Below are 111,569 nucleotides of genomic sequence, written 5' to 3'. Positions count from 1 at the left end.
GTTTTGGGTGATTTCCGGTCGTAGTGGGGGTTCAGTGAGGATGTGCAGACGGAGAACATTCGTCGTCCTACCTGCTGAGAACGCCTCGAAAGCCCCTGCCGTCTCGACTCCCGGGACTCGCTGCGGTCCTCCGCCTTCGGCCTGCGGTCCTTGCGTCGTCCGGGTTCGCCGAGACGGCAGCCCCTTTCTGTCCACCCGCAACAGCCACCTCCTCCCCAGCCGATTCGCTCACTTCGCTAGCGCTCGTTCGCTCATCCCTCGCGTGCGTGTCTCGCGACACAGAGGTCGCGAAGCCACGCGCCATACCGGTGGACGACACTCCGAGTGGGGTCCTCAAGGTGTCCTCTTGGGTGATGCTGGTCCAGCCTGGGCAAGTTGCCACACCGACTCGTTGCATTACTCCCCGAGCTTTATCACTGAAACCGACTCACCCCAGGGTATGGCCGGTATCGTCCCCGACCCACAGACGCTCGCGCTCTACCTCGGCGCGGCCGTCGCGCTCATCCTCGCGCCCGGTCCCGACACGGTCTACGTGTTGACCCGAGGAATCCAGAGCCGCGCCGCGGGTGTCCGCTCGGCACTCGGCGTCTCCACGGGTGTCCTGCTCCACACCCTCGCCGCCGCACTCGGTCTCGCCGCGCTCCTCCGGGCCGCGCCGACGGCCTACAGCCTCGTCAAGTACGTCGGCGCGGCCTACCTCGTCTACCTCGGGGTGCAGGCCGTCCGAAACGACGAATTCGCCCTCGACGACGCGACGGAGACGACGAACAGCTACCTCCGAGGCGTCGCCGTCAACGCGCTCAACCCGAAGGTCGCGCTGTTCTTCCTCGCTTTCCTGCCGCAGTTCGCCGGAGACGGCCCGGACGCGACCGCCCGGATGGCCCTGCTCGGCTTCCTGTACGCTGTCGTCACCGCGGGCTATCTCTCTGCGGTCGCGCTCGCCTCGAACCGTGCGCGACGACTCGTCGCCACCGACCGCCTCCGCGAGAAACTGCAGTGGGGAGCTGGCAGCGTGTTCGTCCTCCTCGGTCTCTCCGTCGCGCTGGACGCCTAACCGTCAGCGTGGGAGCAGAAGGCCGAGCGAAGGGACGACGTTTTCACTGCCACTGGCCAATTCGAACCGATGACACGCTTCCAGAACACCCGCCAGCCCGACTGGGACTGGTGGGGCGAGCTGTGGGACGACCCCGAGACGACGCTCCGCACGCTCGGTGCCGACGACGCCGACTCGGTGCTCGATCTCGCCTGCGGCGACGGCTTCTTCACCGTTCCACTGGCCGAACTCGTCGACGGGCCGGTCTACGGCGTCGACCTCGACCCCGACTACCTCGCGCGGCTCCGCGACTACGCCGCCGAGAGCGACGCCGACGTGACACCCATCGCGGGCGACGCGCGTGACCTCCCGTCGCTGCTCACCGAGCCTGTCGACTACGTCCTCCTAGCGAACACGTTCCACGGCGTCGACGACCAGGAGGGTCTCGCGAACGCCGTCTACGACGTGCTCGAACCCGGCGGCCGCTTCGCTATCGTCAACTGGCACGACCGACCCCGGGAGGAGACGACCGTCACGGGTACGGTGCGCGGCCCGCCGACGGACCTGCGGATGACGCCCGACGAGACCCGAGAGGTCGTCGAAGCCGGTGGCTTCGCTACTGTCGAGACGGTCGAGCTGCCGCCGTACCACTACGGCGTCATTTTCGAGCGGTAGAAAGGTACGCGACGGAGCTACTCCTCGGCACCGAGGAGGTCCGAGACCAGCGCTTCTGGCTCGAACCGTTCGAGGTCGCCGTAGCCCTGTCCCGTGCCGAGGAAGAGGATGGGCTTACCCGTGACGTAGGCGATGGAGATGGCCGCACCGCCCTGCGAGTCGGCGTCGGCCTTCGTCAGGATGGCCCCGTCGATCTCGGCCGCCTCGTTGAACTTCTTGGCGCGCTGGACCGCGTCCTGGCCCGCGACCGCCTCGTCGACGAACAGCGTCATGTCGGGACCGACGACGCGGTTGATCTTCTCCAGCTGTGCCATCAGGTCGTTGCTCGTGTGCAGGCGACCGGCCGTGTCGCCGAGGACGACGTCGACGTCGTGGGCCTCGGCGTATTCGACGGCGTCGTAGATGACCGCTGCCGGGTCACCGCCCTGTTCGTGGGCGATGAGCTTGCGGTCGAGGTTCTCGGCGTGCTTGCTGATCTGCTCGTTGGCACCCGCACGGTAGGTGTCGCCGTTGGCGAGCACCGTCGAGACGCCCTGCGATTCGAGATACTCCGACATCTTGGCGATGGAGGTCGTCTTCCCCACGCCGTTGACGCCGGTGAAGATGATGACGACGGGCTTGTCGGCGTCCTGAATCCGCTGGTCGAAGTCGAACTGGCCGACGCTGATGACGTCGAGCAGCGCGTCGTGCAGCGCCTCCTCGACGAGTTCCGCGGTCGTATCGACCTGCTTGCGGGACTCGCCGATCATCTTCTCGCGGATGGTATCGAGCATCCGCTCGGCGACGTTCATCTCGACGTCGCTCTCGAGCAGTGCCATCTGGAGTTGCCACAGCGGCTCTTCGAGGTCTTCCTCCTCGATGATGATGCGGCCCGTGGCGAACGCCTTCGCCTGTCGCCAGCGGCTGGTGGAACCTTCCTTCTCTTCGGCCTCGTCGCTCGAGGACGACGACCGCCGGGCGAACTCGGGAATCTCGCTCTCGTCTTCCTCCGCGTCGACCGGTTCGTCGGCCGGTGTCGACGGCTCGGACTCGACGGACTCGGTGGACTCCTCCACCTCGGTGTCCGCTGGCGACGTCGCGGCCTCCGCCTGCTCGGCTGCCGTCTCCGCGTCCGTCGTCTCGTCGACGAGCGTCTCGGTCGAGGCGGCGGCGTCGCTCTCGGTGCTTGCGCCATCGTCGACCGCGGCGGTTTCCGCGTCGGCCGTCGAGGCGGACTGCTGGTCGGCGTCGGCCGCCTGGTCCGGCTGGTCGGCCTCCTCAGCCGCCTCGGCCTTCTCCTCGGCGGTCTCCTCGACGTCTTTGCGGAAACTGTTGAGCTTGTCTTTCAGTCCGTCGAACATCGGAGCTTACTCGTCGTCGCCTTCGCCTTCTCCCTGCATCTGCTGCATCTGCTGCATCTGCTGCTGCTGCATCTGCTGCTGCATCTGCTGGGCCTGCTGTTCGATCTCGGAGCTCTCGTCTTCGAGGTCGTCGACCTCACCGCGGAGCTCTGCGATCTCCTCGTCGAGGTGGTCCTGCCGACGACGGAGTGCGTCGATGGCGTCGCCCTGCTCCTGCTCGGCCGCGTAGCCGCCGCCGAGCGAGACGATGACCTCGTCGATGTCCTGCACGTCCGCGCGGAGATACGCGCCGCCACCGAGCGGGACCTGCACCGTCGAACCCGATTCGAGCGTCTCGATGGCCTCGACGGCGTCGTCGATCTCGTTCTTCTCTTCTTCGAGCTCTGCGATGTCGGCTTCGACCTCTTCGATCTCCTCGTCGATGGCCTGAAGCTCCTGGGAGAGCTGCTGGAGCTGCTGCTGACCGCCGCCCATCATGCTGCGGTCACCTCCTCGATCTCCACGTGGGGGCGCTTGAGACCGTGCTCGCTACCGAAGCGCGAGAGCACGTACTCGCTTGCGACGTTCTCGTTGATTGCCTCGACACTCTTCGTAAACGGCTTCCAGGTCTTGCGGCTCCGGAAGCGACCGCTCACAGTAAACTGACTCATAAAAGACGATGTGGTGGCGAGCGGGAAGTATCTTCCTACTCGGAACTCCGAGACTGCGGGTCAGTCGATGAAGTCCAGCGCGTCCTCGATACGGCCGAGTTCGGGACCCGTGGTCTCCTCGCCGACGAGATAGCCCTCGTCGTTGGCGACGAGCCCGGAGCCGACGAGCGGCGCGCCGTAGTTGACCGTCCCGATGTCCGCGCGGACGCCGAGATGCTCTTCGAGCGCGTCGAGTTCCTCGTCGCGGGACTTCGGATGACAGAGGACGCCGCTGTTGTTGGCGACGGCGGCCGTGCCGACCGTTCGGACGTCGCCGAGGTCGCCGCGTTCGATGGGGACCTGCAACGCCTCCTTCACCGCGTCGACCGCCTCGTCACCGAGGTCCGGATGAATCCACGCGCCGTAGTCGTTCGTGAGGACGACGTTACCGGCGGCGTTGATGCGGCCGGGGAGACCGACGACCGGAAGCCCGGTGGCGTCGGCGATACGGTCCTTCTCGCGGTCGGTCGCGCGGCCGGAGACGAGAACCCCGTTCTCGTTGCCGGTCGCCAGCGCGCCGACGGTGCCGGAGCCGGCGACGTTCGTCTTGAGGACGGGCGTGTCGAACTCGGCTTCGAGGTCGGCGACGAGCTCGTCGCTCAAGTCGGGGCGGACGAGCACGACGTTGTCCGTTGCACGCGCGAAGACACCGACGTACGACGACCCAGCGAAAGAGGCGCGGAGCACCGTTAGTTGGCCGTTTCAGCTTCGACGACTGCACCGCCGTCTTCCTCGAAGCGAGCGGCGCGGACGCGGAGCTTCCGGGGCGGGTTCTGCCGACCCTCGGCCCAGATTGCCTCGTTGACGCTCGGGTCGAGGCGGACGGCGTCCTCGTCGACCTTGAAATGCTTCGACAGATGCTTTCGGACCGTCTTCATCGCACGGTCTGCACGCTTCTGTACGGGAGCCTGCTGCGCGTCGCGGAGCGGGACGGTGACGACGCGCTCCTCGAAATCACTTGCACTCATTGCTTACTCGTCCGTGTTACTTCGCCGCCAGTTGCGACGCTTGGGGTTTCGCGTGACTTCCATGTCGGTCTTCATCATGACCCACGCGGGGACGCGGCTGTTCTGACGCTCCAGCTTTGCCAGACGCTTCTTCTTGGCCTTCGATTTCTTACCCATAGTAGGACAGAGTTCCGCTGCACGCCATAAAGACTTGTTCCTTTCATCCCGACTGCGCGACAGTCTGCCCCACGGTTTCGGGGACGGCGACGGTCTCGAACCGCTCGCTGCCGACCCGCGGGCGGAGGGGACGACAGCCTCAGAGGTCGAACCGTGTCACCGTCTCGTACTCCGGACCCTCCCGCGTCAGCGTGCTCTCGGTCAGCCGAATCTCGTCGACGCGAAACGTCCCGAACGTCGGCTGGTCGCCCGTGACGGCCTCCACGACCGTCTCCTTCCCACGGGCGTCTTTCAGCCGCCCGATAGTGACGTGCGGGGTGAAGTCGTGGTCCTCGGGGTCGAAGCCGATGGCGGTCAGTTCCCGCTCCAGTGCCTCGTGGAGCCGTGTCATCTCGTCGGCTCCCTCCTCGACCCCGGCCCAGACGACGCTGATGTAGTCGAGGTTCGGGAAGACGCCGAGTCCGGCGACCGTCGTCTCGAAGGGGCCGAGTCCGCCGGCGTCGACGGCGGTCTCGATTGCTTCCTCGATTTCGGGGACGCGTTCGGCGTCGACGTCGCCGAGGAACTTTAGCGTCACGTGCGCCCGCTCGGGCGAGACGAGGGTCAGCCCCGCCAGGTCGCGGAGGGGGGCTTGCACGTCGGCGATGGCGTCGGCGACGGCGTCGGGGAAGTCGATGCTGACGAACAGTCGCATAGCCTGACGGTACGCGGTGGAACGGCTAAGCCGCTGGGGCAAGAGAGCGGACACGAGCGGTGGCGACGGCCGAGCCGTGTGACGCAGGGCTTAACCGCCGTGACGGCCAAAGCCGCACCATGAGCGACGACCGCCGACCGCACAAGTTCTCCGAGGGGCAGGGCCTCAACGAGGACTACGACGAGTTCACGCTCGACCCGCCGGAGCTCAAGATCGACCCGACGAAGGTCGACCCGGTCGACTCCCACGTCCTGACGGACCTGCTCGACGAACGGAACATCACGCAGGACGACGTCGACGTCCAGAGTCTCATCGACGTCGGGCTCTCGTATATGCAGATCAACCGCTTCGAGGAGGCGACGGAGGCCTTCGCCCGCGCCGCCCAGTTCGCCGAGGACGACTCCCTCGACGAGCAGGAGGCGTGGGTCAACAAGGGCGCGGCACACGCCCAACTCGAAGAGTTCGACGAGGCCATCGGCGCGTACCAGGAAGCTCTCAGAATCGACGAGGACTCCGAACACGCCGCCTCCGCCCACACCAACCTCGCGTACGCGCTCTGGGAGTGGGGCCACACCGAGGACGCCCTGGAGCACGCCGAGCGCGCCGTCGAGGTCGACCCGCGCTTCCCGCAGGCGTGGTACAACCGCGGCTTCTTCCTCTCGGAGCGCGGGCTGTACGAGGAGGCCGTCAACGCCTACGACAACGCCATTCGACTCGGCGAGCGGAACGTGAACATCCTCGAGGAGAAGGCGCTGGCACTCGAAGAACTGGGTCGCGAAGAAGAGGCCGAAGAGATCATGGAGCGGGCCGAGGAGATGCGCGAGGAGGCCGAGCGCGAGATGGTCGAGGAGTACTAGATGCTGCTCAAGGAGCGCGACACCCCCGAGGGACTGCTCGTGTCGGTCTGTGACCCCGACTGTCTCGGCGAGACGTACGAGAACGGCAAGGTCTCTCTGACCGTCACGGAGGACTTCTACGGCGGCGAGGACGCCGAGGAGGCCGACGAGGAGACCGTCCTCGACAGCCTTCACCGTGCTGCTGTCGCCAACCTCGTCGGCGAGGAGACCGTCCGCGTCGCCGTCGAAGCGGGCGTCGTCGACGAGGAGACCGTCCTCGAACTCGAAGGGACGCTCCACGCGCAGTTGCTCTGGCTGCGGTAGGGTCGTCGCGTCACTCGTTCTGCCGGCAGCCGTCCGTCTCCCGAACGTAACCGAATCCGGTTAGCGACGCTTCTCCCGACCGAAGGGGTGTTATCCCCGTAGTCCCTATCCGCTCCCAATGGAACTCCAGTCGTACCCTATCGACGTCGCGGCCATCCGCGAGGACTTTCCGGTCCTCGGCCGGAAGGTCGGCGGGGACGTGAGTACGCCCGGTGAGGGGCCGGAGGACACGGAACCGCTGGTCTATCTGGACAACGCAGCCACGAGCCAGACGCCAAAACAGGTCGTCGACAGCATCGTCGACTACTACTACGGCTACAACGCCAACGTCCACCGCGGCATCCACCAGCTGAGTCAGGAGGCCTCCGTCGCCTACGAGGAGGCCCACGACCGCGTCGCCGACTTCATCGGTGCGGAGGGCCGCGAGGAGATCGTCTTCACGAAGAACACGACCGAGGCGATGAACCTCGTTGCCTACGCGTGGGGGCTGAACGAACTCGGCCCGGGCGACCGGGTCGTCCTGACCGAGATGGAGCACCACGCCTCGCTCGTCACCTGGCAGCAGCTCGCCAAGAAGACCGGTGCCGAGGTGAAGTACATCCGCGTCGACGACGAGGGACGGCTCGACATGGAGCACGCGAAGGCGCTCATCGACGAGTCGACGAAGATGGTCTCCGTCGTCCACGTCTCGAACACGCTCGGGACGGTCAACCCGGTCGACGAACTGGCCGACATGGCCCACGAGGTCGGCGCGTACATCTTCGTTGACGGCGCGCAGTCGGTGCCGACGCGGCCGGTCGACGTCGGCGACATCGACGCCGACTTCCTCGCCTTCTCGGGGCACAAGATGCTCGGCCCGACGGGCATCGGGGCGCTGTACGGGAAAGAACACATCCTCGAAGCCATGGAGCCGTATCTCTACGGTGGCGACATGATTCGGAAGGTCACCTACGAGGACGCGACGTGGGAGGATCTGCCGTGGAAGTTCGAGGCCGGCACGCCCAACATCGCCCAGGGTATCGGTCTCCACGCCGCCATCGACTATCTCGACGACATCGGGATGGACAAGGTGCAGGCCCACGAGGAACTGCTCGCCGAGTACGCCTACGACCAGCTGAGCGAGTTCGACGACATCGAAATCTACGGCCCGCCGGGTGACGACCGCGGCGGCCTCGTCGCGTTCAACCTCGGCAGCGTCCACGCCCACGACCTCTCCAGTATCCTCAACGACTACGCCGTCGCCGTCCGCGCCGGCGACCACTGTACCCAGCCGCTGCACGACAAGCTCGGTGCACCCGCCTCGACGCGTGCCTCCTTCTACATCTACAACACGCGCGAGGAGATCGACGCGCTGGTCGAAGCTATCGACGGCGCGCGAGAGTTGTTTGCCTGAAGCGGCGTCGTCCACGCGCCTCCTCGTGAGGCGCGGACACGCTGCCGCGGAAGTGTTGTTTGCCTGATACGGCACGGTACGTGCGCCCCTCTGTGGGCGCAGACACCCAGCCGTCTCAGTGTTATTCGCCTGAAGCGGCGTCGTCCGCGCGCCTCTTCGGGGGCTGAACCGACCTCTCGACCCACGTACCCCGGAATCCTTTTACAGCGCACTCACTTACGAACGGCCAACTATGGGCATGGGCTCCGACATGTATCGGCAGCAGATTCTCGACCACTACAAGAACCCCCGCAACTACGGCGAGATGGAGGACCCCACCTTCTCGCACGTCGGGGAGAACCCCTCCTGTGGCGACACCATCCGGGTGGACGTCCGCCTCGAAGACGACGGCGAGACCATCGAGTACGTCGCCTTCTCCGGCGACGGCTGTGCCATCTCGCAGGCCAGTGCCAGCATGCTCTCGCAGAAACTCCCGGGCATGACCGTCGCCGAACTGAAGGAGATGGACCGCGACGACATCGTCGACATGCTCGGCGTCGACATCAGCCCGATGCGCATCAAGTGCGCCGTGCTCGCCGAGAAGGTGGCCCAGGACGGTGCCAAGATCTACGAGGGCGAAATCGACCTCGACAAGACGAGCACCGAGGAATAACGGCGTTTCTTCGACTCTTTCTCTCCTCTCGACGACCGACTGAGACTCATCTCCGGCGCGTGGCTTCGCGGCGACGGCCGCGAGACACGCACGCGAGGGATGAGTGAACGAGCGCATGCGAGTGAGCGAATCGGTTGGGGAGGACGTGGCCGTGCGGTGTTGTTGGGTGGGACTGAAAGGGGACGTGTTCTCGACGAACCCCGGCGACGTAAGCACCACAGGGGGGAGCGAAGCGACCGACGAGGAGCACAGCGAGCCGCGGGAGTCGAGAACACGTGGGCTTTCGAGACGTTTGCAGATTCGCAGATGACCCATCGAATTAAGTCGTACGCTACGCCCAGCCACGCCGCCGCGCCACGACTGCCGACCACGCCGCGACGCCGGTGAGCGCGATCGCACTCACGGCAACCACCTGAGACAGCGACTCGTCGCCAACCGACAGCGCGTACAACGCGGCGACGAGGACGACGGCGTAGAGCGCAGCGAGAACCCACATCACGGTGTCCATCCGAGCAGTCATGTCCGATAGATGGTGCTGAGGAGACATAACTCAGTGTCCGCTCGCCGGGTCGGAGCCACGCAAAGAGAGAAGCCGCGAGAAAGAACCGAACCGAAAACCAGTCGCGCCTATTCCGGCTTCAGGCCGCCGTCCTGCACGCGCATGACGGCCTCGCCGTCGGCCAGGTTCGGCGCGTCGACGAGGCGGACGATCCGCTTGTCGCCCTTCGACTTGCGGAGGTAGATACGGAACGTCGACTTGTGGCCCAGGATGTTGCCACCGATAGGCTGGGTCGGGTCGCCGAAGTAGGAGTCGGGGTTCGAGGCGACCTGGTTCGTCACGATGACCGCGGCGTTGTAGAGGTTGCCGATGCGGTCGAGGTCGTGGAGGTGGCGGTTGAGTTTCTGCTGGCGGTCGGCGAGCTGACCACGGCCGACGTACTCCGCACGGAAGTGCGCCGTGAGCGAGTCGACACAGAGCAGGCGGACGGGCCATTCGGTGTCCTCGTGCTCGTTGGCGAGTTCCTCGGCCTTCTCGGCGAGGAGCATCTGGTGGTTGGAGTTGAACGCCTTCGCGACGTGGATCTTGTCGAGGACGTCCGCGATGAGTTCGTCCATCGCCTCCTCGTCGTCGGGCGAGCCCTCGATTCCACGGTCGTCCATCGTGGCCTGCAGTACGTCGTCGTCGAGACCGCGGACCATGTCGTCGATCCGCTCGGGACGGAAGGTGTCCTCCGAGTCCACGAAGATGACACTGCCGCGGAGGCCGCCGACTTCCTTGGGAAGCTGGACGTTGACCGACATCTGGTGGGTGATCTGAGACTTCCCGGCACCGAACTCACCGTAGGCCTCGGTGATGGACTGCGTCTCCAGCCCGCCGCCGAGGAGCTCGTCGACTTCGGGGATCTGCCAGCTGAGCTTGCCGATCTGCTGGCGGTGTTCGAGGACGGCCGTCCCGGTCTCGAAGCCGCCGATGTCGGCGGCGTCCTGGGCGGCGCGGACGATGTCCGTCGCCGTGCTGTCGCCGACGTCCGCCTTGTTCGCGAGGTCCGCCGGACTCGCGACGGCGAGGCTCTCGTAGGTGTTGAAGCCTGCGTCTGTGAGCTTGTCTGCGGTTGCGGGACCGACTCCGGGGAGGTTTTCGAGGTCGTCTTCTGCCATCGTAACCAGTCCTTACGCCTATCCACACATAAACCCTCGTTAACAGCAAGGTGAAAGTGAAACCAGGTGACTGCATGGTGGTCGGTAGCACAGTCTCGTGAGGGTTTAGAAACGAAGAGCGCGAAGCGACCGAGTTACTGTCGGCCGGAAAGACAGCTCGGTCGGACTACTCCCACGGATGGTTGCCCGGCGTGTCGGGCCACAGCGGATACCAGAACTGCTCGTCGGATTCGATGCCGAGTTCGCCGTCCAGCACCGTCTCCAGTTTGAACTCCAGCTGTTGGTCGCGTTCGTGTCGGCGCGTGGGCGCGAAGGGGTAGTACTTCCCGCGGCGGAACGAGTAGATCCAGTACGCCTGCGAGCCGTCCTTTCGGAAGCCGAAGACAGCAGCGAGCAGCCGCGAGCCGTACCCCTGCTCGATGAACTCGTCGGCGGCGAAGTGGACGCTCGTCACGAGGTCCTCGGGGTCGTCGTCTTCGAGCACGACCCAGTGGTAGCCGTGGTCGTCCTCGTACCGCCGGAAGACGGTGCCCGTCTCCTCCTCACCGGCCCGGAGGATGGCCTCGACGTTGTCCAGCGTCTCGGCGAAGTCCGTACTGTCCACGGACGAAAAGCAGAGTGCCGCCTCGCCGGCGGGGTCGAAGCCGAGGTCGGCCTCCATCGTCAGATACGCCGTGCTCATCCCGAAGAGGTCCTCGGGGTCGGCCGCGCGGGTGGCGTCGGCCTCGGCGCGGAGGCCCAACGCCGACCGAAGCGAGTCGAAGAGTCCCATGGAGGTCCCTGAGAGCGCGGGGGACTTAGGTCGTTTCCACCGACCGTTCGAGGTCACGGAGGCGAGCGACCCGCCGCTCGGTCGAGGGGTGGAGCCACGGCAACGGCGCGGTGACGGGTTCGACCACGCAGAAGGCACTGACGAGGCCGAGTTCGCGGGCGTCAGTCGTCGGTGGGCCGTTCGCTTCGTCGTTCTTGGCGGCCTGTGCCAACGTCCGCAGTGCCGACGCGAGCGCGGCCGGGTCGCCCGTCAGTGCGACGGCTCCGCGGTCGGCGGCGTACTCCCGCGCTCGCGACAGGGCGACGACGACGGGGGCAGTGGCGACGACGAGGACCGCCGAGAGCACGCCAAAGAGGAGCGCGAGGAAGACCGCTTGGACGCCCTCGCTGGCGACGTCGCGGCTCGTCTCGACCGTGGAGAGACCCAACAGCGTCGGCAGCGACGCAACGGTCAACACGGCCGCGTCGTAGTTCGTCGCGTGTGCGAGTTCGTGCGCGAGGACGGCCTCCAACTCGTCACGGTCGAGCGTCGCCAACAGTCCGGTCGTGACGCAGAGCGTCGCCCCGCGTCCCCAGCCGACGGTAAAGGCGTTCGGCTCGGCGGTGTCGACGACGGCGACGTCGGGATCAGTGACGCCGCCCTGCTGGGCGAGTCGCTGGACGGCCGCGAGGAGCTGCGGGGCGTCCTCCGCCGAGAGCACGTTCGCGTCGACACCGCGGAGGGTCAATGGCGGCCCGGCGACGAGAAAGGCGAAGAGCAGACAGCCGAAGCCGAGACCGACGAAGACGCCGAACCACCGGAGCCAGCCGACGAGGAGGGCAGCGAAGGCGACGTAGCCGGCGAGAACGAGCACACCGCAGCCGACGGTGGTCGCGACTAACCGGACGTCACGGGACCAGTGCATGGCCGAAGCGCGAACGGCGGAAGAATAAGTCTGGTGGGCTGTGAAGGCGGTTACCGCGTCTCCATCTCCTTTTCGAGTTCACGGAGCTTGGCGACGCGCTTCTCGGTGCTCGGGTGCGTGCTGGCGATCTTGCCGATGAAGCCGCTCTTGATGGGGATGATGAAGAACGCGTTCATCTCCGCCTGCTCGCGCATGTCCTCCTTCGGGACGTTGTCCATCCGCCCCGAGATCTTCAGGAGCGCGGAGGCCAACGCCGAGGGCTTGCCCGTGATGACCGCGCCACCCCGGTCGGCGGCGTACTCGCGGTACCGCGAGAGCGCGCGGATGAGGATAAACGAGATGACCCAGACGACGAGCGAGACCGCGATTGCGGCGAGGACGCCACCACCGCCGCCGTTGCGGTCGCGGCCACCGCCGCCGAAGAAGAAGCTCCAGCGGACGATCATGAACGCGACCGTCGAGAGGAACGAGGCGATGGTCATGACCATCACGTCGCGGTTCTTGATGTGGGCGAGCTCGTGGGCGAGAACGCCTTCCAGCTCGTCTTTGTCGAGCGTCTGCATGATGCCCGTCGTGACGGCGACGGCGGAGCTCTTCTGGCTCCGGCCCGTTGCGAAGGCGTTCGGGACGCGCGAGTCGGCGACGGCGACCTTCGGCTTCGGGAGGTCGGCCTGCTGGGAGAGCCGACCGATCATCGCGTGCAGTTCGGGATACTCCTCTTCGGAGACCTCTTTCGCGCCCATGCTGTAGAGCGCGAGCTTGTCGCTGAAGAAGAACTGTACGAAGAGGAAGACAGCCATGAGCGGGAGTGCAATCGCGCCGTAGTCGGTGAACGTCACCATCGCACCGACGAACACGATGTAGAGGGCGAACAGGAGGAACATCGTCAGGACCATGCGGCCCCTGAGTCCCCAGTCCGGTTTCCAGTCCATGCGCGCACCTAGCCACTCTGACCTATAAACGCTGCCGGAGTTGGGTATGCCGTGACACAGCAGCAGCCGGGCGGTAGGGCCGCCGTCTCCACGTGCTAGCGGTCCTCTCGTCCTATGAGAACGTGTCCCGTGAGACTCGTCAACGTAACCCTGCCGAAAAAATATTATAATTCCGGTCGAAACGGCTTGGTATGGCGACACGCCAGACAAAACCCTCGGAAAACCACAAGTGTAGCTGTGGAGAGATGTTCGCGACGACCGAGGACCTCGTGGCACACGCCCGGACGGAACACGGGCTTTGGGCCCACTGACCCCCGCTGAGACAACATACCAACTGTTCGACACCAACTGAAGAGCGTCAGCCACGTCGCGAGACGCTGCCGCCACGCTAGCCTACTTGTCTCCGGCCGAGAGAGGTGACCATATGACCGAATCTGTACTCGTGACCGGTGGCCTCGGCCGCTCCGGCCGCTGGCTCGTCGACCGCCTCGCCGACGACTACGAGGTCGTCTGCGCCGACCTCGACCACCCCGGCTTCGAAGTCGACGCCCGCGACAACGTCGACTTCCGCGCGCTGGACCTCACAGAGAGAGGAAGTGTCTTCGACCTCGTGACCGACCTCGACCCTGACGCCGTCGTCCACTGGGGAGCGATCCCCTCGCCCGAACGCCACCCTGGCGGCGACGTCTTCGAGAACAACACGCTGTCGACCTACAACGTCCTCGTCGCCGCGGGCCGCGCCGACGCGCGGGTCGTCTGGGCCTCCAGCGAGAGTTCCTACGGCTTCCCCTTCTCCCAGGAGAAGGTTCTGCCCGACGAACTCCCCATCACCGAGGCCCACGCCCAGCGGCCGGAGGACCCCTACGGCGTCTCCAAGGTCGTCGGCGAGGAGATCGCGAAGATGGTCGTCCGCCGCTACGACGTCTCTGTTACTTCTATCCGCCCCTCGTGGATCCAGTATCCCGGCGAGTACAACTGCCGTACCCTCCCGAGCGTCGACTGGGACGACCCCTCGGACCTCGAAGCGGGCGCGGGCAACTTCTGGTGCTACGTCGACATCCGCGACGTGGCCGGACTCGTCGCCGCCGCGCTCGACACCGCCCATCCCGGCCACGAAGCGTTCCACGCCGCCGCGGCGGACAACTACCTCGACCGCCCCACCACCGAGGCCGTCGAGGCGTTCTTCGACAGGGTTCCGGAAGACTGCGACCTCGACGGCGACCAGTCGGCACTGTCGACGGCGAAGGCTACACGCCTGCTCGGCTGGGAACCCGAACACTCGTGGCGTGAGGCCGCCGAGGCGGACGTTGCGGACCCAGAACTGTACTCCTAAGAAATCCGTCGCCTATTTTCCGCCGACCCGCGTCGACTCGTTCATGCAAACTGTTCTCGTCACCGGCGGTCTCGGCAAGTCGGGTCGCTGGCTCGTCGACGGACTCGCCGACGACTACGAGGTCGTCTGCGCCGACTTCGACCATCCCGGCTTCGACGCACAGGGTCGGAAGGGCATCGAGTTTCGCGCACTCGACCTCACGAAGCGAGGGTCGGTCTTCGACCTCGTGACCGACGTGGCTCCCGACGCCGTCGTCCACTGGGGTGCGATTCCGGTGGCGGGCCGACATCCCGGCGGCGATGTCTTCGAGAACAACACGCTCGCCAGCTACAACGTCCTCGCCGCGGCGGGCCGTGTCGACGCCCGAGTCGTCCAAGCCTCCAGCGACGGAGCCTACGGCTTCTTCGGCGCGAGCGAGACGCCGGTCCCGGACGAACTCCCCATCTCCGAGGCACACGCGCTCCGCCCGGAGGACGACTACGGTCTCTCGAAGGTTGCCGCCGAGGAAATCGCCAAATCCGTCGCTCGGCGCGACGGCGTTCCCGTCGCCTCTATCCGCCCCTCGTGGATTCAGTATCCCGGCGCGTATCTCTGCCGCGACGAGGGCTACACCTCGAACCTCGATGCCGGCGCGGGCAACTACTGGTCCTACGTCGACATCCGCGACGTAGTGAACCTCGTGCAGGCCGCGCTGGAGGGAACGAGGGATGGAACAATCGAGGGCCACGAGGCGTTCAACTGCGTCGGCCCGGACAACGCGCTCGGTCGTAGCCTGGTCGAGTTGATGCAGGAGTTCTACGGCGAGGTTCCTGACGACTGCGACGTCGACGGCGACCAGTCCGCGTATTCGACGGCGAAGGCTGCGGAACTGCTCGGCTGGACGCCCGACCACTCGTGGCGCGAGGCAGCCGACGAGAAACTCGACGAGCCGGAGCTGACGGTCTGACGGACGGGCCGTGCTACTTCGTCCGTTGGGCTGCTCGGAAGGAAACGAGCATTACGAGCAGGATGAAGGCTACTGGACCCCAAAACCCCAGACTGGTGAACAGTGAGAACGAAAGCATCTCGGGTGCCAACAGGGTCATCCAGAGAGGGACGCCAATCAACAGGCCCGCGCCAGCAACGAGGAGGAACCGGAGCGACGAGTCCATCGATGTACGTCGATAGTTTCGGTGTGTCGATAATAGTTGTCCCCAGCGTACATCCGGTTGGTCGTTCCAGCAGCACGCTCTGTTGACCGACTCGAGTCCTCGGTTCAGCACACCACATCTATCAGATTCGAAACGGTCACCGAATCACGAGAGGCGACACCAAACGAACCCCCAGCCGACGCTTCGCGGGGCTTAAACAGCACACTGTCCTACGAAGCACCAACAATGAGTCAGTCAGGCGAATTCTGTCCGCGTTGTGGGGACCCCGTCGAGGAGCGGGAGGAGCCGCTCCCGGGAACCCCCCGCGAGCGCGACGCCGTCCTCTGTGACGCCTGCTACTTCGAGGACTTCGACCTCGTCGACGCCCCCGAGCGCATCGAGGTCATGGTCTGTGCCCACTGCGGGGCCGTCTACCGCGGCAAGCGGTGGGTCGACGTCGGCGCGAAAGACTACACCGACGTCGCCATCGACGAAGTGCAGGCAGCACTCGGCGTCCACGTCAAAGCCCAAGAGGTGTCGTGGGCCGTCGAACCCGAGCAGGTCGACCAGAACACCATCCGGATGCACTGTCGGTTCAACGGGATCGTCCGCGACACGTTCCTCGAAGAGGAGGCGGTCGTGCCGGTCCACATCTCCCGCCAGACGTGCAAGCAGTGCGGCCGCAAGGCCGGCGGCTACTGGGCCAGTCTCGTGCAAGTGAGAGGGACCGACCGGACGCCGACGCCCGAGGAGGACGCCCGTGCCGTCGAGATCGCCGAGGACATCATCGCCGACCGCGAGGAGGCGGGCGACCGCAACGCGTTCATCACCGAGACCCAGGAGACCGACGAGGGCGTCAACATCAAGCTCTCGACAAACCAGTTAGGACAGGCCGTCTCGAGCCGTATCACGCGCGAACTCGGCGGCAGCGTCGAGAACTACCCGACGCTCGTCACCGAAGACGGCGACGGCAACGAGGTCTACCGCGTCACCTACGCGATTCGGCTGCCGAAGTTCACCCAGGGCGACATCATCGAGTTGGACGACGACGACGGGGGACCGGTCCTCGTCACGAGCGCGCGCGGGAACCTGAAGGGGACGCGGCTGACGACGGGCGAGCACTACGAGTCGCGGTTCGAGGAGGGCGAGACGCCGCCAGCGACGAAGTTGGGGACGGTAGACGACGCCGAGGAGACGACCGTCGTCACCGTCGAGGACGAGCACGCGGTGCAGGTGCTCGACCCCGAGACGTTCGAGGCCAAGACCATCGCCCGGCCGGACTTTTTCGACCCCGACGAGCCGATGGTCAATGTACTGAAAAGTCGGGCAGGGCTACACGTCGTCCCGTCGGACGCGGAGAGCAGGTAAAACGAGGCAGTTAGTCGGCGCGGACGTGGTGGTCGGGGTCGACGCCGACCGAGGGCGTCTCGGGACGTTTGTCGACACCGTACTGTTCGAGAACCGCTGTGAACTCTTCTGTCGTGCGTCCTGCGCGAGACGCTGCCTGCGCGAGGGTGAGTGTGCCGCTGCGATAGAGCGTCAGCGCCTGAGTGAGGGCGTGGGTGTGCATCGGTGTACAACCAACTCTACTGCGGACGAGTATGTAAAGCTATCGTGAGAATCGCTCTCAGTATCTTTCGCCTACCAGCGTTAATCGAGACATATGAACAAATTTCCCAAATAGAAGTTGAAACCCAAGTAGCAGTGTGAACAATCATTTAGAACTCGTTTGGCAATATTCGCGGAATCGGAACGAACGGGCAGAAGAGCGACTGTGGGAGGCGTTCACAGCGTTCGCGGTGACACACGCCGAGCCGGACGTGTCATCCACAAGACGTTCAACGGAGCGGCGAAAGACCGAGGTATGCAACGCCGCCAGTTCCTTGCGACGACTGGTGCCCTCCTCGCGCCCGCCTTCGCCGGCTGTGGCCATCCGCCCGTCGTCCTCGACATGAACGCCGTCGACGACACCGAACTCGCCCACCGCCGGAGCACCGAGGGCGCGCCCGACGAGCAGGCCCTCATCGCCGCCGCGGTCGCCGGTGAGAGACCCACGACGACCGGGACGTCGCCGCCGCTCGACGCCGACCGTCCGGTCCGCGAGGACGACGCCTACTACGAGTTCAGCTACGAGGTCGTCGACGAACGGACCGAGACGGGCTACGACGTCCGGCTGGACTACGACCCCGTCAAGAACCCGACCCGCGCCGTCGACTACGCCGACCTCCCGACGCACGACCGTGAGGTCCTCTCGGGACTCTTCCCGCCGGACGAAGACGCCCCGGACAACGACGGGACCGACATCGGTGTCTTCGTCCGATACAGCAACGAACAACGCGACGCGTCGGTGCTCGTCCCCACCCCCAAGTACGACGCCGTCGTCTACGAGGGTGAGGCCTACCCCGTGGAAGTGGGCGAGAGCCGCGAGCTTACCGTCGAGACCTACCGCTACACGGCGACCGAAGTCGCCGCGAGCAGCGAGGCGTACGCCGCCCAGTTGCGCGAGCGGTATCTGTTCACCCTCTCGGGGCTGAGTGACGCCGAGCGCGAGGTCGTCGAGCAGGCCATCGACGGCGGCTACTTCGAGGACAGTGCGGCGTTCCAGTCGGTCGCCGACCGGTTCGACGCGCACGAACCGCTCTCGGGCGAGCGCGGCAGCTACGGTGACTGGCTCGCCCAATACGAGGGGGAGACGTATCTGACGTATCTGGAGTACTAGTCCTCGGACTCCCCGACGAGTTCCAGCACGTTCTCGCGACCGAGTCGGAGTTTGCGGACCAGCCCTTCGTCGGCCATGTCGGCGACGACCCGGGAGGTCTTCGACGCCGACCAGTCCAGTTCGTCGGCGACGTCGGCCTGCTTCATCCGGCCGCCCGCACCGTCGAGCAGCCGTCGCACCCGGTCGCTGTCGGTCAGGAGTTCGTCACCGGTCGGACCGGCTGCAGTACCAGACTCGTCGCCAGTGTCGCCAATGTCGTCGGTGTCGGCAGCGTCGTCGGCATCGCCTACATCGTCGGTGTCGTCAGCGTCGTCGGCATCGCCTACATCGTCGGCGTCGTCAGTGCCGTCAGTACCGTCGGCGTCACTGCTGTCACGACCGTCACCAGACGGTGGTGATGCTGCGGGAGTGGTGGTCCCGGCCGAGGACGCCGAGGGCGTCGCAGCCGACGGGCCGACACCGGACGCTCGCCGACGGTACCAGACGACGCCACCGACACCGACCGCGAGGAGCAGCAGGCCGACGGCGACTGCGGGGAGCCAAGTTAACCCGTTCGGTCTCTCTGTCGAACCGTTGTCGCCCCCGGCTGGCGAATCCGCGCCGTCCGTGGCGACGGCGGTCGCCTGCGGATGGTCGACCGCGAAATCCGTCCGGCCGACCCACGCGACGAGCCCCGGTTCTCGCTGGTCGGCCTCGGGGTCGACCGTCGTGAACTCGTAGCCCGCAGGTGCACGAAGCTCCAGTGTGTCGCCCGCTGCGAGGAAGAAACCGCTGCCGAAGACGTCGCCGATAGTCACATCCTCGCCGTCGGCGACGGCGAAGTTCGTCCACGTGAACTCGTAGGTGACGATCCCCCACCGGCGGGGAACCTCCTGAATCGTCGTCGAGGCCGCGAAGTCCGTCGCGCGCATCTCCCGACCCGTCTCGTTCGCGGCGGTTCTCACCGTCCCCGTGATGCGCGTGCGGAAGGGGTCGAGATACTGGCTGGTGTTCGCGCGGAACCGCGACTGGAAGGCGCGGTACTCCTCGACGCGTTCTTGGCTGTCGAGGGCGGTCCGGATCTGGACCGTCCACCGGGCCGTCCCGTTCTCGGACAGTTCGATGCGCGTGACGGTCGTGTCCGCGATCGGCTGCTCCTGTGCGAGCGCGGGCGAGTCGGCAGCGGGAGAGAGGGCAGTCGGCGTCCCCGATGAGAGGGCCACCGCAGGCCCAGCCACGGCTGCCACGAGGAGCGAGAGGCACACACCGAGGGCGACCACGGCGGCGGTCCGCGAGTGACGTAACTGCATTTTCTGACAGGAAGGTGGCTGCCGGGGTACAAGAGGCTGTAGCTTCCTCCCACAGAATCCCGTGAAATTCGGTGCAAACGACTGCAAACCGGACGGAGACGACGGGATTCGTCGCGAGAATTTGCCCGGTTGATATCCCCCGAGGGCGAACGGGAGAGTGATGAGACAACGAATCGGCGTCCTGCTCGTGACCGCACTGCTCCTCGTGGGGACGGTCGTCCCCGCGGCCGCGGGAGCAATGGCGGTGACGGGCGACACCAACGGCCCGAACGCCGTCGGCGGCGCGCTCGTGGCACAGCAGTCGAACGAGACGGCCGGTAACGAGACGACGAACGACAGCGTCGACGTCTCGACAGGCGCGCAGCTCGCGACCGTCCTCGCAGTGACGAACGACGACATCCAGACGGAGGTCGACGAGACCGCCTTCGACGTCGAATACGAGGACGGCGACGACGAGACTCGCGTCGAAGCCGTCGCGACGCGCGGGGCAGCCCTCCGCGAGCGTGCAGAAGCCATCCGCGCCGACTACGAGACGGCCACGGCTGCGTACGAGAACGGTAGCATCACCGCCTCGCAGTACGCCCAGCGGCTCGCGACGTTGAACGCCCGCGCGGAGAACGTCGTCCGAAGCTACGAGCGGCTCGAAGTCCGCAGTGAGGGCCTCTCGGCACTCGAACTCCGGGCTGCCGGCCTGAACGAGTCGGCCCTCCGGACGTCGGTCTCGGACCTCGACGACCTCCGCGGCGTCGGCGCGGCCGCTCTCTTCGAGCGGTTCACCGGCGAGCGTGAGGGCGAACTCGAACTCCGGACGGCCGACGGCCTCCGCATCGAGTTCGAGAGCGAGGACGGCGAGGAGTCACGCGAGTTCAGCCGCCCGCGTGACGCCGACAGGAACATCACCGTCAGCCAGTCGGCTGCGTTGGACACGGCCCAGGACATCCTCTCGACCCCGGCGAACGGCGAGTGGACGCTGGAGAGAGCCAGCGTCCACCCTGAGAGCGGCTACTACAAGTTCGAGTTCGTTCTCGACTCGGCCAGCTCCGAGGGCGAGGCCGAGGTCCGCGTCGACGGCTCGACGGGTGAGGTGTTCCGCCTCGAAGAGGAGATCGAAGCCCGCGATGGGGACGACGAGGACGATGACCGTGACGATGCAGACAACGACCGCGACGACGACGACGATGACCGCGACGACCGTCGCGAACGCCTCCGCCTGCTCGTCGTCGACGGCACCGTCGCCCCGGGCGAGTCAGTGACCGTACAGGTCCTCGCCGACGGGACGCCCGTCGAGGGCGCGACCGTCACGCTGAACGACCGGAGCATCGGGACGACCGATGCCGACGGCACGGTCGACGTGACCCTCCCCACCGACGGTGAGGCCGAGTTCCGTGCCGAGCACGGCGAGGCCGAGGGTGAACTGGAGTTCGAGTTCGGTGAGGACGACGACGACCGCATCGTCCGCGACCTCCGGGTCGACGCCGAGCAGACCGACGGCCGCGTCACCGTGACCGTGACCTACCAAGGGAACGGCGTTGCGGACGCGACGGTCTTCGCCGACGGCGAACGCGTCGGCACCACCGACGCCGACGGCGTGGTCAGCTTCGACGCGACGATCCGCGAGGACCTCGAACTGGAGATCGTCAAGGGCGAGTTCGAGGCCGAGTTGACCCTCGTCGCCGACGGAGACACGCTCCGCGTCGGCGAGGTCGAAGTGGATGGTGACGACGACTCCGACGACGACCGTGAGCGGGACGACGAGAGCGATGACGACCGCGACCGTGACGACGATGACAGTGACGACCGCGATGAGGAGGATCGTGAGCGCGACGACGACGACGACGAGAGCGATGACGACCGCGACCGCGACGACGATGATAGTGAAGACGACGACCGTGACGATGACGACAGCGACTCAGGGAGCGACGGGGGCCGGTAAATGCCCTACCTCCGCCGGTCGGCCGCGCTCGTCGCTGCCGTCCTCCTCGTGACGGGCGGACTGGCCGGACCGGTCGCCGCACAGTCGTCGGCGACGGACACCGGCGACGCCAGTCTCGTCGTCGACCTCCGCACCGACGGGTCGGCGACGGTGACGCTGGTTCGCGGCTTCGACCTCACGACCGACGCCGAGCGGACCGCCTTCGAGCGGGTCCGGGCCAACGAGTCCGCGCAGGCGACGATGCAGGCGCGGTTCGCCGACCGGATGGGGTCGGTCGCACGGACGCTCGCTGCCGAGACGGGTCGTGAGACGGGCGTCCGCGACGCCGGGACCACGGTCACCGTCGAGGGCGACACGGGCATCGTCGCGCTCTCGGTGGACTGGGACGGGCTGGCCGTCGTCGACGGCGACCGACTCGTCCTCGCGGAACCGTTCGCGGACGGGTTCGCCTTCGACGGCGCGGTCAGTGTCCGCGCGCCCGACGGCTACGGACTCGTCGAGTCGACACCCGTCCCGGCCGAGGAGTCGGACGAGGTCGCGACGTGGCCGGGCGACGGTCTCGACGGCTACCGTGCCGTCTTCGCCCCCGACGGAACCGATAGAGCCGGAACGGCGGACGCGACGACGAGCACGACCTCTCCCGGCTTCGGCGTCCTCGCTGGCGTGGTCGCCCTCCTCGGTCTCCTCGCACTCGCTTCGGCCCGCCGCCGCTGACGGCAGTCAGTGAAACCTAACTCGTTGCAGTCGAATCGGACAGTATGGATAGACAGCAACTCCTCGCACTCGTGCTGGCCGCGTTGCTCGTCGGCTCGTCAGTCTTCGTCTACGTGAGCACCGCGGTCTTCTTCTAACCGTCGCCCCAGACGTCCGAGAGCGGATGGTTCTTCCGCTGCTCGGCACTGGACTGCTTGACGCCCGAGGACCCAGTCGAGCGTCGCCCGCGACGCCCCCGACTCGACCCGCCCGTTCGGTGGCCGCCGGACACTTCACCGAGTGCTGCGTCGGGGTCGAAGTCGGGCAGGTCGGGCTTCGACATTCTCACTACTTGGTCGCGGAACCAGTCGGGCATATCGGGTTGTGCGCGGTCGAAGAGGTCGAGGAGACTCGAATCCGCGAGGTAGGTGTCGCCGTAGTCGTCGGGTGCGCGGACGACCCGGCCACAGGCCTGGATGACCGTCCGTAGGGCGGCGCGGTGGTACCACGCCCACTGGCCTTCCTCCAGTCGTCGGGCGACCCGCGAGTCGGAGGTGTTGAGATAGGGTGCCTTACACAGGACTTGCCACCGACAGAGGTCGCCCTTCAAATCGAGGGCCTCCTCCATCTTGACCGAGATGAACAGCTCCGGCTCGTCGGTCGCCTTCCAGGCGTCGAGTTCCGCGTCGCGGTCCTCGCGGCTGTGGATGCGGACGCGCTCGCCGACGCCGAACTCCGCGAGCCGCGTCGCGAGCTTCTCCTGAATCCCGTAGGAGTGGGCGTGGACCAGCCCCTTCTTGTCGGGATGTTTCGCCATCAAGCGAACCAGGAGACGGGCGATCTTGGGAATCGTCTCGTCGCGGTGCTCGAAGGTCATCTTCCCCTGCGTCACGTCGTAGAGCGGTCGGTTCTCCACGGGGAAGGTGTGGTCGACGTCGACGAGCGCGACGTTCGCGGGGTTCAAGCCGACCTGTCGGCAGAAGGCCTCCTTGTTCAGAATCGTGGCCGAGAGGAGCGCGAACTTGTTGCCGCGGTCCCAGACGGTGTGTTTGAGATACTTCTCGGGGTTCAGCGGCTTGATGACGAGCGGCGTGCCCTCGCCACCCTCCTGGTCGACGACCCACGTGGTCGCGCTCGTCGGGTCGCGGTAGTCCTCGACGAACCACTTGAGCTCACCGTGCAGTTCCTGTAACCGGTCGCGGCGGGCGGCCTCGTCCGGCGTCAACTCGGGCTTGGCGATCAGGTCGTCCTTGGCGCGCTTACAGACGCCCATCAGCGTCTCGGCGAAGCGTGCCGCACGGTCGACGGAGTCGTCCGCGGCGTCGATGTCCGGCACGCCGATGTCGTCCCAAACGGGGACAGTACGGGGTTTGACCTCGATGGTCGCGTACATCTCCGCCCACTCGGCGAGACCGTGGGCCTCGTCGATGACGACGACGTCCCGCTTGCGGAAGACGTCGGAGCCGGCGGTCTGCATGAAGTACGCGAGCGTCATCGCCGCGATAGAGCGCGAGGAGGCGATGGCGCGGTCCGAGAAGTAGGGACAGCGGTGGCGGACGGTGCAGTCGAAGCCCTTCTCGCGGACGCAGGGCGCGCGGTTGACGGGCGTGTCGTGTTCGCCCGGGAGGATACAGTCGTAGTTGCCCTTGCCACGGATGATTTTCAGATCGGTCAGGAGGTCGTCGGTGGCGACGTCGTCCAGCTGAGAGACCTGCGGCGTGGTGTAGTAGGCGTCGGTCGCCTCCTTGGGTTCGGCCTCGTCGACGCGACGGGCACAGCCCGCGATGGCGCGGGCGAGGAGGGATTTGCCGCTCCCGGTGGGGGCACGGACGAGGACCACGTCGTTGCCGGCGGCGAAGGCGTCCCGGATGTCACGGAGCGCTTGCTCCTGGTTTCCCCGGTAGCTCGGCGCGGGGAAGCCCTCGAAGATACGGTCCGGGTTCACGTTCGTTCCTGCATCTGCCTCTGCCTAAAACCTCCGTTCCTGTGGACTTACAACGCGGCGATATCTTCGGCCGTAATCTCCTGGTCGTCGGGCAGCCGCTCGATACAGTCGAAACAGAGGAAGTGTTGGCTGCCGTCGACGAGTTCGAGGTCGATGCCGCCGCTGGAGGCGTTCTCGAAGCTCCAGAGGTCGCCGATGCCGCCAGCGATACGGACCCGCTTGCCACAGCCGTCACACGATTGCTTCGCCATTTGTGAAGGTGAGTCGGCGAGACGGCAAGAACCTTGTCGGTCAGCAGCCCGCGGCCTCGGCACCGACGGACAGAGAGACGCTGTCGGTCTGCGCGACGTTCGGCGTGTCGGTCGGCAGCGACCACTGGACGGCGAGGCGGTACTGGCCCGCGGGGAGACAGCGCCAGCCGTCGACGGCGACACCGTCGTCAGGCGTCGCGAGTCCGGCAGCCAGGCCGCTGTAGACGAGCTGTTCGCCGAACCCGCGGCGGCCGTCTCCGTTCGCGTCGATCCACAGCGTCACGGCGAGATAGTTCTGTAACTCGCCCTCGGCCGTGTAGTCGCCGGCGTTCCGCTCCGGTTCGGTCAGACCTCCCTCCGCGAAGTCCGTCGCCGACGGGTAGAGCGTCAGCCGCGCCGGCGCGTTCAGTTCGAGCGTGAGCGACACCTGGCCGGCGTCGCCCGGGACGACGTTACCGAACGTGAGCGGCGGTGCGGTCGTCGTCACGACGGGCGGTTCGGTCGGTGTCGTCGGCGTCGTCGGCTCAGTTGGGGTGGTCGGCTCAGTTGGCGTCTCCGATGGTGTCGGCGTCCCCGACACGGGTGTCGGCCCGCCGGAGTCCGGGGTTCGGTTCGGTTCGTCCGTGTCCGGCGTCGGAGTCGTCGTCGGCTCGTCGTCCGTCTCGGTCGGCGTCGTAGATGGACGGGAACGGCGGTCGCGAGACCGGTCGACTGGCTCCGGCGTTATCGTGGGCGTCGGCGGCGACTGCTCGACCGACGCGTTCGTCGACGGGACGCCGACGTCGGGAGCCGGTCCGTCCGTCACCTCGTAGTCGAGTTCGAGCGACAACGGCGGCGTCGGCTGGTCGGCGACCGTCGGCTCGCTCACGCCGACGGTGAGTCCGCCGGTGGCGAGCACGAGGACGATGAAGACGGCCAGATGCCGCCGACTCGGGACCGGAAGGACTGGGGGCGGCGAATACGGTGGTGTCTCGGTGATGGGTTGCACTATCTCTCTCCTGTCTGCTGACTACGTCTGAGAGACCTCCTATGGGCATAGGTAAGCGGCCCCGGCCGTCGTCACGGCAGAGCGCATGGTGTCCGCGGGAACCGGCAACGGGGGCTTGCGGTCGGTATGGCCGCCGTACCGCGCCGACGACGGCTGTCGTCGCACGGAGGCTCTCGTCGAACGACCGGTTTGGCGGACCGGCTCTTGCCGCACCAACGCTCTTGTCGCGCGGTATCCTCTGTCAGGGCATGGACGTCAACTGCGACGGCTGTGCCGGCTGCTGTGTCGACTGGCGGCCGGTCGGTCCCGACTCGCTCGACCGTGAGCGTCGGGGTCAGCGGCCGCCACTCGACGACGCGTACAACCTCGTCCCCCTCACGCGCGACGAAGTCCGTGACTTCCTCCGGGCGGGCTACGGCGACGCCATGACGCCGCGGCTGTGGGAGGCGGGCGAGGACGACGAGTCCGTCACGGTCGACGGCCACGACCTCGTCGCCGTCGACGGCAGACCCGTGTTCTTCGTCGGCCTTCGCAAGCCGCCGAAGCCGGTCGGCCCGTTCGGTCTCGACCGGACGTGGCTCGACAGCTGTGTCTTTCTCGACCCCGAGACGCTCCGGTGTCGCATCCACGGCTCGGAGCTCTACCCGCGCACCTGTTCCGACTACCCCGGCCAGAACCTCACGCTGGACCGCGAGACGGAGTGCGAGCGGGTCGAAGCGGCCTACGGCGGCGAGCGACTGCTCGACGACACGCCGCCCGAGGACGTCGGACTCGCACTCGGTCCCCACGCGCTGGGGACGAAGCTGTTCGCCTACCCCGACGCCGAAGCACTGGCGGGTCCCGTCGACCGTCTCGCGGCGGGCGAGGCGACAGCGACCGACCGTGCCCGGTTCGTCGCCGTCGCCGTCGCCAGCGCGCCGGGGTCGCTGACGGTCGACGACGCGCGTGTCGAGCGTGCCCGCGAGGAGGCACTCGCCGCGGACTCCTGGGCGGGACAGGCCGCCGCTGCGTGGGAGGAACTCGCGGGCGACGTCGGCTCCGACGCGAGCACCGCAGAGGGCGCAGCGGCCCGTATCGAGGTCGCCCGCGGCGCGCCCGAACCGGACGGATAGCAGCGGTCGGAACCAGCGGGAACAGTTATCCGAGTCGCGTACGTGAAACACTATCATGAGAGTCCTCGTCACGGGCGCGACCGGCTTCGTCGGAAGCCGCCTCGTCCCCGCCTTGCTCGACGCCAACCACGAGGTGACGGTCCTCGTCCGCGACGCGGGCCGGTACACCGGCCCTGCCGCGGCCCGCGTCGTCGAAGGCGACCTCCTCGAACCGGGCAGCTTCGACGCCGCTCTCGACGTCGACGCCGCGTACTATCTCGTCCACTCGATGCAGTCCGGCGGCGACTTCGAGGACCGCGACCGACGGGCCGCACGGAACTTCTCGGCCGCTGCCAGCACGGCCGGAGTCGACCGCGTCGTCTACCTCGGCGGTCTCGGCTCCGAGCGCGACCGGCTGTCCGAACATCTCAAATCCCGGCGGGAGGTCGAACACATTCTCGCGGACGGTGACTACGCGCTGACGACGCTTCGGGCGGCCATCATCGTCGGCAAGGGGAGTGCGGGCTTCGAGATGGTCCGCCAGCTCGCAAAGCGGCTGCCGCTGATGGTGACGCCGAAGTGGGTCGACACCGAGTGCCAGCCCATCGCCATCGACGACGTGGTCGCCTATCTCGTCGGCGTCCTCGACGTCCCCGAGACGGCGGGCGAAACGTACGAGATCGGTGGCCCGGACGTGCTGACCTACGGCGAGATGCTCCAGAAGACGGGCGAACAGATGGGCTACCGACCGCTCATCGTCGCGGTTCCGGTGTTGACGCCGCGGCTCTCGGCGTACTGGGTCGACCTCGTCACCGACGTGCCGAAGGGCGTCGCGCGGCCGCTCATCGAGGGACTCAGAAACCCCGTCGTCGTCAACGACGACCGTATCTGCGACCTCGTACCGGTCGAACTGACGCCGTTCGACGTGGCCGTGAGCCGCGCGCTCGGAACCGACCGCTCGGTCGCACCGGTCGCGCCGTCGGCCGAACTCACGCGGACCGGTTAAGCCCTCGTGGCCCTACTCTCTCAGCAATGAGTCTCTTGCGAACGGACTACGGCGAGGCGTGGGCCTACGAGAGTATCGTGGGCGCGTTGCCCGGCGTCGACCTCTCGGAGCCGCAGGCCGTCGCGTTCCAGTTCGTCCTCTTCGAGACACTGATTCTCCTCTTCGCGTGGGTCTACGGGCTCTGGGACGCCGCAATCGCGGGAACCGCGGCCGTCGCCGTCGCCGTCGTCGGCAGCGTCGCGATGCTCCGGCTCGGGGCGGGGACGCGGTCGCTCGCACTCCCCGAGACCTACCGACGGGTCCTCTTCGGGTCGAGCATCGAGGTGGTGCTCGCCGTGCTGGCGTTCATCGCACTCGTGACACACCTGTTCGTCTTCGACCCCCAGCAGGCCGCCGCGGCGGGTGAGCCGACGCTGATTCAGGAGCTGTTCGGTCCCGACCCGCCGGTCGTGGCGGTCTATCTGATGCTGCTCGTGCTCTGGGACCTCTGTTACCGCATCGGCACCTCGTGGTGGACGGCGGTCGTCGCGCTGTGGCGGTCGTACCGCTACCGGTTCGACGGCGAGACAATCGGCGCGCTCCGGCGGCTGGACGCGACGAACGTCGGCTTCGCGTTCGCCCAGATGTTACTCCTCCCGTTCGTCCTCGACGAGCCGGTGCTGTTGCTTGCGGTCGGTGGACACGTGGTGGCGGTTACCGTCGTCTCGACGACGGCGCTCGTCACACTGCGAAGAGGATAGGTCGGTTATCGGCCCTTGATCTCTTTGAACTGATCGAGGAGGGCTTCCGCGGAGTCACCGGAGTCGTAGTCGAGGCTTCCACGATACTCTGTGCGCATCTCGGCGAAGTCGGTGTCGACTTGTCCGGTCTTCTGCGCACGACGCTCGTGTTCTTCCTCGTCATAGACACCCATTGACATGGTATACCTTGACTTGGAAATGGCATATTAAATACCTAACGGTTAGTTTCCAACAATCATGATAGAATGGCGGGCGAACCGAGAGACGAACGGCCGACCGGGCGGACGGAAGAGGTAAGCCCCCCGATGGATTAGTCGTCGTCGTGGCACGACCCCTTCGCTTCCGACACGCTCCCGGCCGCTGGACGGTCGGGCGGGTTCGGAACGACGTGTTTCAGCCCCTCGACGGCAACCTCGGCGCGGAGATGACCGCGCCGTGGTTCCGGTCCCCCGACGGCTACGACGCGCGACGCTTCGAGATGGACAACGGCGACATCGCGCTCTTCGCGTGGAACGACGACGAGGCCTACTGGCTCGGCAACACCGAGACGCCGAGCAGCCTCTGGCGCACCGAGAAGTACGGCTTCTCGGAGGTCCCGTATCCCATCGCCCGCTGGGCCGAGCGCGAACTGCTCGCCCAGCTCCACGAGGAGTCACCGTGGCTCGAACCCTACCCGCACGTCTCGTGGTTCTTCCTCCCGGTCTTCCTCTCGAAGGACGGCCGACACACCACCCGCGAGTTCTTCCACGACCACGCTGCGGGCTTCCCCGACGCGACCCGCGACGAGGCACTCGACTTCTACGAACGGTTCCTCCACACGGGCGCGCTCGACGAGTACCGCGAACTGATGGCGGGCAAGCTCGGCACCTCCGAACGCATCGACCTCGTCCGCATGGCGGCCTCGATGGGCGAGTTCAACGTCGCCAAGGTCCTGCACGACGCCGGCTACGACCTCACACCCGAAATCGAGGTGACGACCGGCCACTCGCTGGACTACCGGGCGGACCGCAACGGCGACGGCGGGACGCTCGTCGAGGTGACCCGGCCGCTGCCGCCGAACAAACGCTCGGCGAACACGCCGGTCGCCGCCGTCCGCGACACGGCCGAGACGAAGACCAACGGCCAGTTAGAACACCACGCCGGTGGCGTCACGCTCTTCGTCGACTGTTCGTCGTTCCCCGACGACGACTGGTTCGCCGTCCGGGGCGAGCAGCCCGAAGTCCGCCACCGTCCGGCGGTCGTCTTCCGTGCGCGGCCCGACGGCCACATCGAAGGCTACTCGAAAGGGTCGGTTCCGCTCGACCTGGACGGTGGGCTGGAGTGGGTCTGAGTCGATAAAAGGGACGGGAGCCGCGGGACTGTTATGACTGAAGGGCGCGTCTCAGAACGACACCGGGTCCGGACCGGTCTCGCCGAGCGCGTACGCGTCGCGGTCGCTGTAGAACCGTCGCCCGATGGCGCGGTGGCTCACTGCCGTCAGGAGCGAGTCGCGAACGTCTTGCGGGCGTTCGTAGGTCTCGGAGCCGAGACGTGCGAGTACCGTCCCGAGCGTCTCCGAACCGTTCTGGAGTTCGATCTCCTCGTCGCCGTGTGATTCGATGAGTTCCTCGCTCGTCGCAGGGTACTCGTAACCGTCTATCAGTTCTCCGGTGCCGTTGAGGCGCATCACCAGCTTCTATCCCGAGTATGATTATAATGGTTTTCCATGCACGACCTTCGAGACTTGCAACTCCTTAATGGTCCTTAATCACAGATGTGCCGAAGCCCTTTGCCGGTCCCGGACGGAGGGCGGGTATGGACGACGACGCGGATGTGACGGGCGACGAGACCGACGGAGCTGTCGACGGCGGCTCCACGCCGGTCGCCGACCTCCATCTCCACACGACGGCCTCCGACGGCGTGTTGACCGTGCCGGAACTCCCTGCCGCTGCGCGGGCTGGCGGCGTCGACACCGTGGCCGTGACCGACCACGACTGCATCCATCCGGCACTCGACGCGCCGGTGGCCGTCCGCGACGGCGTAAGGGTCGTGCGCGGCATCGAACTCCGGGTCGACGCCGGGAGTCAGAAGGTCGACCTGCTCGGCTACGCGGTCGAGCCGACGGCCGCGCTCGAAGCGGAACTCGCGCGGTTACAGGAGAACCGCAAGGAGCGTGCACGGACTATCGTCGAGCGCGTGGAGGCGCGACTGGGCGTCACACTCGACGTGGCGATTCACGAGGGCATCGGTCGGCCGCACATCGCCCGCGCTATCGACGCTAGCGACGCCGACTACAGCTACCAGGACGCCTTCGACGACCTCATCGGCGACGACGGTCCCTGCTACGTCGCGCGCGAGATCACGTCGTTCGAGCGCGGGGTCGAACTCCTGGCCGACTCCTGTCCGGTCGTGAGCCTCGCCCACCCGTTCCGCTACGACGACGTGGACGCGGCACTCGCACTGACGGACCGACTCGACGGGGTCGAACGGTACTACCCCTACGAGGAGTCGGTCACCGTCGACGAGGGACGGCTGGACGCGCTCGTCGCCGACGGCGACCTGGTCGCGACGGGCGGCAGCGACGCCCACGACAGAACCCTCGGACGCGCCGGGCCACCACCCGCGGCGTTCGAGCGGATCGCGGCACGACTGCCGAGAGCGGAGAGTTAAACCCCATCGGGCACAAACGGAGAGTATGCAGTGCCATTACTGCGACCGTGAGGCCGCATACGCCGCCGAGAAGGACGGCATCAAGGTCGGCCTCTGTGAGGAGCACTTCCGCGAGCGGCTGGAAGAACTCGCAGAGTCGGACGAACTCGCTGCCCTCCGAGAACAGATCGACGTCGACCGGACGAAGTAACGGACTTCTCTCAGTCGGTGTCCGCGACCCGTGCGCCGGTGTTCGCGCTCTGATTACTTCCGCCCGAGCTACAGCAGCCGACCCCAGAAGACGAACAGGCCGGCGAGGATGACCTGAAACGAGAGGGTGCCGACCGCCGAGAGCACGAGGAACTTCCGCCCGTCGAGTTCCGAGAAGCCCGCCGGGACGGTCAACATCCCGCGCGTGAACAGCATCGTGTTGCTCAAGGGGACGACGACCGGCCCCCACCGCTGGAACCAGCCGTCGAACTTGTCGAGTTTCTCTTCGCTGATGCGGAACCAACGCTTCCCGAGCAGATAGTCGCGACCGCCGCGTTCGGCCAGCTTGAACAACAGATACTGGCCGGTCGTCGCCCCCATGACGGCGATGCCGATGATGAGGAGGTTCGTCGGTGACACCAGCTGGGTGGTGTCGCCGATGAGGAGGATCGCGCCGGGCACGATGAGTTCGCTCGGCATGATGTACATGAGCATCGCGCCTTCGAGGACGAAGACCGCGAGGAGGACGAGGAGGGCGTACTCGGAGTCCAACAGCCCTTGGAGGTACGAGGGCATCTCCCCGAGCTGGAGTACGGTGGTCATCGTCAATGGGTTGCGCTGACCCGAATAAATCGTTTGTGTCCTGTCGGTGAGAGGACGGACACTGAATCGGTCGGGACTGTTCACCCGGTACGGCGCGTGGCTTCGCGGCCGTTCATGGCCGCGAGCCACTCGCGCGAGGGATGACTGAGCGACTGCAAGGAGCGAAGGAGTCGGCTGGGGAGGATGTGGCTGTTGTGGGCGTTCGAGACGAGTTTGACGCGACAACGGGAACGAAGGACAACGACCACAACAAAGCCGTTTTGCACGCTGCACACCAACCCGGTTCCATGAACCTCAGAGACCGTCCCCGTCGCCTGCGCACCGACGGCATCCGGCCGCTGGTCAGCGAGACGAGCCTCGACGCGTCGGACCTCATCGCTCCGGTCTTCGTCGACGCGACGGCCGACGAACGCGTCCCCATCGAGACGATGCCGGGCCACGAACGCGTCCCCGTCGACGAGGCCGTCGCCCGCGTTGAGGAGATCCGCGAGACGGGCGTCGAGGCGGTGATGCTCTTCGGCATCCCCGAGGCGAAAGACGAGGTCGGGTCGCGCGCGTGGGCGCGAGACGGTGTCGTGCAGGAAGCCACCCGCCGGGTCACGCGAGAGACCGACGCCTACGTCATCACCGACGTCTGTCTCTGCGAGTACACCAGCCACGGTCACTGTGGGGTGCTCGAAGACGACGCCGCCGAGGACCCTCGACTGACCGTGAAGAACGACGAGACGCTGGAGCTTCTGACGAAGACCGCCGTCTCGCAGGCGGAAGCCGGAGCCGACATGGTCGCGCCGTCCTCGATGACCGACGGGATGGTCGGTGCGATTCGCGAGGGACTCGACGAGGCGGGCTACTCGGACGTCCCCATCATGAGCTACGCCGCGAAGTACGAGTCCGCCTTCTACGGCCCGTTCCGCGACGCCGCCGACGGCGCGCCCGCGTTCGGCAACCGGCGACACTATCAGATGGACCCCGCGAACGCCCGTGAGGCGATGCGCGAGGTCCGACTCGACGTCGAGCAGGGCGCAGACGTGTTGATGGTCAAGCCCGCACTCCCGTATCTCGACATCGTCCGTGGGGTTCGCGAGGAGTTCGACCAGCCGGTCGCCGCCTACAACGTCTCCGGGGAGTACGCGATGCTCCACGCCGCCGCCGACAAGGGCTGGCTGAACCTCGAAGAGGTCGCCCTCGAATCGCTTCTCTCCATCAAGCGCGCCGGTGCGGACCTCATCCTGACGTACTTCGCCGAGGACGTCGCCGACGCGCTCTAAGGGTCGTTTCCTCCTCTCGACGCCACCGAGGCGGTCGCTGCCGACGACAGGTGGTCGGTGTCGACGACAGGAGGTCGCTGCCGACGACAGGAGACTCTGAGGCGCGTGCGACCCTCTGCGCGGCGTGGTATGCCACCGCCCCGCGCACCCGCGAGCGGCCTCGGTTGACACATTCTTTCGCCGACAACTGTTTCACAACGACTGCGAGCGGCTGCCCGCAACTGGACGAATTACAACCTTATATCGATAATATTGTTCCCGATTTTGTGCATATGCCCACTTACACCACCCCAGACAGGACATTTTCAACCCTATGCTTTATGTAGTACCTAGCCATGAGCCACGACCGTGATTGAACACACGAACGCGGAGCAGATTGGCGAATCGTTGGATGAACGTCCATCAAGTATCGTAAACGGTGGTGGACTCCTGTGATGGGGCTGCCCATGCAGGTCGACCCCTCGACCATCGCCAGCGGGGTCAACTACGTCTGGATTCTGGTGGTGACGTTCCTCATCTTCTTCATGCAGCCCGGCTTCGCGCTGCTGGAGGCAGGGCAGGTCCGTGCGAAGAACGTCGGCAACGTCCTGATGAAGAACATGACCGACTGGGCACTCGGCGTCCTGGTCTACTTCATCGTCGGTGCGGGTGTGGCCACGATTATCGGTGGCCTGACCTCGACGGGGTCGGTCGACCTCGCCGGTGCGTTCTCGTACATCGGTAACGACGGCGCGTGGATCGACTGGCTCTTCGGCGCGGTGTTCGCCATGACGGCGGCCACCATCGTTTCCGGAGCCGTCGCAGAACGGATGAACTTCAAGGCGTACGTCCTGTTCGCCGCGCTCATCACGGGTCTCATCTACCCGGTCGTGCAGGGACTGACGTGGTCCGGCGGCCTGCTGGCCGGCTCGGGCTTCCTCGGTCAGGCACTCGGTGTCGGCTACCTCGACTTCGCCGGTGCGACGGTCGTCCACATGGTCGGCGGTGTCGCCGGTCTCGTGGGCGCGAAGATGGTCGGCCCGCGGAAGGGTCGCTTCGACGAGAACGGTAACAGCCAGCCCATCCCCGGCCACTCGATGCTCCTCGCTGTCCTGGGGACGCTCATCCTGGCCTTCGGCTGGTACGGCTTCAACGTCGGCACGCAGGCGACGGTCCTGGCAGTCGCAGAAGACGGCAGCCTCCAGTTCATGGGTGCGGCACTCGGTCGTGTCGCCCTCGTGACGACGCTCGGCATGGGTGCCGGTGCGGTCGCGGCGATGCTCGTCTCCACCTCGTGGCAGGGCAAGCCCGACCCCCTCTGGATGGCGAACGGCCTGCTCGCAGGTCTCGTCGCAGTCACGGGCGCAGTCCCCCACGTCACGTGGTGGGGCGGCCTCATCCTCGGCGCGCTCGGCGGTGCGATCGTCCTGCCGGCGTACCGCTTCACGGTCGACACGCTGAAGATCGACGACGTCTGTGGCGTCTTCGCGGTTCACGGTGCGGCCGGTGCCCTCGGTACGGCACTCATCCCGGTCTTCGGTGTCGGCGGCTTCATGGGTATCAACCAGCTCGTCATGCAGGTCCTCGGCGTCGTCATCATCGCCGCCTGGACCATCCTCGCCTCCGGTGTCGTCTTCGCCATCGGCGACGCACTCTACGGTCTGCGCGTCTCCGACGAGGAAGAGGTCGAAGGCCTCGACCAGGGCGAGCACGGCGTCACGACCTACCCCGAGTTCGTCGGCGACGCCGGTCCGGACTCGACGTTCGGCCAGCCCGTCCGCGCGGACGGTGGCGACGTCGGAGGTGACGACGAATGAGCGACGAGGAAGAGACGCCGAACGACGGCGGCATCAAACTCGTCATGGCTATCGTCCGCCCCGACCGACTGAGCAAGATCAAGGGCGCGCTGGCGGAAGTCGGTGCCCCCTCGCTGACGGTGACACAGGTCTCGGGCCGCGGCAGCCAGCCCGCGAAGAAGGGCCAGTGGCGCGGCGAGAGCTACACGGTCGACCTCCACCAGAAGGTCAAGATCGAGTGCATCGTCGCCGACATCCCCGCCGACGACGTCGTCGAGGCCATCCGTGAGGCGGCCAACACTGGCGAACCCGGCGACGGCAAGATCTTCGTCATCGACGTCGAGAAGGCGGTCCAGGTGAGAACCGGCAAGGAGGGAACCCCGGCAGTCTGAACCGTCGGTCGACCGGTCTCCACGAGCTTTCGGCAGCTCACACTCACCGAACTGTCGCGGGATTCGCGACAGCTCACGGGGTGGCTCACACCCCACGTCGACGTGTGTCCACGTCGGCGCGAACGTAGAACACCGCAGTGCGAACGGCTCTTTCTCCGCAGTTCAGACGGCGTAGTCACCCGATAGTCATCCGACAGTCATCCGACAGTCACCACCCGCGAGTCGTGACTGAGCGTCCCGTGTGACGTGCTTGCGCACGCCGAGACGCGGCCGGAACGGCAAAATTTGACACGACAGTCGTCCAACAAACTGGCAACATTTGTCGAGAGACCCCGCAGACAACGACCTTATACACACTATATACGCTTGTAGTTCTGACAACCGCCCAGTTCTAACCGAGAAAATTTGTGTATCTGTGCATTATACTTATTACCCTCTACGTGCAGACGTTGCAGTACAAACGGTTGACAAACATGGTAGCGAAATCGGTAAACCTCGACAACTGTCCAAGCACCACCAGCCAAGCACCACTCGGAGGGAGCGCATGAGTTTCGCGAACCTCGCCCTGCAGACGGGGATGGACGCCATCGTCACCGGCGTCAACCTCGTCTGGGTACTCACTGTGACCTTCCTCATCTTCTTCATGCACGCCGGCTTCGCGATGCTCGAAGCCGGACAGGTGCGTTCGAAGAACGTCGCCAACCAGCTGACGAAGAACCTCCTGACCTGGAGCGTCGGGGTCATCGTGTTCTTCCTCGCCGGGGCGGCCGTCTCGACCATCGTCGGCGGCCTCACGGGCGGCGGTTCGTACTCAATCACCGGCGCGTTCATGGGCCTCTACTCACCTGAGGCCGGGAGCGTCACCGCGTGGACCGACTGGCTCTTCGGTGCCGTCTTCGCGATGACGGCGGCCACCATCGTTTCCGGAGCCGTTGCCGGTCGCGCGAAACTCCGCGCGTACGTGAGCTACACCATCGTGCTCGCGGCCGTCATCTACCCGGTCGTCGTCGGCTTCACCTGGGCCGGTGGCTTCCTGGCGACGCTCGGCTTCCACGACTTCGCGGGCGGCATGATCGTCCACGGCATGGGCGGTCTCGCCGGTCTCACCGCCGCGTGGATCATCGGTCCCCGGATGGACCGCTTCAACTCGGACGGCTCCGTCAACGTCATCCCCGGCCACTCGCTCTCGTTCGCAGTGCTGGGAACCCTGATTCTGGCCTTCGGCTGGTACGGCTTCAACGTCGGGACCGCCGCGGCCCCGCTCGCCATGGACGGCGGCGAGGTCACGCTCGGTTCCTTCTCCTACGTCGGCCGCGTCGCCCTCGTGACGACGCTCGGCATGGCCGCCGGTGCAATCGGTGCTGCCGCGGTCGCACTGCAGAAGACCGGCAAGGTCGACACGCTCTACGTCGCAAACGGCCTGCTCGCCGGACTGGTCGGCATCACGTCCATCGCGGACGCCATCGTCTGGCCCGGTGCCATCGTCGTCGGCCTGCTCGCCGGTGCGCAGCTGCCCATCGTCTTCGGCTTCGTCGAGAAGCGCCTGAAGATCGACGACGTCTGTGCTGTCTTCCCGGTCCACGGCTCGGCCGGTATCCTCGGCGCGCTGCTGTTCCCGCTGTTCGCGACGAGCTTCTGGAACGGCAGTGCATCGTTCGTTGGTCTCGCCATCCCGCAGATCGCAGGCGTCGCGGTCATCACGGCCTGGACGGTCGGTGCGACCTTCGTCGTCTTCCGCATCATCAAGGCCATGGGCGAACTTCGCGTCAGTGCCGAACACGAGCGTGAGGGTCTCGACACCTCCGAACACGGCGTCGACACCTACCCCGAGTTCGGCAAGCCCGATACGCTCACCGACGGCTCCGGCGTCCCGGTCGACGGGACGGTTCGGACGGACGGCGGTATCAACGGGAGTGATGACGAATGAGTGACGAAACCAACGACGGCGGCATCAAGCTCGTCATGGCGGTCATCCGCCCGGACAAGCTCGCCGACGTCAAGCGCGGTCTCGCCGAGGTCGGCGCGCCCTCGCTCACCGTGACGAACGTCTCCGGCCGCGGCAACCAACCCGCCAAGAAGGGTCAGTGGCGCGGCGAGGAGTACACGGTCGACCTCCACCAGAAGGTCAAAGTCGAGTGTGTCGTCTCCGATATCCCCGCCGACGACGTCGTCGGCGCGATTCAGGAGTCCGCCTCGACCGGCGAACCCGGCGACGGCAAGGTCTTCGTCATCGACGTCGAGGACGCCGTCCAGATCCGCACCGGCGAAGAAGGACGGGGAGCCGTCTAAACGGTCACTTCCACCCGGTCGAATCGCACGAACACACATTTTTTCAGGAGATTACGAACGTCCAGCGGCGCGATCGGCGACGGACCTAAGTAACTGGCCACTACCCGTGTGAGTATGTCAGACACGGACTTGGCGAACGACGGTGGTATCAAACTCGTCATGGCGGTCGTCCGCCCGGACAAGCTCGGCGACGTCAAACGGAGCCTCGCGGAGACGGGCGCGCCCTCGCTCACCGTGACGAACGTCTCCGGTCGCGGCAGCCAGCCCGCGAAGAAGGGCCAGTGGCGCGGCGAGGAGTATACGGTCGACCTCCACCAGAAGGTCAAAATCGAGTGTGTCGTCTCCGACATCCCCGCCGACGACGTCGTCGACGCGATTCAGGAGGGGGCGGCGACCGGCGAACCCGGTGACGGCAAGGTCTTCGTCATCGACGTCGAGGACGCCGTCCAGATCCGCACCGGCGAGCGCGGGAGAGACGCGGTCTGAGCAGTATCAGGCGAACTCAGGCGGACTCAAGCGGACTCAATCGAACTCAATCGAACTCAGGCGAATTCGGCACGGATCGCGTCGCGCTTCACCAGGAGGAAGCCGACGACGATGACCGCGAAGCCGACGGCGACGGAGGGCGCGAGCGACTCGTTCAGCGCGGCCCAGCCGACGACGGCGGCGAAGACCGGCGAGACGTAGCCGACGAGGTTGATCTCGACCGGGCCGAGGCGGTCCAGTAGGTCGAAGTACAACAGGTAGCCGACGGCTCCCGCAAAGGGGACGAGATAGACGAAGGCGGCGACCACCGAGGGACTGAGGTCGACCGCCTGCGGCTCCGCGCGTGCGAGACTCATTCCGTGGAGCAGCAGCCCACCGAGGAGCATCAGCCAGCCCTGGTAGGCCGCGACGGGCAGCGTCGTCCGCAGTTGGCGTGTCGCGACGCCGCCGAGGGCGAACGCCGACGCCGAGAGCAACAGGATACCCACGCCGACGGGGTTCGGCGAGCTGACGGCGTTCGGGTCGGGGTTGGCGACGACGACGACGCCGACCAGCCCGAGCAGGACGCCCGCGAGTGCGACGGGGCTGAGCCGTTCGCTGGGGAGGACGGGGCGAGCGAACCCGGCCGAGAGCACCGGAATAGAGCTGAGGACGACGGCACTGACCGCCGAGGTGACGTAGCCCTGGCCGATGAACAGCAGGCCGTTGTGGACGGCGATGAAGAGCGTCCCGCCGGCGAAGATACTGGGAGCGTCGGCACGAGTCGGCCGCCACCGCCCGCCGCGGGCGACGGCGTAGCCGAGGACGAGCAGGCCGACGAGATCGAAGCGCAGTGCCGCAAAGAGCAGAGGCGGGAAGCCTTCGAGACCGGCTTTGACCGCCGGATACGACGCCCCCCAGAGGGCCGCGAGGAGCAGGAAGGCCGCAGCGTTTCGGTACCGAGTCACACCGAAGGTCGTCGGTCGGGGTTCGAGAGGATACCGGTTCGTCCGGCCGAGCCAGTAACGACTATCCGGGGGGCGTCCGATGGTCTGAACATGAACCCGTCGAGACAGCGAACACCACTGGCTCGCCCGCTCACACTCGGAGGTGCCCTCGCGTGAACCACGACCGCTCACGCGAACTCTACGACCGCGCGCTCTCTGTCATGCCGGGCGGGGTCAACTCCTCGGTCCGAGCGACCCGACCGTATCCCTTCTTCATCGAGCGCGGCGACGGCGGCCACGTCGTCGACGCCGACGGCAACCGCTACGTCGACTACGTGATGGGCTACGGCCCGCTGCTCTACGGCCACGACGCCCCCGAACCGGTGCAGGCGGCCGTCCAGAAGTACGCCTCCGCCGGGCCGATGTACGGCGCGCCCACCGAGATAGAAGTCGAACACGCCGAGTTCGTCGCCCGGCACGTCCCGTCGGTCGAGATGATTCGGTTCGTCAACAGCGGGACCGAGGCGACTGTTTCTGCCGTCCGCCTCGCCCGCGGCTACACCGGCCGCGACAAGATCGTCATCATGCAGGGCGGCTACCACGGTGCCCAAGAGTCGACACTCGTCGAGGGCGACGCCCAGCATCCCCAGCCGAGCACGAGCGGCGTCCCCGAGGAGTTCGCCCAGCACACGCTGCCGGTGCCGTTCAACGACCCCGACGCCGTCACCGAGGTCTTCGAGGAACACGGCGACGACATCGCGGCCGTCCTCGTCGAACCGGTCCTCGCCAACATGGGCATCGTCTCGCCGGTCGACGGCTACCACGAGACGCTCCGAGACCTCTGTGACGACCACGGCTCGCTGCTGGTCTTCGACGAGGTCATCACCGGCTTCCGCGTCGGCGGCCTCCAGTGCGCGCAGGGCAAGTTCGGCGTCACGCCCGACGTGACCACCTTCGGCAAGATCATCGGCGGCGGCTTCCCGGTCGGCGCCATCGGTGGGAAGAGTGAGATTATCGAGCACTTCACGCCCGCCGGCGACGTCTTCCAGTCCGGCACCTTCTCCGGCCATCCGGTGACGATGGCCGCCGGCTACGAGTATCTCAACTACGCCGCCGAGAACGGCGTCTACGAGCACATCAACCGCCTCGGCGCGAAGCTCCGCGAGGGCATCAGCGACATCTGTGCCGACCAGGCACCGGAGTACACCGTCGTCGGCACGGACTCGATGTTCAAGACCGTCTTCACGCGTGACGCGCCGGACACGCTGGAAGGCCAGTGCGAGGGCGGCTGTCAGCAGCGCGTCGACTGCCCGCGCTACGACCACTGTCCGAAGACCGGTGCAGACGTCGCCAACGCCGAGACCGAACGCTGGGAGCGCATCTTCTGGCACGAGATGAAAGAGCAGGGGATCTTCCTCACGGCCAACCAGTTCGAGTCGCAGTTCGTCTCCTACGCGCACACGGAGGAGGACATCGAGCGGACGCTGGAAGCCTACAAGGAAGCGCTGTAACCCTCGCTCTCAGTCGCGCAGTTCCTGCAGTTCCGCGAACGACTCCGCCAGTCCCTCTCTCGCCGCCAGCCACGCCTCGACGAGGCGGTCCGTCGTCTCGTCAGTCCCGACCGGCTCTACTTCGTCGTGTTCGTCCAGCCACGCGACCGTCCGCTCGACGCCTTCTTCCCACGAAATCGTCTGTTCGTGCCCCAGTGCCTCACGCGCTTTGCTGTTGTCGAAGACCGTGCTGTACTGGAAGTGGTCCCGAAGCCCGCCGGTCTCCTCGGGAACGAGGTCGAAGAGCACGTCGGTCGGGATGTGGACGAGTTCGGGTTCGGGTGCGTCGAGCGCGCGGGCGACGCCCTGGTGGTACTCGTTCCACGTCAGATGTTCCTCGGCGGTGACGTGGTAGGCCTCGCCCTCGACCCCCTCCGTTTCCACTGCAGACACGAAGGCGCGGGCGACGTCGTCGCGGTGGCAGGGTGCCCAGACGGAGGTGCCGTCGCCGTGGACGACGACCGGCTCGCCCTCGCGGATGCGGCTGATGTAGCTCGTCGCGTCGCCGAGCGTGTGGATCAGTGTCCCGCCCTCGCCGTAGGTGTGCCACGGCCGCAGGACGGTGACGGGGAAGCCGTCCTCGTCGTGAGCCGCGAAGAAGCGGTCCTCGGCTTCGGCCTTGTTCTTCCCATAGTCGCTCGTCGCCGGCGAGCGCGGCGTGTCCTCGGTCAGTGGCATTTGCGAGACGGGCCGCGAGTAGACGTCGATAGTGCTGCAGAAGACGTAGCGGTCGACATCGCCGGAGAACGCGCGAATCGCGCTCTCTGCATCCTCGGGCGTGAAACAGACCATGTCGACGACAGCGTCGACGTCGAGGTCCGATACCTGTTCCTCGAAGCGGTCGTAGTCGGTGCGGTCACCGTGGACGAACTCGACCGTGTCGGGGACGCGGGCCTCGCTTTCGCCACGTGTGTAGCAGGTGACGTCGTGGCCAGCGTCGACGAGTTGGCGGGTGATGCCGGTGCTGATGAGCCCCGTACCGCCGACGAGCAAAACGTGCATACCTGTCCCGCTCGCCCCAGCCACAAGAACGCTGGGACGGTGACAGTCGGGAGTCGCGGCCGACGTCCGATGCCATCGAGCGCAGACGCCGCGGGACCTGTCGACGCCACGAAACGGAGATTTATGCCGGATGACGGCCCATCTCTCGGTATGGACAGCCCTCCATCCACGAGTACCGCGGCCGAGACGACAGGGTCGGACAGCACCGTCGGTGACCTGCTCCCCCACGCGAGCGTCGACTCCAAGTGGTGGTACTGGATCGCCGCCGTCCCGCTGTTCGCGCTGGTCGGGACGCTTCTCGGCGTCGTCTTCGCCGTCGTCGGCTTTCTCGCCTTCTTCCTCGGTCTCGGCTTCGACGCGGGCGTCCTCTCCGTCCTCCCGTTCTTCGCCGTCGTCGTCGCCATCGGGTTCGTCGCCGTCGTGGGCGGGCTACTGACGCTCGTCTTCCCGCTCGCGGTGTACGTCGACGCCCGAGCAGTGGCCGAGTCAGAGACCTCCGAGTGGCGGCCCGACCCGGCACTCTACGGGCTCGTCGCGCTCGCGGGTGCCATCACGACGACGTTCGTCGTGACCGTCCCGCTGGCGTTGTACTACCTCTACAGGCGTCACGAGGCGGTCGGGACGCCCTGAATAGTCTGGCTCGCTGAAGCGACGCGACCGTTTCCGCCGTCTGCGACAGCCCCCCACGCGGGAGACGGGAACTGGTGGCCTTTTCACGGTCGGCCGCAGAGACCTGTGTATGAACCGTGGGACCCTTCGGATCGCGACGCGAGGCTCGGACCTCGCGCTGCGGCAGGCGGCGAGTGTACAGGAGGCGCTCGAAAGCTATCGCTACGAGGTCGAGATACAGGAAGTCGAGACCCGTGGCGACCAGTTGCAGGACGAACTCATCCACCGACTCGGGAAGACCGGGGCGTTCGTCCGCGACGTCGACCAGCGCGTCCTCGACGGCGACGCCGACCTCGCCGTCCACTCGATGAAGGACATGCCGACCGACCAGCCGCCGGAGCTGACCGTCGGCGCCATCCCCGAACGTGAGTCGGCGTTCGACGTCCTCGTCTCCCCCAGCGGCTACGCCTTCGAGGACCTCCCGGTCGGCTCCACCGTGGGCACCTCCTCGCTCCGTCGGAAGGCACAGATTCTCAACGCCCGTCCCGACCTCGAGGTCGAGCCCCTCCGCGGCAACGTCGACACGCGCGTCGAGAAACTGCTCGCCGCCGGGATGCAGGAAGAACACGAGAAGCGACTCGAAGCGTCGAGCGATAAGAAGGGCCACGCCGGCGACGACGACTACGAGGCCGAGTACGAGCAGTCCGTCGAGGAGTGGTTCGACAGTCTCTCGGAACTCCAGCGAGGTGCCCTCGAACACGACCTCGACGTCGAATACGACGCCATCGTCCTCGCCGAAGCGGGTCTGAAGCGGAGCGGTCTCCACCACCACGTCGAGTACGAGCGGCTGCCGCGGGCCGACTTCGTCCCCGCGCCCGGTCAGGGCGCGCTCGCCGTCACGGCCGCCGACAGCGACGTCGTCGAAGTCCTCCAGAAGGCCCTCGACCATCCGCGGTCGCGGGTCGAGACGACCGCCGAGCGCACCGTCCTCGCCGAACTCGGCGGCGGCTGTGTCGCGCCCATCGGCGTCCACGCCATCCTCCAGGGTTCCTACGTCCACACCGAGGTCCAGGTCATGAGCCAGGACGGCGAAGAGACCATCGAGGCGAAGCGCGACCTGCCGGTCGACAACCACGCCAACGCCGCCGCCGAACTGGCGGCCGACCTCCGCGACCGCGGCGCGGCGGAACTCATCGAGGCAGCGAAACGAGACACGCCGAGCGAGGGGACCCGAGACGAATGACCGACGCGACCGACGTGGACGACGCGGACGCCACCAGCGAGGTTGGCAAGGTCTATCTCGTCGGGAGCGGTCCCGGCGACCCCGAACTGATGACCGTGAAGGCGCGGCGGCTCATCGACGAGGCCGACGTCGTCCTCCACGACAAGCTCCCCGGCCCGGAGATTCTCGGACTCGTCCCCGAGGACCGCCGCGAGGACGTCGGCAAACGCGCCGGTGGCGAGTGGACGCCCCAGGAGTACACCAACAACCGGCTGGTCGAACTCGCGAAGGCGGGCAAGACGGTCGTCCGGCTGAAGGGCGGCGACCCGTTCGTCTTCGGCCGCGGCGGCGAGGAGATGGAACATCTCGCGGCCAACGGAATCCCCTTCGAGGTCGTCCCCGGCATCACCTCGCCCATCGGCGGCCCCGGCGTCGCGGGCATCCCCGTCACGCACCGTGACCACACCTCCTCCGTCTCGTTCGTCACGGGCCACGAGGACCCGACGAAAGAGGAGTCGGCCATCGACTGGCACGCGCTGGCCGCCACGGGCGGCACGCTCGTCGTCCTGATGGGTGTCGGCAAGCTGCCGCAGTACACGCAGGTCCTCTTGGAGGCGGGCATGGACCCCGAGACGCCCGTCGCGCTCATCGAGCGGGCGACGTGGCCCGATATGCGCGTCGCGATGGGCACCCTCGACAGTATCGTCGACGTCCGCGACGAGGAGGGTATCGAGCCACCCGCGCTTACCGTCATCGGCGACGTGGCGGGAACCCGCGAGAAGGTGGTCGAGTTCCTCGACAACCGGACGGGCGCGTTCGACGGTGACGCCGTCGACGTCGCGAGCGACGAAGCAGGGTCGGAGGCGAGCGACGAATGAGCCAGGAGGTCCGTGTCGCCGTCTTCCGCCCGGACGACGAACGGCTGGCGAACGCCGTCGAACTGCTCGACTCGCTCGGTGCGACGCCCGTCGCCGACCCGATGCTGGCGGTCCAGCCCACGGGAGCGGCCCCACAGACCGACGACGCCGACTACGTGATTCTGACGAGCAAGACGGGCGTCGAACTCGCCGCCGAGGCGGGCTGGGAGCCCGGCGAGACGACCGTCGTCGCCATCGGCGACAGCACGGCCGACGCGCTGCGGGAGGCGGGCTACCGCGTCGACCGCGTGCCCGCGGAGTTCTCCTCCGACGGGCTGGTGGCGATGCTGCGCGACGAGGTCGACGGCAAGCGCGTCGAAGTCGCCCGCTCAGACCACGGCAGTCCGGTCCTCACCGACGGCCTTCGGGACGCTGGTGCCGACGTGAACGAGACCGTGCTCTACCGGCTCGTCCGCCCCGAGGGGTCGGGCGCGTCCGTCGAGATGGCCGCCGACGGCGAACTGGAGGCGGCACTGTTCACCTCGTCGCTGACGGTCGAGCACTTCCTCGACGCCGCCGAAGAGCGGGGCGTCCGCGACGAAGCGCTTGCGGGCCTGAACGAGGCCGTCGTCGGTACCATCGGCTACCCGACGAAGGAGACCGCCGAGTCTCACGGCATCACGGTCGACATCGTCCCCGACGTGGCCGACTTCGAGGAGTTGGCGTGTGCGGTCGTCGAGGCAGCCGCGCCGACGTACCACGAGTAGTCCAGTAAGGGGAGATCCCGACCGGACTCGTCACGGTTATGCGGCGCAGTCACCGAGTTCTCGCCAGTGGAATCCGAGGCACAGACCACCGGGCCGACGCGGAGCTGGCGGTCGGTCGCGACGGTCGCCGGCTGGCAGACGGCCGCGAGCCTCTGTTACTACACCATCTTCGCCGCGACGAGCTTCGTCCGCAGCGAGTTTTCGGTCTCCGAGTCGCTGGTCGGCGTCTTCCTCACCGCCGCCTTGCTCGGCTACACGGTCATGCTCTTTCCGAGCGGCGCGGCCGTCGACGGCTTCGGCGAGAAGCGGACGATGGTCGTCGGCCTCCTCGCGCTGGCCGTCGCGTCCGTCGGCGTGTCGCTCGCGCCCTCCTACGGCCTGCTGCTCGCCGCCGGGGCACTGCTCGGAATGGCCTACTCGACGGCGATGCCCTCCTCGAACCGCGCTATCGTCGCCAGTGCCCCGCCGGGGCGACAAGGGCTGGCGATGGGGCTGAAACAGGTCGGCGTGACCGCGGGGAGCGGCGCGGCGTCGCTCGTCATCACGGGCGTGGCCGCCGTCGCCGCCTGGTACGTCGGCTTCTGGGTCGTCGCCGTCGTCGCCGGGGGGTACGCCGTCGTATTCCTGGCTCTCTACGACGGCTCGACGGGCGACGGCGAGTTCTCGCTGCCGGATCTCTCGGGACTGTGGGGGAACCGCGCGTACGTCCTGCTCGTCGCGGGCGGCCTGTTCGTCGGTGCCTCCATCTTCTCGATGCTGGGGTATACGGTGCTCTACGTGCAGGACGACGTCGCGGGCGCAGGTGCTGCCGCCGGCGGAATCGTCCTCGCGCTGACGCAGGTGACGGGCAGCGTCGGCCGCATCGGCGCGGGCAGTCTCGCCGACCGTCTCGGCGGCGCGAAGGGAGCCGCGACCGTCGCGCTCGGACAGATGGCGGTCGCCGTCGTCCTCTTCGCCGTGTTGGCGACCGGCAGCTGGTCGCTCCCCGTCGCCGTCGCGCTCTTCGTCGGCCTCGGGCTGTCGATCCACGGCTCGACGGGCGTCTTCTACTCGTGTCTCTCGGAACTCGTCGACAGCGACGACATCGGCGGCGCGACCGCGGGCGGGCAGACCGCCATCAACGCCGGGGGGCTGGTCGCGCCGCCGCTCTTCGGTCTCTTGGTCGAGACCGGCGGCTACGACCTCGGGTGGGGGCTGCTCGCCGGTATGACGCTCGTTGGGACGCTGCTCTTGGCGGGAGTTCGCCTGCGGCTCTAGCTTCTGACCCACCACGGCAACGAGGCGTGCATCGGCCACGCGGGGGTGTAGCGGGCCACAGGGTCGGCCGTCGGCGACGGCAGGCCCGCGGCCTCGAGCAGCGTGTTCTCGGCGATGTCGACGTCGACGGGTCGGAGGTCGGGTAGGTCGCGCTCGATGTTCAGTGCCCAGAGCGTCTTGCCCGCCGCGCCGAACGCCCGGTGGTGGCCCGCGAGCCAGCGGTCACGGTCGCGGTCGGCGAGGCTCCTCGCGCCCCCGTCGTCGGCGACAGTGGCCTCGGCCGCGAACGTCGCCGGTGGCGTCCCACCCTGCTCGCGCCGACTGGTGACGCGAACCGCGTCGCCGACGCGTTCGACCGTCGCGTCGGCGGCGACGTAGGGAATCCGCGAGGTGAGCCGGAAGAGGCGTGCGACGAACCGGTCGCCAGCGTCGATACTGAAGAAATACCGCCCCGGCGTCCCGCGGTGACGGACGTAGGTCTGGAGACGGATCTCGGGGAACGAACGGCCGAGCCGGGCAGGGAGTCCGCGCAGCCGGAGGCCGGTCGCACGGAACGCGACGACCGAGAGCCACGCGCTGTCTTCGGCCGTCGAGAGCGTGAGTGCCGACGGGAGCCGCGGTCGGAGGGCGTCGGCGTCGACCGGCCAGTGCAGCAGGAGACAGTCCTCTGCGGTCATCGTCAACATCGGCGGGCGCGGGAGCGACATCTGTCCGAGCCTTGGACTCGGCGGCCGATGACCGTTGTGGCGTGGGCGAGAACGAGCCTTTAAATCCGAAACCGCCCCAACCGGGAGTCATGGCAGGTCCCGTTCCCGAACTTCACGACCGTGCGGTGGCGTGCGCCGACCGGCTCCGTGAGGCCGACTCCGTACTGCTCGCCTCACACATCGACGCCGACGGCCTGACGAGTGCCGCCGTTGCCGCCTCGGCACTCGAACGCGCGGGCATCCGCTTCGACACCGTCTTCTCGAAACAGCTCGACGCCGAGGAGGTCGCCGCCATCGCCGCGACGGGCCACGAGACCGTCCTCTTCACGGACTTCGGGAGCGGCCAACTCGACATCATCGCCGAACACGAGACCGCGGGCGACTTCACCCCAGTCATCGCCGACCACCACCAGCCTGCCGACGCAGACACCGAGTTCCACCTCAACCCCCTGCTCGTCGGCATCGACGGCGCGAGCGAGCTGTCGGGCGCGGGGGCGAGTTACGTCCTCGCTCGCGCGCTCGAATCGGGTGACACGGACAACCGTGACCTCGCCGCGCTCGCGGTCGTCGGCGCGGTCGGTGATATGCAGGACTCCGACGGCGGCCTCACGGGAGCCAACGAAGGGATCGTCGCCGAGGGCGTCGAGGCGGGCGTCCTCGACCCCGCGAAGGACCTCGCACTCTACGGGCGACAGACCCGGCCACTGCCGAAGCTGCTCGAATACGCCAGCGAAGTCCGGATTCCGGGAATCTCGAACGACGAGAACGGCTCGATTCGCTTCCTCTCGGATCTCGGTCTCGACCTGAAGGAAGGGGGCGAGTGGAAGCGGTGGGTCGACCTGACGCAGGAGGAACGGCAGACCGTCGTCAGCGCGCTCATCAAGCGCGCCGTCTCGAAGGGCGTCCCACCGGACAGAGTCAACACGCTCATCGGGACGACCTACACCCTCGTCGACGAAGAGGAAGGGACGGAGTTGCGGGACGTGAGTGAGTTCTCGACACTCCTGAACGCAACGGCCAGATACGACCGCGCCGACGTCGGTCTCGGCGTCTGTCTCGGCAATCGGGGAGACGCGCTCGACCGCGCCCGCACCCTGCTCCGAAACCACCGGCGGAACCTCTCGGAAGGCCTGCAGTGGGTCAAGACCGAGGGCGTCACTGTCGAAGAGCACGTCCAGTGGTTCGACGCGGGCACGAGAATCCGCGAGACCATCGTCGGCATCATCGCCGGGATGGCCGTCGGCGCGAACGGCATCAGCCGCCGCAAGCCGATTCTCGCGTTCGCCGAGAAGAACGACGAGGAGGTGAAGGTCTCCGCCCGCGGGAGTCACTTCTTGACGAAGAACGGGCTGGACCTCTCTGTTGTCATGCGCGAGGCGTCTCGGAGCGTCGGCGGCGACGGCGGCGGCCACGACGTCGCTGCGGGGGCGACGATTCCGATGGGCAAGCAAGCGGAGTTCGTCGCCGAAGCCGACCGTCTCGTCGGTGAGCAGTTGGGATAGTCGGGCGAGGCCCTCTCACGGTTGGCTACGCCGAAACCTGGGTTTCTCGGAGATTGCAGACGACCAGCGGTAGCACTCTCCTGTACTCGCTAGTGAAGGCGATTCGATATCGCAGTATTTGATTTATCGTAGCCGACCGTGGGCTAGCACAGGAGACGGAACGCAGAACAGACAGCCAGCGAACGGCCGTTACTCGTGCCGTTCGAGGAGTTCGATCCGGTTGCCGAAGGGGTCACGGAACGAGAACCGGTCGCGACCCGGAATCGGTGGCTCCTCGAAGAGTGTGACGTCGCGCTCTTCGAGCATCGCGCGTGCGTGGTCGATGTCGTCGACCTCGAAGGCAGGATGCCGTTTCGAGGGTTCGGAGTCGATGTCTTCGATGCCGAGGTGGAGTTCAATATCGCCCGCACCGAGCCACATCCCCCCGTACTCTCGGAGTGACTCCGGTCTGGGTATCTCCTCGAACCCGAGGACGGCCGTGTAGAACTCGCGTGCCTCTTGTTCTGTCCCCGGGGGAACAGTGAGTTGGACGTGGTCGAGACGAGTAGGGTTCATGGTCCGTGTCTCGTCGGCGAAGTGGAAGTATCGCGGTTTCGGGGTACGATTTGCCAGTTGGTTGTGCGTGCGAGCCGTACGCCCCCAACACTCGTCTGCGGGGTTTCGCTCGTCTGGAATTACTCGGACGGAGGGCACGTCGGGCTGCGACCGGATCGAACACGCGAGAAACGGCGATTCAGCGTCCATGACTACCGAATTCAGGATACCAAAGCGACGAGCAAGCGCGTTCGATAAATCACATTGCGCGATATAGAATCAGCGTCGCCGCGACCAACCGTCCGACTTTTCTCTCTCCCCGGAAACTCTCGGATATGGCCGAGTTCGACCCCGAGAAGTTCGAGGACAAGTACGTCCACTACTTCCAGCAGCTCCAGCGCGCGTACAAGAACGCCTTCAACACGATGAACGACGAGTTCGACTCGACGCTCATCCACGGCATCGACCAGCAGATTCTGAACGAGTCCGAGCCGTTCTACGAGGACGGCGAATTCTTCGTCGACCTGCCCGAAAACCCGAGTGAGCGGCTGACGGGTGTCGTCGTCGACGACGAGAAGCTGGAAGCGACGCTGGAGCGGTACGTCGACGAGATTGAAAGTGAGCTGTACCGCGTGTTCGGCGTCGACCGTCCGAACTGAGCCCCCACCGTCTCTCGCTTCCACGCGCACGCGTGAACCAAAGGCCTAAGAACGCTGACTGCCAACGCCTGTACATGAGCACGGAGAGTCAGGACGTCGACGACCTCAAAGACCGCGTGACGAACTTCCTGCGTCGGAACTTCCCGCAGATTCAGATGCACGGTGGCAGTGCGGCCATCCAGAACCTCGACCGCGAGACGGGCGAGGTCACCATCCTCCTCGGTGGTGCCTGTTCCGGCTGCGGTATCTCGCCGATGACCATCCAGGCCATCAAGACCCGCATGGTCAAGGAGATCCCCGAGATCAACGAAGTCCACGCCGAGACCGGCATGGGCGGCGACAGCATGGGTGGCGGCAGCGGCGGCATGAGTCCGTCGTTCCCCGGCGAGACCAGCGACGACGACGAAGACGGCAGCGACGAAGGCCCGCAGGCCCCGTTCTAATTTCGAGGATTTTCTCCGTTTTCCGGCCGCTGAGCGGTCGCGCCAGTCGCGCGACAGAACAGGAGGTTTAACCTCTCGACCCGCGCATCCACGGGTATGACCAGCGAGTCCCCCCGGAACGTCCTCTTCGTCGTCATGGACACCGTCCGGAAGGACCATCTCACGCCGTACGGCTACGACCGACCGACGACGCCCGGACTGGAGGACTTCGCCGACGAGGCGACCGTCTTCGAGCAGGCCGTCGCCCCCGCGCCGTGGACGCTCCCCGTCCACGCCTCGCTCTTCACCGGGATGTATCCCAGTCAGCACGGCGCCGACCAGGAGAACCCCTACCTCGACGGGGCGACGACGCTCGCGGAGACGCTCTCGGCGGAAGGCTACGACACGGCCTGTTACTCCTCGAACGCCTGGATCACGCCGTACACCCATCTGACCGACGGCTTCGACGACCAAGACAACTTCTTCGAGGTCATGCCCGGCGACTTCCTCTCGGGACCGCTCGCGAAGGCGTGGCAGACGCTCAACGACAACGAGGCCCTACGAGCCATCGCGGACAAGCTCGTCAGCCTCGGCAACACCGCCCACGAGTATCTCGCCGGTGGCGAGGGCGCTGACTCGAAGACCCCCGCCGTCATCGACCAGGCGATGGACTTCATCGACGACTCCGAGCAGTTCTTCACGTTCGTCAACCTGATGGACGCCCATCTCCCCTATCACCCGCCCGACGAGTTCCGCGACGAGTTCGCCCCCGGCGTCGACTCCACGGAGGTCTGTCAGAACTCGAAGGAGTACAACTCCGGCGCGCGCGACATCGCTGACGACGAGTGGGAGGACATTCGCGGCCTCTACGACGCCGAAATCGCCCACATCGACTCCCAGCTCACCCGGCTGTTCGACCACCTGAAGGAAACCGGAAGATGGGACGACACGATGGTCGTCGTCTGTGCGGACCACGGCGAACTCCACGGCGAACACGACCTCTACGGCCACGAGTTCTGTCTCTACGACCCGCTTATCAACGTCCCGCTGATGGTCAAACATCCCGCCCTCGACGACGACCGCCGCGAGGACCAGGTCGAACTCATCGACCTCTACCACACGGTCCTCGACTCCCTCGGCGTCGACGGCGGCAACCCGGCCGCGCCGGGCGACGAGGCCGTCGGTCTCGACCGGACCCGGTCGTTGCTCTCGGAGAGCTACCGGCAGTTCAGCGAGCCGACCGACCCCGGCCAGCGCGGCGACGGCGACTACGCCTTCGTCGAATACTCCCGCCCGGTGGTCGAGCTGAAACAGCTGGAGGAGAAAGCCAAGGATGCCGGTATCACCCTCTCCGAGCAGTCGCGCTTCTACTCGCGGATGCGGGCGGCCCGCCGGACGGACGCGAAATACGTCCGCATCGACCGCATCGAGGACGAAGCCTACCGCCTCGACGAGGACCCCGAGGAGACCGAGAACCTCGCGGACGCGACGGAGACGGACGACATCATCGCGGAGACCGAAGCGATGCTGGCGGAGTTCGAGTCCGCAATCGGCGGCGCGTGGGACAGCGCGGACGACGCGGAAGTCACCGACGAGGCCGTCCAGGAGATGGACGAGGAGGCCCAAGAACGGCTGCGCGACCTCGGCTACATGGAGTAATCGAGCGAAAGAAGACCGATTACGAGGTCAGCTGCAAGCCGACGATGCCTGCGATGATGGTCCCGATGCAGGCCAGTCGGACCCCGGTCACCGGCTCGTCGAAGAGAAGGATTCCACAGACGACGGTGCCGACCGCGCCGATACCGGTCCAGACGGCGTAGGCCGTCCCCACCGGAAGCGTCTGGACGGCTTTTGCGAGGAGCGCGACGCTGAGTGCCATCGCGACCACGACGACGGCCGAGGCGCGGAGGTTCGAGAAGCCGTCTGCGTATTCGAGGTTGACCGCCCACACCGTTTCGAAGACCGCGGCGACGAGCAGCGTCGCCCACGCGAGGCGGCTCATCGCAGCCCCCGGGCGGCTTCCCAAGCGCGGAGAAGGGAAGCGAGCGTCCGGTTCGTCGGCACGTCGAGCCCGTGTCGCTCCGCCCTGTCGACGACAACACCCGAGATGGCGTCGACCTCGGTTCGCTTCTCGGCGTCGACGTCCTGCAGCATCGACGAGCGGTTCTTCGCCGTCTGTTCGACGACCGTGTCGATGGCGTCGCGGGCGGCCCGGTTTGGGAGTCGGACACCCTCGGCGCGGGCAACACGGGCCGTCTCGCGGGCGGCCGCGTGGGCGAGGTCGGCGGCGTCGGCGTCGGCGAGCGCGCCGTTCTCCACGCGGGCGAGCGCGGTGACGGTGTTGATACCCGCGTTGACCGCGAGTTTCTCCCAGCGTCGCCGAGGCATATCGTCCGCGACGAGCGTCTCGATACCGGCATCGCGGAAGGCATCTCCTACCCGTTCGGCGACGGGGGAAGGACCGCCGTCGAGCGCGCCGAGGACGACTTCGCCGACACCTGTGCAGACGACGTGGCCGGGGTCGGTCAGACGAGCACCGTAGGTCGCCGTCCCGGCGAGGACCGGGACGTCGAGTCGGTCCGTGAGGAGTTCCTCGGTGAGACCGTTCTGCAAAGAGAGCACGGCGTCGAAGTCGCCGGTCGCGAGCGTGTCGGCCGCGGCGGCCGTGTCGAACGACTTGACCGTCACGACCGCGAGGTCGGCGGCGAGATTACGGCCGTCGGTGACGGCGTCGGGGTGGACGTGCGCGTCGAGTTCGCCGGTGACGCGGAGGCCCGACTCGCGCACCCGGCCGACGTGCGGGTCGCGGCCGACCAGTGTCACCTCGTGTGTGCGCGCGAGCAGCCCGCCGACGAGGCTCCCGAGGCTCCCGGCACCGAAGACGACGATGTCCATATCCGACGGTCACGGGGTGGGACCAAAAACGAGGCTGTTCGGATCGGACCGGACCGGCTCAGTCCTCGGTATAGTAGAAGAGGTTCTGCTTCGGCGCGTCACAGTTCGGGCACGAGTCCGGCAGGTCGTCGTCGAGTTTCCCCATCTCGCCGCAGTCGCCGCACCGCCAGGCCAACTCGGCCTCGCCGAACTCGTGGCCCGACCGCTCGTGCTCGATGGACATCCCGGCCGCGCCGTCGCGGGTCGTCACGAAGAAGCCGTCGTCGCCGAGTCCGCGAATCGTCCCGAGCGGTTCGCCCTCTTCCGTGTAGACGGTCGTGCCGATGCTCGCCTTTGCAGCCTCTTGGCTCATGTGGTGTGTGTACGTATGCCAAGGTGATAAATGTCGGCAGCGGTTGCCGGGGGATCCATCTGGAAAGTCGGAGTGAACCGCTCTCGGCTCGAAAACTTGGTCGAAAAAGCCGCGACCGGGTGTGAGTTACATGAAGTCCGCAATACCGGACTGCTTGTTCTTGTCGTTCCACCTTTTTCGTCGCCGAGTGGGCACGCCACTCGGCTCGAAAAATCTGGACCAAAAAACCGCAGACGAAAGCTCGCTACATGAAGTCCGCAATACCGGACTGTTTGTTCTTGTCGTTCTCGAAGACGCTCTCCAGCGACCGTTCGAGGATGGCGAGTCGCTGTTTCGTATACTCGCGGCAGCCGAACTCCTCGGCCACCTCGATGGCGACGTCCATGTACTTGTTCACCGACCCCTGGTGGACAGTGAGGTTCACGCGGCCGCCACACTCCCGGCAGTCGCCGGTCAGCGGCATCCGTCGATACTTCTCTCCGCAGTCGAGGCACCGCGTCTCCTGTCGGGAGAAGGCGCGGAGGTTGCCGATGAGGTCCGGCAGGAAGTGGCCCTCGATGACGCGCTCGGCGACGTCGGTCTCGTCGACGGCGCGGAGCTTCCGCGAGAGGAGCAGCTGCGCGTCCATCTTGTCCATCATCGACCCGAGCGTCTTGTACGCCGAGAGGTCCGGCCCGAGCGCGATGTCGGTCGTGTCGTGGGTGTGGTCGAAGCCGCGGTACTCGTCGTCGGTGCCGAGGGTGTCCTCGCCGAGCTGGATGAGGTCCTCGACCTCGCCGGGGTCGGCCATCTCCCGCGTGGCCTCGTAGAACTCGCGGGGATACTGCCGCACGATGTCCATGTTGTGCGCCTCGTCGTCGATCTCGGAGGGGTCGATGCGCGAGGACATGACGAGCGGCGCGTCCATCTGCCCGCCGCGCTTGTCGGGCAAAAACTCCTTCGAGAAGTTGAGCAGGCCGTCCATGAGGAGCATGACGCAATCCTCGTCACCGTCGCAGTTTCTTCGTTTTGCTGCATGAAAATAAGGGTGTGCGTACCCGACAGCGGCACTCGTGAACCCAACGACCCGGCCGACCGTCGCCGCCGACGTGTGAGGGGCCATCCCGAAGACCAGCTCGCCGATGAGGTCGTCGCGTTCGTTGACCTCGTAGAACGGCGGTAAGTCGTAGAACTTCTCCAGGAGGTCGTCGACGAAGTCTGCCGTCTTGAGCATATGTTCGGCCGCGCCGTCCGAGAGGACGATGTCCTGGACTTTCAGTTCGACCAGCTGGTCGTCGAACCGGAGCGGTTCGCCGTCGATGTCCTCCTCGTAGCCGAGTTGCCGGAAGTGGTCGGCCGTGACGTCCAGTTCTTCGGGGCGCACGGACGTGACGGGCAGGTCCGTCATGTCGTAGCGGACCGTGCCGTCTTTGAACGCCGTGACGCCGTTCTTCGCGCGGAGGACGCCCTTCTCGATGGCTTCGGGCGTCTTGTGCGCGGAGGTCAGCCCCTTCACGCCCTTCAGAATCTTGAACGACGCCTCGCGTTCGCCGACCGTGTCCATCGCGCCGTGGAACTCGCTGTTGAGGTCGACCGTGTGCCACTCGACGCTCTCGATTTCCCGTTCACACCGCGGACACTCGACGCGGCCCGACTCGTCGGGTTCGGCCTCGATGTCGCACTCGTCGCAGACGTAGTGCGGTTCCGTGTGGCCGCCGCACTCGGGGCATTTGGGCTTGTAGCTGTGGTTCCCGCAGTCGGTACACTCGCGTGCGCCGACGAGGAGGTCCATCACGCCGCGCTGGCCCTTGTCGTTCATCACGCGGGCCGCGTCGGCGACGTTGCGCTGGCTGCCGCCGGCCTCGCTGATGGGGAAGAGCGTGTGGACCGCAGGCGAGAGGTCGCGGCTCTCGGACTTCTCGGGGCGACCCATCCGTGCCCCGATGCGGGTCGGTGCACGCTCTTGGACCTCGAACGGGGCGACCTCGTTGACCGCCTTCACCGCGTTGTCGCCGCCGTCCCACGTCCGAGCTTCTTCGGACAGCGTGTCCCACTCCTTGCGGAGCCCGTCGGTGAGACCGAGCGAGCGGACGAACGGCCGCCAGACCGGGATTCGGAGTGAATCGGGCGTCTGGGAGTGCTCGACGAGCAGGCCTTCGAGCGCCGTCGTCGTCGCCTCCGTCCGCTCGATGGCGAGGACGCCCTCCACGACGTCGCCGTCGGCGACCGTCTCGGCCAAGGCTTCGAACTGCTCGACGGTGATGTCGTGCCAGAGGTAGGTGTACGCCGGATGCAGCGGCGCGTCGTACTCGGCGGCCCACTGGAGGGCCTCGTCGACGCCGGGCTGTTCGAGGTCGACGTGCGGGTCGTCGCGCATCGCCTGCACGTCCGCTCCCGCGTGGTCGAGGTCCTGTATCCACCACTCGTGGGTGTAGGAGGCGGGCGCGAGCGGATGGTTGTTCTCGACGAACTCACCGAAGTTGACGAGATACTCGCCCAAATCGAGGATGGCCTCGACGCCGTTGCGGATTTCGAGGGCTTCCTCGGGGTCGTCGACGCGGCGGACGTCGCCGTTGGCGAGGCGCACGGTCGGGCCTTCGATGGAGTCGACGGGGATGACCCCGCCGGCCTTCCCCGGCCGCTCTGTCTTGATCTGGGTACCCGTCGCGAGGAAGTCGTCGACGAGATGCATCGTCGCCGGATGGACGCCAGCAGTCGCGAAGCCGTGGTTGCGGGCGCGGCCGTAGCGCAAGCGGAAGCCGCCCGCCTCGCTCGGATGGCCGAAGACCGGTCGCCCGGCGATGAGGTCACGGAGATACTTGCTTGCGGGTTCGACGCGCGGCGGTCCCTGTGGTCCGAGGTCGGGGTCGACCGCGTCCGCGTCGTCGACGGCGGTCTCGTCGGTCTCGTCCTGGGTGTCGTCGCCGTCATCGGCGTCGGCGGCGTCACCCTCGGCGTCCGCGCCGTCGTCGTAGTAGGTACCGTCGATGAGGTCTTGGAGCCACGGCCAGTCGACCTCGTCGAGGCCGCGGGTGTACCGCTGAATCTTCGGCGCCTTGAGCGCGATCCCCTCGGCGAGGACGAGACACATCCCACCGCGAGCGGAGTTGGTGTCGACGCGTTCCAGGTCGCGGAAGCCAGAGACCTCCTCGTCGCCAGTGGCCTCCCCGTCCAGCATGATGGGCATATGCTCGGCGATGAACTTCGTCTCCTTGTCCTTCGGCGAATACTGGAGTCCCGTCTCCTTGTCGTAGAGGGCGACCTCCTCGGCGTAGCGTTCGACCTCTTCCGTTCTGGCCTTGTACTCGTCGATGCCCAGAAGAGATCGAGCGTAGTCGGCGACGAGCACGGAGAGTGCCTGTGCGGTCCCGCCCGCCGAGCGAATCGGCCCGGCGTAGTAGACGTTGACGAACTCCGTGCCGTCGTCGTTCTGGAGGATTTCGACGCGGTCGATGCCCTCGATAGGGGCGGCGACGACACCCTCGGTGAGCAGGGCCACTGCGGTTCGCACCGCGCCTTCGACCTTCCCGGCCTTGGTGTCGTAGTCGCCGACGGTGCCCTCGACGAAGTCGGTGACGAGTTCGAGAGCGGCTTCCTCACGGGACATCTCGCCTTCGAGTTCGCGGACGCGTTCGGCGACGTCCGGGATGCCCAGAATGTTCTCGACGCGGTCGGCCATGTCCTTCGCGACGGGAATCTCGATTTCGGTCGCGGGGTCGTGGCCCTGTGCGCGGGCAGCCCCGGCGCGCTCGAACGCCTCGTCCAGCCGGTCCTCGATGCGCGCGAAGTAGCGTTCGTCGTCCGGTCTCATCGGCTCACAGCCACAGGTCGAGGTCGGTCACGTCGTCGTGCTCGCGTTCCAGGGGTTCGTCGAACGCGCGGAGGAAGACCTCACCGGCGAAGACCGTCGCCGAGTCGAGATGGCCAGCGAGTGCCTGCCCGCTCCGACGCGAGAGGACGGCGTGAGTGTGTGCGAAGTGCCCATCGTCCAGTAGCGAGATGTTGCCGACGCAGGAGGCGACTTCGAGCGGTTCGTCGAACGAGACCGACTGATACTCCTGGTCGTCCTGGTCGTAGAACCAGATCTCTGCATCTTGCACCGCGCCCATCGCGGTGAACCACGCGGCGTCGATGCCTTCGCGGGCGGCGAACTCCTCGATCTCCTCGCGCCAGTCCGCACCGTGTTCGAGCCGCGCGACGAACTCGCGACTCGCCGTGACCTCCCGGTAGTTCATAGCCCGAGCGACGGGAGACGACGACAAAAATCCCACCGTTCCAGCGAGTCGTGGCTGTCGCTCGTCGGGTGAAAGAACGGAAAACGAGGTCGCGTCTACCGCCAGTCGTCGAGGGTGGGGGCGTCAGACGCTCGAAGCGACAGCCACGCATCATCGCGAGTAATGTCCGCGATGACGAGCTCCTCCGAGTGAGAGGTGGAGTCCACCGAGGCCATGACCTCGGGAGCCGACACGTCGACGGTGGTCGTGTCTGTCGCCATGTCTGTGACTCACTATCACATCCATATAAACGCGTCGAAACGACAGAGCGGTTGGGGCGTGAATCAAACGTCGGCTGACAGGTCGAGTGTGTGAACAAACACCAAGGACACTGAAGTCCGGATTTTAGCCTACGACGACTACTTAAGTTCATGTTCACAAGTACCGAGGTATGGCGAGTCTTGCCACGAAAACCGCCGGAAGAGGCGGCGTAGTGAACTATCGTTCGAATACGGTAAATTTAACCGCGCCCATCAAAAAGGGAGGGTGGGATGACAGACAGTAACAGCCTTTCACGCCGTCGCTTCTTGCAAGCGACGGGTGGTGCAGCTTCTGCGGTCGCGCTTGCCGGATGTACGGACGGCGGCGACGGCGGTAGTACGGACGAGACCACCGCGGATGACGGTGGTCAGGAGACCTCCGAGCCGTCGGACGGCGGCAACGAGAACTACCTCCAGTATATCAACTCGACGGTGACGACGTTCGACCCCGTCGCTTCGACCGACGAGGCGTCGGCGAACGTCATCAGCAACATCCACCAGACGCTGGTTCACTACCCGCGCGGTGAGCCGCAGACCGAAGCGCTTCTCGCAGCGGACTACAGCGTCTCCGAGGACGGCCTGACCTACACGTTCACCCTGAACGAGGCCACGTTCCACAACGGCGACGCAGTCACGGCGGACGACCTCGTGTACTCGTGGGAGCGACTCGCAGCCTCCGAGAACACGCGTCGTTCCTCCTTCCTGCTCGACGTCCTCGGCGTCGAACACGAGACGGAGACGACGACCAACGGCGACGGCGAGGAAGTCGAGACGTACGCGCCCGGCACGCTCGCCATCGAGCCGGTCAGCGAGACCGAAGTCGAGGTCACGCTCTCGCAGCCGTTCGCCTCCGCGCTCGGCATGATCGCGTACAACGCCTTCGCGGTCCACCCGGAGAACATCGTCGGCGACGTCCCCGGCTACGAGGGGACGATGGAGTACACCGAGTTCGCGACGAGCAACCCGGTCGGCTGTGGTCCGTACGAGCTCGAAAACTGGGAACAGGGTACCTCCGTCGACATCACGGCCTTCGACGACTACTACGGCGAGGGCCCGGTGAACGACGGCGTTCACTGGCAGATCATCGAGGACCCCGACGCACAGTGGACGTACACGATGGAGAAGAACGCCGACGCGTTCGGTATCCCGACCTCGAAGTACGACCCGAGCCTCGTCAGTGTCGAGGAGACCGACGACCAGGGCCGCGAACTCGGTACCTACGGTCCGGTCCGTAACGACTCGACGCTGAACTACTCGGGCATCTCGGAGCTCGTCACCTACTACATCGGCTTCAACATGGCCGCCGTGCCGAAGCCGGTCCGCCAGGCGTTCGCCTACGCGGTCAACCGTGACGTCATCATCAACGAAGTGTTCAAGCAGCGCGGCGAGTCCGCGTTCCACCTCACGCCGCCGGCCATCTACCCCGGTGGCGCGAACGCGTACAACGAACACGTCGAAAGCGAGTATCCGTACGGTGTCAACGAGTCGCAGCTCGACGAAGCACGCCGCGTCATGGAAGAGGCCGGCTACGGCCCGGACAACCGCTACGAGCTCCAGTGGACGCAGTACCAGTCCTCGACGTGGGAGTCGATGGCGAACATCCTGCGCGACCAGCTCGCGTCGGCCTACATCGACATGCAGATCGAGAGCGCGCCGTTCGCGACGCTGACGCAGCGTGGCCGCCAGGGCAACCTCGAAGTCTACACGCTCGGGTGGGGTGCTGACTACCCCGCACCGGACAACTTCCTGCAGCTGCTCAACCCCGAAGAGACCATCACCGGTGGCGACACCGCCCCGATCTCCTACCTCAACTGGACGGAGGAGAACGGGTCGGCCGCACAGGAAGCCACGGAAGCGTGGCAGACGATCCTCAACAACAAGGCCCCGACCGACGAGGCCGCCGAGGCACGTGCCGAGGCAGCCGTCACGATGGAAGAGGCCAACTGGGAGGACATCGGCTTCATCAACCTCTACCACCCGAAGGGTGAGTCGTTCTGGTACGACTGGATCGACTACCAGCCGCCGGGTGCAATGGGCGCAGCCAACGTGATGGAGAAGGACATCGAACTGACGGGTTCGCGCGAGTAAGTTTCTAACTTAAGCGACCGTCTCGTTTTTTTAGTTCGGCCGAAGAGCGGTGCGAGTGAGCAGTTCCCATGGTAAGTGTTTCCGACACCAGAACGCAAGACATAATGAGTAGAGTATCCCAACGATTTCATAGTATGACGGACACCGACTGGCACAGGAGTCGACCATGAGCCGTTGGCAGTATCTGCTGAAGCGGATCCTGCTTGCGGTTCCGGTCGTCCTCTTCGGGGTGACGATCACCTTCCTGATCGTCCGCCTCGGGCCTATCGATCCCGCCGCAGCGATCCTCGGCCCGACGAGTACGAGTGGGGCCGAGGCAGAGCGTATCCGTGAACAGCTCGGCTTGAACGACCCCCTCTGGGAACAGTATCTCCAGTACATCTGGAATCTCGTCACGCTGAACATGCCCAACTCGTGGGTCATCAGCCCGGGGACACCCTCCTTCGACCTCATCCTCATCTACCTCCCGCGGACGATGTGGCTCGGGTTCTGGTCGGTGCTCATCGCGCTGTTCGTCGGCATCCCGCTCGGCTTCTACGCCGGGTTGAACCCCAACACGAGCGGCGACTACGTCGCCTCGTTCAGCGGGATCGTCTGGCGTGCGATGCCGAACTTCTGGCTCGCGGTCATCCTCGTGAGCATCCTCGCGCAGTCACAGGACCTGCTGGGCTTCGAGTGGGCGACGTTCCTCGTCGAGACGAACATCGTCACACCGCCGTCGTTGGACTTCCTCAAGCAGCCGCTCACCCTCCTCACGAGTCCGGGCGAGTCGTGGCCGGAGCTGTTGGCGGCGACGAAGCAGATCGCGCCCGCCGCGCTCGTCCTCGGCTCCTCGTCGATGGGGAACGAGATGCGTATCGGCCGGACCGCAGTGCTCGAGACCATCAACTCGAACTACGTCGAGACCGCCCGCGCGAAGGGGCTGCCAGAGCGCACCATCGTCTGGAAGCACGTCTTCCGGAACGCGCTCATCCCGCTCATCCCCATCATCACGAGCGAGGCGTTCATCCTCATCAGCGGCTCGGTGCTCGTCGAGTTGGTGTTCGCCATCAACGGGATGGGCTATCTGTTCTATCAGGCGTCGCTCCAGGGTGACCTCCCGCTCGTCGGCGCGCTGATGTACATCACCATCGTCCTGCTCGTCTCGGTGAACATCCTTCAGGACATCCTGTACACCGTCGTGGACCCCCGCGTCGGCATCGACCAGAACTGAACAATGAGTGAGACAACTACCGCAGACGTCCCGTTGAAGGATCGTATCGCAGCCAACCCCCAGCCCGCGCTCGTGTGGGCCGCCGTCGGTGTCGTCCTCGTCGGCGTCGAGTTCGGCGCGCTCGTGCAGGCTGTCGGCGCGCTCGTCAGCGGCACGCTGGCCCTCCTCGGCCAGCCCGAAGCGGGCCGAGGGCTCGTCGCGTTCGGCGACGCCATCCCGACGTTGCTCTCGCGCGACGTCATCCCGAACGGCGGCTACTACGACGGAACCGCGTGGCAAGGCACCTTCCTCGGTCTCGAACCGGGCGTCGCGTGGGGCATCCGTGTCGGCCTCATCTACGTCTACTCGGCTCTGGTCATCGGCTGGCTCGTCAGCGGCTACTTCCGCTACCGCGAGCACTACCGTGAGACCGACTGGACGCCCCGTGACGACATCGTCAACCGCTTCTCGCGGCACACCTGGGGCAAGTTCGGCTTCGTCATGGTCGCGTTCTTCGTCGTGATGGCCGTCTTCGCGCCCGCACTCGGGCCGACGACGGTCGACCAGAACATCCAGAACCCCTACTCCAACGAGATACAGTTCTGGGACGAAGAGGCCGGAGAAGTCGGCACGACGCTCGTCGGCGAGGCGAACATCGTCTCCTCCTCGAAGGGGTCGCCCGACCGTAACGTCGGCCCGATGCAGTACGACGAGTTCGGCCGGTTCCATCCGTTCGGGACCAATACAGAGGGGAAAGACCTCTTCACGTACATGGCAGCCGGAGCACGGCTGTCGCTGTCCATCGCGCTGCTCTCTATCGGACTGGCAGCAGGTATCGCGCTGCTGTTCGCGCTGGTGACCGCGTACTACAAGGGACTCGCTGACCTCGCGGTCGTCCTGACCAGTGACTCGATTCAGGCGATTCCGTTGTTCATGTTGCTCATCATCGTCTTCGTCGTCTTCAACGGGACGTGGATCGGCGACATCTACAACGGGGCGTTACTGATGGTGGGTATCTTCACCCTCATCTACTGGCCGGGGCTGTGGCGGGCCGTCCGTGGTCCCGCCCTCCAGGTCTCGGGCCAGGAGTGGATCGACGCCGCGAAGAGCTTCGGACAACGGCCGCTGGTCACGATGAAGAAACACATGGCACCGTACGTCATCGGCTATCTGCTCGTCTACTCGTCGATGACGCTCGGTGGCATCATCATCGCCATCGCCGGGCTGTCGTTCATCGGCCTGGGTATCTCGGCACCGACGCCCGAGTGGGGTCGGCTCGTCTCCGACGGCCAGCCCTACGTCGCGAGCGTCTCGTGGCATATCTCGCTCATCCCGGGGGTCCTCATCACGCTCGTCGTCACCGGCTTCAACGCGCTGGGTGACGGCGTCCGTGACGCCATCGACCCGCAGAGCGAGGGCGGCGAGAGCACTGAAGCTGCCGCCGCAGGGGGGTCGGGCGTATGAGTGCCCAGACCGCCGAGTCGGAAAACCGCAGCGACGAGGAGCCGATCCTCTCGGTGCAGAACCTCCAGACCTCCTTCTACACGGACAAGGAGGTCATCCGCGCCGTCGACGGCGTGAGCTTCGACATCCACCGCGGCGAGACGGTCGGCATCGTCGGCGAGTCCGGGTCGGGCAAGTCCGTCACCGCCCGCTCCATCATGGGACTCGTCGACTCGCCCGGCCGTATCGACGGCGGTTCCATCGAGTTCAACGGGGAGGACCTGACGAAGAAGTCCCAGAAACAGTGGCGGAAGATCCGCGGCAGCGGCATCGCCATGGTCTTCCAGGACCCGCTGACGTCGCTGAATCCGGTCTACACCGTCGGCAACCAGATCAAAGAGGCACTGCGCCTCCACCAGAACCTGAGCGGCAAGCAGGCGACCAACGAGGCCGTCGAACTCCTCGAAGCCGTCGGGATTCCCGACGCGCGCCGTCGCCTCCGCGAGTATCCCCACGAGTTCTCCGGCGGGATGCGCCAGCGTGCCGTCATCGCGATGGCGTTGGCGTGCGACCCCGAAGTGCTCATCTGCGACGAGCCGACGACCGCACTCGACGTGACCATCCAGGCGCAGATTCTCGAGCTGCTGGAGACGCTCCAGGAGGAACGGGACCTGGGAATCATGTTCATCACCCACGACATGGGTGTCATCGCCGAAGTCGCCGACCGTGTGAACGTCATGTACGCCGGTGAGATGGTCGAGACCGCGCCGGTCGAAGACCTGTTCGCCGACCCGAAACATCCCTACACGCAGGGACTGTTGCAGTCGATTCCCGGCGTCGACGCCGTCGGCGGCCGACTGAGCACCATCGAGGGCGACGTGCCGACGCCGAACGAGAAGCCGACGTACTGTCGGTTCGCGCCGCGCTGTCCGAAGGCGTTCGACGAATGCGACGCCGTCCACCCGGTGTCCGTCCCCGTCAACGAGGAGAGCCCCGACCACACCGCGGCCTGTCTGTTGTATCCCGAGGAGATGAGTACCGCCGACGCGGTGGAGCACCACCGCACGCGCGGAGGTGACTCCGAATGAGCACGTACACGAACGGAGCGGCACCGGACGCCGCACGAGAAGAGGTACAGACCGGCGAGACGCTCGTCGAGGTCAACGACCTGAAGACCTACTACGAGGACGACTCGCTGTTCGGCGGCAAGCCGGTGAAGGCCGTCGACGGCGTCGACTTCGAGATCAAGAAGGGCGAGACGCTGGGTCTCGTCGGTGAGTCCGGCTGTGGCAAGTCGACGCTCGGCCGCACGCTCGTCCGGCTCGAACAGGCCACCGACGGGGAGATCCTCCGCCGCGGCACCGACATCACCACCCTGTCGGGCGACGAGCTCAAAGACTGGCGGAAGAACACCCAGATGGTCTTTCAGGACCCCGAGTCGAGTCTCAACGACCGGATGACCATCGGCGAGATCGTCCGCGAGCCGCTCGACGTCCACAAGGTCGGCACGCCCGAGGAGCGTAAACAGCGCGTCCGCGAGCTGCTGTCGACCGTCGGCCTCCAAGAACAGCACTACTACCGCTACCCCCACCAGTTCTCCGGCGGGCAGCGGCAGCGCATCGGCATCGCCCGCGCGCTCGCACTCGAACCGGATTTCATCGTGCTCGACGAGCCGGTCTCCGCGCTCGACGTCTCGGTGCAGGCGAAGATTCTCAACCTGCTGGACGACCTGCAGGACGAGTTCGGGCTGACGTATCTGTTCATCGCCCACGACCTCTCGGTCGTCCGCCACATCTGTGACCGCGTCGCCGTCATGTATCTCGGCAACATCATGGAGATCGGGCCGACGGACGCGCTGTTCGACGACCCGGCGAACCCCTACACCCACGCGCTGTTGTCGGCGATTCCCGAGCCGGACCCGACCAGCGAGCGCAACCGCATCACGCTCCGTGGGACGCCGCCGAGTCCGCGCGACCCGCCGACGGGCTGTCCGTTCTCGACGCGGTGTCCCGTGAAGATTCGGCCGCCGAAGTACCGCGACATCGACGAGGACGTCTGGGAGGCCATCGAGGTGCTCCGCGAGGTGCTCCGCGAACGGAGCCGCGTCGAACTCACCATCGGCGACCGTGTCCGCGACCTGCTCGGCAAGGAGACGCGGCTGACCGACATCCACGACGTCGAGACCGAGCTGTTCGGCGACCTCGACGTCCCCGACGAGGTGCAGCGACACGTCAGCGAGGCCGTCGAGTACGTCGCCAACGGCGACGACGACCGGGCGCAGGCCTACCTCAAAGAGGAGTTCGGCAGCGTCTGTGACTCCGAGCGACCCGACCTCTACCGCGTCGGCGACACGGAGCGGACGAGCCTCTGTCACCGTCACACCAACGAACACGACGAACCCATCGACGTCTACACCGAGGACTACTCGGGCGTCCTCGCCGACGACTGATGGACCGCCGTCGTCTCCCGCTGCAGCTGCTCGATACGGTCGGCTACGCCGTCGCCGTCACCGCCGTCGTGTTCCTCGTCGGTGCGGGGCTGGCAACGGCCGCCGGTCGCCAGCCGCTGGTGGGGGCGAAGTGGTTCATGTTCCTCGTCGGCTTCGGCCTGCTCGCCTACTCGGCGTTCCAGCTGCGGCCGACCCCGAAGTGGAAACAGGACGAAGAGGGTGGAAACGGAAACGGTGGCCTGCTCGGCACCGACACCAACGGGCAGGTGGGGTTGCAGGCGGCCGTCACCCGACTCGTTCCCGACGACTACCGGCTCCCGGCCGACGAGCGACACTCGGCGGCACTGAAGCTGTTCGTCGCGAGCGTCTTCGTGTTGGTCGCATCGTTCCTGATGGAGACGGTCTTCGGCGTCGCCGTCGCCGCCTGAGTCGGGCTCTCCGCGTTCTCTCGGCACGTTCCGTCCTCGAACGTTCGACAGGTTTTACCGCGACGAGCGTCCACGAACGGATATGCCGGACATCTCTGAGGACATGGACCACGGCGAGCGGATCGCCGCCAACGCGGGTGCCGAGAAGGAGGCGTGGGCCGCGACGCTCGACGACATGCGCGCGCTGGCCGCGGAGTACGAGGAGCAGGGCTGGGAGACGATCACCATCCAGGCGGGCGACACCACACCGCGCGGCGACCACGAAGGGGGGACGTTCGGACTCTACTTCCTGACGCCGGGCAACAAGGCCGACGCCTTCGTCGACGCGGTCGAGGCGGGCGAGTTCCCGCAGTACGAGGTCTACCGCGCCGAGCAGGACGGAACCGTCTTTCTCGTGCTCGAACTGCTCGACCCCGAGACGGAGACGGCGATCTTCGTCGCCGGCACCTTCGCGCTCCGGAACTCGCTGGCGTGTGCGAAGAAGGCTGCCGACGAGGGCGAGATATACACGCATCTCCACACGCTCGACGGGGCACTTCTCGGGTCGTTCCGTCACGCCGACTACGAGGACTTCTTCCCGAGCATCACCGCCGTCGAGGACTGGGCTGACGTCGACGAGTCGGCGATGAACTACTGATTTCTCCCGGCCGAACGTCTTCGGGACGCCTTCGCACAGGTTCGCAGGCTACAAGAGGTGCGGGGCAGTAAGCGACGGTATGCACGTAGCCGACGCGATGACACCCCGCTCGGAGGTCGTAACGGTCGAACTTCCGGGTACGCGTGACGACGTTTTGGAGTATCTCCAGGAGCGCGGCTTCTCCTCCGTCCCCGTGGTGAAAGAGACCGACGACGGTGAGGAGTACCGCGGACTCATCTCTCGTGACGACCTCATCGAGCATCCCGACGAGGACCAGCTCGCCATCCTGATGCGCGAGGTGCCGACGACGACCGCAGACACCACCTTGGAGGACGCCGCCCGCCTGATGGCGCGGGAGAACGCCCGCCGCGTCCCCGTCGTCGACGACAGCGGTCCCGTCCCGACGCTCGAAGGCATCGTCACCGTCACGGACGTCGTCCACGCCATCGCCCGCGGCGACATCGACGGCGAGACCGGCGTCGGCGACCTCGCGACGAAGGACATCAACACGACGTACGTCGGCGCGCCGCTGACCGTCGCCGAGCGCGAGATCTTCTACGCGAACGTCCCCTACGCCATCGCGCTCGACGAGGAGGGCGACATGGCCGGCATCCTGACCGAGGTCGACATCATCGACGTCGCTCGCGTCGTCGAGGGCGAGGAGGAGACCGGCGAGAGCCTCGCCGACGAGGACGACGAGTGGATGTGGGAGGGCATCAAGGCCGTCGGCAACCGCTATCTCCCGACCCGTAACGTCGAGATCCCCGCCGAACCCGTCAGCGAGTTCATGAGCGACGACCTCGTCACCATCTCGAAGCGCAAGACGGCGAAGGAGGCCGCTCAGATGCTCATCTCGAACGACATCGAGCAGATTCCGCTCGTCAGCGGCGACACGCTCATCGGCATCGTCCGCGACATCGACCTCTTGGAGGCGCTATGAGCGAGTCGGAGAAACTGACCGAGCTGGCCAAGCGTCGGGGCTTCTTCTTCGGCTCCGCGGAGGCCTACGGCGGCGTCGCCGGCTTCTACACCTTCGGTCCCGAGGGCGCGGCACTGAAGCGGAACGTCGAGTCCTCGTGGCGCGAGCAGTTCACGACGAAGCTCGGCAACGAGGAGATCGAGGCACCGACCATCATGCCCGAGCCGGTCTTCGAGGCGTCGGGCCATCTCGACGGCTTCGACGACATGCTCGTCGAGTGTCCCGACTGCGGCGAGTCCCACCGCGCGGACCATCTCATCGAGGACAACACCGACATCGAGGAGGCCGAGTCGCTGCCGCTCGACGAGGTGGAGGGGCTCATCGCCGACCACGAGCTCGTCTGTCCGAACTGCGGTGCGGAGCTGGCGGACCAGGAAGTCGTCGACTTCAACCTCATGTTCGAGACCTCCATCGGTCCCGGCAAGGGCCAGCAGGGCTATCTCCGGCCCGAGACCGCCCAGGGCATCTTCGTGGAGTTCCCCCGGCTGAAGGAGTACGCCCGGAACCAGCTGCCCTTCGGCATCACGCAGGTCGGCCGCGCCTACCGCAACGAGATCAGTCCCAGAAAGGGCATCGTCCGGACCCGCGAGTTCACGCAGGCCGAGTTGGAGCAGTTCATCGACCCCGAGTCCGATGAGCCGCCGCTCGAAGACGTGCGTGACGTGGAGGTCGTCCTCTACCCCGCGACCGAGCAGGAGAAGGAGTCGACGGAGTACGTCGAGGTCACGATTGGCGAGGCAGTCGACGAGGGCATCATCGCCAGCGACTGGGTCGCTTACTTCCTCGGCGTCGCGCAGGGTTGGTACGAGTCGGTCGGCGTCGACATGGACCGGTTCCGCTTCCGCCAGCATCTCCCCGGCGAGCGCGCCCACTACGCGAGCGACTGTTGGGACGCCGAGGCAGAGCTGGGCGGCGACTGGGTCGAGATCGCTGGCTTCGCCTACCGCGGCGACTACGACCTGTCGAAACACGGCGAGCACGGCGACGACTCCTTCACCGTCTTCCAGCAGTACGACGAGCCGAAAACCGTCGAGCGCGCCGTCGTCGACCCCGATATGAGCGCGCTGGGTCCGGAGTTCGGCGGGCAGGCGATGGCCGTCGCCGAGGCCCTGCAAGAGTTGGCGGAAACGAACCCCGACGCCTTCGAGGCCGACGAGGTGACTGTCGAGGTCGACGGCGACGACGTGACCGTCGACACCGACCTCGCGAACTTCAGCGTCGAGGAGCAGACCGAGTCCGGCGAGCACATCACGCCGCACGTGGTCGAACCCTCCTTCGGTGTCGACCGCACCGTCTACACCGTCATCGCCCACGCCTACACCGAAGACGAGGTCGCTGGCGAGGAACGCTCGTTCCTCGGGCTCGAACCGGGCGTCGCGCCGACGTCGGTCGGTGTCTTCCCGCTCCTGAGCAACGCCGAAGAGCTGACCGACCTCGCACACGACGTGGTCGACGACCTGCGGGCGGCCGGTCTCTCCGTCTCCTACGACGAGTCGGGGAACATCGGCCGTCGCTACCGGCGACAGGACGAGGTCGGCACGCCGTTCTGCGTCACCGTCGACTACGAGGGCATCGAGAGCGACGGTCCCGACACCGTGACGCTGCGCGAGCGTGACACGACGGCTCAGCTCCGGCTGCCGGTCGACTCGTTGGTCGAGGAGCTCTCGGCCGTCCGCGACGGCGACAGGACCTTTGCGGACCTCCGCGAGACCTACGAGACGGTCGAACCCGCCGAAGCGTGAGCGAAATCGGTCGGCGGCTCGTCCACGTCAGCGGCACTGCCCTGCCCGGGCTCTACCTGCTGGACTTGGTCTCGTGGACGCAGCTCGGCTACCTGCTCGTCTTCGGGTCGCTCGTCGTGGCCGTCCTCGAAGTGCTGCGGCTGCAGGTCGGACTCGACTGGTGGATCTACCGCGAACTCACCCGCGAGTACGAGCAGGACAACCCCGCGGGCTACGCGCTGTACTTCTTCAGCATGACCGCCGTCGCGCTCGTCTTCGCCCCCTACGTCGCCATTCCGGGGATGTTGATGCTGACCATCGGCGACCCCATCAGCGGAATTCTCGGGTCGAACGACGCCGGGACGGCCAAGCAGGCGGGCGTCCTGCTCGCCATGTTCGGCGTCTGTTTCGCGCTGGCGTGGCCGTTCGTCGACGGCGCGACGTCGTCATTCCCTATCGCCGTCGCCGCGGCGGGGCTGGGCGCGCTCGGCGCGACGCTCGCAGACGGGCTGAAGCCGGTGGTCGCGGGCTACGTCGTCGACGACAACCTCTCGATTCCGCCGGCCGCGGCGGTCGGTATCTGGCTCGTGCTGACGCTGGGAGCCTAAGAGACCGAGCGACGGCAGCCCTACCCTTATTAATCACCTCAGCGAAGCCACAGGCATGACTATCTACGAGAGCGACCTTCCCGGCGTCGGAAAGAAACACGAGATCGAACTCGGTGACGGATCACGGCTCGTCATCGTGACGCACAACACCGGCCGACGGGAAGTGTACAAGCGGCCCACACCCGACGACGACTCCGAACGGCTGTTCGAGCTGTCGGACGACCTCGCCCGACAGGTCGGGACCATCCTCGAAGGCGCGTACTTCCAGCCCGTGAAGAGCGAGCGGATCGAGACACTGCTCGGCGGCAACACCGTCTTGGAGTGGGTCGACGTCGACGAAGGGTCGACGATTGCGGGCAAGACGCTCGCGGAAACGGACGTCCGCCGGCAGTTCGGCATCTCCATCATCGCCATCCAGCGCGGGCCGGACACCATCCCGAGTCCGGGCGGTAACACGACCATCGAGACGGGCGACACGCTGGTCGTCCTCGGCCCACGAGACGGCTGCCGGTCGTTCATCGGCCACATCGCGGGCACCGAGGACTGATGGCTGCCGGGCTAGCCGAAATCGGACTGTTGTTCTTCGGCGTCGCCGTCGCCGGTGTCGTCGCCGCGCGCATCGGGCTGTCGGTCATCCCGCTCTACCTCGTCGCTGGAGTGGTTCTCGGGCCGAACGTCGCCGGCGCGGCCGGGTTCTTCCACGTCCCGAACGGGGAAGTGGCGACCATCTTCGGGGAGCTGGGTATCGTCCTTCTGCTCTTCTTCCTCGGGCTGGAGTTCTCCATCACGCGGCTGTTGTCCGCACGGCGGCAGATCTCCGCGGCCGGAGCGGTCGACATGGCGATCAACCTCCCACTCGGAATCGCCCTCGGACTCGTCCTCGGCTGGACGTTCGTCGAAGCGCTCCTGCTCGGCGGCATCGTCTACATCTCCTCGTCGGCCATCATCACGAAGTCGCTCATCGACCTGGGATGGATTGCCAACCCCGAGAGCGAACCCATCCTCGGGACGCTGGTCTTCGAGGACCTCGTAGTCGCGGTCTATCTCGCCGTCGTCGCCTCGCTCGTCGTCGGCGGCGACGGTCTCGTCGGGACGGCGATGAACGTCGGCGTCGCGCTCGGCTTCCTCGTCGTCCTCGTCCTCGCCGTCTACTACGGCGGCCAGCTGTTCGAGCGCGTCCTGAAGGTCGACGCCGAGGAGCTGTTCGTACTGCGCGTGCTCGGCATCGCCGTGCCCGTCGCCGCCCTCGCGCTCTCACTCGGGGTGAGTGAGGCCGTCGCGGCCTTCTTCGTCGGCATGGGCTTCTCGACGACGCACCACCGCGAGCGCATCGAGTCGCTGCTGACGCCCATCCGCGACGTGTTCGCCGCGGCGTTCTTCTTCTGGATCGGCCTGGGGACGGATCCCAGTGTCGTCGTGCAGGTGGCCGGACTGCTCGCCATCGCGGTCGTCCTGACCGCACCCGCGAAGGTCATCAGCGGCTACTACGGCGGGCGGCTGTTCGACCTCGACCAGCGGCGGTCGTTCCGCACGGGCGTCGCCATGGTCACGCGCGGGGAGTTCTCGCTGATCATCGCCGCGACCGCGGTGCAGGGGACCGGCGAGGTGATGACGCAGGTGATTCCGGCGTTCGCCGTCGGCTACGTTCTCGTGATGAGCCTCCTCGGGTCGGTGCTGATGCAGTACTCCGACCGCCTCGAAGGACTCGTCTTGCGGCGCGGTACGTCGGCCTGAGCGGGCGAAGACACTTTTTTTCGATGGAGTGGGGCGTGCGTCGGCGGCAGACGCGACAACACCCCGACACCGCCGCGTAACAGTTGCCGCCCCGAAAGCGTTTAATAGCCCCCACAGACAAAGAGAGAGCAATGGCAGGGACTCGTCTCGCCGCCGCTCGCGACCTCGTGAGCGCGCCGTCCCTTCTCCGACCCCGACGAGTCCGACGACCGGGCCTTTAGGCCCACTACTATCTCTCCCCTCGACCCCGAGTTTGAAACTACAGACTCACAAGCCTTCGTACCGCCTATAGGCATCTCTGCTCCTTTATTTCATAAATCTAAAACCAAGAATTTAATACCCTCAAAGGGGGACTGTGAGGTACATGACAAAGCGCGTCGCCCTCGCATTCAGCGGAGGACTCGACACAACAGTTTGCGTTTCGCTGCTCAAAGAGGAGTACGGCTACGACGAAGTGGTCGGCGTCACCGTCGACGTCGGCCAGCCCGAGTCGGAGTTCGAGGAGGCTAAGGAGACGGCCGACGCTCACGGCCTCGATATCCACGTCGTCGACGCCAAAGACGAGTTTGCGGAACTCTGTTTCGACTCCGTCCGCGCGAACGCGACCTACCAGGGCTACCCGCTCGGGACGGCACTCGCCCGCCCGATCATCGCCAAGGCGATTCTCGACGTCGCCGAAGAAGAGGACTGTGAGGCCATCGCCCACGGCTGTACGGGAAAGGGCAACGACCAGCTCCGTTTCGAGGCCGTCTGGCGCTCCTCGGACCTGACCGTCATCGCCCCCGTCCGCGAGATGGGACTCACCCGCGAGTGGGAGAAACAGTACGCCGACGAGAAGAACCTCCCCGTCCAGGCCGGTAACGACGGCGTCTGGAGCATCGACACCAACCTCTGGAGCCGTTCCATCGAGGGCGGCGAACTCGAAGATCCGAGCTACGTGCCCCCGGAAGACATCTACGAGTGGACCGACGACCCGGCCAACGCGAGCGAGGCCAAGCTGGTCGAAATCGAGTTCGACAACGGCTATCCCGTCGCCGTCGACGGCGAAGAGATGGCTCCCGCCGACCTCATCGAACACCTCAACGCCCTCGCCGGAAAATTCGGCGTCGGCCGCACGGACATGATGGAGGACCGCATGCTCGGGCTGAAGGTCCGCGAGAACTACGAACATCCGGCGGCGACGGTGCTTCTCACCGCCCACGAAGGGCTCGAACAGCTCGTCTTGACGAAGGAGGAGCGTGACTTCAAGGTGCAGGTCGACAACCAGTGGGCCCAGAAAGGCTACGAGGGTCTCGTCGACGCCCCGCTCGTGGGCGCGCTCGAAGGCTTCATCGAGAAGACGCAGACGAAAGTCACCGGCAAAGTGACGGTCAAGCTCCAGGGCGGCCAGTGCCGCCCCGTCGCCCGCGAGTCCGCATACTCCGTCTACTCCGAGGAGGTCGCCTCCTTCAACACGAAGACGGTCGGCGACATCACCCAGGAGGACGCCACCGGCGTCGCCAAATACCACGGCTTCCAGGGCCGCCTGGCCAACGACGTCGCCAAGGGCGTCGAGAAGCCGGAACTGGCCGCCGACGGTCAGGGCGAGAGCGAGGAATAACGAATGAGTGACGAGGAATCCGCAGGCTCGGGGGTCATCCGCCGCGACCGCTTCAGCGGCGGCCCCGCGCGGGGGTTCCTCTCCAGCCTCGCGGCCGACGAGCGCATCTTCGCCGCCGACCTGGCGGTCGACCGCGCGCACGTCGTGATGCTCGCCGAGCAGGATATCGTCGACGACGACGTCGCCGGCGAGATTCTGACCGCGCTCGACGACGTGGAAGACGCTGGTCACGAGGCACTCCCCGACGGGGAGGACGTCCACGAGGCCATCGAGTCCGCGGTCATCGAGCGCGTCGGTCCCGACGGCGGGAAGATGCACACCGCCCGCTCGCGCAACGACGAGGTGGCGACCTGTATCCGCTACCAGCTCCGCGCCGACGTCCTCGAAGTCGTCGAGGATACCCTCGCGCTACGTGAGGCACTGGTGGAGACCGCAGCGGAGCACACCGAGACGGTGATGCCCGGCTACACCCATCTCCAGCCCGCCCAGCCGACGACCGTGGCACACTATCTCCTCTCGTACGAGGCGGCGGTCGCCCGCGACACCGCTCGGCTGCTGGACGCCTACGACCGCATCAACCAGTCGCCGCTCGGCGCGGCCGCGTTTGCAGGCACGCCGTTCGACGTCGACCGCGAGCGCACGGCCGAGTTGCTGGGGTTCGATTCTGTCCTTTCGAACTCGATGGACGCCTCCTCCGCACGCGACTTCCTCGCGGAGACCCTCTCCGCGCTTGCGACGCACGCGACGACGCTCTCGGGGCTGGCGGAGGACGTGATCATCTTCGCGAACAAGGGCTACGTCGACCTCTCGGACGACTACTCGTCGACCTCGTCGATCATGCCCCAGAAGAAGAACCCCGACACGCTCGAACTCGTCCGGGGCAGTGCCGGCGACGTCGTCGGCGACCTCACCGGGCTGCTCACGACGCTGAAGGGGCTTCCCCGTGCGTACAACCGCGACCTGCAGCGTGCGCACGGCCACGCCTTCGACGCCGTCGACGTCGTGGCGAACGCGACTGACGTCGCGGCCGGTGCGGTGGCGACGGCGACGTGGAACGACGAGACCCTCGCCGACGAGGCCGCAGACGGCTTCTCGACGGCGACCGGCGTCGCCGACCTGCTGGCGATGGCGGGGCTGCCCTTCCGGACGGCCCACGAGGTCGTCGCCGAGGCAGCCGCCGAAGCGGAGGGCGAGAATCCGAGCGTCGCAACACTTGACGCTGTCGCAGAGGAGGTATTAGGTGCCTCACTATGGGAATACGTGACCCGCGACGCCGTCGAGGCCGCGCTCGACCCGGCCCAGAGCGTCGCGTCCCGTGACTCACAGGGCGGGCCTGCCCCGTCGGCGGTCGCCACAGACCTCGACGCGGCGGAACAGGACCTCGCCACCGACACGGAGGCACTCGCCGACCGGCAGGACGCGCTCGTCGCGGCCGCCGAGACGCTGGCCGACGAGGTGAGCACGTATGAGTGAGCCGACCCTTCTTCGACGACTTCGACGACTCCGACCCCGACGACCGGACGGCGCTGTCGTGGGTGGCCGACGACCGCGGCCGCCACGACCGCAGCCACCGTCCCCGTTCGGGGACATCTAATACACTCTGAATTCCGACAGTAAATTCAGACACGGCGGACACAGGCCTTCTAACTCCCCGTAGCGTAGCCTGCAGTTTCTGTTAATTTTCTGATAACTTCGATGGGTTTATGGTATCGAACACCGAACGCAGGAGTACACCATGACCGAAGCAGAATGCGTCGAATGCGGGGCCGACGTCACCCTCGCAGACGACCTGGAGACAGGAGAGATCATCGACTGTGGGACCTGCGGTGCGGAACTGGAAGTGCTCGACGTCAACCCGCCAGTCCTCGACCGAGCCCCGGAGCTCGAAGAGGACTGGGGGGAGTAAATTGCACGGCACGAACTCACAGCGCCGACTGACCCAACAGGAGTGGTCCGCGTGAACGTCGGTATCCTCTACTCCCGTATTCGCAAGGACGAGAAGCTTCTCCTCTCGGAGCTTCGCGATCGTGGCCACGAGGTCACGAAGATCGACGTCCGCAAGCATCGATTCAGCCTCGACGGGACGACCGCACCGGTCGACGACCTCGATATCGTCGTCGACCGCTGTCTCTCGACCTCGCGGTCGCTCTACGCGACGCAGTTCCTCGACGCCTACGGCGTGACTGTCGTCAACAGCCCCGAGACGGCCGACATCTGTGCGGACAAGGCCAAGAACAGCCTCGCGCTCGCGAAGGCGGGCGTCCCCACGCCGAAGACGGACGTCACGTTCACCAAAGAGAGCGCGATGGAGTCCATCGAGAACTTCGGCTATCCGTGTGTCCTGAAGCCGGTCGTCGGCTCGTGGGGACGGCTGATGGCCAAGATCGACTCCGAGAGTGCCGCCGAGGCCATCCTGGAGCACAAGGCCACGCTCGGCCACTACGAGCACAAGGTCTTCTACATCCAGGAGTTCGTCGAGAAGCCGGGCCGTGATATTCGTGTCCTGGCGACCGACGGCGAACCCGTCGCCGCGATGGTCCGCTCGTCGGACCACTGGCTGACCAACGCCGCGAAGGGTGCGACCGTCGAAGCGTTCGACCTCGACGACCGCGCGCTCGAACTCGTCGAGAAGGCGAGCGACGCCGTTGGCGGCGGTCTGCTCGGGATCGACCTCATGGAGACGGGTGACGACTACACCGTCCACGAGGTCAACCACACCGTGGAGTTCAAGGCACTGAACGACGCCGTCGGCGACACCGCCGACGTGCCCGCCGCAGTCGTCGACTGGCTGGAAGCGAAGGCCGCCGAAGCGAACGGCGAGGCCACGGAGGTCTCCGCATGACGGACACACTCTCGGCCGCCGTCGTCGGCGGCTCCGGCTTCACGGGCGGGGAACTGCTCCGCCTGCTCGACGGCCACCCCGAGTTCGAGATCGCACAGGCGACCTCTCGGGAGTACGAGAAGAAGACGCTCGGCTCGGTCCACCCGAACCTCCGCCATCTGGACACGCGCTTCAGCGACCCCACCGACCTCGAAAGCGTGGACGTGCTGTTCGCCGCGACGCCGCACGGCGTCTCGATGCAGCACATCGACGCCTTTCAGGACGCCGCGGACACCGTCGTCGACCTCTCGGCGGACTTCCGTCTCGATTCGGAAGAACAGTACGACGAGTGGTACGACGGCCACAGCTGTCCCGAATACCTCGAAAAGTCGGAGTACGCACTTCCCGAGATCAACCGCGAGAACCTGCCCGGTGCGGACCTCATCGCGGCGGGCGGCTGTAACGCGACGGCGACGGTGCTCGGCCTGAAGCCGCTCTTCGACGCCGGTATCCTCGAGGGCGACGAGCAGGTCGTCGTCGACGTGAAGGTCGGCTCCTCGGAGGGTGGCGCGAGCGCGGGCAAGGCATCGAGCCACGCCGAGCGTTCGGGCGTCGTCCGTCCGTACGCGCCGACCGGCCACCGCCACGAGGCCGAGATCGAGCAGTTCCTCGGCCTCTCGGTGTCGTTCACCGTCCACGCGGTGGACATGATTCGCGGTGCGTCCGCGACCTGTCACGTCTTCCCCACCGGCCCCGTCTCGAAGGGCGATATGTGGGGGGCGTACAGAGAGAGCTACGACGACGAGCCGTTCATGCGGATGGCCTCGGGCGGCGGTGGCGTCTACCGCTACCCCGAGCCGAAGGCCGTCGCCGGCACGAACTTCGGCGAGGTCGGCTTCGAGGTCGACCCGTCGAACAAGCGGCTCGTGGTCTTCTCGGCCATCGACAACATGATGAAAGGCTCGGCCGGGCAGGCGGTCCACGCCGCCAACGTCGCGCTCGGTCTCGAAGAGACAGCCGGGTTGGAGTTCACCGGCTTCCACCCTGTCGGAGCTCCCTAGCCAGACGACAGGAGAACACCAATGACACACTACACGCGCGAGGACCTCCTCGCCGCACACGACGACCTCATCGACGCACAGGCTCAAGATTGCCTCTACACGGACGGGGGCGAGCCGCGAGAGCCGCCAGTCGTCGTGAAGATCGGCGGCGCGCGCGCCGTCAACCCGGAAGGGGCGGTCGGAGACATCGCGCATCTCGTCGCCAACGGCCGCAAGGTCGTCGTCGTCCACGGCGGGTCGACGGCCGTCGACGAGACGCTCGAAGAACTCGGCGAGGAGCCGACCTACGTCGAGACGCCGTCGGGCGTCTCGGGACGGTTCACCGACGAGCGTACGATGGAGGTGTTCACGATGGTGATGCCCGGCAAGCTCAACACGGAACTCACCGCGACCCTGCGTGAGGCCGGCGTCGACGCGCTCGGCCTCTCCGGCGTCGACGGCGGGCTGCTGACTGGCAAGCGCAAGTCGGCCGTCCGCGTCGTCGAAGATGGGAAGAAGAAAATCAAGCGCGGTGACCACTCGGGGAAGATTACCGACGTCAACACCGAACTCCTCGAGACGCTGCTCGACGACGGCTACACGCCCGTCGCGACCGTCCCGATGCTCGCCGACGACGGCGTTCCCGTGAACGCCGACGCCGACCGCGCGGCCGCCGCCGTCGCGGGCGCGCTCGGCGCGGAACTCGTCGTCCTCACCGACGTCGAGGGCGTCTACGCCGACATCGACGACCCCGAGAGCCTCATCTCGTCGGCGACGACGCCCGCGGATTTGGATGCACTCAAAGACGCCGCCGAGGGCTTCATGACGAAGAAGGTCATGGCGGCCACGGAGGCACTCGAAGGCGGGGCCGCGAAGGTCATCGTCGCCGACGCCAACGTCCGTGACCCCATCACGACGGCACTGCAGGGCGGCGGTACGCACGTCGAACCCGGCGTGCTGGTCGATGCAGAGGAGGTCGAGCAGTAATGAGCGGTTTCGTCTTCAACGAGAAGCCCATCACCATCGAGTCCGGTGAGGGGCCGTATCTCTACAGCGACCGGGGCACGAAGTTCCTCGACATGGGCGCGAACTACGCCGTCACACCGCTCGGCCACTCCCATCCCGCAGTCACCGAAGCGATTCAGGAGCAGGCCGAGAAGCTGACCTACGTGCAGGCCTCGTACCCCGTCGACGTCCGCACCGAACTCTACGAGAAGCTCTCGGTGCTCGGGCCAGGGAATTTGGACAACGTCTGGCTCTGTAACTCCGGGACGGAGGCCAACGAGGCGGCAATGAAGTTCGCCCGCGCAGCCACGGGCAACTCGAAAATCGTCGCTACGAAGCGCGGTTTCCACGGCCGCACGATGGGCGCGCTGGCGATGACGTGGAAGAAGAAGTACAAAGCGCCCTACGAGCCGCTCGCCGGCGACATCGAGTTCGTCACCTACGGCGATTCTGAAGAATTGGCCGAGGCCGTCGACGACGAAACCGCCGCGGTCTTCCTCGAACCCGTCCAGGGTGAGGGTGGAATCCACCCCGCGACGGTCGACTATCTCGAACACGCCCGCGAAGTGACCGAAGATGCGGGTGCCGCGCTCGTCTTCGACGAGATTCAGACCGGCGTCGGCCGGACGGGAACGCTCTGGGCCTGCGAACAGGCCGGTGTCGTCCCGGATATGCTGACGGCCGCGAAGGGCATCGCCAACGGCCTCCCGCTGGGAGCGACGCTCTGTGCCGACTGGATTACCGAGGACTTCGGCGACCACGGCTCGACCTTCTCGGGCGGGCCGGTCGTCTCCGCCGCGGCGAACGCGACCCTCGACACCATCGTCGAAGAGGACCTGCCGGCGCACGCAGGGGAGCTCGGCGACTATCTGATGGAGAATATCCAGACAGCAGCCGAAGAGCACGACCTGCCTGTCCGCGACGTGCGCGGCCAGGGCCTGATGGTCGGCATCGAGGTCAAGCGCGGTGCCAATAGGCTGCTCAAACAGCTCGCGCTCAACGAGCAGATTCTCGCGCTGCCCGCGGGTCGGTCGGTGCTTCGGCTCCTGCCGCCGCTCGTCATCGACGAGAGCCACGCCGACCGCATGACGGACGCGCTGACAGAGGTGCTCAAATGAGTACCGTCAAGCTCACCGAACAGACCGAGGAAGCCATCGACACCGAGGCGCGCCAACTGCTCTTCGACCTCGTCTCGACGCCGTCGGTGTCGGGCGAGGAGGAGGCGGCAGCGCAGGTGCTCGTCGACTACTTCGAGTCTCACGACCGCGAGGTCTGGATCGACGACGTCGGCAACGTGCGCGCACCCGCCGACGACCGCGTCCTCTTGACCTCTCACATTGACACCGTCCCCGGCGACATCCCCGTCGAAGTGAAAGACGGCGAGGGTGATTCCGGGGCGTCGCTGTGGGGTCGCGGCAGCGTCGACGCGACTGGCCCGCTGGCGGCGATGGCCGTCGCGGCCGTCGAGACCGGCATGAGCTTTATTGGAGTTGTTGGCGAAGAGGTCGACTCCCGCGGCTCGCTCCACGTCGTCGAAGAGGGCCGCGACGCGCCCGGCGCGGTCGTCAACGGCGAACCCAGCGGCTGGGAGGGCATCACGCTCGGCTACCGTGGCCTGCTCGCGGGCACCTACGTCGCCACGAGCGAATCGGGACACACCTCCCGTCCGGAGAACAATGCGATTCAGGACGGGTTGGACTGGTGGCGGAAGGTCGAAGACGCCTTCGAGACCGACGAGTGGACGCCCGTCTTCGAGCGCGTCACCTGCAAGCCCGTGACGATGTCGGGCGGGACGACCGAGGACGGTCTCTCCGTCGAGACGACGATGGACATCCAGTTCCGCGTCCCTCCGGAGATGACCATCGACGAAGTGCGCGAGATCGCGGACTCGAAACTCAACGGCGGGACCGTCCGCTGGTACGACTCCGTGCCGCCGGTGATGATGAGCCCCCGGACCGACGTGGCTCGGGCGTTCCGCGTCGCCATCCGCCAGGCTGGCGGCGACCCCCGCCTGCTCCGGAAGACCGGCACGAGCGACATGAACGTCTTCGCGGGCGAGTGGGACTGCCCGATGGTCACCTACGGCCCGGGCGACTCGGACCTCGACCACGCGCCCAACGAACATCTCCCGCTCGACGAGTACGACACCTCTATCGACGTCCTCGTCTCGGTGTGTGAACGCCTCGGAGGTGACGAGTGATGTTGGACGTCGACCATCTCGTCGACATCGACACGCTCTCGCCCGAGGACCTGGAGACCGTCTTGGACCGCGCGGAGGCACAGAAATCCGGCGCGGATGACACCCAACTGCCGCAGACGACGATGGGGATGCTCTTCGAGAAGCCCTCGACGCGGACGCGCATCTCCTTCGAGACCGGGATGACCGAGCTGGGCGGCCACGCCATCTTCCTCGGTCCCGAGGACATCCAACTCGGCCACGGCGAGCCGCTGAAAGACACCTCGCGCGTCCTCTCGCGCTACGTCGACGTGGTGATGGCACGGCTGTTCGACCACGCCGACCTGCTGGAGATCGCGACCTACTCGGACGTGCCCGTCGTCAACGGCCTGACCGACGAGGCCCATCCGTGTCAGACGCTGGCTGATCTGCTGACCATCAGAGAGGCCTTCGACGGCTTCGACGACGTGCAGGCGACGTGGGTCGGCGACGGCAACAACGTCGGCCAGTCGTTCGTCCTCGGCTGCGCGCTGGCGGGCATCGACCTCACGGTCTGCACCCCGCCGGAGTACGGCATGAGCGACGCCGTCCTCAAACGCGCCGACGAGTTGGGACATGCTCCCGAAGTCGTCGAAGACCCGGTCGAGGCCGTCTCTGATGCAGATGTGCTCTACACCGACGTCTGGGTCAGCATGGGTCAGGAGGACCGGCGCGCGGAGAAGCTGGCCGCCTTCGACGGCTATCAGGTCAACATGGACCTGCTGAGCGAGACCGACGCGGTCGTGATGCACTGTCTCCCCGCCCACCGCGGCGAGGAGATCACCGACGACGTGTTGGAGTCCGACCGCGTGCTCGTCTGGGACCAGGCAGAGAACCGCCTGCACGCCCAGAAGGGGCTGCTCGTCGAGTTGATGGAGTAGGTCCCTTTCGGCGATTCACTTCTATTTGACGTTGGACTACGCAGCGTCAGCGGTAGCTATGCAGTCTCTCGCTCCGCCAGCAACAGTAGTAGCGAGACGACGACGGCTGCTCGCGCTCCGAGACGCCACACCCTCCCCAGCCGACTCCTTCGCTCGCTTCACTCGCTCAGTCGTCCCTCGCGCACATGGCGTGACACGGAGGTCACGCCAGCGCGCGCCGTCGGTGGCCGGGAGAAGTGCAGTCGCTCCGGTCGCTCCGGTCGCTCCAGTCGCTCCGGTCGCTCCAGTCGCACGGCATGGAACGCGAGAAAAATCCGCGATGTTACACAGTCGGCTGTTTCACAGCTCCCGAACGAACGGGAACACGGCGCCCAAGACGCCGCCGTAGACGACATGGCCGACGAGGCTCGTCGGGTTGAAGTTCGGCAGCGGGGGCGCGCCCGCGAAGCCGACCGCACCGAGCCAGACCGGCATGACGAGGGCTGCGAGGAGTATCCAGAGGACGACCCCGTAGGCGACACCCAGCCCGACACTCTTCGGGAGCCCCTCGCCGACGCCGAGCGCGTTCGCGAGTCCGACGAAGGCGACCCCGAGAATCGCCGAGTGGCTCATGTGGATGACCCAGCCCGCCGCGCCGCCGGAGAGACCGTACATCGCGGGAATCGCGACCTCGATGACCGGCGTCATCATCGTCGTGAGCATGACACCCATCACGGCTCCCCCGGCGAGTCCGGCCGCGAGACCGCCTTTCCAAGCACGCTGTTCGGTCGGTGTGACAGTCGGTGTCATGGTTTTGGTTGACATCGTATACCACGATTCACCGAGAACCGGCAAAACGCTAGGTCGGCACGGCAGGCGCGACGCACCGGGGAGATAGTTTGATATCGGCAGCGCGTGAACTTCTCTGCTCCAACGCCGGTTCACTTCCACCCCGCTTCCCGAGGGTTTTACCCCGATGACGACCAACCTCGCGTAGTGGCTGACTCGACCGGACATCTGCAGTATTTCCCCTACGACGCGCCCTACCCGAACCAGGAGGAGGCGATGGACCGCATCGCCAACTCGCTGGCGCGCCAGCAGGACGTCCTCCTGGAGGGTGCGCCCGGTACTGGCAAGACCCTCTCCGCGCTCGTCCCCGCCCTCTACCACGCCCGCGAGGAGGACAAGACCGTCATCATCACGACCAACGTCCACCAGCAGATGCGACAGTTCGTCGCCGACGCCCGCGCCATCACCAAGCAGAAGCCGATTCGCGCGGTCGTCTTCAAGGGCAAGGCCTCGATGTGTCACATCGACGTGGGCTACCAGGAGTGTCAGACCCTGCGCGATACGACCCGCAGCGTCGTCGAGAAACGCGCCGACAAGGCGGAGTTGAAACAGCGCGAGCAGGCCCTCCTCGACCGGATGCGCAGCGGCGACGAGGACGCTGCGGAGGCCCGCAGTGCCGTCGTGGACGAACTCGACACCATCGACCAGGAGCTGGAGGACATGGAGTCGAGCAACGTCTGTGACTACTACTACAACAACCTCGTCGAGGACACCGGCGACTTCTTCGACTGGCTGTTCGAGGACGTCCGCACCCCGGACGACATCTACGAGTACGCCGAGGAGCAGGGCTTCTGTGGCTACGAGTTGCTGAAGGAAGGGATGGAGGGCGTCGACCTCGTGGTCTGTAACTACCACCATCTACTCGACCCGATGATCCGCGAGCAGTTCTTCCGGTGGCTCGACCGGGACCCCGAGGACGTCATCACCGTCTTCGACGAGGCGCACAACATCGAGTCGGCGGCGCGGGACCACGCCACCCGCACGCTGACCGAGAACACCCTGGAGAGCGCGCTCGACGAACTCGACGACGTCGACGACTCCCGCGCCGAGTTCGCTCGCAACGTCATCGGCGCGTTCTGCCGCGCGCTGAAGTCGACCTACGAGGAGAACCTCCCGTCCTACGAGCGCGACGACGTCGGCGACAACTGGCACGACGTCAGTATCGCCAGCGACGAGCGTCGCGACGACCTGACGATGAGCTTCCTCCAGAACTACGAGGGCCGCGGTATCGACAAAGAGGTCGAACTCGCGCTCCAGCTCGGCAAGTCGCTCGACGAGGACTACGAGCAGGCGTACAAGGACGGCGAGACGACGACGCGCAAGGAGTGTCAGACCCAGCAGGCCGCGGCGTTCATCGCGGCGTGGATGGACGACGGCGGCAAACTCGGCCAGCATCCGATGTGTTCGGTCCGTCGTGACGGCGGCACCGAGGAGATCTACGGCCGCGCGGAACTCTACACCTGTATCCCCCGAGAAGTGACCAAGGGCCTGTTCGAGGAGGTCTACGCCAGCGTCCTGATGAGCGCGACCATCCGCCCGTTCGACGTGACCGAGGACGTCCTCGGTCTCGACGACGTGGCGACGCTCGCCTACGGACTGGAGTACCCGGAGGAGAACCGCCGCACCTACGCCGTCGAGGGCCCGGCACTGTTCGCCAGCGCCCGCGGCGAGCGGGAGACCCAAGAGACCGTCACGGCGACGCTCCGCGACGTCATCCGCTTTACGCCGGGCAACGCGCTGCTCTTCTTCCCCTCCTACGCGGAGGCCGAACGCTACTACGAACGGCTCGGCGGCGGGCAGGGCCTCGTCGACGGCGACAGGCGAACGGAGTTCTTCCTCGACGAGGCCGGGACGCCCACCGAAGACCTGCGGCAGGGCTTCGTCACCAGCGACAACGGCGCGCTGTTCACCTCGCTGTGGGGGACGCTCGCGGAAGGGGTCAGTTTCGACGGCGACGACGCCCGGACGGTCGCCGTCGTCGGCGTCCCCTATCCGCATCTCTCCGAGCGCATGGAGGCGGTGCAGGACGCCTACGACCGCGCCTACTCGGACCGCTCGAAGGAAGCTGGCTGGCGGTACGCCGTCGAGATTCCGACGATTCGCAAGACGCGACAGGCACTCGGTCGCGTGATTCGCTCGCCCGACGACTTCGGGGTTCGCGTCCTCCTGGACAAACGGTACACGAACAACGACATGGGCAAGTACAGCGTTCGCGGAAGTTTCCCGCCCGAGGAGCGCGAGGAACTCATCGACATCGGCCCGGACAAGCTGAAGTTCGCGATGATGAACTTCTACACCGACCACGCTGCCTACGACGGGCCGCCGCCGAAGCCGTAGCGGCGTCGTTCGATTCGGCGTGTGACTTCGTTACTCCCGGGAGACACAGCGACACTTCGGCGAGGCTGATGGCCGAATCCCGTGCGACGGCCGAACCGCCACGTTCTGGACTACGAGCGAGCCTCGTCGGGGATGCAACCCCGCGAAGGATTGAAGCGATTTGGGCGGGAATAGTGGAGCCATGACGGTCAGTATCGAAAATTTGACAATCCTCGTCCCGGTCGATATCTCGGAGGCGGAACCGCCCGCCCTCGACGTCCTCGACCACCTCGGTGCCGTCGAGGTGGTCCTCCTCGGCTACTTTCCGGTGCCGGACCAGGCCGAACCGGCACTGGTCAGAGACCAGCACGGCTCCGAGGCCGCAGACCGCCTGGACGCCATCGCCGACGACCACGGCGGTCTATCCGAGGTACTCGTCTTTACACACGACCGTGAGGCCACCATCGACCGCGTCGCCGAGGAGTACGACTGCGACGCGGTGCTGGCGGCCGGCCGTTCGACGGACGTCGACCGCATCCTCGTCCCGCTCCGCGGGGACGTGAACCTCGACCGAATCCTCGCCGTCGTCGCCGACCTGCTGCTGGCGGGCGACGAGACTGCCACCCTGTTCCACTCGGTCGCGGAAGACGCCGACCCGAGTCAGGGAGAACTCCTCCTCATGGGTGCTGTCGACCGGCTGGTCGAGTACGGGGTCGACCGCGACCGGGTCGACTGGCGGCTCGCAGAGGGCGGCGACCCACAGACCGACATCGTCGAACTTGGCGTGCAGTACGACCTCGTCGTCCTCGGCGAGAGCGAGCCTTCGCTCCGCGAGCGCATCATCGGAGACGTCCTCTCGGGGATCGTCGACGCGCTCGAACCACCGGCGCTCATCGTGAGGGACGTCGAATGAACCCACACGCCACGAGACGGAGCAGAGACAGATGAGCCTCGAGGGCGGTGAACTCGAACGGACGCTGGGCTTCGTCGAGGCGATGACGCTCGGCGGCGGGACGATGATCGGTGCGGGGATATTCATCCTCCCGGGCATCGCCGCCGAAACCGCCGGCCCCGCGAGCGCGCTCTCCTACGCCATCGCCGGCTTTGTCGCGCTGCTCGCGGCACTGTCGCTCTCCGAGTTGGCGACAGGAATGCCCATCGCCGGTGGGAGCTACCACTACGTCAACCGCGCCCTCGGCGGGCTCTTCGGGTCGGTCGTCGGCTGGGGCATGTGGACGGGACTCATGTTCGCGAGTGCGTTCTACATGATCGGCTTCGGGCAGTATCTCGTCGAACCGATTCCGTTCCTCGACGGGCGACTCTTCGTCGTCGGTCTGGGGCTCGTCGGGTTGGTCCTCCTCCTCGGGGTCAACTACTACGGTACCGAGGAGTCGAGTGCCTTCCAGAACGTCACCATCGGTGTCGAGACCGCCATCATCCTCGTCTTCGTCGCCGTCGGCGTGTTCTTCATCGACCCCGGAAACCTCGAACCGTTCGCCCCCTTCGGAGCCGGCGGTGTCGTCGCCACGACCGGTATCGTCTTCATCTCCTTTCTCGGCTTCGAGATCATCGCCACCGTCGCGGGCGAGATCAAGAACCCCAGTCGAACCATCCCGCTGTCGATGATCCTCTCGGTGGTGCTGGTGACGATACTCTACGTCCTCGTCATGCTCGTCAGTACGGGGGTGATTCCCTTCGAGTCGCTCGGCGACTCGCCCATCCCGGTTTCGGACGTAGCCGTCGTCTACCTGGGTCCAGCGGGGGTGGTCGCCATCGTCTTCGCCGCCATCATCGCGGCGATATCGAGCTCGAACTCCTCGATACTCGCAGCCTCGCGAGTCATCTACGCTATGGGGAGAGACGGCGTCGTGACCGACTGGTTCAACGTGAGCCACCCCCGGTTCTACACGCCCCACCGAGCGATCGCCGCCACCGGCGGCGTGACGACACTGCTGATCCTCGCCGGCCTCGAAGTGGAGACGATCATCGCACTGCTCGCAGAGGCGGCGAGCTTCAGCTTCCTCGTCGCCTACTCGCTCGTCCACGTCTCGCTCGTCGTCTTCCGGCGGGCAGACCCGGACGGCTACGACCCTTCGTTCGCCCTTCCACGGCCGCTCTACCCGGCCGTCCCGATACTGGGTGTGGTGCTGTCGCTCGTCGTCGTCTCACAGATGGCGACCGTCGTCATCGTCATCGGGTCGGGCATCGTCGCCTTCGGCGTCGTCTGGTACGCGACCTACACCCGGGGGCGGGTCGTGAGCGAAGGGCTCCTCGGCGAGGCGATTCGCGGGACGCCGGCTGAGCCGTTCCGCGTGGTCGTCCCGGTTTCGAATCCGGCGACACAGCACGGACTCCTCCGTCTGGCGGCGGCCAGCGCGCACGCCAACGCGGACCGTGGGACGCCCGAACTCGTCGCGGTCAACGTCACACCAGCCAACCCCTCACCGTACCAGAACGTCGAGGCCGACCGCGCCAAGCACCAGCGTGACCTGCTCGAAAACGCCCACGACATCGCTGCCCAGATGGACGTCACCCTCCGAACGAGGGCGGTGGTCGCTCCCGACGTCGGCGAGGCGATACTCGACGTCCTCGAAGAGGAGGCAGCCGACGAGGTCGTCCTCGGCTGGGACGGAACGCTCGACCGCGACGGCCACGTCTTCGGCGCGACGGGCGACTCGGTCGTCCGGAACGCCCGCTGTGACGTCTCGCTCGTCGACCTCAGACGCGAGACCGTCGGGACGCCGGTGGCACTCATCGCCCCGGGCCACAACGCGCCGGTCGTCGCACACCAAGCGGTCGAGTTCGCGGCCGTCGACGGGACGGTCCCGACCCTACTGAACGTCCAACCGTCCCGAGGGACGGACGAGTCGGACGCCGAAGAACGAGGACGGTCTATCGTCGTCGACGCCGCCGAGGCGGCGGGACTCGACCCCAGCGAGTACGACGTTCAGGTCGTCGTTGCCGACGACGTCGGGCGGGCAGTCGTCGAAGCAAGTCGCCAGTTCGACACCGTCTGTGTCGGCGTCTCGGGACGAGCCGAGGGGGCTCGAATCCCCTTCGGGACCGTCACCGAACGGGTCGTACACGACGTCCCGGGCAACGTCGTCTTGGTACGCGGTGCGTGAGCCGGGCGAACCCGTTGTGAGCGTGAATCCAGCAACGACGTCTGCAGACGAGCCATTCATTGTCGTGCGGCCCAACAAACAGTCGATGAGTATCCAGCCCCCTGGACCGAAGGGTGTCCCCGTCTTCGGGAACAGCAACCAGTATTCCAAGGACCCCTTCTCGTTCATGACGGCCTGTGCGGACGCCTACGGCGACGTGGTCCACTTCGACCTCGGGCCGATGCCCGTCTACATGCTCACCAACCCCGACGACATCGAGCAGGTGTTGGTGACCGAGGACGCGAAGTTCAGCAAGCCCTCCTTCCAGGACGAGGCGATGGGCGACCTGCTCGGCAACGGGCTGCTCCTCAGCGACGGCGCGGAGTGGCGCAAGCAGCGACAGCTCGCCCAACCCGCGTTCAACCCCGCCCGTATCTCGACACTCGGCGAGATGATGACCGCAAAGACCGAAGGGATGCTCGCCGACTGGCAGGCGGGCGACGTCGTCGACATCCAGCTGGAGATGGCGCGGCTCACCGTCGAGATTATCGTCGACGCGATGCTCGGCTCCTCGCTCGACGAAGAGCGTATCAAAGTGGTCCAAGAGAACCTCGAACCCCTCGGCGCGCGCTTCGAGCCGAACCCGATGCGCGTCATCGTCCCCGACTGGGCACCGACGCGGGAGAACCGCGACTACAAGGGCGCGATTGCGACCATCGAGGGCATCATCGACGACATCGTCGAAGAGCGTCGCGGGACGGAGTACGACCACACTGACCGGGACGACGGTGAGCCGATGGACCTGCTCTCGATTCTCCTCCGCGCACAGGACCGCGGCGAGCAGACCGACAAACAGCTCCGCGACGAGATGATGACGATGCTGCTCGCGGGCCACGACACGACCGCGCTGACACTGACGTACTTCTGGTATCTCCTCTCACAGCATCCCGACGCCGAGGCGCGCATCCAACAGGAGGTCGACGAGGTCCTGGGTGGTAAGTCTCCGACGGCCGCCGACGCTCGGAAACTCGAATACACCGACCGCGTGCTCCAGGAGACGATGCGGCTCTATCCGCCGGTCTACACGATGTTCCGCGAGCCGAAGGTCGACGTCCGCCTCGGCGGCTACCGCGTCCCCGAGGGGTCGGGCGTCATGCTCCCGCAGTGGGTCGTCCACCGGTCCGAACGGTGGTACACGGAGCCGGAGAAGTTCGACCCCGACCGCTGGCTGCCCGAGCGACGGAAGGAGCGGCCGCGGTTCGCCTACTTCCCGTTCGGCGGCGGTCCCCGCCACTGCATCGGCAAGCAGTTCTCGATGCTGGAGGCGAAACTCATCGTCGCCTCGGTGGTCCAGGAGTTCGAACTCGACTACCTCCGCGACGAGCCGTTCTCGCTGCGCGGCTCCCTGACGATGCATCCCCGCGAGCCGATGGGGATGCGGCTGCAGTCGCGGCAGTAATCCTCAGCCCGAGAGGCGAATCGTCGCCGCCGACTCTCTGAATTCGGTCGTCCAGAGGTCCAGTTTTCGGACGGTCCACGTGGTCTCCTCGACGTCGAGCGCGGCCAACGCCTCCGCGTCGGCGACGGAGCCGCCGCGGGCGAGCGTCACGTGCGGCACGTAGTCCTCGCCCTCCAGCCCGTCGATGGGGTCGAACTCGTTGCACAACCGCTCGTGGAGCGCGGCGAGGGCGGGGCTGTCGACGGCGAGGTAGACGACCGGGCCGGTCCCGCGGGTCGGCCGCTCGAAGTAGTCGATGCCCGTGATTCGGGCGTCGAAGGGAGCCACGTCCGCGAGCGGGCCGCGGAGCTGTTCGCGGAGTCTGGGCAGCGCGGTCGCGGCGGTTGGTTCACCGGCGTCGCCGAGCCGTTTGACGACGAGCGTGTACCGCTCGCGGACCGTCTCGAACGCCGTGAGCCGCGGATGCAGCTCCGCGGCGAGTCGCTGGACCGCACCCGGAACGGGGACGTTCAGACTGTACACGGACGAAGGTGCCGGAGCGACAGTTTGTAGCTGTCGGTGTCGCCAGTCGACTCAGAGATAGCCGACCGCCGCGAGCCGGCTCCCCATCGTGAACGAGACGGTCTCCGGGTCGGCGTCGGCGGGGCGAACCGTGAGACAGACTGCGTTGAGCGACTGACTGCCGCGGTGACGGCCCGTCCACTCGACGGCGTAGCCGTCAGTGTCTGTCCCCGCGTCGTCTCCCTCGGTGTCCGTCTCCCCATCATCTCCGTCCCACGTCACGGACGCCTCCGGCTGGACCGTCCCGGTCGCGAGCGGGAACCGTCCGACGAGGCCGTCGCTGCCGGACGAGACGGCCGCGAGGTCGACCACGCCCGGCGTCGTCACCGGGCGGTCGGGGCTGGTGGCGCGGATGCTGTCGTCGCTGAACGCGACGCCGACACCGAGCGTCCGGAGTTCGGGCGTGACGGAGCGACGACCGAACGGGATGTCGGCCGTCGGCGACGCGGTCGGCGCGGCCGCGGCCCACAGCCAGTACCGGTGACGCTGGCCGTCCGCGTCGTCTCGCGGTCCGAGGCGGTGACAGACGACGGCGAAGTCGGCGAGAATCAGCGTGCCGGTACCGTCGTCGTGGCCGTCGCCGGTCGTCAGCTGTCTCGTCCACGCGCCGACGAACGTCGTGTCGGCGTCGTCGGGTTCGTCGCCGAGTCCCCACACGCCGCCGTCGCCGTAGCGGTCGGCCATGCGAGCGACGTAGTCGTCGAACGTGTCGCGGGAGAGTGCAGTCTCGCGGGTTTCGAAGCCGCTGCCGGAGGCACCCGCCTGAATCCACGGCGGAACCGTACAGCCAGCGGTCGTCGCGAGCGTACCGAGGGCGACAGCACCGCCGAGCTGTCGGAGGAACGTGCGTCTAGAGGACATCTCGGACTATCCGTTCGCCGAGGAGAAAGCGTTCGCGTTCCGTCTCAATCTCAGATGCGGTCGAAGAACCACAGCACGATGAGACCGATGATGAGGATGCCGAGCAACGGCCGCAGCGGGCCGAGCAGATCCCCGAGCAGTCCGAGGACGCCGCCGACGATTTCGAGGGCGAACCAGACGATGACCAGGACGAGGACGATCTTCAAGAGGTCCTCGACGTCGACTTTTGCACGCATATCTGGAATGTCACGGCCGACGGACAAAAGCCCGATGGCCCCGTGTCGTAGGCTTGTCACGAACGGCCGACGAGTGTCAACGGAGAAAAACGTAACACCCACCGACGAGAAGGGGCTGTCATGACGAGCGTCTTCCGCCAACTCGGCCGCATGACCGCGGGCGAGTTTCCGACCCTGACCGCCCTCACCGTGGGGCTGGTATTCGTCGGCCTGGTCGCCCTGGCCTTCCTCCCGCCCGCCACGGTCGTCGGTCTCCTCCTCCTCATCCTCCTGGTCGCGACCGTCGTCAGCGCGGTCGAGATCGTCCAAGCTTACGAGAAGCGTGTCCTGACGATCTTCGGCGAGTACCGCCGCGTCCTCGAACCGGGCATCACCATCATCCCGCCGTTCGTCTCCCGCACCTACGCGTTCGACATGCGGACCCAGACGCTGAACGTCCCCCAACAGGAGGCCATCACCGAGGACAACTCGCCGGTCACCGCCGACGCCGTCGTCTACGTCAAGGTGATGGACGCGAAGAAGGCCTTCCTCGAAGTCGAGGACTACAAGAACGCCGTCTCCTATCTCGCACAGACGACGCTCCGGGCCGTCATCGGCAACATGGAACTCGACGAGACCCTCAGCCGCCGCACGGAGATCAACAGCCGCATCCACGAGCAGTTGGACGGCCCGACCGACCCGTGGGGCGTCCGCGTCGAATCGGTCGAGGTGCGGGAGGTCAAACCCAGCGCGGGCGTCGAGGACGCGATGGAGCAGCAGACCTCCGCCGAACGTCGTCGCCGCGCGATGATTCTCGAAGCGCAGGGCGAACGCCGCTCGGCCGTCGAGGAGGCCCAGGGGGCCAAGCAGTCGAACATCATCCGCGCACAGGGTGAGAAACAGGCGCAGATCCTCGAAGCACAGGGTGACGCCATCTCGACGGTGCTTCGCGCCAAAGCCGCCCAGTCGATGGGCGAGCGCGCGGTCATCGACAAGGGGATGGAGACCCTGGAGAAGATCGGCCAGGGCGAGTCGACGACGTTCGTGTTGCCCCAAGAACTCACCTCGCTCGTCGGCCGCTACGGCAAACATCTGAGCGGGAGCGACGTGCAGGAGAGTGCCGGTCTCGAATCCAAGGGCTTCGACGAAGAGACGCGCGAACTGCTCGACCTGGAGAGCATCGACCGGATTACCGACGGGCTGGACGTCGAGGACGGCGAACGGCCGGAGGTCGAGGAACTCGACGCGTTCGACGCCGAGTCCGTGGACTGAGCCGCTCAGCCGAGCGTCGGCGAGGGGAGTGCTCCGGGCAGCCCGTCGCTATCGAGACCGGTCACCCGACAGAGGTCCCAGAGCGTCGCGAGGTTGCTCGTGACCACCGGACGCCGGTCGCGAAGCTCGTCGACAGCGGCGAGCGTCGGATAGTTCGTACACGAGACGAACAGGGCGTCGACGTCGGGCGTCGCTCGGCGTGAGTCGTCCGATGTCCGTGTTGCGCTCGATTCCCCGTCCGTCCAGGCGGACGACGTCGAACCCGGCTTCTGCCAGATACTCGCGTTCTCGTTCGTTCAACTCGGCGACGTACGGGGTCGCCACGGCGAGGCGCGTCGCGTCCAACGCGTCGAGCAGCCGCCGGACCGAGAGTGCCGTCGCGACCGCCGGGACGCCTGCTGCGTCGGCGAGTCGGGTCTCCAACTCGGCGTCGAAGCCGTGGCCGTGGACGAGACTCCCCGTCGTACAGGCGTAGGCGACGGCGTCGACCTCGGCGTCGCCCAGCCGTGCGGCCGCGTCGGCCGCGTCGTCGGCCATCGCGTCGAGTCCCTCGACGGTCACGTCGACGAGCGGCATCCGCGCCGCGTGGACCGAGACGTCCGCGGGCGTCCAGCCCGCGAACTCGGGTTCGACCGTCGTGTTCGAAGAGGGGACGACGACACCCAGCCGGAGCCGCTCGCCGTGGTGTGTCGGGTCGGGCGGCGTCACGTCACTGCTCCCCCGCCGTGTCGTCGACTTTTCCGTCGCTGCGGTCTCGGTCGCGAAGGGTCGGGTCCCGGTCTGCCGGGTCGCCGTGGCCGCCACCGCCGGGCGTCAGGACGGTGACCGTGGTGTCGGCGTCGACGTCGACTGAGGTCTTCGCGGCGACCGGGTCGCCGTCGATGAGGTTCCGGCCGACCGCACCGTCCTCGCCACCGGCGAGACCCTTCGGGGGGACGCGCCGCCGTTCGGTGAGTAGCGAGACGGTCGCGTCTTCGAGGACCGTCACCGACCGTTCGATACCGAGTCCGCCGCGGTAGCGGCCGTCGCCGCCGCTGTCGGGGCGAAGACCGTAGCGTTCGACGTGGAGCGGGTACGCCGTCTCCAACGCCTCGACGGGCGTGTTGAGCGTGTTGGTCATACCGACCTGCACGCCGTCCATCCCGTCTTTCGTCGGCCGCGCGCCGAAGCCGCCCGCGATGGTCTCGTAGTAGGTGAACGACCCCGTCCGACTGCCGACGATGAGGTTGTTCATCGTCCCCTGGCTCCCCGCCGGGACGCGGTCGGGGACCGCGGTCCCGAAGGCCGCGAGCACCACGTCGGTGACGCGTTGGCTCGTCTCGACGTTGCCGCCGACGACGGCCGCCGGGAGGTCGGGGTTGAGCAGCGACCCCTCCGGCACGTCGAGCGTCACCGGGTCGTAACAGCCCTGGTTCGGCGGGATCTCCGGGTGGGTGACCGCGCGGACGACGAAGTAGACCGCGCTCTTGGCGACCGCGAGCGGCGCGTTGAGGTTGCCCGGGACTTGACTCGCTGTGCCCGCGAAGTCGACGTGGATCTCGTCGCCGTCGACGGTGACGGCGGCCTCGATGGGGATTTCGACGTCTGCGGGGTCGACGCCCGACCGGTGTTCGAGCACGCCGTCACCCTCCAACACGTCGCGCGCCGTGTACGTCCCGTCGGGGAGGTCGCGAATCTCGGCCGTGACGCGCTCGCGGGAGTAGTCGATGACCGCGTCGAACGCGTCGAGGACGAGGTCGCCGTGTTCGTCGAGCAGGTCGCCGAGCCGCTCCTCCGCGCGGTCGTTGGCCGCGAGCTGTGCACGGAGGTCGGCGCGGCGTTCGTCGGGCGTTCGCACGTTGGCGAGGACGAGCGACATGACGTCTTCGACGACCTCGCCGCCGGTGACGAGCCGCACGGGTGGCAGCCGGAGTCCCTCCTGGTAGATCTCTTGGGCACCCGCTGGCATACTGCCGGGCGTCATCCCGCCGACGTCGGCGTGGTGGGCGCGGGAGACGGCGTAGCCGACGATCTCTCCCCTCGGTGCGAGCGGCGAGACGAGCGTCACGTCCGGGAGATGGGTCCCGCCGTCGAAGGGGTCGTTGAGCATGAAGACGTCACCCGGTTCCGGGTCGCGGTCGCGGACGGCCTCGACCGCCTCGGGCATCGCGCCGAGATGGACCGGGATGTGTTCGGCCTGCGCGATCATCCGCCCCTCGGCGTCGAAGAGCGCGGTCGAACAGTCCTGTCGCTCCTTGATGTTCGGCGAGTACGAGCCGGTGATGAGCACCTGGCCCATCTCCTCGGCGACGCTCTCGAACTGGTTGCGGAGGATTTCGAGCGTGACGGCGTCGATGGCCGTCTCGTCGTCCGACTCCGAGCCCGTCATCGGTCCACCCCCGTGAGCGCGAGCGCGCCGTCGGCACGGACCGTCGCCTCCCACGTCGGCGGGACGACGACGGTACTCTCGTCGCTCTCGACGACCGCCGGGCCGGAGACCACCTCACTCGGCGGAAGTCGCTCGCGGGCGTAGACGGTGGTCGACTGTGGCCCGTCGACGTCCGGGAAGTAGGCGTCGCGCTCGTCGACGACGGCGTCGCCGGGCGCGTCGTAGCTGACGGCCGGGTCAGGCCGCTCGACGACAGCCTCGACGCGGACGTTGACGAGGTCGACCGACTCGTCCATCCGGTAGCCGTAGCTGGCCTCGTGGGCCGTGTGGAACCGCGATTCGGCGGTCTCGGGGTCGAACGGCCGGTCGACGGCGACGGTCTGTTCGAAGCTCTGGCCCGCGTAGCGGAGGTCCGCTTTGCGCGTGAGGACGGCGGCGTCGGGGTCGCTACACTCCTCGCGGACGGCAGCTTCGAGTTCCGCGTACGTCGATTCGACTCCCTCGACGTCGACGTCTGCGAGCGACTCGCGGCGGGTCCGGACGGCGTCGTGTTTCTCGTCGGCCGCGAGCAGGCCGAACGCCGAGAGGACCCCACAGCCGCGGGGGACGACGACGGTGCCGACGCCGAGGCGGTCGGCGAGCGAGGCCGCGTGCATCGGGCCCGCGCCGCCGAAGGCGACGAGGCCGAAGTTCCGCGGGTCGTAGCCGCGTTCGAGCGTGACGGCGCGAATCGCGCGGGTCATCGTCGCGTTGGCGACGCGGTAGACGCCGCGAGCGGCGTCGAGCGGCCCGTCCAGTCCCGCCTCGTCGGCGAGACTGGCGAGCGCGTCGCGGGCGGCGTCGACGTCGATGGAGAGTTCGCCGCCGAGGCTGGTGCTCTCGCCGACGTAGCCGAGGACGACGTTCGCGTCGGTGACGGTCGGCTCGGTCCCGCCACGGCCGTAACAGGCCGGTCCGGGTTCGGCACCCACGGACTCGGGACCGACGCGGAGCGCGCCGCCGGCGTCGACCCAGCCCATGCTGCCGCCACCGGCTCCGACGGTCGTCACGTCGACCATCGGCGTCTTGATGGGCCGGCCGTTGATTTCGGCGTCCGTGGTCTGTTCGACCGCGCCGTCACGGACGAGACTCACGTCGCTCGACGTCCCGCCCATGTCGAAGGTGACGAGACCGGCGAGGTCACGGTCGGCGGCGACGTCGCCGACGCTCGCGCGAGCACCGACGACGCCCGCGGCCGGGCCGGACATGCAGGTCCGGACCGCGTGGGTCCGCACGGTCGTCGCGTCGGTGATTCCGCCGTTGGCCTGCATCACGCTCGGTTCGGGGACACCCGCGTCGGCCGCGCGTTCGACCAGTCGGCCGACGTAGCGGTCGATGGCCGGGGTGACGTAGGCGTCGGCGACGGTCGTCGAGGTCCGCTCGTACTCGCGGAACTCCGCGAGGACCTCGTGGGAGACGGAGACGGGCAGGTCGAGTTCGGCGTCGAGGACGTCCGCGACGGCCTCCTCGTTCTCCGGATGGGCGTAGGCGTGGAGCAGACAGACGGCGACGGTCTCGGCGTCGCTCTCGCGAATCGAGGCAGCGACGTCGCGGACGGCGTCGGGGTCGACTGCCTGCGTGACGCCGTCGGCCGTCGCGCGCTCGTCGACCGTGAACCGGCGACGGCGCGGGACCAGCGGTGCCGGTTTGTCGGCGTCGAAGTCGTACAGCGAGGGACGCTCCTGGCGGCCGATCTCGAGGACGTCGCGGAAGCCTTCGGTGGTGACGAGCACCGTCTCCGCGCCGTCTTCCTCCAAGAGGGCGTTGACCGAGACGGTCATCGCGTGGGCGAAGTCGTCGATGTCGCTCGGGACGACGCCCGCCTTCTCGCAGGCCTTCTCGATGCCCGCCATGACGCCCTCGCTCTGGTCGGCCGTGCTCGGCACCTTGGCGGTGACGAGTTCCGAGTCGCGGAGCAGGACGACGTCGGTGAACGTCCCGCCGACGTCGACGCCGACGACGGTTCTGTCGCTCACGCGGGACACCTCCGAGAGTCACCGGGAGAGAAAGAGCGGGGAGTCGTGTGTCTGAGACGCATACCGAGAGGCGCGTCCCGAAGGAGGGTATAGTTGACGCCCTGCGGCACGTGCGGGCCGAGCGGATGGCTCGCCTGGGGGGCGGTTCAGCGGTTCGCCGGGCTACCAGTCCAGCGACCCGCCGGACTGGTACTCGGTCACCGTCCGCTCGAAGAAGTTGCTCTCCTTGTTCAGGTCGACCTGCTCGGCGAGCCACGGGAACGGGTTGTCGGTGTCGTAGACCTCGTCCATGTCGAGCTGGTGGAGCCGCCGGTCGGCGACGTACTCGACGTACTCGACGAACTGGTCGGCGCTCATGCCGAGGATGCCCTTGGGACAGGCTCCGCGGGCGTAGGCGGCTTCGAGGTCGACCGCCTCGCGGATCAGCGACTCGACCTCGGCTTCGAACTCGTCGGTCCAGACGCCGGGGTTCTCCTCGCGGATGGTGTTGATGAGGTCGACGCCGAAGTTGAGATGCAGCGACTCGTCGCGCATGATGTAGGCGAACTGCTCGCCGACGCCGACCATCTTTCCGCGGCGTTTCAGCGCGAGCATCATCGCGAAGCCCGCATAGAAGAAGATGCCCTCCATGATGACGTAGAAGCCGACGAGGTCCCGGAGGAACGCCCGGACGTCCTCGTCGGTGTCGATGGTGAAGTCGTCGCGGTCGATGGCGCGGGTCAGGTCGACGACGAAGGCGTCCTTCTCCTCGATTGCGGGCACGCGGTCGTACATCCCGTAGAGGTAGTCCGGCTCGAAGCCCAGCGAGTCACAGCAGTAGATGAACGTGTCCGTGTGGATGGCCTCCTCGTAGGCCTGTCTGAGCAGATACTGGCGACACTCGGGGGCGGTGACGTAGTCGTAAACCGCGAGGACGATGTTGTTGGCCGTCAGCGACTCCGCGGTCGAGAAGAAGCCGAGGTTCCACTCGACGAGCTGTCGCTCTTCGGCCGAAAGGGCGTCGCCCTGCCACTGGCTGACGTCGTCCTGCATGGGCACCTCCTCGGGCACCCAGTTGTTGGCGACGCCGTCGCGGTAGTACTCTCTGGCCCACGGATAGTCGATGGGGAGGATCTTGTTCGGGTCGTGCTGGCTGTCGGTGTCGATGATAGGCATGGATGGTCGTGTGGAGGGGGAGTTACTGGCAGGACTCGCAGGTCGGGTCTTCGACGCTCGGGAGGTCGCAGGCGTCGTCCGTGTCGGCCGCGTCGGCCGTAGTCTCGTCTCGATGTGTGTCGTCGCTAGCGACACCCTCGCTCCGCGTCTGGGTGTCGTCGTACTCGCGCATATCGAGCGTCGACTTCTCGATCTGGCTCGCGCCGAGCGTCCGCAGATAGTAGGTCGTCTTGAGACCGAGCCGCCACGCCGTCTTGTAGACGTCGTCGAGGAGCGAGCCGTCGGTCGACGGGAAGAAGACGTTGTGCGACTGGCTCTGGTCGATCCAGACGCCCCGGCGCGCTGTGAGCCGGAGCTGGTGCCGCGGGTCGATCTCGAACGCACCGCGGTGCAGTTCGCGGACGGACTCGGGAATCTCGTGGATCTCCTGAATCGAGCCGTCGTGGTATTTGATGCGGTCGCGTAGCTCGTCGCCCCACAGCCCCTCGCGCTTCAGGTCCGCGACGAGTCGCTCGTTGAGGACGGTGAAGTCCCCGGACATATTCGACTTGACGTAGAGATTCGAGTAGCGCGGTTCGATGGAGGGCGTCGTGCCAGCGATGGTCGAGATAGTCGCCGTCGGCGCGACCGCCATCGTGTTGGAGTTGCGCATCCCGTGGGCGGCGACGTGTTCCCGAACCGGCTCCCAGTCGAGGCGTTCCTCGGCGTCGACGGCGATCTCGCGGCCGCGTTCGGCTTCGAGCAGGTCGAGGGTGTCCTGCGGGAAGCGGTCGCGGTCCCACTTCGACCCCTCGTAGCTCTCGTAGCTGCCCCGCTCTTTCGCGAGCCGCGAGGAGTTGAGGATGGCGTGGTAGGCGACGAACTCCTGTAGCTCGTCGGCGACGGCGAGCGCGTCGTCGCTCGCCATCGGGACGTCCTGTTCGACCAGCGCGTCGTGAAAGCCCATGACGCCGAGTCCGACGGGTCGGTGACGCATATTGGAGCGTTCGGCGTTCTCCGTCGGGTAGAAGTTGAGGTCGACGACGTTGTCGAGCATCCGCATCGCCGTCTCGACGGTGTCGGCGAGCCGGTCGCGCTGAAGCTCCCCGTCGGCGACGTGCTTCGAGAGGTTGACCGAGCCGAGGTTGCAGACGGCCGTCTCCTCGTCGCTGGTGTTGAGCGTGATCTCGGTACAGAGGTTCGAGGAGTTGACGACGCCCGCGTGGTCCTGCGGCGAGCGAACGTTACAGGGGTCTTTGAACGTGATCCACGGATGGCCCGTCTCGAACAGGCGCGTGAGGGTCTTCCGCCAGAGGTCCGCGGCGTCGACGGTGCGGAACTGTCGAAGCTCGCCGTCCTCGGCCTGCCGTTCGTACTCGCGGTACAGTTCTTCGAACTCCTCGCCGTACGTCGAGTGCAGGTCGGGGACCTCGTCCGGCGAGAAGAGCGTCCACTCCTCGTCGGCCTCGACGCGCTCCATGAACAGGTCCGGAATCCACGCCGCGGTGTTCATGTCGTGGGTGCGACGGCGTTCGTCGCCGGTGTTGCGCCGGAGGTCGACGAAGTCCGGATAGTCGAGATGCCAACATTCGAGGTAGGCCGCGGCGGCCCCGCGGCGTTTGCCCGAGCGGTTGATGGCGGCGGTCACGTCGTTGGAAATTTTGAGGAACGGGACGGTGCCCGTCGACTCGACGCCCGTCGACTCGATGAGCGCGCCCGAGGCACGGAGGTTGGTCCAGTCGTTGCCGAGACCGCCGGACCACTTCGAGAGCTTCGCGTGTTCGTGATAGGAGCGGAAGATGTCGTCGAGATCGTCGGCGACGGTCGTGAGATAACACGACGAGAGCTGTGGATGGCTCGTCCCCGCGTGGAAGAGCGTCGGCGTCGAGTGGACGAACCGGAGCGTCGACAGGGCCTCGTAGAACTGCTCGGCGTAGGCCTCGCGCTCGTCGGGGTCCTCGCGGAGGGCGACGCCCATGGCGACGCGCATCCAGAAGACCTGCGGCAGTTCGAGGCGTTCGCCGTCGTTCGTCTTCAGGAAGTACCGCTGGGAGAGCGTCTCCATCGCGAGATAGTCGAAGTCGTCGTCTCGAGAGAGGACGAGCGCGTCGGCGAGGCGGTCGAGGTCGTAGTCGGCCATCCGCTCGTCGAGCAGGTCGGCCTCGACGCCGCGGGCGACGAGGTCGTGCAGGGAGTCGCGGTAGGCCTGCTCGCGGTCCTCACGGTCGTGGTCGCCGAGCACCTCGTGTTCGTAGCCTTCGCGGAAGGCGCGGGCGGCGACGGCGTCGTACGCCGGGTCGCGCTCGATGCGGGCACTCGCTGCGTCGACGACCGCCTCGTACGTCTCCTCGCGGGTTGCCCCGTCGTACAGGTTCCGTTCGACCTCGTCTGCAAGTCGGTCGAGCGCGTCGTCGTCGACGACGGATTCGTGTCCCGTCCGGGCACGGTCCAGAACCGCTCGGACGTCCGTTCGTTGTGGTGTCGTAGTCTGGCTCATGGTGTGTCGGTGTGTCGTCCGACCCGGACCGTCGGCGTCGACAGCGTCGCCACTCACGGGAGATGACGGGTCTCAGCCGTCGACGCGGCAGATCCGTCGGTCGGGCGTGGTCCGAACTGTTCGGTCCGACCGGGATAAATTTTTCCAACGCTGGTTTCAGTAGTACAATTGAACTTGTTTTGTGTGGCAGCCCGGCCGACGACGTGGCGGCGGTGCTCGGCGTGACAGGAGTCGCGGGTGATGGAGGGGGCAGCCGACGGAACGGCGACGGCGTCGGCTGTCGCGGTTGTGGCTCAGTCGCTCGTCACGTGGGTGACGGTCTCGACCACGAGATAGACCGGGACGAGCCAGAGGATGGCGATACAGAGCAGTCCGATTGCGGTCTCGACAGTACCGTTCATGCCCGTCGACGGGCCTTGGAGGACGTTGACAGCGACGAGAAACAGGATGAGGGCCTGAATCAGTTCGGAGGTGTTCATTCGACGGCCCGACGGTCGGCCACCGGCCGAAAGACAGTTTCGGTGCAACGGGTGACAACGCTCGTCGGACAGTCTTCGAAAAACGTCGGAGTGAACCGCGGAACCGCGGAACCGCGCCGTTACGCGATACCGGCGGCCATCAGGAACAGCGCGAGCGAGATGACGGCGAACAGGACGCCGACGAAGTTCTTGAGCGTGTCCGTGTCGAGTGCGTTCGAGACGTACGGCGCGATCTGGCCGCCGATGACCGTCGCGGGGACGGTGAAGACGACCATGTTCCACGGCGTCGAGGCAAGGCTCAGCGAGTGGCCACCGACGAGGCCGCCGCCGAAGACGTGGACGAGCGAGGCCAGGATGGCCGTGAGCGCGACGACGATGTGGTTCGTGCCGATAGCGACGCGGACGGGAACCTTCGTCGAGAGCATCGAGATGATGCCGAGTTCGCCTGCACCGAAGCCGGCGAGCCCTTGGAACGTCCCACCGATGCTGTAGTTGGCGAACCGCTTGAGGTAGCCCTGGCGGGTGTACTCGTAATCACCGCCCTCACGGTCGACGCGGGTGACCGTCCCGTCCTCGTCCGTGCGGACGCCCGCGGGACCGAGTTTGCCGGCGTCGTCCGGGAGGTTGGCGGCGACGCCGCCGTCGGCGGCGACTGCGTCTTCGTCACCGCTCGACTCACCGTGGCTGAGGTCGGTCTTGAACAGCAGATACGACGCGGCGAGCAGCGCGAGGCCGAGCAGCGCGTGGAAGATGACCTCGGGGATGACGAACGAGAGCAGCGCGCCGGCGACGACGAACGGCACCGCACCGGCGACGATGCTCAACGCCAGTCGGCGGTCGACGAGACCGTACTGGATGAACGCGACCGAAGAGCTGGAGAGGCCGAACGCCTCGCTGATGAGGCCGACCTTCACGATGGTCGCCGGGCCGAGTGGCTCGGAGAACACCGGGAAGATGAAGATGAGGAACGGCACGAACAGCGCCGACCCACTGATTCCCACGGTGTTGACGATGGTCGCCCCGAGCAGGAACGCCGGGAAGAGCCACCAGAATTCGAGCCAGTAGTTCGTGCCCACGTCTGCTGGTGTCGGTGCCGCGAAGAACACACCTACGACGAACAGCACCGGCGCGAGCAGGACGAACACGTGTTGATACTTCAGGAACGCCTTCTGAACGTGACTGTAGCGGTGAGAACTCATGGTTGTGGTTCTAGTGATGCTCAGTTGTCGGCTGCACTCGACGCGAGAGAGTGCAGTGCAGAAGTCGAGCCGTTTACCGGTGCACCAGCGGAGGCGAACCACACACGTGCTCTCACCACGGTCTCTCGGATGATCAATCGGGCAGAATTTCCGAGAGAACAGGAGCGGTGACAGTCGTGGCCGTCGCACTCGTCCGCCGAGTCGCGGGTCACGGTCGTACACGGAGGTTCCACTCCGTAGTAAAAAGTCTTGGTATTAGCCCGGGCCATGTGATGCGGAATCACACAACGATTGCCGGCAAAACGGCGTTTTTGCCGGGTTTTTGCAAAACGACTCAGTCCACGAACGCCCGCGCGACGAGTCCGCGTTCGTTCTCGTACGTCAGTCGGTCGAGCGCGGCCTCGGGCGTCAGCCACGCACGGTCGTCGACCTCGTCGTCGGGGTCGACGGCTCGCTCGTCGGCGACGTCCATATGCCAGATGAAGACCCCTTTGGTCCCTTGGCTCCCTGCGTCGTACTGGTACCGACCGGCATATCGGCCGCAGTCGACCGTGCAACCGGTCTCCTCACGGACCTCGCGAACCGCGGTCTCGACCAGCGTCTCGCCGTCTTCGAGCTTTCCTTTCGGCAGCGACCAGTCGTCGTAACGCGGCCGGTGGACGACACAGAGCGCGCCGTCGTCACGACGGAGCAAGCCGCCGGCAGCGAAGGTGACCACGAATTAAAACTCCGGCTCCGCCTCGGGTTCGATGCCGAGGTCGGCCGCGTTCAGGTCGAACTCCTGCTGTAACTCGCGAATCCGGTCGCGGATGTCGGCCGCGAGTTCGAACTCCAGATTGCTGGCGGCCTCGTTCATCCGGTCTTCGAGGAGTTCGACCTTCGCCTCCGCCTCCTCCTCGGTCTCGATGTCGTCGACGGAGGTGTCGGCGGTGTCGGTCTTGCTGCCGGGGAGGCTCATCTCGCCCACCTCTTTCTGGATGGTCTCGGGCGTGTAGCCGTGTTCCTCGTTGAACTCGGTCTGAATCTGTCGGCGACGCTGGGTCTCGTCGATGGCCGAGGCCATCGCGTCCGTCGTCTCGTCGGCATAGAGGACGACCTCGCCGTTGACGTTGCGGGCCGCGCGGCCCATCGTCTGGATGAGCGTCGTCTCCGACCGCAGGAACCCCTGCTGGTCGGCGTCGAGGATGGCGACGAGCGACACCTCGGGGATGTCCAGCCCCTCACGGAGGAGGTTGATGCCGACGAGGACGTCGATGTCGCCGAGTCGCAAGCTCCGGATGAGTTCGTGGCGTTCCAACGTGTCGGTCTCGTCGTGCATGTAGGCCACGTCGACGCCGGCCTCCTCGAAGTACTCCGTCAGGTCCTCGGCCATCCGCTTGGTCAGGGTGGTGACGAGCACGCGCTCGTCGCGTTCGACGCGCTCGTCGATGCGGGCCATCAGGTCGTCGACCTGCCCCGTCGCCTCCGAAATCTCGACCTTCGGGTCGACGAGGTGCGTTGGTCTAACAATCTGCTCGACGATCTGCTCGGACTCCTCGCGCTCGTAGTCGCCCGGCGTCGCCGAGACGTAGAGCGTCTTATCCGTCTTCTCTTGGAACTCCTCGAACGTCAGGGGGCGGTTGTCGTACGCCGTCGGCAGCCGAAAGCCGTTCTCGACGAGCGAGTCCTTCCGGGACTTGTCGCCCGCGAACTGGCCCTTGATCTGCGGGAGCGTGACGTGAGACTCGTCGACGACGGTGAGGAAGTCGTCGGGGAAGTAGTCCAAGAGAGTGTAGGGAGCCTCGCCGGATTCGCGGTCGGACATATGGACCGAGTAGTTCTCGATGCCCGAGCAGTAGCCCGTCTCTCTGAGCATCTCCAGGTCGAACGTCGTCCGCTCCTCGATCCGCTGGGCGGCGACGAGGTCGCCCTGTCGCTCGAAGTAGCGCACGCGGTCCTCCATGAGTTCCTCGATCTCCTGGCAGGCCTGTTCGAGTTGGTCTTCGGGGATGGAGTAGTGCTCTGCGGGGTGGATGAGGACCGCTGGCTCTTCGGATTTGACCTCGCCTTGGAGCGTGTCGATCTTCATCATCCGGTCGATCTCGTCGCCCCAGAACTCGATGCGGACGGCGTAGCGGCCGTACATCGGGAACACCTCGACCGTGTCGCCGCGCACGCGGAAGGTGCCCTGCTGGAAGTCGACGTCGTTGCGCTCGTAGTTGAGGTCGACGAGCCGCGCGAGCAGCTCGTCGCGGCCGACGTCCTCGCCGACTTCGAGTTCCATCGCCATGTCGACGTAGTTGGTCGGGTCACCGAGACCGTAGATAGCCGAGACGCTCGCGACGACGATGACGTCGTCGCGGGTGAGCAGCGACCGAGTCGCGGAGTGGCGGAGTCGGTCGATTTCTTCGTTTATCGACATATCCTTGTCGATGTAGGTGTCCGTCTGTTCGACGTAGGCCTCCGGCTGGTAGTAGTCGTAGTAGGAGACGAAGTACTCGACCGCGTTGTCCGGGAAGAGGTTTCTAAATTCTTCGTACAGTTGCGCGGCGAGCGTCTTGTTGTGTGCGAGGACGAGCGTCGGCTGTTGGACCTCTTCGATGGTCCACGAGACGGTGTTGGTCTTTCCCGACCCCGTCACGCCGAGCAGCGTCTGTTTCTGCATCCCGTCGGCGTAGCCCCGCGCCAACTGCTCGATGGCTTCGGGCTGGTCGCCGGCAGGGTCGAACGGCGCGTCGACGCGGAAGGGGCGGGCGGCCCCCGGTCGGTCCGGAGAGAGCGGCCCGGAGTCTGTGTCGCTCACGTTGACCGACGTTGGAACCGGAACCACTTGACCCGCTCGCTTGTGCGAGTCACCGCGCGAACGGACGCACGTCGGCCGAAGGCAGAGCGGCACTCACGGGTCGTTTCGCCGGACTGTCCTCACGGCCGACTGTCACAGACCGCGGCGAACCTCGCCAGCGACGAACCACTTTCCTTCTGGGTGCTGTAGTGGCCACTATGCCACGCGAAGAACTCCAGACAGCGAGCGACACTCTCCGACAGGCCGCCGAACACGTCGACGAGGAAACACAGAAACGGCTGCACGAGCAGTCCGAGCAGCTGGCGACGCTGGCGGTCCGCGACGCCGACCCGGACCACGGCCGCCTCGACCGCCATATGAACGCGCTCTACGAACTCGCCGGCGACCTCGACGGCGAGGCCGAAGAACTCGTCCGCGACGCCCGAAACTCGGTCAAAGAGTACCGCAAGACGGTCCCCGGCGTCTGAGCAGAGCACCGGAAACCGAGCGACGAAAGCGCGACAACCCCCCTGTTTCGAGTGGAACTATTCATTCACTGAATTGTGAGTAGCCGTGTCGCGGTGGCGGTGCGGAGTGAGCCGTGCGTCGTCGTGCGTTGCGGTCGCGGTGCGGAAGCCGGTGCGGTCGCGGTGCGGATGCGGAAGTCGGATCCCGTGTTGTACCGCAAACGAGGCCGTCAGGCCGAGCTTTGCGGCTTTTTTGGCCGAGCTTTTTCAAGGAGCGGTCGCCGAAGGCGACCCGACGTAGAAAAAGGTCGTTCAGCAGACGTTCTTCGGCTTCACGCCCATGCTTTCCAACGTCTCGACGTAGTGGCCGTAGGCAGCCTCGATAGTGGCGTCAGCGGCGGCTTTGGCTGCGTCCCACTCCTCGTCGGTCTCGCAGGCGTCGTCGAGTGCGGCGAGCGCGGCGTCCAGATGGTCGTCGTAGTCGTCGCGCAGCCCGCGGAACGTCGAGGCCGACTGGGGGTCGGCGTCGCCGACGAAGAAGCCGACGAGCTGTTCTGCGGTCTTCTTGGTCGCGAGCGTCCGGCCGACGAGGCCGCCGAGGCGGGCGTGCGTGTCGTCGAAGCCCTCGAGCGTCTCGTAGAGCGGCCGTGTCGCGTCCGGGTCACCGGCGTCGGCACCGATGGCATCGAGGTGAGACTCGGCGTCGGCGGCGACGTCGGCGAAGACGTCGGCAGCGGCTGCGTCGTCCTCGCTGTCGGCCCACTCGGCGAAGACGCGGGCGGCGGTGGTCGCCTCGTCGTGGGCGGCCCGTCGGACGTTCGGGGCGTCCATCTCGCCGCCGGTGAGCGCGTAGAGGGCTTTCGAGGAACCGAGTCGGGAGAGGGCGGTCTCGTGGTCGTCGCGAAGCGTCTCGGCGAAGGCGGATGCGTTCATACACCGGCGTACTCCCGCCGGTCGCTTGTAGCCATCGGCACGGGTGGGATTCGCCGAGAGCTGGGAGCCGGGGGAAAGAGATAGGCGGCTGCCACGAGAGGGAGACAACTGTGACACTCGCCTCCGCCCTCCGCTTCGGGGTCGCCCTCCCCGTCCGCTACGCATGGAACGTCCTCCCGTTTTACCTGTTGACGACCGGCGCGGCCGTCGCGGGACGGGTCCCGTTTCTCGCCGCACTCGGCGTCGTCGTCGGTCTCCTCCGGGTCGACGGCAGACTCGAAGCCCTCGTCCGCGCCGCCGACAGCATCGAACCCGACCAGCTCGATCCGGCGAGCCCCCAATCGCTCCCGCCGGAGTTGACCGACGCGCTCGCCAATCTGGCGTCGCCGACCGTCTTCGCCATCCTCGGCTTGGGGGTCCTCGCCTCCGTGGTGCTCTTCGTGGTGCTGCAGAGCGTCACGACCGCAGCGACCCTCTCGGCACTCCACGCCGCCTTCGACGGGCGAGCACCGCTGACCGAGGGCGTCGCCGGCATGAGCCGTTGGCGAACGTTCCTCGGTCTGACGCTGCTGCGTGCGGGCGTCTTCCTCGTCGGCGGCGGGCTGCTCGCGCTGGGCGTGGGTCTCGGTGCCGCCGCCGGCGGCGTTGCAGGCATCCTCGTCGGCGTCGTCGTCGGTGGGCTCGCCTTCGTCTTCCTCCTCGTCGTCTGGCTCGGGCTGTCGTTCGTCGGCCCGGCCGTCGTCGTCGACGACGTGGGCGTCCTCGGGAGCGTCCGGGCGAGTCTCGGATTCATCCGGCGCAACCCGCTGGACTTCCTCGGCTACGTCGTCGTCAGCCTCGGCGTCGGACTCGCGTTCGCGACGGCCGCGGGGCTGGCCAACGTCGTCGGAACGCCACAGCTCGTCGCCGCCGGAACGCCGCTCGTCGTCGGCCCGGTGCTCGGCGGCTTCCAGATGGCACTCTACGCTGGCGAGCGTGGCGACACGGCCGTAGACGCAGCTACGGATGGTGAGACGGCGCGCGAAGAGTGGGAAGACCCCACAGGTGCTACCGGTGCCGACAGTCGGCCGTCGGTCCGCGAGCGCGTCGGAGTCGGTCTCGGTCGCGGCTGGCGCGCGCTCGGCGCGTTCGTCGTCGGCCATCCGACCGCGAACCTGCTGTCGGCCGTGCTGTTGGCCGGAAGCGTCGCCGTCGGCTGGTTCCTGACCGCACCCTACGGTGTCGCGTTCGACCCGCCGGGTGATGTCGCGGGGGTCTTCGGGACCATCGCAGTCGGCCCGTTCCTCAACATCGCGGCCAACAACTGGCTCGTCGCCGCGGGCGGCAGCTACGGCGGTCTCGCGCTGGGCGTGCCGACGGTCGCCTCGGTCGTGTTCAACGGCGTCCTCATCGGCGCGCTCGCGGGGCTGTTCGACCGACTCGCGTTCCTCGCGCTCGTGGCTCCGCACGGCGTCATCGAGTTGCCGGCATTGGCAGTCGCTGGAGGACTCGGACTCCATCTCGGCCGTGTCGGCTTCGACGGCCTGCGCGGACGGCTGTCGGCGGCCGACGTGGGCGACGAACTCGGCCGGGCGTTCGAGGTGCTCGTCGGACTGGCCGTCGTGTTCGTCGTCGCCTCGTTCATCGAGGCCTTTCTGACGCCGCGCATCGCGGCGTTCGTGCTGGGCGGCTGAGGTTGGATGGCTCCGGGGAGGCCGGAGCTGTCGCTCGCGGGTGAGAGAAAAAGACAGAATCCGCGACTCGACGAGTTAGTTGCCCTTCTCGATGGGCGCGCCGACGAGGTTGCCCCACTCCGTCCACGAGCCGTCGTAGTTCACGGCCGAGTCGTAGCCGAGCAGTTCGTGCAGCGCGAACCAGGCGACCGACGAGCGCTCGCCGATGCGGCAGTAGGCGACGACGCTGTTGTCGCCGGTGATGCCTTCGTCTGCGTAGAGTTCCTGCAGCTCGTCGAAGGACTTGAACGTCCCGTCGTCGTTCGTGACTGCGGCCCACGAGATGTTCTTCGCGCCGGGGACGTGGCCGCCGCGCTGGGCGGTCTCCTGCAGGCCCGGGGGTGCGAGGATCTCGCCGGAGAACTCCTCGGGCGAGCGGACGTCGACCAGCGGAATGCCGCGGTCGATGGCCTTCTCGACGTCGTCGCGGTAGGCACGGATGTCCTCGAACGGACCGCGTGCGGTGTAGTCGGTCGCCGAGAACTCCGGGACCTCGTCCGTGGTCGGATAGTCGTTGTCGAGCCAGTAGTCGCGACCGCCGTCGAGCAGCTTGACTTCGTCGTGGCCGTAGTACTTGAACTGCCAGTAGGTGTAGGCGGCGAACCAGTTGGAGTTGTCGCCGTAGAGGACGACGGTGTCGTCGTCACTGATACCGTGAGAGCCGAGGAGATCCTCGAAGTCCTCCTTCGAGAGGATGTCACGGGTGTCCTGGTCCTGCAGCTGTGTCTCCCAGTTGAAGCCGATGGCACCGGGCGCGTGGCTCTCCTCGTAGGCCTCGGTGTCCACGTCGACTTCTACCAGCCGGTAGCCGGAGTCGTCGCTCTGGAACTCGTCGAGATGGTCCTCGACCCACTCCGCGGTGACGAGGACGTCGTTGGCGTAATCAGACATTGCAGCCACACATACAGCACAAGGCCGTATAAGCCCATTAGCCAGGGCATAGTTCGCCTCACCTGCCGACTCCCGGTCAATGTTGCCGCATCGTTGTCGACGGCAGCGTTCGGGACTCGCTGGCTCGGTTCAGGGATAAACGACACGAACGGATACCACAGCGACGCGAGCGATAGCGCACAATTTTGCCGCTATCTCCGACAGCTGGCTCGTGGTGTCGAAAGCCCGAACGCTAAGGCCGACCGTGGAGTAGCCGGGAGTATGTACGAGAACCTCGTCGTGTCGGCCGACTGGCTGGCCGACCATCTCGACGACGTCCGCGTCGTCGACGTCCGCGACGCCTGGGAGTTCGACGGCATCGGCCACGTCCCCGGCGCGGTCAGTATCCCGTTCGACTCCTTCCGCAGCGACGTCGGCGACGAGGGGATGCTTCCTGGGACTGCTGTCTGGACCGACCTGATGAACGAGGCCGGTATCGACGAGGACGACACCATCGTCGCCTACGACGATACCCACGGGGTCTTCGCCGCGCGCTTCCTCGTCACCGCCGAACTCTACGGCCACCGCGACCTCCATCTCCTGAACGGCGACTTCAGTGCCTGGAGCCGCGAACACGAGGTCGAACGCGAGGCTCGGGAGTTTCCCGAGTCGGAGTACGCGGTCCGCGACCCCGAGCACTCGCCGCTCGTCGGCTACGAGTACGTGTTGGACGCCGTCGACCGCGTCGCCGACGCCGACGCGGCAGGCGACGGAGCCGGAGACGACGTCGTCATCGTCGACACCCGCGAGCCGGAGGAGTACGCGGAGAGCCACGTCCCCGGCGCGGTCCAACTCGACTGGCTCGAACTCGTCGACGACGACTCGCGCGGACTGAAGCCACGTGCGGAACTCGAATCCATCCTCGCCGACCGCGGAATCACACCCGACAAGGAGGTCGTCCTCTACTGCAACACGGCCCGCCGTATCAGCCACACCTACGTCGTCCTCCGACAGCTCGGCTACGAGCACGTCGCGTTCTACGAGGGCAGCCTGACCGAGTGGCAAGAGCGCGGCGGCCCGGTCGAGCGCGAGGCGTAAGTCACTCCGTCGTCTCCGTGGACTCCGACCCCGTTCCGGCGTCGGGTTCCGTCGGTGTCGTCGGTGTCGACGGTGCCGATGGTGCCGACTGCGCCGGGTCGAGTTCGGCCGCCAGCAGGTTCGTCAGCTCGACGACGAGCGCGACGGCGAGCGGCCCGGCGATGAAGCCGATGGGTCCGAGGCTCAACACGCCGCCGACGAAGCCGATGAAGTAGAGACTCCCCGGGAGGTTCGCGGTCTCACGCGCCAGCCGCGGTCGGATGAGGAGGTCGGGGAGCGAGGCGATGAGCACCCCGCCGGCGACGAAGACGAGGATGGCTTGGACGATATCGCCGACGACGACATGCCAGCCCGCGAGCACCGCGAGCAGGACGCTCGGGCCGACGACGGGGATGAACTGGAGGACGGCCGCGATGGTCGCGAGCGTGAGCGGGAAGTCGTAGCCGAGCAGGAAGAAGATCGGGAGCGCGATGAGGAACGTCCCGACTGCGGTCGCCGCCTGGAGGACGTAGATGGCGAAGAGCGTCTCGCGCGTCCGGCGGTCGAGTGCCTCGGCGACGTCGTGGTACTCCGCCGGGACGAGCGCGAGCATGGCCGCGCGTGCCTCGGCCTGGTGGTAGACGAGCGAGTAGACGAGCAGCCCGAACAGCATCAGCTTGATCAGGAGCACGGGCGCGGCCGTCGCGACGGTCCGCGCGACCGACCGTCCGAAGCCGACGAGGACGGCCGACACCTCGTCGAGCGTGACGCTGTAGGTGAACCCGAACAGTTCGACGAGTATCTCGTCGGGGACCGATTCGAGGACGGCGATGACGCCGTCGAGCCGGACGGCGAGGATGACGACCAGCGGGGTGGCGAGGACGACGGTGGCGAGAAACGCCGCGAGCGTCGCGAGCAGGCTGGCCACCCGGGGCGACAGTCCCCGAGCGGTCAGCTGGTGACGGAGCGGCAACAGGAGGTAGGCGACAGTGATAGCGAAGAAGACCGTCCCGAGAACGCCCGAGAGGAGCGCCGCAGCGACGACTGCCGTGAAGACGACCAATCCGCCGAGGACGTACTGCCGGGAGGCTTTCACACCTCCTGGTGGAGACGTGGGGCAAAAACGGTTCCCCCGGACAGACTGTCCGGTTCGACGGAAACAGTCGGAGCGAAGCGGCGCGTGACGGGTCGGTCCGACCACGCTTCCCAACCACGCCGCCTAAGTATCACTCGGTACAATCACGGGGTAATGAGACGACGGACGTTCCTGCGGTCGACAGGTCTCGGCGCGGCCGCGCTCGTCGCGGGCTGTACGGCACAGCAAGACGGCAGTTCCGGCGACGGGACGGCCGAGAACACCGGGACGACGGCGGAGCCGACGGGGACGACGACGGGTGGAGGCGACGGTGGAGAGACGCTGACGGTCGCCACCTACAGTGCCTTCGTCGACGCCCCGAGTTCCAGCCCCGGCCCGTGGCTGAAAGAGCAGTTCGAGGCCGAGACGGACGCGACCATCGAGTGGCAGACGCCCGAGAACGACCTCAACTACTTCATCGAGCGGCAGCTGCAGGGCGTCGAACCGGGCGCGGACCTCTACGTCGGACTCGACACCAACACGCTCATCCGCCTCGACGAGCGGCTGGACGAGCCGCTCTTCGCGCCCGTCGAGTCCGGCGCGCTCTCACGACGCGACGAGGTGAAGTCGGGCCTGGAGTTCGACCCGCAGAACCGGGCGGTCCCGTACGACACGGGCTACATCTCTCTGGTCTACGACGAGAACCAAGCCACGGCTCCCGAGACCTTCGACGGTCTCCTCGACCCGGAGTTCTCGGGCGGCCTCATCGCCCAGAACCCCACGTCGAGCACGACCGGGCGGGCCTTCCTCCTCCACACGATCAAGGCGAAGGGCGAGGACGGCTATCTCGACTACTGGCGGCGGTTACAGGACAACGACGTGCGCGTCCTCGGGACGTGGTCCGACGCCTACGCCGCGTACTCCAACGGCGAGGCCCCGATGGTCGTCTCCTACTCCACCGACCAGGTCTACGCCAACGCCGAGGGCGAGGATCTCAGCGAACACCAGATCCGGTTCCTGAACGGGCAGGGCTACGCCAACCCCGAGGGGATGGCGCGCTTCGCCGCGAGCGAGCGCGTCGAACTCGCAAACCAGTTCATGGACTTCGTGCTCCGCCCGGAGGTCCAAGCCGAGATCGCCGTCCGCAACGTCCAGTTCCCGGCGACGACGACGGCCGAGTTGCCGGAGTCGTTCGCGCAGTACGCCCGCCAGCCCGAAGAGCCCGTCACGTTCACCTACGAGGAACTGAAGGGCAACCTCACCGAGTGGACCGACGCGTGGGCGCGACAGTTCGCGAGCAAGTGACGCCGTGACGGACGAGTCACGGAACGAATCGGCGCGGCCGACGGGGCCGGGGGGGCTGCTGGCAGCCGCCCGCGACCACGCCGAGCGACGCGCGCTGACGCTCGTCGCCGGAGTGACTGCGGTCGTCCTGCTCGTCCTCTTCTACTATCCCATCGCGACGGTCTTCGCCGACGCGGTGCTCGTCGACGGCGCGCTCTCGGCCGCGCCGCTCCTCGACGTGCTCTCCGACCGGTTCTACCTCGTCGACATCCTCTGGTTCACCGCCAAACAGGCCGCGCTGTCGACGGTCGCCAGCGTCGCACTCGGCCTGCCGGGCGCGTGGATACTCTCACGCTTCGAGTTCCGGGGCCGAGAGACGCTGCGCTCGCTGACCATCCTCCCGTTCGTCATGCCATCCATCATGGTCGCCATCGGCTTCGTCGCCATGTTCGGCCGGAACGGAACGCTCAACGCCGCGCTCGCCGCCGTCGGTCTCGGGCCGGTCGAACTGCTCTACACCCTGGAGGCCATCGTCGTCGCCCACGCGTTCTACAACGCGCCGCTCGTGACGCGCGTGACGACCGCGGCGTGGGAGAGCGTCGACGCCCGGACCGTCGAGACGGCCCGCAGCCTCGGCGCGAGCCCGTTCCGAGCGTTTCGCGACGTGGTGG

General features: G+C 66.6%; 111 protein-coding genes and 1 pseudogene (1 of these 112 cut by a window edge). 66 read left to right on the top strand and 46 right to left on the bottom strand.

Annotated features, from left to right (window positions below):
• The first annotated feature begins 439 nt into the window (after positions 1-439).
• Together BLR57_RS01080 and BLR57_RS01075 are read left to right on the top strand one after the other, a co-directional pair.
• Complete coding sequence (locus BLR57_RS01080; protein ID WP_089693280.1) at positions 440-1,054, top strand: LysE family translocator; 615 nt, start codon at positions 440-442, stop codon at positions 1,052-1,054.
• A gap of 69 nt (positions 1,055-1,123) precedes the next feature.
• Positions 1,124-1,708 (top strand): class I SAM-dependent methyltransferase, encoded by a 585-nt coding sequence (locus BLR57_RS01075; protein ID WP_089693278.1) that lies wholly within the window; start codon positions 1,124-1,126, stop codon positions 1,706-1,708.
• 17 nt (positions 1,709-1,725) lie between these two features.
• Here BLR57_RS01075 and ftsY read toward each other — a convergent pair whose 3' ends face one another.
• The 7 genes from ftsY to thpR all read right to left on the bottom strand — a co-directional run bounded on the left by ftsY (position 1,726) and on the right by thpR (position 5,555).
• On the bottom strand, positions 1,726-3,048 hold the full coding sequence (ftsY, locus tag BLR57_RS01070; RefSeq protein WP_089693276.1) for a signal recognition particle-docking protein FtsY: 1,323 nt from the start codon (positions 3,046-3,048) through the stop codon (positions 1,726-1,728).
• 6 nt (positions 3,049-3,054) lie between these two features.
• Entirely contained in the window at positions 3,055-3,522 is a 468-nt protein-coding gene (pfdA, locus tag BLR57_RS01065; protein ID WP_170830574.1) for a prefoldin subunit alpha, read from the bottom strand.
• Entirely contained in the window at positions 3,522-3,698 is a 177-nt protein-coding gene (gene rpl18a / locus BLR57_RS01060) for a 50S ribosomal protein L18Ae (protein WP_089693272.1), read from the bottom strand. The genes pfdA and rpl18a overlap by 1 nt, the downstream gene beginning before the upstream one ends.
• Before the next feature lie 60 nt (positions 3,699-3,758).
• On the bottom strand, positions 3,759-4,424 hold the full coding sequence (locus BLR57_RS01055; RefSeq protein ID WP_089693270.1) for a translation initiation factor IF-6: 666 nt from the start codon (positions 4,422-4,424) through the stop codon (positions 3,759-3,761).
• A gap of 2 nt (positions 4,425-4,426) precedes the next feature.
• On the bottom strand, positions 4,427-4,705 hold the full coding sequence (locus BLR57_RS01050) for a 50S ribosomal protein L31e (protein ID WP_089693268.1): 279 nt from the start codon (positions 4,703-4,705) through the stop codon (positions 4,427-4,429).
• Positions 4,706-4,708: 3 nt separating this feature from the next.
• Positions 4,709-4,861, bottom strand: a complete 153-nt coding sequence (locus BLR57_RS01045; protein ID WP_009367057.1) for a 50S ribosomal protein L39e — start codon at positions 4,859-4,861, stop codon at positions 4,709-4,711.
• Between the two features lie 139 nt (positions 4,862-5,000).
• Entirely contained in the window at positions 5,001-5,555 is a 555-nt protein-coding gene (thpR, locus tag BLR57_RS01040) for an RNA 2',3'-cyclic phosphodiesterase (RefSeq protein ID WP_089693266.1), read from the bottom strand.
• A 119-nt stretch (positions 5,556-5,674) separates the two neighbouring features.
• On the opposite strand from thpR, the gene BLR57_RS01035 reads away from it, so the two are divergent.
• From BLR57_RS01035 to sufU, 4 genes are all read left to right on the top strand, one after another.
• A complete protein-coding gene (locus BLR57_RS01035; protein WP_089693264.1) occupies positions 5,675-6,412 on the top strand; it encodes a tetratricopeptide repeat protein in 738 nt (245 codons plus the stop codon).
• On the top strand, positions 6,413-6,715 hold the full coding sequence (locus BLR57_RS01030; RefSeq protein WP_089693262.1) for a DUF424 domain-containing protein: 303 nt from the start codon (positions 6,413-6,415) through the stop codon (positions 6,713-6,715).
• 118 nt (positions 6,716-6,833) lie between these two features.
• Positions 6,834-8,108: a bifunctional cysteine desulfurase/selenocysteine lyase SufS gene (sufS, locus tag BLR57_RS01025; protein ID WP_089693260.1), complete on the top strand. Its 1,275-nt coding sequence runs from the start codon at positions 6,834-6,836 to the stop codon at positions 8,106-8,108.
• A gap of 232 nt (positions 8,109-8,340) precedes the next feature.
• The gene (sufU, locus tag BLR57_RS01020; protein ID WP_089693258.1) at positions 8,341-8,760 is read left to right on the top strand and encodes a Fe-S cluster assembly sulfur transfer protein SufU; all 420 of its coding nucleotides are present in this window, start codon (positions 8,341-8,343) and stop codon (positions 8,758-8,760) included.
• Positions 8,761-9,091: 331 nt separating this feature from the next.
• On the opposite strand, the gene BLR57_RS01010 is transcribed toward sufU, so the two are convergent.
• The 5 genes from BLR57_RS01010 to htpX form a co-directional block, all read right to left on the bottom strand.
• Positions 9,092-9,280 (bottom strand): hypothetical protein, encoded by a 189-nt coding sequence (locus BLR57_RS01010; protein WP_089693254.1) that lies wholly within the window; start codon positions 9,278-9,280, stop codon positions 9,092-9,094.
• Between the two features lie 107 nt (positions 9,281-9,387).
• Positions 9,388-10,419, bottom strand: coding sequence for a DNA repair and recombination protein RadA (radA, locus tag BLR57_RS01005; protein ID WP_089693252.1), 1,032 nt, complete (start codon positions 10,417-10,419; stop codon positions 9,388-9,390).
• Positions 10,420-10,585: 166 nt separating this feature from the next.
• Positions 10,586-11,191, bottom strand: a complete 606-nt coding sequence (pspAB, locus tag BLR57_RS01000; protein WP_089693250.1) for a PspA-associated protein PspAB — start codon at positions 11,189-11,191, stop codon at positions 10,586-10,588.
• Positions 11,192-11,216: 25 nt separating this feature from the next.
• On the bottom strand, positions 11,217-12,095 hold the full coding sequence (locus BLR57_RS00995) for a M48 family metalloprotease (RefSeq protein ID WP_089693248.1): 879 nt from the start codon (positions 12,093-12,095) through the stop codon (positions 11,217-11,219).
• Positions 12,096-12,145: 50 nt separating this feature from the next.
• Complete coding sequence (htpX, locus tag BLR57_RS00990; protein ID WP_089693247.1) at positions 12,146-13,027, bottom strand: zinc metalloprotease HtpX; 882 nt, start codon at positions 13,025-13,027, stop codon at positions 12,146-12,148.
• Between the two features lie 424 nt (positions 13,028-13,451).
• On the opposite strand from htpX, the gene BLR57_RS00985 reads away from it, so the two are divergent.
• The 3 genes from BLR57_RS00985 (at position 13,452) to BLR57_RS00970 (ending at position 16,858) form a co-directional block, all read left to right on the top strand.
• Positions 13,452-14,360, top strand: coding sequence for an NAD-dependent epimerase/dehydratase family protein (locus tag BLR57_RS00985; RefSeq protein ID WP_089693245.1), 909 nt, complete (start codon positions 13,452-13,454; stop codon positions 14,358-14,360).
• 43 nt (positions 14,361-14,403) lie between these two features.
• On the top strand, positions 14,404-15,306 hold the full coding sequence (locus BLR57_RS00980; RefSeq protein ID WP_089693243.1) for an NAD-dependent epimerase/dehydratase family protein: 903 nt from the start codon (positions 14,404-14,406) through the stop codon (positions 15,304-15,306).
• A gap of 430 nt (positions 15,307-15,736) precedes the next feature.
• On the top strand, positions 15,737-16,858 hold the full coding sequence (locus BLR57_RS00970; RefSeq protein ID WP_089693239.1) for a 60S ribosomal export protein NMD3: 1,122 nt from the start codon (positions 15,737-15,739) through the stop codon (positions 16,856-16,858).
• A gap of 10 nt (positions 16,859-16,868) precedes the next feature.
• Here the strand turns inward: BLR57_RS00970 and BLR57_RS00965 are convergent, their stop codons facing one another.
• Positions 16,869-17,060 (bottom strand): DUF7317 family protein, encoded by a 192-nt coding sequence (locus BLR57_RS00965; protein WP_089693238.1) that lies wholly within the window; start codon positions 17,058-17,060, stop codon positions 16,869-16,871.
• 294 nt (positions 17,061-17,354) lie between these two features.
• On the opposite strand from BLR57_RS00965, the gene BLR57_RS00960 reads away from it, so the two are divergent.
• Complete coding sequence (locus tag BLR57_RS00960; RefSeq protein ID WP_089693236.1) at positions 17,355-18,209, top strand: hypothetical protein; 855 nt, start codon at positions 17,355-17,357, stop codon at positions 18,207-18,209.
• Here the strand turns inward: BLR57_RS00960 and BLR57_RS00955 are convergent.
• Complete coding sequence (locus BLR57_RS00955; RefSeq protein WP_089693234.1) at positions 18,206-19,498, bottom strand: helix-turn-helix transcriptional regulator; 1,293 nt, start codon at positions 19,496-19,498, stop codon at positions 18,206-18,208. The two genes, BLR57_RS00960 and BLR57_RS00955, sit on opposite strands and share 4 nt — an antisense overlap.
• 160 nt (positions 19,499-19,658) lie before the next feature.
• Here BLR57_RS00955 and BLR57_RS00950 point away from each other — a divergent pair, with 160 nt between their 5' ends.
• Positions 19,659-21,431 carry a DUF7096 domain-containing protein gene (locus BLR57_RS00950; RefSeq protein WP_089693232.1) on the top strand — a complete coding sequence of 591 codons (1,773 nt, stop codon included), beginning with the start codon at positions 19,659-19,661 and terminating at the stop codon, positions 21,429-21,431.
• Entirely contained in the window at positions 21,432-22,145 is a 714-nt protein-coding gene (locus BLR57_RS00945; RefSeq protein WP_089693230.1) for a DUF7345 domain-containing protein, read from the top strand. It abuts the gene before it with no gap.
• A gap of 133 nt (positions 22,146-22,278) precedes the next feature.
• Here the strand turns inward: BLR57_RS00945 and BLR57_RS00940 are convergent, their stop codons facing one another.
• From BLR57_RS00940 to BLR57_RS19180, 3 genes are read right to left on the bottom strand one after another with little or no spacing between them, the layout of a single operon-like run.
• Positions 22,279-24,069, bottom strand: coding sequence for a helicase C-terminal domain-containing protein (locus tag BLR57_RS00940; RefSeq protein WP_089693228.1), 1,791 nt, complete (start codon positions 24,067-24,069; stop codon positions 22,279-22,281).
• Positions 24,070-24,116: 47 nt separating this feature from the next.
• Positions 24,117-24,320: a DUF7561 family protein gene (locus BLR57_RS00935; protein WP_089693226.1), complete on the bottom strand. Its 204-nt coding sequence runs from the start codon at positions 24,318-24,320 to the stop codon at positions 24,117-24,119.
• A gap of 40 nt (positions 24,321-24,360) precedes the next feature.
• The gene (locus tag BLR57_RS19180; RefSeq protein WP_089693224.1) at positions 24,361-25,308 is read right to left on the bottom strand and encodes a hypothetical protein; all 948 of its coding nucleotides are present in this window, start codon (positions 25,306-25,308) and stop codon (positions 24,361-24,363) included.
• 248 nt (positions 25,309-25,556) lie between these two features.
• Here BLR57_RS19180 and BLR57_RS00925 point away from each other — a divergent pair, with 248 nt between their 5' ends.
• The 3 genes from BLR57_RS00925 to BLR57_RS00915 are packed head-to-tail and all read left to right on the top strand — an operon-like array spanning position 25,557 to position 28,145.
• Positions 25,557-26,420 carry a YkgJ family cysteine cluster protein gene (locus BLR57_RS00925; RefSeq protein WP_089693221.1) on the top strand — a complete coding sequence of 288 codons (864 nt, stop codon included), beginning with the start codon at positions 25,557-25,559 and terminating at the stop codon, positions 26,418-26,420.
• Positions 26,421-26,475: 55 nt separating this feature from the next.
• Positions 26,476-27,405 (top strand): NAD(P)H-binding protein, encoded by a 930-nt coding sequence (locus BLR57_RS00920; protein WP_089693219.1) that lies wholly within the window; start codon positions 26,476-26,478, stop codon positions 27,403-27,405.
• Between the two features lie 26 nt (positions 27,406-27,431).
• Positions 27,432-28,145: a DUF7530 family protein gene (locus tag BLR57_RS00915; RefSeq protein ID WP_089693218.1), complete on the top strand. Its 714-nt coding sequence runs from the start codon at positions 27,432-27,434 to the stop codon at positions 28,143-28,145.
• Between the two features lie 5 nt (positions 28,146-28,150).
• On the opposite strand, the gene BLR57_RS19175 is transcribed toward BLR57_RS00915, so the two are convergent.
• Positions 28,151-28,324: a DUF5786 family protein gene (locus BLR57_RS19175; protein WP_394327563.1), complete on the bottom strand. Its 174-nt coding sequence runs from the start codon at positions 28,322-28,324 to the stop codon at positions 28,151-28,153.
• Positions 28,325-28,467: 143 nt separating this feature from the next.
• Here BLR57_RS19175 and BLR57_RS00910 point away from each other — a divergent pair, with 143 nt between their 5' ends.
• A complete protein-coding gene (locus BLR57_RS00910; protein ID WP_089693215.1) occupies positions 28,468-29,475 on the top strand; it encodes a DUF5784 family protein in 1,008 nt (335 codons plus the stop codon).
• 51 nt (positions 29,476-29,526) lie between these two features.
• On the opposite strand, the gene BLR57_RS00905 is transcribed toward BLR57_RS00910, so the two are convergent.
• Positions 29,527-29,811, bottom strand: coding sequence for a DUF5789 family protein (locus tag BLR57_RS00905; RefSeq protein ID WP_089693213.1), 285 nt, complete (start codon positions 29,809-29,811; stop codon positions 29,527-29,529).
• Positions 29,812-29,939: 128 nt separating this feature from the next.
• Between BLR57_RS00905 and BLR57_RS00900 the strand changes: the two genes are divergently transcribed.
• Together BLR57_RS00900 and BLR57_RS19170 are read left to right on the top strand one after the other, a co-directional pair.
• Positions 29,940-30,794 carry a PHP domain-containing protein gene (locus BLR57_RS00900; RefSeq protein WP_139173260.1) on the top strand — a complete coding sequence of 285 codons (855 nt, stop codon included), beginning with the start codon at positions 29,940-29,942 and terminating at the stop codon, positions 30,792-30,794.
• Positions 30,795-30,819: 25 nt separating this feature from the next.
• On the top strand, positions 30,820-30,984 hold the full coding sequence (locus BLR57_RS19170; RefSeq protein WP_170830531.1) for a DUF6757 family protein: 165 nt from the start codon (positions 30,820-30,822) through the stop codon (positions 30,982-30,984).
• A gap of 68 nt (positions 30,985-31,052) precedes the next feature.
• Here the strand turns inward: BLR57_RS19170 and BLR57_RS00895 are convergent, their stop codons facing one another.
• Complete coding sequence (locus BLR57_RS00895) at positions 31,053-31,586, bottom strand: DedA family protein (protein ID WP_089693211.1); 534 nt, start codon at positions 31,584-31,586, stop codon at positions 31,053-31,055.
• 287 nt (positions 31,587-31,873) lie between these two features.
• Here BLR57_RS00895 and hemB point away from each other — a divergent pair, with 287 nt between their 5' ends.
• The 6 genes from hemB to BLR57_RS00865 all read left to right on the top strand — a co-directional run bounded on the left by hemB (position 31,874) and on the right by BLR57_RS00865 (position 37,796).
• Positions 31,874-32,854, top strand: a complete 981-nt coding sequence (hemB, locus tag BLR57_RS00890; RefSeq protein ID WP_089693210.1) for a porphobilinogen synthase — start codon at positions 31,874-31,876, stop codon at positions 32,852-32,854.
• A gap of 434 nt (positions 32,855-33,288) precedes the next feature.
• Positions 33,289-34,650, top strand: a complete 1,362-nt coding sequence (locus tag BLR57_RS00885; RefSeq protein ID WP_089693208.1) for an ammonium transporter — start codon at positions 33,289-33,291, stop codon at positions 34,648-34,650.
• Positions 34,647-35,021, top strand: coding sequence for a nitrogen regulatory protein GlnK1 (locus BLR57_RS00880; RefSeq protein WP_089693206.1), 375 nt, complete (start codon positions 34,647-34,649; stop codon positions 35,019-35,021). The genes BLR57_RS00885 and BLR57_RS00880 overlap by 4 nt, the downstream gene beginning before the upstream one ends.
• A 544-nt stretch (positions 35,022-35,565) precedes the next feature.
• On the top strand, positions 35,566-36,948 hold the full coding sequence (locus BLR57_RS00875) for an ammonium transporter (RefSeq protein WP_089693204.1): 1,383 nt from the start codon (positions 35,566-35,568) through the stop codon (positions 36,946-36,948).
• Positions 36,945-37,310 (top strand): nitrogen regulatory protein GlnK1, encoded by a 366-nt coding sequence (locus tag BLR57_RS00870; protein ID WP_089693202.1) that lies wholly within the window; start codon positions 36,945-36,947, stop codon positions 37,308-37,310. The genes BLR57_RS00875 and BLR57_RS00870 overlap by 4 nt, the downstream gene beginning before the upstream one ends.
• Positions 37,311-37,424: 114 nt before the next feature.
• Complete coding sequence (locus BLR57_RS00865; protein ID WP_089693200.1) at positions 37,425-37,796, top strand: nitrogen regulatory protein GlnK1; 372 nt, start codon at positions 37,425-37,427, stop codon at positions 37,794-37,796.
• A 56-nt stretch (positions 37,797-37,852) separates the two neighbouring features.
• Here the strand turns inward: BLR57_RS00865 and BLR57_RS00860 are convergent, their stop codons facing one another.
• Positions 37,853-38,743, bottom strand: coding sequence for a DMT family transporter (locus BLR57_RS00860; RefSeq protein WP_089693198.1), 891 nt, complete (start codon positions 38,741-38,743; stop codon positions 37,853-37,855).
• Between the two features lie 152 nt (positions 38,744-38,895).
• Between BLR57_RS00860 and hemL the strand changes: the two genes are divergently transcribed.
• Positions 38,896-40,233, top strand: a complete 1,338-nt coding sequence (hemL, locus tag BLR57_RS00855) for a glutamate-1-semialdehyde 2,1-aminomutase (protein WP_089693196.1) — start codon at positions 38,896-38,898, stop codon at positions 40,231-40,233.
• A gap of 9 nt (positions 40,234-40,242) precedes the next feature.
• Here the strand turns inward: hemL and BLR57_RS00850 are convergent, their stop codons facing one another.
• The gene (locus tag BLR57_RS00850; RefSeq protein WP_089693194.1) at positions 40,243-41,274 is read right to left on the bottom strand and encodes an NAD-dependent epimerase/dehydratase family protein; all 1,032 of its coding nucleotides are present in this window, start codon (positions 41,272-41,274) and stop codon (positions 40,243-40,245) included.
• Positions 41,275-41,424: 150 nt separating this feature from the next.
• Between BLR57_RS00850 and BLR57_RS00845 the strand changes: the two genes are divergently transcribed.
• The 5 genes from BLR57_RS00845 to BLR57_RS00825 all read left to right on the top strand — a co-directional run bounded on the left by BLR57_RS00845 (position 41,425) and on the right by BLR57_RS00825 (position 45,986).
• A complete protein-coding gene (locus BLR57_RS00845) occupies positions 41,425-41,904 on the top strand; it encodes a hypothetical protein (RefSeq protein ID WP_089693192.1) in 480 nt (159 codons plus the stop codon).
• A gap of 109 nt (positions 41,905-42,013) precedes the next feature.
• Positions 42,014-43,126, top strand: coding sequence for a hydroxymethylbilane synthase (gene hemC, locus BLR57_RS00840; RefSeq protein ID WP_089693191.1), 1,113 nt, complete (start codon positions 42,014-42,016; stop codon positions 43,124-43,126).
• A complete protein-coding gene (cobA, locus tag BLR57_RS00835; RefSeq protein ID WP_089693189.1) occupies positions 43,123-43,983 on the top strand; it encodes a uroporphyrinogen-III C-methyltransferase in 861 nt (286 codons plus the stop codon). The genes hemC and cobA overlap by 4 nt, the downstream gene beginning before the upstream one ends.
• Positions 43,980-44,729: a uroporphyrinogen-III synthase gene (locus tag BLR57_RS00830; protein ID WP_089693187.1), complete on the top strand. Its 750-nt coding sequence runs from the start codon at positions 43,980-43,982 to the stop codon at positions 44,727-44,729. Before cobA ends, BLR57_RS00830 begins: the two co-directional genes overlap by 4 nt.
• A gap of 66 nt (positions 44,730-44,795) precedes the next feature.
• Positions 44,796-45,986, top strand: coding sequence for an MFS transporter (locus BLR57_RS00825; protein ID WP_089693185.1), 1,191 nt, complete (start codon positions 44,796-44,798; stop codon positions 45,984-45,986).
• Here BLR57_RS00825 and BLR57_RS00820 read toward each other — a convergent pair.
• Positions 45,983-46,693: a YqjF family protein gene (locus BLR57_RS00820; RefSeq protein ID WP_089693183.1), complete on the bottom strand. Its 711-nt coding sequence runs from the start codon at positions 46,691-46,693 to the stop codon at positions 45,983-45,985. The two genes, BLR57_RS00825 and BLR57_RS00820, sit on opposite strands and share 4 nt — an antisense overlap.
• A gap of 89 nt (positions 46,694-46,782) precedes the next feature.
• Here BLR57_RS00820 and BLR57_RS00815 point away from each other — a divergent pair, with 89 nt between their 5' ends.
• The gene (locus BLR57_RS00815) at positions 46,783-48,195 is read left to right on the top strand and encodes a RecJ family nuclease (RefSeq protein WP_089693181.1); all 1,413 of its coding nucleotides are present in this window, start codon (positions 46,783-46,785) and stop codon (positions 48,193-48,195) included.
• 189 nt (positions 48,196-48,384) lie between these two features.
• On the opposite strand, the gene BLR57_RS00810 is transcribed toward BLR57_RS00815, so the two are convergent.
• The gene (locus BLR57_RS00810; RefSeq protein WP_089693179.1) at positions 48,385-48,750 is read right to left on the bottom strand and encodes a VOC family protein; all 366 of its coding nucleotides are present in this window, start codon (positions 48,748-48,750) and stop codon (positions 48,385-48,387) included.
• 314 nt (positions 48,751-49,064) lie between these two features.
• Between BLR57_RS00810 and BLR57_RS00805 the strand changes: the two genes are divergently transcribed.
• The 3 genes from BLR57_RS00805 to BLR57_RS00795 all read left to right on the top strand — a co-directional run bounded on the left by BLR57_RS00805 (position 49,065) and on the right by BLR57_RS00795 (position 51,469).
• The gene (locus BLR57_RS00805; RefSeq protein ID WP_089693177.1) at positions 49,065-49,388 is read left to right on the top strand and encodes a DUF5783 family protein; all 324 of its coding nucleotides are present in this window, start codon (positions 49,065-49,067) and stop codon (positions 49,386-49,388) included.
• A gap of 74 nt (positions 49,389-49,462) precedes the next feature.
• On the top strand, positions 49,463-49,831 hold the full coding sequence (locus BLR57_RS00800; protein WP_089693175.1) for a NifU family protein: 369 nt from the start codon (positions 49,463-49,465) through the stop codon (positions 49,829-49,831).
• 96 nt (positions 49,832-49,927) lie between these two features.
• On the top strand, positions 49,928-51,469 hold the full coding sequence (locus BLR57_RS00795) for a sulfatase (protein WP_089693173.1): 1,542 nt from the start codon (positions 49,928-49,930) through the stop codon (positions 51,467-51,469).
• 19 nt (positions 51,470-51,488) lie between these two features.
• Here BLR57_RS00795 and BLR57_RS00790 read toward each other — a convergent pair whose 3' ends face one another.
• The 6 genes from BLR57_RS00790 to BLR57_RS19165 form a co-directional block, all read right to left on the bottom strand.
• Positions 51,489-51,812 carry a DMT family transporter gene (locus tag BLR57_RS00790; RefSeq protein WP_089693171.1) on the bottom strand — a complete coding sequence of 108 codons (324 nt, stop codon included), beginning with the start codon at positions 51,810-51,812 and terminating at the stop codon, positions 51,489-51,491.
• Positions 51,809-52,705 carry a ketopantoate reductase family protein gene (locus BLR57_RS00785; protein ID WP_089693169.1) on the bottom strand — a complete coding sequence of 299 codons (897 nt, stop codon included), beginning with the start codon at positions 52,703-52,705 and terminating at the stop codon, positions 51,809-51,811. The genes BLR57_RS00790 and BLR57_RS00785 overlap by 4 nt, the downstream gene beginning before the upstream one ends.
• Positions 52,706-52,763: 58 nt before the next feature.
• Entirely contained in the window at positions 52,764-53,057 is a 294-nt protein-coding gene (locus tag BLR57_RS00780) for a DUF7130 family rubredoxin-like protein (RefSeq protein ID WP_089693168.1), read from the bottom strand.
• A gap of 244 nt (positions 53,058-53,301) precedes the next feature.
• On the bottom strand, positions 53,302-56,847 hold the full coding sequence (locus tag BLR57_RS00775) for a DNA polymerase II large subunit (protein WP_089693166.1): 3,546 nt from the start codon (positions 56,845-56,847) through the stop codon (positions 53,302-53,304).
• A 4-nt stretch (positions 56,848-56,851) separates the two neighbouring features.
• Entirely contained in the window at positions 56,852-57,271 is a 420-nt protein-coding gene (locus tag BLR57_RS00770) for a PPC domain-containing DNA-binding protein (protein WP_089693164.1), read from the bottom strand.
• Between the two features lie 95 nt (positions 57,272-57,366).
• Positions 57,367-57,531, bottom strand: a complete 165-nt coding sequence (locus tag BLR57_RS19165) for a DUF7556 family protein (RefSeq protein ID WP_170830530.1) — start codon at positions 57,529-57,531, stop codon at positions 57,367-57,369.
• 270 nt (positions 57,532-57,801) lie between these two features.
• Between BLR57_RS19165 and BLR57_RS00765 the strand changes: the two genes are divergently transcribed.
• The 22 genes from BLR57_RS00765 to argF all read left to right on the top strand — a co-directional run bounded on the left by BLR57_RS00765 (position 57,802) and on the right by argF (position 80,411).
• Entirely contained in the window at positions 57,802-59,658 is a 1,857-nt protein-coding gene (locus BLR57_RS00765; protein ID WP_089693162.1) for an ABC transporter substrate-binding protein, read from the top strand.
• 166 nt (positions 59,659-59,824) lie between these two features.
• Positions 59,825-60,871 carry an ABC transporter permease gene (locus tag BLR57_RS00760; RefSeq protein WP_089693160.1) on the top strand — a complete coding sequence of 349 codons (1,047 nt, stop codon included), beginning with the start codon at positions 59,825-59,827 and terminating at the stop codon, positions 60,869-60,871.
• A gap of 3 nt (positions 60,872-60,874) precedes the next feature.
• Positions 60,875-62,314, top strand: a complete 1,440-nt coding sequence (locus BLR57_RS00755) for an ABC transporter permease (RefSeq protein WP_089693158.1) — start codon at positions 60,875-60,877, stop codon at positions 62,312-62,314.
• Positions 62,311-63,381: an ABC transporter ATP-binding protein gene (locus tag BLR57_RS00750; RefSeq protein ID WP_089693156.1), complete on the top strand. Its 1,071-nt coding sequence runs from the start codon at positions 62,311-62,313 to the stop codon at positions 63,379-63,381. Before BLR57_RS00755 ends, BLR57_RS00750 begins: the two co-directional genes overlap by 4 nt.
• Positions 63,378-64,742, top strand: coding sequence for an ABC transporter ATP-binding protein (locus BLR57_RS00745; protein ID WP_089693154.1), 1,365 nt, complete (start codon positions 63,378-63,380; stop codon positions 64,740-64,742). Before BLR57_RS00750 ends, BLR57_RS00745 begins: the two co-directional genes overlap by 4 nt.
• Positions 64,742-65,170 carry a DUF7555 family protein gene (locus tag BLR57_RS00740; RefSeq protein WP_244509870.1) on the top strand — a complete coding sequence of 143 codons (429 nt, stop codon included), beginning with the start codon at positions 64,742-64,744 and terminating at the stop codon, positions 65,168-65,170. The genes BLR57_RS00745 and BLR57_RS00740 overlap by 1 nt, the downstream gene beginning before the upstream one ends.
• 82 nt (positions 65,171-65,252) lie before the next feature.
• Complete coding sequence (locus BLR57_RS00735; RefSeq protein ID WP_089693150.1) at positions 65,253-65,807, top strand: DUF7529 family protein; 555 nt, start codon at positions 65,253-65,255, stop codon at positions 65,805-65,807.
• A 79-nt stretch (positions 65,808-65,886) separates the two neighbouring features.
• Positions 65,887-66,747, top strand: a complete 861-nt coding sequence (locus tag BLR57_RS00730) for a CBS domain-containing protein (protein ID WP_089693148.1) — start codon at positions 65,887-65,889, stop codon at positions 66,745-66,747.
• Positions 66,744-68,528 (top strand): glycine--tRNA ligase, encoded by a 1,785-nt coding sequence (gene glyS / locus BLR57_RS00725; RefSeq protein ID WP_089693146.1) that lies wholly within the window; start codon positions 66,744-66,746, stop codon positions 68,526-68,528. Before BLR57_RS00730 ends, glyS begins: the two co-directional genes overlap by 4 nt.
• Positions 68,525-69,115 carry a diacylglycerol/polyprenol kinase family protein gene (locus BLR57_RS00720; RefSeq protein ID WP_089693144.1) on the top strand — a complete coding sequence of 197 codons (591 nt, stop codon included), beginning with the start codon at positions 68,525-68,527 and terminating at the stop codon, positions 69,113-69,115. Before glyS ends, BLR57_RS00720 begins: the two co-directional genes overlap by 4 nt.
• A gap of 55 nt (positions 69,116-69,170) precedes the next feature.
• On the top strand, positions 69,171-69,662 hold the full coding sequence (locus tag BLR57_RS00715; RefSeq protein WP_089693142.1) for a cation:proton antiporter regulatory subunit: 492 nt from the start codon (positions 69,171-69,173) through the stop codon (positions 69,660-69,662).
• Entirely contained in the window at positions 69,662-70,849 is a 1,188-nt protein-coding gene (locus tag BLR57_RS00710) for a cation:proton antiporter (RefSeq protein WP_089693140.1), read from the top strand. The genes BLR57_RS00715 and BLR57_RS00710 overlap by 1 nt, the downstream gene beginning before the upstream one ends.
• A gap of 364 nt (positions 70,850-71,213) precedes the next feature.
• Positions 71,214-72,449, top strand: a complete 1,236-nt coding sequence (locus tag BLR57_RS00705; RefSeq protein ID WP_089693138.1) for an argininosuccinate synthase — start codon at positions 71,214-71,216, stop codon at positions 72,447-72,449.
• Between the two features lie 3 nt (positions 72,450-72,452).
• The gene (gene argH / locus BLR57_RS00700) at positions 72,453-73,922 is read left to right on the top strand and encodes an argininosuccinate lyase (RefSeq protein ID WP_089693136.1); all 1,470 of its coding nucleotides are present in this window, start codon (positions 72,453-72,455) and stop codon (positions 73,920-73,922) included.
• The gene (locus BLR57_RS19825; protein WP_280140429.1) at positions 73,919-74,053 is read left to right on the top strand and encodes a hypothetical protein; all 135 of its coding nucleotides are present in this window, start codon (positions 73,919-73,921) and stop codon (positions 74,051-74,053) included. Before argH ends, BLR57_RS19825 begins: the two co-directional genes overlap by 4 nt.
• Positions 74,054-74,184: 131 nt before the next feature.
• Positions 74,185-74,355 carry a lysine biosynthesis protein LysW gene (gene lysW / locus BLR57_RS00695; RefSeq protein ID WP_089693134.1) on the top strand — a complete coding sequence of 57 codons (171 nt, stop codon included), beginning with the start codon at positions 74,185-74,187 and terminating at the stop codon, positions 74,353-74,355.
• 51 nt (positions 74,356-74,406) lie between these two features.
• Positions 74,407-75,291, top strand: a complete 885-nt coding sequence (gene lysX / locus BLR57_RS00690; RefSeq protein WP_089695425.1) for a lysine biosynthesis protein LysX — start codon at positions 74,407-74,409, stop codon at positions 75,289-75,291.
• Positions 75,288-76,331, top strand: coding sequence for an N-acetyl-gamma-glutamyl-phosphate reductase (argC, locus tag BLR57_RS00685; protein WP_089693132.1), 1,044 nt, complete (start codon positions 75,288-75,290; stop codon positions 76,329-76,331). The genes lysX and argC overlap by 4 nt, the downstream gene beginning before the upstream one ends.
• A gap of 21 nt (positions 76,332-76,352) precedes the next feature.
• On the top strand, positions 76,353-77,297 hold the full coding sequence (locus tag BLR57_RS00680) for an acetylglutamate/acetylaminoadipate kinase (protein ID WP_089693130.1): 945 nt from the start codon (positions 76,353-76,355) through the stop codon (positions 77,295-77,297).
• On the top strand, positions 77,297-78,433 hold the full coding sequence (locus BLR57_RS00675; RefSeq protein WP_089693128.1) for an aspartate aminotransferase family protein: 1,137 nt from the start codon (positions 77,297-77,299) through the stop codon (positions 78,431-78,433). The genes BLR57_RS00680 and BLR57_RS00675 overlap by 1 nt, the downstream gene beginning before the upstream one ends.
• Positions 78,430-79,515, top strand: coding sequence for a [LysW]-lysine hydrolase (locus BLR57_RS00670; RefSeq protein ID WP_089693126.1), 1,086 nt, complete (start codon positions 78,430-78,432; stop codon positions 79,513-79,515). Before BLR57_RS00675 ends, BLR57_RS00670 begins: the two co-directional genes overlap by 4 nt.
• The gene (argF, locus tag BLR57_RS00665; RefSeq protein WP_089693125.1) at positions 79,515-80,411 is read left to right on the top strand and encodes an ornithine carbamoyltransferase; all 897 of its coding nucleotides are present in this window, start codon (positions 79,515-79,517) and stop codon (positions 80,409-80,411) included. Before BLR57_RS00670 ends, argF begins: the two co-directional genes overlap by 1 nt.
• Positions 80,412-80,750: 339 nt before the next feature.
• Here the strand turns inward: argF and BLR57_RS00660 are convergent, their stop codons facing one another.
• Positions 80,751-81,215, bottom strand: coding sequence for a histidine kinase (locus BLR57_RS00660; protein ID WP_089693123.1), 465 nt, complete (start codon positions 81,213-81,215; stop codon positions 80,751-80,753).
• Positions 81,216-81,386: 171 nt separating this feature from the next.
• Here BLR57_RS00660 and BLR57_RS00655 point away from each other — a divergent pair, with 171 nt between their 5' ends.
• The 4 genes from BLR57_RS00655 (at position 81,387) to BLR57_RS00640 (ending at position 88,118) form a co-directional block, all read left to right on the top strand.
• Complete coding sequence (locus tag BLR57_RS00655) at positions 81,387-83,576, top strand: ATP-dependent DNA helicase (RefSeq protein ID WP_089693121.1); 2,190 nt, start codon at positions 81,387-81,389, stop codon at positions 83,574-83,576.
• A gap of 181 nt (positions 83,577-83,757) precedes the next feature.
• On the top strand, positions 83,758-84,468 hold the full coding sequence (locus BLR57_RS00650; protein ID WP_089693119.1) for a hypothetical protein: 711 nt from the start codon (positions 83,758-83,760) through the stop codon (positions 84,466-84,468).
• A 31-nt stretch (positions 84,469-84,499) separates the two neighbouring features.
• Entirely contained in the window at positions 84,500-86,680 is a 2,181-nt protein-coding gene (locus BLR57_RS00645; RefSeq protein ID WP_089693117.1) for an amino acid permease, read from the top strand.
• A gap of 85 nt (positions 86,681-86,765) precedes the next feature.
• Complete coding sequence (locus BLR57_RS00640) at positions 86,766-88,118, top strand: cytochrome P450 (protein WP_089693115.1); 1,353 nt, start codon at positions 86,766-86,768, stop codon at positions 88,116-88,118.
• Positions 88,119-88,121: 3 nt separating this feature from the next.
• On the opposite strand, the gene BLR57_RS00635 is transcribed toward BLR57_RS00640, so the two are convergent.
• The 3 genes from BLR57_RS00635 to BLR57_RS00625 are packed head-to-tail and all read right to left on the bottom strand — an operon-like array spanning position 88,122 to position 89,776.
• Complete coding sequence (locus BLR57_RS00635; RefSeq protein ID WP_089693113.1) at positions 88,122-88,640, bottom strand: 2'-5' RNA ligase family protein; 519 nt, start codon at positions 88,638-88,640, stop codon at positions 88,122-88,124.
• Between the two features lie 51 nt (positions 88,641-88,691).
• Positions 88,692-89,540 carry a hypothetical protein gene (locus BLR57_RS00630; protein ID WP_089693112.1) on the bottom strand — a complete coding sequence of 283 codons (849 nt, stop codon included), beginning with the start codon at positions 89,538-89,540 and terminating at the stop codon, positions 88,692-88,694.
• Positions 89,541-89,590: 50 nt separating this feature from the next.
• Positions 89,591-89,776: a DUF7554 family protein gene (locus tag BLR57_RS00625; RefSeq protein WP_089693110.1), complete on the bottom strand. Its 186-nt coding sequence runs from the start codon at positions 89,774-89,776 to the stop codon at positions 89,591-89,593.
• A gap of 120 nt (positions 89,777-89,896) precedes the next feature.
• Here BLR57_RS00625 and BLR57_RS00620 point away from each other — a divergent pair, with 120 nt between their 5' ends.
• The gene (locus tag BLR57_RS00620) at positions 89,897-91,027 is read left to right on the top strand and encodes an SPFH domain-containing protein (protein ID WP_089693107.1); all 1,131 of its coding nucleotides are present in this window, start codon (positions 89,897-89,899) and stop codon (positions 91,025-91,027) included.
• Between the two features lie 5 nt (positions 91,028-91,032).
• Here the strand turns inward: BLR57_RS00620 and BLR57_RS00615 are convergent.
• The 9 genes and pseudogenes from BLR57_RS00615 to uvrB all read right to left on the bottom strand — a co-directional run bounded on the left by BLR57_RS00615 (position 91,033) and on the right by uvrB (position 103,501).
• A pseudogene (locus tag BLR57_RS00615) lies at positions 91,033-91,735 on the bottom strand (maleate cis-trans isomerase family protein).
• 1 nt (position 91,736) lies between these two features.
• Complete coding sequence (locus BLR57_RS00610; protein ID WP_089693105.1) at positions 91,737-93,395, bottom strand: hydantoinase B/oxoprolinase family protein; 1,659 nt, start codon at positions 93,393-93,395, stop codon at positions 91,737-91,739.
• On the bottom strand, positions 93,392-95,410 hold the full coding sequence (locus tag BLR57_RS00605) for a hydantoinase/oxoprolinase family protein (RefSeq protein ID WP_089693103.1): 2,019 nt from the start codon (positions 95,408-95,410) through the stop codon (positions 93,392-93,394). Before BLR57_RS00605 ends, BLR57_RS00610 begins: the two co-directional genes overlap by 4 nt.
• Positions 95,411-95,572: 162 nt before the next feature.
• Positions 95,573-96,565 carry a ribonucleotide-diphosphate reductase subunit beta gene (locus BLR57_RS00600; protein WP_089693101.1) on the bottom strand — a complete coding sequence of 331 codons (993 nt, stop codon included), beginning with the start codon at positions 96,563-96,565 and terminating at the stop codon, positions 95,573-95,575.
• A gap of 22 nt (positions 96,566-96,587) precedes the next feature.
• Positions 96,588-99,041, bottom strand: coding sequence for a ribonucleoside-diphosphate reductase subunit alpha (locus tag BLR57_RS00595; protein WP_089695422.1), 2,454 nt, complete (start codon positions 99,039-99,041; stop codon positions 96,588-96,590).
• Between the two features lie 293 nt (positions 99,042-99,334).
• Positions 99,335-99,520 carry a hypothetical protein gene (locus BLR57_RS00590; RefSeq protein WP_089693099.1) on the bottom strand — a complete coding sequence of 62 codons (186 nt, stop codon included), beginning with the start codon at positions 99,518-99,520 and terminating at the stop codon, positions 99,335-99,337.
• Between the two features lie 119 nt (positions 99,521-99,639).
• Entirely contained in the window at positions 99,640-100,719 is a 1,080-nt protein-coding gene (locus tag BLR57_RS00585; protein WP_089693098.1) for a sulfite exporter TauE/SafE family protein, read from the bottom strand.
• 334 nt (positions 100,720-101,053) lie between these two features.
• Positions 101,054-101,437 (bottom strand): NUDIX hydrolase, encoded by a 384-nt coding sequence (locus BLR57_RS00580; protein WP_089693096.1) that lies wholly within the window; start codon positions 101,435-101,437, stop codon positions 101,054-101,056.
• A 3-nt stretch (positions 101,438-101,440) separates the two neighbouring features.
• Entirely contained in the window at positions 101,441-103,501 is a 2,061-nt protein-coding gene (gene uvrB / locus BLR57_RS00575) for an excinuclease ABC subunit UvrB (protein ID WP_089693093.1), read from the bottom strand.
• Positions 103,502-103,698: 197 nt separating this feature from the next.
• Here uvrB and BLR57_RS00570 point away from each other — a divergent pair, with 197 nt between their 5' ends.
• Complete coding sequence (locus BLR57_RS00570; protein ID WP_089693091.1) at positions 103,699-103,968, top strand: DUF7553 family protein; 270 nt, start codon at positions 103,699-103,701, stop codon at positions 103,966-103,968.
• A gap of 291 nt (positions 103,969-104,259) precedes the next feature.
• On the opposite strand, the gene BLR57_RS00565 is transcribed toward BLR57_RS00570, so the two are convergent.
• The gene (locus tag BLR57_RS00565; protein ID WP_089693089.1) at positions 104,260-104,880 is read right to left on the bottom strand and encodes a transcription antitermination protein; all 621 of its coding nucleotides are present in this window, start codon (positions 104,878-104,880) and stop codon (positions 104,260-104,262) included.
• 110 nt (positions 104,881-104,990) lie between these two features.
• Between BLR57_RS00565 and BLR57_RS00560 the strand changes: the two genes are divergently transcribed.
• Positions 104,991-106,553, top strand: coding sequence for a stage II sporulation protein M (locus BLR57_RS00560; protein ID WP_089693087.1), 1,563 nt, complete (start codon positions 104,991-104,993; stop codon positions 106,551-106,553).
• A gap of 75 nt (positions 106,554-106,628) precedes the next feature.
• On the opposite strand, the gene BLR57_RS00555 is transcribed toward BLR57_RS00560, so the two are convergent.
• Entirely contained in the window at positions 106,629-107,483 is an 855-nt protein-coding gene (locus BLR57_RS00555; protein WP_089693085.1) for a sulfurtransferase, read from the bottom strand.
• A 261-nt stretch (positions 107,484-107,744) separates the two neighbouring features.
• Between BLR57_RS00555 and BLR57_RS00550 the strand changes: the two genes are divergently transcribed.
• On the top strand, positions 107,745-108,560 hold the full coding sequence (locus tag BLR57_RS00550; protein ID WP_089693083.1) for a sulfurtransferase: 816 nt from the start codon (positions 107,745-107,747) through the stop codon (positions 108,558-108,560).
• 1 nt (position 108,561) lies between these two features.
• Here the strand turns inward: BLR57_RS00550 and BLR57_RS00545 are convergent, their stop codons facing one another.
• Positions 108,562-109,635: an AI-2E family transporter gene (locus tag BLR57_RS00545; protein WP_089693081.1), complete on the bottom strand. Its 1,074-nt coding sequence runs from the start codon at positions 109,633-109,635 to the stop codon at positions 108,562-108,564.
• Positions 109,636-109,788: 153 nt separating this feature from the next.
• Between BLR57_RS00545 and BLR57_RS00540 the strand changes: the two genes are divergently transcribed.
• Positions 109,789-110,919: a thiamine ABC transporter substrate-binding protein gene (locus BLR57_RS00540; RefSeq protein WP_089693079.1), complete on the top strand. Its 1,131-nt coding sequence runs from the start codon at positions 109,789-109,791 to the stop codon at positions 110,917-110,919.
• A 55-nt stretch (positions 110,920-110,974) separates the two neighbouring features.
• Positions 110,975-111,569 carry the 5' end (the start) of an ABC transporter permease gene (locus tag BLR57_RS00535; protein ID WP_211603161.1) on the top strand. The gene runs 1,139 nt beyond the window's last position, so the window shows 595 of its 1,734 coding nt (coding positions 1-595); its start codon is at positions 110,975-110,977; its stop codon lies off the right edge, out of view.

The organism is Halogranum gelatinilyticum (genome assembly GCF_900103715.1).
GTDB lineage: Archaea > Halobacteriota > Halobacteria > Halobacteriales > Haloferacaceae > Halogranum > Halogranum gelatinilyticum.
Note: the sequence above shows the minus strand (reverse complement) of the source record. Positions and strands in the feature narration are given on the sequence as shown.

Excerpts from the sequence above, each read along its gene's own strand:
- BLR57_RS01080 (WP_089693280.1), top strand. The coding sequence starts at position 440 with ATGGCCGGTATCGTCCCCGACCCACAGACGCTCGCGCTCTACCTCGGC.
- BLR57_RS01075 (WP_089693278.1), top strand. The coding sequence starts at position 1,124 with ATGACACGCTTCCAGAACACCCGCCAGCCCGACTGGGACTGGTGGGGC.
- ftsY (WP_089693276.1), bottom strand. The coding sequence starts at position 3,048 with ATGTTCGACGGACTGAAAGACAAGCTCAACAGTTTCCGCAAAGACGTC.
- pfdA (WP_170830574.1), bottom strand. The coding sequence starts at position 3,522 with ATGGGCGGCGGTCAGCAGCAGCTCCAGCAGCTCTCCCAGGAGCTTCAG.
- rpl18a (WP_089693272.1), bottom strand. The coding sequence starts at position 3,698 with ATGAGTCAGTTTACTGTGAGCGGTCGCTTCCGGAGCCGCAAGACCTGG.
- BLR57_RS01050 (WP_089693268.1), bottom strand. The coding sequence starts at position 4,705 with ATGAGTGCAAGTGATTTCGAGGAGCGCGTCGTCACCGTCCCGCTCCGC.
- BLR57_RS01045 (WP_009367057.1), bottom strand. The coding sequence starts at position 4,861 with ATGGGTAAGAAATCGAAGGCCAAGAAGAAGCGTCTGGCAAAGCTGGAG.
- thpR (WP_089693266.1), bottom strand. The coding sequence starts at position 5,555 with ATGCGACTGTTCGTCAGCATCGACTTCCCCGACGCCGTCGCCGACGCC.
- BLR57_RS01035 (WP_089693264.1), top strand. The coding sequence starts at position 5,675 with ATGAGCGACGACCGCCGACCGCACAAGTTCTCCGAGGGGCAGGGCCTC.
- BLR57_RS01030 (WP_089693262.1), top strand. The coding sequence starts at position 6,413 with ATGCTGCTCAAGGAGCGCGACACCCCCGAGGGACTGCTCGTGTCGGTC.
- sufS (WP_089693260.1), top strand. The coding sequence starts at position 6,834 with ATGGAACTCCAGTCGTACCCTATCGACGTCGCGGCCATCCGCGAGGAC.
- sufU (WP_089693258.1), top strand. The coding sequence starts at position 8,341 with ATGGGCATGGGCTCCGACATGTATCGGCAGCAGATTCTCGACCACTAC.
- BLR57_RS01010 (WP_089693254.1), bottom strand. The coding sequence starts at position 9,280 with ATGACTGCTCGGATGGACACCGTGATGTGGGTTCTCGCTGCGCTCTAC.
- radA (WP_089693252.1), bottom strand. The coding sequence starts at position 10,419 with ATGGCAGAAGACGACCTCGAAAACCTCCCCGGAGTCGGTCCCGCAACC.
- pspAB (WP_089693250.1), bottom strand. The coding sequence starts at position 11,191 with ATGGGACTCTTCGACTCGCTTCGGTCGGCGTTGGGCCTCCGCGCCGAG.
- BLR57_RS00995 (WP_089693248.1), bottom strand. The coding sequence starts at position 12,095 with ATGCACTGGTCCCGTGACGTCCGGTTAGTCGCGACCACCGTCGGCTGC.
- htpX (WP_089693247.1), bottom strand. The coding sequence starts at position 13,027 with ATGGACTGGAAACCGGACTGGGGACTCAGGGGCCGCATGGTCCTGACG.
- BLR57_RS00985 (WP_089693245.1), top strand. The coding sequence starts at position 13,452 with ATGACCGAATCTGTACTCGTGACCGGTGGCCTCGGCCGCTCCGGCCGC.
- BLR57_RS00980 (WP_089693243.1), top strand. The coding sequence starts at position 14,404 with ATGCAAACTGTTCTCGTCACCGGCGGTCTCGGCAAGTCGGGTCGCTGG.
- BLR57_RS00970 (WP_089693239.1), top strand. The coding sequence starts at position 15,737 with ATGAGTCAGTCAGGCGAATTCTGTCCGCGTTGTGGGGACCCCGTCGAG.
- BLR57_RS00965 (WP_089693238.1), bottom strand. The coding sequence starts at position 17,060 with ATGCACACCCACGCCCTCACTCAGGCGCTGACGCTCTATCGCAGCGGC.
- BLR57_RS00960 (WP_089693236.1), top strand. The coding sequence starts at position 17,355 with ATGCAACGCCGCCAGTTCCTTGCGACGACTGGTGCCCTCCTCGCGCCC.
- BLR57_RS00955 (WP_089693234.1), bottom strand. The coding sequence starts at position 19,498 with ATGCAGTTACGTCACTCGCGGACCGCCGCCGTGGTCGCCCTCGGTGTG.
- BLR57_RS00950 (WP_089693232.1), top strand. The coding sequence starts at position 19,659 with ATGAGACAACGAATCGGCGTCCTGCTCGTGACCGCACTGCTCCTCGTG.
- BLR57_RS00945 (WP_089693230.1), top strand. The coding sequence starts at position 21,432 with ATGCCCTACCTCCGCCGGTCGGCCGCGCTCGTCGCTGCCGTCCTCCTC.
- BLR57_RS00935 (WP_089693226.1), bottom strand. The coding sequence starts at position 24,320 with ATGGCGAAGCAATCGTGTGACGGCTGTGGCAAGCGGGTCCGTATCGCT.
- BLR57_RS00925 (WP_089693221.1), top strand. The coding sequence starts at position 25,557 with ATGGACGTCAACTGCGACGGCTGTGCCGGCTGCTGTGTCGACTGGCGG.
- BLR57_RS00920 (WP_089693219.1), top strand. The coding sequence starts at position 26,476 with ATGAGAGTCCTCGTCACGGGCGCGACCGGCTTCGTCGGAAGCCGCCTC.
- BLR57_RS00915 (WP_089693218.1), top strand. The coding sequence starts at position 27,432 with ATGAGTCTCTTGCGAACGGACTACGGCGAGGCGTGGGCCTACGAGAGT.
- BLR57_RS19175 (WP_394327563.1), bottom strand. The coding sequence starts at position 28,324 with ATGTCAATGGGTGTCTATGACGAGGAAGAACACGAGCGTCGTGCGCAG.
- BLR57_RS00905 (WP_089693213.1), bottom strand. The coding sequence starts at position 29,811 with ATGCGCCTCAACGGCACCGGAGAACTGATAGACGGTTACGAGTACCCT.
- BLR57_RS00900 (WP_139173260.1), top strand. The coding sequence starts at position 29,940 with ATGGACGACGACGCGGATGTGACGGGCGACGAGACCGACGGAGCTGTC.
- BLR57_RS19170 (WP_170830531.1), top strand. The coding sequence starts at position 30,820 with ATGCAGTGCCATTACTGCGACCGTGAGGCCGCATACGCCGCCGAGAAG.
- BLR57_RS00895 (WP_089693211.1), bottom strand. The coding sequence starts at position 31,586 with ATGACCACCGTACTCCAGCTCGGGGAGATGCCCTCGTACCTCCAAGGG.
- hemB (WP_089693210.1), top strand. The coding sequence starts at position 31,874 with ATGAACCTCAGAGACCGTCCCCGTCGCCTGCGCACCGACGGCATCCGG.
- BLR57_RS00885 (WP_089693208.1), top strand. The coding sequence starts at position 33,289 with ATGGGGCTGCCCATGCAGGTCGACCCCTCGACCATCGCCAGCGGGGTC.
- BLR57_RS00880 (WP_089693206.1), top strand. The coding sequence starts at position 34,647 with ATGAGCGACGAGGAAGAGACGCCGAACGACGGCGGCATCAAACTCGTC.
- BLR57_RS00875 (WP_089693204.1), top strand. The coding sequence starts at position 35,566 with ATGAGTTTCGCGAACCTCGCCCTGCAGACGGGGATGGACGCCATCGTC.
- BLR57_RS00870 (WP_089693202.1), top strand. The coding sequence starts at position 36,945 with ATGAGTGACGAAACCAACGACGGCGGCATCAAGCTCGTCATGGCGGTC.
- BLR57_RS00865 (WP_089693200.1), top strand. The coding sequence starts at position 37,425 with ATGTCAGACACGGACTTGGCGAACGACGGTGGTATCAAACTCGTCATG.
- BLR57_RS00850 (WP_089693194.1), bottom strand. The coding sequence starts at position 41,274 with ATGCACGTTTTGCTCGTCGGCGGTACGGGGCTCATCAGCACCGGCATC.
- BLR57_RS00845 (WP_089693192.1), top strand. The coding sequence starts at position 41,425 with ATGGACAGCCCTCCATCCACGAGTACCGCGGCCGAGACGACAGGGTCG.
- hemC (WP_089693191.1), top strand. The coding sequence starts at position 42,014 with ATGAACCGTGGGACCCTTCGGATCGCGACGCGAGGCTCGGACCTCGCG.
- cobA (WP_089693189.1), top strand. The coding sequence starts at position 43,123 with ATGACCGACGCGACCGACGTGGACGACGCGGACGCCACCAGCGAGGTT.
- BLR57_RS00830 (WP_089693187.1), top strand. The coding sequence starts at position 43,980 with ATGAGCCAGGAGGTCCGTGTCGCCGTCTTCCGCCCGGACGACGAACGG.
- BLR57_RS00820 (WP_089693183.1), bottom strand. The coding sequence starts at position 46,693 with ATGTCGCTCCCGCGCCCGCCGATGTTGACGATGACCGCAGAGGACTGT.
- BLR57_RS00815 (WP_089693181.1), top strand. The coding sequence starts at position 46,783 with ATGGCAGGTCCCGTTCCCGAACTTCACGACCGTGCGGTGGCGTGCGCC.
- BLR57_RS00810 (WP_089693179.1), bottom strand. The coding sequence starts at position 48,750 with ATGAACCCTACTCGTCTCGACCACGTCCAACTCACTGTTCCCCCGGGG.
- BLR57_RS00805 (WP_089693177.1), top strand. The coding sequence starts at position 49,065 with ATGGCCGAGTTCGACCCCGAGAAGTTCGAGGACAAGTACGTCCACTAC.
- BLR57_RS00800 (WP_089693175.1), top strand. The coding sequence starts at position 49,463 with ATGAGCACGGAGAGTCAGGACGTCGACGACCTCAAAGACCGCGTGACG.
- BLR57_RS00795 (WP_089693173.1), top strand. The coding sequence starts at position 49,928 with ATGACCAGCGAGTCCCCCCGGAACGTCCTCTTCGTCGTCATGGACACC.
- BLR57_RS00790 (WP_089693171.1), bottom strand. The coding sequence starts at position 51,812 with ATGAGCCGCCTCGCGTGGGCGACGCTGCTCGTCGCCGCGGTCTTCGAA.
- BLR57_RS00785 (WP_089693169.1), bottom strand. The coding sequence starts at position 52,705 with ATGGACATCGTCGTCTTCGGTGCCGGGAGCCTCGGGAGCCTCGTCGGC.
- BLR57_RS00780 (WP_089693168.1), bottom strand. The coding sequence starts at position 53,057 with ATGAGCCAAGAGGCTGCAAAGGCGAGCATCGGCACGACCGTCTACACG.
- BLR57_RS00775 (WP_089693166.1), bottom strand. The coding sequence starts at position 56,847 with ATGAGACCGGACGACGAACGCTACTTCGCGCGCATCGAGGACCGGCTG.
- BLR57_RS00770 (WP_089693164.1), bottom strand. The coding sequence starts at position 57,271 with ATGAACTACCGGGAGGTCACGGCGAGTCGCGAGTTCGTCGCGCGGCTC.
- BLR57_RS19165 (WP_170830530.1), bottom strand. The coding sequence starts at position 57,531 with ATGGCGACAGACACGACCACCGTCGACGTGTCGGCTCCCGAGGTCATG.
- BLR57_RS00765 (WP_089693162.1), top strand. The coding sequence starts at position 57,802 with ATGACAGACAGTAACAGCCTTTCACGCCGTCGCTTCTTGCAAGCGACG.
- BLR57_RS00760 (WP_089693160.1), top strand. The coding sequence starts at position 59,825 with ATGAGCCGTTGGCAGTATCTGCTGAAGCGGATCCTGCTTGCGGTTCCG.
- BLR57_RS00755 (WP_089693158.1), top strand. The coding sequence starts at position 60,875 with ATGAGTGAGACAACTACCGCAGACGTCCCGTTGAAGGATCGTATCGCA.
- BLR57_RS00750 (WP_089693156.1), top strand. The coding sequence starts at position 62,311 with ATGAGTGCCCAGACCGCCGAGTCGGAAAACCGCAGCGACGAGGAGCCG.
- BLR57_RS00745 (WP_089693154.1), top strand. The coding sequence starts at position 63,378 with ATGAGCACGTACACGAACGGAGCGGCACCGGACGCCGCACGAGAAGAG.
- BLR57_RS00740 (WP_244509870.1), top strand. The coding sequence starts at position 64,742 with ATGGACCGCCGTCGTCTCCCGCTGCAGCTGCTCGATACGGTCGGCTAC.
- BLR57_RS00735 (WP_089693150.1), top strand. The coding sequence starts at position 65,253 with ATGCCGGACATCTCTGAGGACATGGACCACGGCGAGCGGATCGCCGCC.
- BLR57_RS00730 (WP_089693148.1), top strand. The coding sequence starts at position 65,887 with ATGCACGTAGCCGACGCGATGACACCCCGCTCGGAGGTCGTAACGGTC.
- glyS (WP_089693146.1), top strand. The coding sequence starts at position 66,744 with ATGAGCGAGTCGGAGAAACTGACCGAGCTGGCCAAGCGTCGGGGCTTC.
- BLR57_RS00715 (WP_089693142.1), top strand. The coding sequence starts at position 69,171 with ATGACTATCTACGAGAGCGACCTTCCCGGCGTCGGAAAGAAACACGAG.
- BLR57_RS00710 (WP_089693140.1), top strand. The coding sequence starts at position 69,662 with ATGGCTGCCGGGCTAGCCGAAATCGGACTGTTGTTCTTCGGCGTCGCC.
- BLR57_RS00705 (WP_089693138.1), top strand. The coding sequence starts at position 71,214 with ATGACAAAGCGCGTCGCCCTCGCATTCAGCGGAGGACTCGACACAACA.
- argH (WP_089693136.1), top strand. The coding sequence starts at position 72,453 with ATGAGTGACGAGGAATCCGCAGGCTCGGGGGTCATCCGCCGCGACCGC.
- lysW (WP_089693134.1), top strand. The coding sequence starts at position 74,185 with ATGACCGAAGCAGAATGCGTCGAATGCGGGGCCGACGTCACCCTCGCA.
- argC (WP_089693132.1), top strand. The coding sequence starts at position 75,288 with ATGACGGACACACTCTCGGCCGCCGTCGTCGGCGGCTCCGGCTTCACG.
- BLR57_RS00680 (WP_089693130.1), top strand. The coding sequence starts at position 76,353 with ATGACACACTACACGCGCGAGGACCTCCTCGCCGCACACGACGACCTC.
- BLR57_RS00675 (WP_089693128.1), top strand. The coding sequence starts at position 77,297 with ATGAGCGGTTTCGTCTTCAACGAGAAGCCCATCACCATCGAGTCCGGT.
- BLR57_RS00670 (WP_089693126.1), top strand. The coding sequence starts at position 78,430 with ATGAGTACCGTCAAGCTCACCGAACAGACCGAGGAAGCCATCGACACC.
- argF (WP_089693125.1), top strand. The coding sequence starts at position 79,515 with ATGTTGGACGTCGACCATCTCGTCGACATCGACACGCTCTCGCCCGAG.
- BLR57_RS00660 (WP_089693123.1), bottom strand. The coding sequence starts at position 81,215 with ATGTCAACCAAAACCATGACACCGACTGTCACACCGACCGAACAGCGT.
- BLR57_RS00650 (WP_089693119.1), top strand. The coding sequence starts at position 83,758 with ATGACGGTCAGTATCGAAAATTTGACAATCCTCGTCCCGGTCGATATC.
- BLR57_RS00645 (WP_089693117.1), top strand. The coding sequence starts at position 84,500 with ATGAGCCTCGAGGGCGGTGAACTCGAACGGACGCTGGGCTTCGTCGAG.
- BLR57_RS00640 (WP_089693115.1), top strand. The coding sequence starts at position 86,766 with ATGAGTATCCAGCCCCCTGGACCGAAGGGTGTCCCCGTCTTCGGGAAC.
- BLR57_RS00630 (WP_089693112.1), bottom strand. The coding sequence starts at position 89,540 with ATGTCCTCTAGACGCACGTTCCTCCGACAGCTCGGCGGTGCTGTCGCC.
- BLR57_RS00625 (WP_089693110.1), bottom strand. The coding sequence starts at position 89,776 with ATGCGTGCAAAAGTCGACGTCGAGGACCTCTTGAAGATCGTCCTCGTC.
- BLR57_RS00620 (WP_089693107.1), top strand. The coding sequence starts at position 89,897 with ATGACGAGCGTCTTCCGCCAACTCGGCCGCATGACCGCGGGCGAGTTT.
- BLR57_RS00610 (WP_089693105.1), bottom strand. The coding sequence starts at position 93,395 with ATGACGGGCTCGGAGTCGGACGACGAGACGGCCATCGACGCCGTCACG.
- BLR57_RS00600 (WP_089693101.1), bottom strand. The coding sequence starts at position 96,565 with ATGCCTATCATCGACACCGACAGCCAGCACGACCCGAACAAGATCCTC.
- BLR57_RS00595 (WP_089695422.1), bottom strand. The coding sequence starts at position 99,041 with ATGAGCCAGACTACGACACCACAACGAACGGACGTCCGAGCGGTTCTG.
- BLR57_RS00590 (WP_089693099.1), bottom strand. The coding sequence starts at position 99,520 with ATGAACACCTCCGAACTGATTCAGGCCCTCATCCTGTTTCTCGTCGCT.
- BLR57_RS00585 (WP_089693098.1), bottom strand. The coding sequence starts at position 100,719 with ATGAGTTCTCACCGCTACAGTCACGTTCAGAAGGCGTTCCTGAAGTAT.
- BLR57_RS00570 (WP_089693091.1), top strand. The coding sequence starts at position 103,699 with ATGCCACGCGAAGAACTCCAGACAGCGAGCGACACTCTCCGACAGGCC.
- BLR57_RS00565 (WP_089693089.1), bottom strand. The coding sequence starts at position 104,880 with ATGAACGCATCCGCCTTCGCCGAGACGCTTCGCGACGACCACGAGACC.
- BLR57_RS00555 (WP_089693085.1), bottom strand. The coding sequence starts at position 107,483 with ATGTCTGATTACGCCAACGACGTCCTCGTCACCGCGGAGTGGGTCGAG.
- BLR57_RS00550 (WP_089693083.1), top strand. The coding sequence starts at position 107,745 with ATGTACGAGAACCTCGTCGTGTCGGCCGACTGGCTGGCCGACCATCTC.
- BLR57_RS00540 (WP_089693079.1), top strand. The coding sequence starts at position 109,789 with ATGAGACGACGGACGTTCCTGCGGTCGACAGGTCTCGGCGCGGCCGCG.